106 protein-coding genes, 3 tRNA genes, 1 other RNA gene and 1 pseudogene (1 of these 111 cut by a window edge) are annotated in these 111,190 nt (G+C 72.9%); 56 read left to right on the forward strand and 55 right to left on the reverse strand.

The genetic code is table 11. The annotated features are described in order from the left end of the window. Positions 1-91 precede the first annotated feature (91 nt). Genes ACFY2K_RS20125 through nth form a run of 3 tightly spaced genes read right to left on the reverse strand, consistent with a single transcriptional unit; the run spans position 92 to position 2,998 of the window. Positions 92-1,276 (reverse strand): MarP family serine protease, encoded by a 1,185-nt coding sequence (locus ACFY2K_RS20125; protein WP_375887619.1) that lies wholly within the window; start codon positions 1,274-1,276, stop codon positions 92-94. A 46-nt stretch (positions 1,277-1,322) separates the two neighbouring features. Further along, positions 1,323-2,057 (reverse strand): NUDIX hydrolase, encoded by a 735-nt coding sequence (locus ACFY2K_RS20130; protein ID WP_375887621.1) that lies wholly within the window; start codon positions 2,055-2,057, stop codon positions 1,323-1,325. Further along, on the reverse strand, positions 2,054-2,998 hold the full coding sequence (nth, locus tag ACFY2K_RS20135) for an endonuclease III (RefSeq protein ID WP_387712910.1): 945 nt from the start codon (positions 2,996-2,998) through the stop codon (positions 2,054-2,056). The genes ACFY2K_RS20130 and nth overlap by 4 nt, the downstream gene beginning before the upstream one ends. 210 nt (positions 2,999-3,208) lie before the next feature. On the opposite strand from nth, the gene ACFY2K_RS20140 reads away from it, so the two are divergent. After that, complete coding sequence (locus ACFY2K_RS20140; RefSeq protein ID WP_380527162.1) at positions 3,209-3,835, forward strand: RraA family protein; 627 nt, start codon at positions 3,209-3,211, stop codon at positions 3,833-3,835. Between the two features lie 77 nt (positions 3,836-3,912). Here ACFY2K_RS20140 and ACFY2K_RS20145 read toward each other — a convergent pair whose 3' ends face one another. Beyond that, the gene (locus ACFY2K_RS20145; protein ID WP_380527164.1) at positions 3,913-4,731 is read right to left on the reverse strand and encodes an isocitrate lyase/phosphoenolpyruvate mutase family protein; all 819 of its coding nucleotides are present in this window, start codon (positions 4,729-4,731) and stop codon (positions 3,913-3,915) included. A gap of 112 nt (positions 4,732-4,843) precedes the next feature. Between ACFY2K_RS20145 and ACFY2K_RS20150 the strand changes: the two genes are divergently transcribed. Further along, the gene (locus ACFY2K_RS20150) at positions 4,844-5,881 is read left to right on the forward strand and encodes a DUF5937 family protein (protein WP_380527166.1); all 1,038 of its coding nucleotides are present in this window, start codon (positions 4,844-4,846) and stop codon (positions 5,879-5,881) included. 152 nt (positions 5,882-6,033) lie between these two features. Further along, complete coding sequence (locus tag ACFY2K_RS20155) at positions 6,034-6,708, forward strand: Crp/Fnr family transcriptional regulator (RefSeq protein WP_030288117.1); 675 nt, start codon at positions 6,034-6,036, stop codon at positions 6,706-6,708. Between the two features lie 124 nt (positions 6,709-6,832). Here the strand turns inward: ACFY2K_RS20155 and ACFY2K_RS20160 are convergent, their stop codons facing one another. The 5 genes from ACFY2K_RS20160 to ACFY2K_RS20180 form a co-directional block, all read right to left on the reverse strand. Beyond that, positions 6,833-7,666, reverse strand: a complete 834-nt coding sequence (locus ACFY2K_RS20160; protein ID WP_375887634.1) for an MBL fold metallo-hydrolase — start codon at positions 7,664-7,666, stop codon at positions 6,833-6,835. A gap of 40 nt (positions 7,667-7,706) precedes the next feature. Then, positions 7,707-7,880 (reverse strand): hypothetical protein, encoded by a 174-nt coding sequence (locus ACFY2K_RS20165; protein WP_375887636.1) that lies wholly within the window; start codon positions 7,878-7,880, stop codon positions 7,707-7,709. Positions 7,881-8,024: 144 nt separating this feature from the next. Further along, positions 8,025-8,894, reverse strand: coding sequence for an NUDIX hydrolase (locus tag ACFY2K_RS20170; RefSeq protein ID WP_380527169.1), 870 nt, complete (start codon positions 8,892-8,894; stop codon positions 8,025-8,027). Positions 8,895-8,963: 69 nt separating this feature from the next. After that, positions 8,964-9,431, reverse strand: a complete 468-nt coding sequence (locus tag ACFY2K_RS20175; protein ID WP_360227042.1) for a RidA family protein — start codon at positions 9,429-9,431, stop codon at positions 8,964-8,966. After that, a complete protein-coding gene (locus tag ACFY2K_RS20180) occupies positions 9,428-9,586 on the reverse strand; it encodes a DUF4177 domain-containing protein (protein WP_094743074.1) in 159 nt (52 codons plus the stop codon). The genes ACFY2K_RS20175 and ACFY2K_RS20180 overlap by 4 nt, the downstream gene beginning before the upstream one ends. Before the next feature lie 350 nt (positions 9,587-9,936). Between ACFY2K_RS20180 and ACFY2K_RS20185 the strand changes: the two genes are divergently transcribed. Both ACFY2K_RS20185 and ACFY2K_RS20190 read left to right on the forward strand, forming a co-directional pair. Beyond that, a complete protein-coding gene (locus tag ACFY2K_RS20185) occupies positions 9,937-11,010 on the forward strand; it encodes an ArsA-related P-loop ATPase (RefSeq protein WP_380588266.1) in 1,074 nt (357 codons plus the stop codon). Next, complete coding sequence (locus tag ACFY2K_RS20190; RefSeq protein WP_380588263.1) at positions 11,007-12,248, forward strand: ArsA family ATPase; 1,242 nt, start codon at positions 11,007-11,009, stop codon at positions 12,246-12,248. Before ACFY2K_RS20185 ends, ACFY2K_RS20190 begins: the two co-directional genes overlap by 4 nt. Before the next feature lie 158 nt (positions 12,249-12,406). Here ACFY2K_RS20190 and ACFY2K_RS20195 read toward each other — a convergent pair whose 3' ends face one another. After that, positions 12,407-12,730, reverse strand: coding sequence for a WhiB family transcriptional regulator (locus tag ACFY2K_RS20195; RefSeq protein ID WP_033333275.1), 324 nt, complete (start codon positions 12,728-12,730; stop codon positions 12,407-12,409). Positions 12,731-13,234: 504 nt separating this feature from the next. Here ACFY2K_RS20195 and ACFY2K_RS20200 point away from each other — a divergent pair. Beyond that, the gene (locus ACFY2K_RS20200; RefSeq protein ID WP_380527174.1) at positions 13,235-15,490 is read left to right on the forward strand and encodes a transglycosylase domain-containing protein; all 2,256 of its coding nucleotides are present in this window, start codon (positions 13,235-13,237) and stop codon (positions 15,488-15,490) included. A gap of 156 nt (positions 15,491-15,646) precedes the next feature. Here the strand turns inward: ACFY2K_RS20200 and ACFY2K_RS20205 are convergent, their stop codons facing one another. Beyond that, the gene (locus ACFY2K_RS20205) at positions 15,647-16,099 is read right to left on the reverse strand and encodes a GatB/YqeY domain-containing protein (protein ID WP_375887651.1); all 453 of its coding nucleotides are present in this window, start codon (positions 16,097-16,099) and stop codon (positions 15,647-15,649) included. A 154-nt stretch (positions 16,100-16,253) separates the two neighbouring features. Here ACFY2K_RS20205 and ACFY2K_RS20210 point away from each other — a divergent pair, with 154 nt between their 5' ends. The 4 genes from ACFY2K_RS20210 to ACFY2K_RS20225 all read left to right on the forward strand — a co-directional run bounded on the left by ACFY2K_RS20210 (position 16,254) and on the right by ACFY2K_RS20225 (position 19,776). Continuing rightward, positions 16,254-16,970 carry a CGNR zinc finger domain-containing protein gene (locus ACFY2K_RS20210; protein ID WP_387712918.1) on the forward strand — a complete coding sequence of 239 codons (717 nt, stop codon included), beginning with the start codon at positions 16,254-16,256 and terminating at the stop codon, positions 16,968-16,970. Between the two features lie 24 nt (positions 16,971-16,994). Beyond that, positions 16,995-17,939 (forward strand): metallophosphoesterase, encoded by a 945-nt coding sequence (locus tag ACFY2K_RS20215; RefSeq protein WP_375887655.1) that lies wholly within the window; start codon positions 16,995-16,997, stop codon positions 17,937-17,939. 100 nt (positions 17,940-18,039) lie between these two features. Continuing rightward, a tRNA-Pro gene (locus tag ACFY2K_RS20220) sits at positions 18,040-18,113 on the forward strand. 274 nt (positions 18,114-18,387) lie between these two features. Beyond that, positions 18,388-19,776 carry a YDG/SRA domain-containing protein gene (locus ACFY2K_RS20225; RefSeq protein ID WP_387712921.1) on the forward strand — a complete coding sequence of 463 codons (1,389 nt, stop codon included), beginning with the start codon at positions 18,388-18,390 and terminating at the stop codon, positions 19,774-19,776. Positions 19,777-19,830: 54 nt separating this feature from the next. On the opposite strand, the gene ACFY2K_RS20230 is transcribed toward ACFY2K_RS20225, so the two are convergent. Continuing rightward, a complete protein-coding gene (locus ACFY2K_RS20230; protein WP_387712924.1) occupies positions 19,831-22,644 on the reverse strand; it encodes an AAA family ATPase in 2,814 nt (937 codons plus the stop codon). Between the two features lie 178 nt (positions 22,645-22,822). Between ACFY2K_RS20230 and ACFY2K_RS20235 the strand changes: the two genes are divergently transcribed. From ACFY2K_RS20235 to ACFY2K_RS20250, 4 genes are all read left to right on the forward strand, one after another. Beyond that, positions 22,823-23,200, forward strand: a complete 378-nt coding sequence (locus ACFY2K_RS20235; RefSeq protein WP_380527182.1) for a nuclear transport factor 2 family protein — start codon at positions 22,823-22,825, stop codon at positions 23,198-23,200. 263 nt (positions 23,201-23,463) lie between these two features. Then, positions 23,464-24,909: a DHA2 family efflux MFS transporter permease subunit gene (locus ACFY2K_RS20240; RefSeq protein WP_387712928.1), complete on the forward strand. Its 1,446-nt coding sequence runs from the start codon at positions 23,464-23,466 to the stop codon at positions 24,907-24,909. 185 nt (positions 24,910-25,094) lie between these two features. Further along, entirely contained in the window at positions 25,095-26,945 is a 1,851-nt protein-coding gene (locus ACFY2K_RS20245; RefSeq protein ID WP_380532139.1) for a S9 family peptidase, read from the forward strand. Continuing rightward, entirely contained in the window at positions 26,942-27,628 is a 687-nt protein-coding gene (locus ACFY2K_RS20250) for a hypothetical protein (protein WP_387712930.1), read from the forward strand. Before ACFY2K_RS20245 ends, ACFY2K_RS20250 begins: the two co-directional genes overlap by 4 nt. A 9-nt stretch (positions 27,629-27,637) precedes the next feature. Here ACFY2K_RS20250 and ACFY2K_RS20255 read toward each other — a convergent pair whose 3' ends face one another. From ACFY2K_RS20255 to ffs, 10 genes are all read right to left on the reverse strand, one after another. Next, the gene (locus ACFY2K_RS20255; RefSeq protein WP_380588212.1) at positions 27,638-28,441 is read right to left on the reverse strand and encodes an SURF1 family protein; all 804 of its coding nucleotides are present in this window, start codon (positions 28,439-28,441) and stop codon (positions 27,638-27,640) included. Between the two features lie 174 nt (positions 28,442-28,615). Beyond that, complete coding sequence (locus ACFY2K_RS20260) at positions 28,616-29,782, reverse strand: hypothetical protein (RefSeq protein ID WP_375887680.1); 1,167 nt, start codon at positions 29,780-29,782, stop codon at positions 28,616-28,618. Then, on the reverse strand, positions 29,775-30,320 hold the full coding sequence (locus ACFY2K_RS20265; RefSeq protein ID WP_254802531.1) for a SigE family RNA polymerase sigma factor: 546 nt from the start codon (positions 30,318-30,320) through the stop codon (positions 29,775-29,777). The genes ACFY2K_RS20260 and ACFY2K_RS20265 overlap by 8 nt, the downstream gene beginning before the upstream one ends. Positions 30,321-30,671: 351 nt before the next feature. Next, complete coding sequence (locus ACFY2K_RS20270; RefSeq protein ID WP_380532127.1) at positions 30,672-31,733, reverse strand: aspartate-semialdehyde dehydrogenase; 1,062 nt, start codon at positions 31,731-31,733, stop codon at positions 30,672-30,674. A gap of 28 nt (positions 31,734-31,761) precedes the next feature. Further along, positions 31,762-33,042, reverse strand: a complete 1,281-nt coding sequence (locus ACFY2K_RS20275) for an aspartate kinase (RefSeq protein WP_375887685.1) — start codon at positions 33,040-33,042, stop codon at positions 31,762-31,764. Between the two features lie 409 nt (positions 33,043-33,451). After that, complete coding sequence (locus ACFY2K_RS20280; RefSeq protein WP_375887687.1) at positions 33,452-34,156, reverse strand: DUF5063 domain-containing protein; 705 nt, start codon at positions 34,154-34,156, stop codon at positions 33,452-33,454. Continuing rightward, positions 34,149-34,748: a recombination mediator RecR gene (gene recR / locus ACFY2K_RS20285; protein ID WP_375887690.1), complete on the reverse strand. Its 600-nt coding sequence runs from the start codon at positions 34,746-34,748 to the stop codon at positions 34,149-34,151. The genes ACFY2K_RS20280 and recR overlap by 8 nt, the downstream gene beginning before the upstream one ends. Positions 34,749-34,930: 182 nt before the next feature. Continuing rightward, a complete protein-coding gene (locus ACFY2K_RS20290) occupies positions 34,931-35,272 on the reverse strand; it encodes a YbaB/EbfC family nucleoid-associated protein (RefSeq protein ID WP_360227091.1) in 342 nt (113 codons plus the stop codon). Positions 35,273-35,364: 92 nt separating this feature from the next. Continuing rightward, a complete protein-coding gene (locus ACFY2K_RS20295) occupies positions 35,365-37,566 on the reverse strand; it encodes a DNA polymerase III subunit gamma and tau (protein ID WP_387712938.1) in 2,202 nt (733 codons plus the stop codon). A 90-nt stretch (positions 37,567-37,656) separates the two neighbouring features. After that, an RNA gene (ffs, locus tag ACFY2K_RS20300) (signal recognition particle sRNA small type) lies at positions 37,657-37,747 on the reverse strand. A 111-nt stretch (positions 37,748-37,858) separates the two neighbouring features. On the opposite strand from ffs, the gene ACFY2K_RS20305 reads away from it, so the two are divergent. Then, positions 37,859-37,943, forward strand: a tRNA-Ser gene (locus ACFY2K_RS20305). Between the two features lie 100 nt (positions 37,944-38,043). On the opposite strand, the gene ACFY2K_RS20310 is transcribed toward ACFY2K_RS20305, so the two are convergent. The 3 genes from ACFY2K_RS20310 to ACFY2K_RS20320 form a co-directional block, all read right to left on the reverse strand. Further along, positions 38,044-39,288, reverse strand: coding sequence for a tyrosine-type recombinase/integrase (locus tag ACFY2K_RS20310; protein WP_380390160.1), 1,245 nt, complete (start codon positions 39,286-39,288; stop codon positions 38,044-38,046). Positions 39,289-39,301: 13 nt separating this feature from the next. Further along, entirely contained in the window at positions 39,302-39,607 is a 306-nt protein-coding gene (locus ACFY2K_RS20315) for a helix-turn-helix domain-containing protein (RefSeq protein WP_380390158.1), read from the reverse strand. A 448-nt stretch (positions 39,608-40,055) separates the two neighbouring features. After that, positions 40,056-40,565: a helix-turn-helix domain-containing protein gene (locus ACFY2K_RS20320; RefSeq protein WP_380390156.1), complete on the reverse strand. Its 510-nt coding sequence runs from the start codon at positions 40,563-40,565 to the stop codon at positions 40,056-40,058. A gap of 408 nt (positions 40,566-40,973) precedes the next feature. Here ACFY2K_RS20320 and ACFY2K_RS20325 point away from each other — a divergent pair, with 408 nt between their 5' ends. The 9 genes from ACFY2K_RS20325 to ACFY2K_RS20365 all read left to right on the forward strand — a co-directional run bounded on the left by ACFY2K_RS20325 (position 40,974) and on the right by ACFY2K_RS20365 (position 52,915). Next, positions 40,974-42,296 carry a DUF3631 domain-containing protein gene (locus ACFY2K_RS20325; protein WP_380390154.1) on the forward strand — a complete coding sequence of 441 codons (1,323 nt, stop codon included), beginning with the start codon at positions 40,974-40,976 and terminating at the stop codon, positions 42,294-42,296. 468 nt (positions 42,297-42,764) lie between these two features. Beyond that, positions 42,765-43,553: a DUF2637 domain-containing protein gene (locus ACFY2K_RS20330; protein ID WP_380390152.1), complete on the forward strand. Its 789-nt coding sequence runs from the start codon at positions 42,765-42,767 to the stop codon at positions 43,551-43,553. Between the two features lie 250 nt (positions 43,554-43,803). Further along, positions 43,804-44,694 carry a hypothetical protein gene (locus ACFY2K_RS20335; protein WP_380390150.1) on the forward strand — a complete coding sequence of 297 codons (891 nt, stop codon included), beginning with the start codon at positions 43,804-43,806 and terminating at the stop codon, positions 44,692-44,694. Next, positions 44,684-46,432 (forward strand): relaxase/mobilization nuclease domain-containing protein, encoded by a 1,749-nt coding sequence (locus ACFY2K_RS20340; protein ID WP_380440307.1) that lies wholly within the window; start codon positions 44,684-44,686, stop codon positions 46,430-46,432. The genes ACFY2K_RS20335 and ACFY2K_RS20340 overlap by 11 nt, the downstream gene beginning before the upstream one ends. Before the next feature lie 586 nt (positions 46,433-47,018). Continuing rightward, positions 47,019-48,398, forward strand: a complete 1,380-nt coding sequence (locus ACFY2K_RS20345; RefSeq protein ID WP_380390144.1) for a helix-turn-helix domain-containing protein — start codon at positions 47,019-47,021, stop codon at positions 48,396-48,398. 377 nt (positions 48,399-48,775) lie between these two features. Then, complete coding sequence (locus ACFY2K_RS20350; RefSeq protein ID WP_387712944.1) at positions 48,776-49,516, forward strand: hypothetical protein; 741 nt, start codon at positions 48,776-48,778, stop codon at positions 49,514-49,516. 2 nt (positions 49,517-49,518) lie between these two features. Continuing rightward, on the forward strand, positions 49,519-50,823 hold the full coding sequence (locus ACFY2K_RS20355) for a UDP-N-acetylglucosamine 1-carboxyvinyltransferase (protein WP_387712947.1): 1,305 nt from the start codon (positions 49,519-49,521) through the stop codon (positions 50,821-50,823). Positions 50,824-50,825: 2 nt separating this feature from the next. Beyond that, the gene (locus ACFY2K_RS20360) at positions 50,826-51,869 is read left to right on the forward strand and encodes a serine hydrolase domain-containing protein (RefSeq protein ID WP_380390140.1); all 1,044 of its coding nucleotides are present in this window, start codon (positions 50,826-50,828) and stop codon (positions 51,867-51,869) included. An 11-nt stretch (positions 51,870-51,880) separates the two neighbouring features. Continuing rightward, positions 51,881-52,915 (forward strand): UDP-N-acetylmuramate dehydrogenase, encoded by a 1,035-nt coding sequence (locus tag ACFY2K_RS20365; protein WP_387712950.1) that lies wholly within the window; start codon positions 51,881-51,883, stop codon positions 52,913-52,915. Positions 52,916-53,038: 123 nt separating this feature from the next. Here the strand turns inward: ACFY2K_RS20365 and ACFY2K_RS20370 are convergent, their stop codons facing one another. The 5 genes from ACFY2K_RS20370 to ACFY2K_RS20390 form a co-directional block, all read right to left on the reverse strand. Further along, entirely contained in the window at positions 53,039-53,272 is a 234-nt protein-coding gene (locus ACFY2K_RS20370; RefSeq protein WP_380301035.1) for a DUF6296 family protein, read from the reverse strand. An 86-nt stretch (positions 53,273-53,358) separates the two neighbouring features. Next, positions 53,359-53,757: a DUF2267 domain-containing protein gene (locus ACFY2K_RS20375; protein ID WP_380390135.1), complete on the reverse strand. Its 399-nt coding sequence runs from the start codon at positions 53,755-53,757 to the stop codon at positions 53,359-53,361. 70 nt (positions 53,758-53,827) lie between these two features. Further along, a complete protein-coding gene (locus ACFY2K_RS20380; protein WP_380301031.1) occupies positions 53,828-54,232 on the reverse strand; it encodes a DUF2267 domain-containing protein in 405 nt (134 codons plus the stop codon). 44 nt (positions 54,233-54,276) lie between these two features. Further along, positions 54,277-54,570 (reverse strand): STAS domain-containing protein, encoded by a 294-nt coding sequence (locus ACFY2K_RS20385; protein WP_380301029.1) that lies wholly within the window; start codon positions 54,568-54,570, stop codon positions 54,277-54,279. Positions 54,571-54,698: 128 nt separating this feature from the next. Continuing rightward, positions 54,699-55,133: an Hsp20/alpha crystallin family protein gene (locus tag ACFY2K_RS20390; protein ID WP_049649656.1), complete on the reverse strand. Its 435-nt coding sequence runs from the start codon at positions 55,131-55,133 to the stop codon at positions 54,699-54,701. 113 nt (positions 55,134-55,246) lie between these two features. On the opposite strand from ACFY2K_RS20390, the gene ACFY2K_RS20395 reads away from it, so the two are divergent. Beyond that, complete coding sequence (locus tag ACFY2K_RS20395) at positions 55,247-55,933, forward strand: hypothetical protein (protein ID WP_380301027.1); 687 nt, start codon at positions 55,247-55,249, stop codon at positions 55,931-55,933. Then, positions 55,908-56,132 (forward strand): hypothetical protein, encoded by a 225-nt coding sequence (locus ACFY2K_RS20400; RefSeq protein ID WP_380301025.1) that lies wholly within the window; start codon positions 55,908-55,910, stop codon positions 56,130-56,132. The genes ACFY2K_RS20395 and ACFY2K_RS20400 overlap by 26 nt, the downstream gene beginning before the upstream one ends. A 333-nt stretch (positions 56,133-56,465) precedes the next feature. Here the strand turns inward: ACFY2K_RS20400 and ACFY2K_RS20405 are convergent, their stop codons facing one another. The 3 genes from ACFY2K_RS20405 to ACFY2K_RS20415 all read right to left on the reverse strand — a co-directional run bounded on the left by ACFY2K_RS20405 (position 56,466) and on the right by ACFY2K_RS20415 (position 60,219). Further along, a complete protein-coding gene (locus tag ACFY2K_RS20405; RefSeq protein ID WP_387712954.1) occupies positions 56,466-56,783 on the reverse strand; it encodes a hypothetical protein in 318 nt (105 codons plus the stop codon). Then, complete coding sequence (locus ACFY2K_RS20410) at positions 56,780-57,985, reverse strand: Shedu anti-phage system protein SduA domain-containing protein (RefSeq protein WP_387712957.1); 1,206 nt, start codon at positions 57,983-57,985, stop codon at positions 56,780-56,782. The genes ACFY2K_RS20405 and ACFY2K_RS20410 overlap by 4 nt, the downstream gene beginning before the upstream one ends. A gap of 587 nt (positions 57,986-58,572) precedes the next feature. Next, positions 58,573-60,219 (reverse strand): Eco57I restriction-modification methylase domain-containing protein, encoded by a 1,647-nt coding sequence (locus ACFY2K_RS20415; RefSeq protein WP_387712960.1) that lies wholly within the window; start codon positions 60,217-60,219, stop codon positions 58,573-58,575. An 86-nt stretch (positions 60,220-60,305) separates the two neighbouring features. On the opposite strand from ACFY2K_RS20415, the gene ACFY2K_RS20420 reads away from it, so the two are divergent. From ACFY2K_RS20420 to ACFY2K_RS20430, 3 genes are all read left to right on the forward strand, one after another. Beyond that, positions 60,306-61,586, forward strand: coding sequence for a phospholipase D-like domain-containing protein (locus ACFY2K_RS20420; RefSeq protein ID WP_387712963.1), 1,281 nt, complete (start codon positions 60,306-60,308; stop codon positions 61,584-61,586). Between the two features lie 216 nt (positions 61,587-61,802). Beyond that, a complete protein-coding gene (locus ACFY2K_RS20425; protein WP_380591394.1) occupies positions 61,803-62,939 on the forward strand; it encodes a metallophosphoesterase in 1,137 nt (378 codons plus the stop codon). 181 nt (positions 62,940-63,120) lie between these two features. Next, a complete protein-coding gene (locus ACFY2K_RS20430) occupies positions 63,121-64,026 on the forward strand; it encodes a DUF4236 domain-containing protein (RefSeq protein ID WP_387712966.1) in 906 nt (301 codons plus the stop codon). 97 nt (positions 64,027-64,123) lie between these two features. On the opposite strand, the gene ACFY2K_RS20435 is transcribed toward ACFY2K_RS20430, so the two are convergent. Further along, positions 64,124-64,864, reverse strand: a complete 741-nt coding sequence (locus tag ACFY2K_RS20435) for a TetR/AcrR family transcriptional regulator (protein ID WP_387712968.1) — start codon at positions 64,862-64,864, stop codon at positions 64,124-64,126. A gap of 173 nt (positions 64,865-65,037) precedes the next feature. On the opposite strand from ACFY2K_RS20435, the gene ACFY2K_RS20440 reads away from it, so the two are divergent. Further along, positions 65,038-66,123 (forward strand): alpha/beta fold hydrolase, encoded by a 1,086-nt coding sequence (locus ACFY2K_RS20440; protein WP_387712970.1) that lies wholly within the window; start codon positions 65,038-65,040, stop codon positions 66,121-66,123. Between the two features lie 96 nt (positions 66,124-66,219). Here the strand turns inward: ACFY2K_RS20440 and ACFY2K_RS20445 are convergent, their stop codons facing one another. After that, the gene (locus ACFY2K_RS20445) at positions 66,220-67,161 is read right to left on the reverse strand and encodes a molybdopterin-dependent oxidoreductase (RefSeq protein ID WP_375882531.1); all 942 of its coding nucleotides are present in this window, start codon (positions 67,159-67,161) and stop codon (positions 66,220-66,222) included. Between the two features lie 83 nt (positions 67,162-67,244). Next, entirely contained in the window at positions 67,245-67,793 is a 549-nt protein-coding gene (locus tag ACFY2K_RS20450; protein WP_387712974.1) for a GrpB family protein, read from the reverse strand. A 74-nt stretch (positions 67,794-67,867) separates the two neighbouring features. Between ACFY2K_RS20450 and ACFY2K_RS20455 the strand changes: the two genes are divergently transcribed. Continuing rightward, positions 67,868-68,275, forward strand: a complete 408-nt coding sequence (locus ACFY2K_RS20455; protein ID WP_375882535.1) for a VOC family protein — start codon at positions 67,868-67,870, stop codon at positions 68,273-68,275. A gap of 97 nt (positions 68,276-68,372) precedes the next feature. Here ACFY2K_RS20455 and ACFY2K_RS20460 read toward each other — a convergent pair whose 3' ends face one another. Together ACFY2K_RS20460 and ACFY2K_RS20465 are read right to left on the reverse strand one after the other, a co-directional pair. Then, on the reverse strand, positions 68,373-69,080 hold the full coding sequence (locus tag ACFY2K_RS20460) for a helix-turn-helix domain-containing protein (protein WP_380523432.1): 708 nt from the start codon (positions 69,078-69,080) through the stop codon (positions 68,373-68,375). 119 nt (positions 69,081-69,199) lie between these two features. Further along, positions 69,200-70,726 carry an MFS transporter gene (locus ACFY2K_RS20465; protein WP_380523430.1) on the reverse strand — a complete coding sequence of 509 codons (1,527 nt, stop codon included), beginning with the start codon at positions 70,724-70,726 and terminating at the stop codon, positions 69,200-69,202. 276 nt (positions 70,727-71,002) lie between these two features. On the opposite strand from ACFY2K_RS20465, the gene ACFY2K_RS20470 reads away from it, so the two are divergent. Then, positions 71,003-71,779, forward strand: a complete 777-nt coding sequence (locus ACFY2K_RS20470) for a TetR/AcrR family transcriptional regulator (RefSeq protein ID WP_387712979.1) — start codon at positions 71,003-71,005, stop codon at positions 71,777-71,779. A gap of 31 nt (positions 71,780-71,810) precedes the next feature. On the opposite strand, the gene ACFY2K_RS20475 is transcribed toward ACFY2K_RS20470, so the two are convergent. Further along, positions 71,811-72,638: an isocitrate lyase/phosphoenolpyruvate mutase family protein gene (locus tag ACFY2K_RS20475; protein ID WP_387712982.1), complete on the reverse strand. Its 828-nt coding sequence runs from the start codon at positions 72,636-72,638 to the stop codon at positions 71,811-71,813. Further along, positions 72,635-73,972, reverse strand: a complete 1,338-nt coding sequence (locus ACFY2K_RS20480) for a hypothetical protein (protein WP_387712985.1) — start codon at positions 73,970-73,972, stop codon at positions 72,635-72,637. The genes ACFY2K_RS20475 and ACFY2K_RS20480 overlap by 4 nt, the downstream gene beginning before the upstream one ends. A gap of 64 nt (positions 73,973-74,036) precedes the next feature. Between ACFY2K_RS20480 and ACFY2K_RS20485 the strand changes: the two genes are divergently transcribed. Next, on the forward strand, positions 74,037-74,816 hold the full coding sequence (locus ACFY2K_RS20485) for an ArsR/SmtB family transcription factor (protein WP_380523427.1): 780 nt from the start codon (positions 74,037-74,039) through the stop codon (positions 74,814-74,816). A gap of 59 nt (positions 74,817-74,875) precedes the next feature. Here ACFY2K_RS20485 and ACFY2K_RS20490 read toward each other — a convergent pair whose 3' ends face one another. From ACFY2K_RS20490 to ACFY2K_RS20505, 4 genes are all read right to left on the reverse strand, one after another. Then, complete coding sequence (locus ACFY2K_RS20490) at positions 74,876-75,403, reverse strand: DinB family protein (RefSeq protein ID WP_375882553.1); 528 nt, start codon at positions 75,401-75,403, stop codon at positions 74,876-74,878. Next, positions 75,403-76,200 carry a VOC family protein gene (locus ACFY2K_RS20495; protein WP_375882555.1) on the reverse strand — a complete coding sequence of 266 codons (798 nt, stop codon included), beginning with the start codon at positions 76,198-76,200 and terminating at the stop codon, positions 75,403-75,405. The genes ACFY2K_RS20490 and ACFY2K_RS20495 overlap by 1 nt, the downstream gene beginning before the upstream one ends. Positions 76,201-76,426: 226 nt before the next feature. Then, entirely contained in the window at positions 76,427-78,934 is a 2,508-nt protein-coding gene (locus ACFY2K_RS20500; protein ID WP_387712990.1) for a germacradienol/geosmin synthase, read from the reverse strand. A 164-nt stretch (positions 78,935-79,098) separates the two neighbouring features. Then, positions 79,099-79,446 carry a DoxX family protein gene (locus ACFY2K_RS20505; RefSeq protein ID WP_375882567.1) on the reverse strand — a complete coding sequence of 116 codons (348 nt, stop codon included), beginning with the start codon at positions 79,444-79,446 and terminating at the stop codon, positions 79,099-79,101. Positions 79,447-79,729: 283 nt separating this feature from the next. Here ACFY2K_RS20505 and ACFY2K_RS20510 point away from each other — a divergent pair, with 283 nt between their 5' ends. Beyond that, the gene (locus ACFY2K_RS20510) at positions 79,730-80,371 is read left to right on the forward strand and encodes an HhH-GPD-type base excision DNA repair protein (protein ID WP_380523425.1); all 642 of its coding nucleotides are present in this window, start codon (positions 79,730-79,732) and stop codon (positions 80,369-80,371) included. 2 nt (positions 80,372-80,373) lie between these two features. Here the strand turns inward: ACFY2K_RS20510 and ACFY2K_RS20515 are convergent, their stop codons facing one another. Next, the gene (locus ACFY2K_RS20515) at positions 80,374-80,595 is read right to left on the reverse strand and encodes a KTSC domain-containing protein (protein ID WP_375882570.1); all 222 of its coding nucleotides are present in this window, start codon (positions 80,593-80,595) and stop codon (positions 80,374-80,376) included. Between the two features lie 72 nt (positions 80,596-80,667). Next, entirely contained in the window at positions 80,668-82,224 is a 1,557-nt protein-coding gene (locus ACFY2K_RS20520; protein WP_380523452.1) for an MFS transporter, read from the reverse strand. Positions 82,225-82,318: 94 nt separating this feature from the next. On the opposite strand from ACFY2K_RS20520, the gene ACFY2K_RS20525 reads away from it, so the two are divergent. Continuing rightward, the gene (locus tag ACFY2K_RS20525; protein ID WP_387712993.1) at positions 82,319-83,284 is read left to right on the forward strand and encodes a helix-turn-helix transcriptional regulator; all 966 of its coding nucleotides are present in this window, start codon (positions 82,319-82,321) and stop codon (positions 83,282-83,284) included. A 12-nt stretch (positions 83,285-83,296) separates the two neighbouring features. On the opposite strand, the gene ACFY2K_RS20530 is transcribed toward ACFY2K_RS20525, so the two are convergent. Further along, positions 83,297-84,181: a hypothetical protein gene (locus tag ACFY2K_RS20530; protein ID WP_387712995.1), complete on the reverse strand. Its 885-nt coding sequence runs from the start codon at positions 84,179-84,181 to the stop codon at positions 83,297-83,299. 8 nt (positions 84,182-84,189) lie between these two features. Then, a complete protein-coding gene (locus tag ACFY2K_RS20535; RefSeq protein ID WP_375882577.1) occupies positions 84,190-84,708 on the reverse strand; it encodes a YbhB/YbcL family Raf kinase inhibitor-like protein in 519 nt (172 codons plus the stop codon). A gap of 83 nt (positions 84,709-84,791) precedes the next feature. Between ACFY2K_RS20535 and ACFY2K_RS20540 the strand changes: the two genes are divergently transcribed. Both ACFY2K_RS20540 and ACFY2K_RS20545 read left to right on the forward strand, forming a co-directional pair. Then, positions 84,792-85,478 (forward strand): rhomboid family intramembrane serine protease, encoded by a 687-nt coding sequence (locus ACFY2K_RS20540; protein WP_387712998.1) that lies wholly within the window; start codon positions 84,792-84,794, stop codon positions 85,476-85,478. Positions 85,479-85,606: 128 nt separating this feature from the next. Beyond that, positions 85,607-86,773: a hypothetical protein gene (locus ACFY2K_RS20545; protein ID WP_380640460.1), complete on the forward strand. Its 1,167-nt coding sequence runs from the start codon at positions 85,607-85,609 to the stop codon at positions 86,771-86,773. A 26-nt stretch (positions 86,774-86,799) separates the two neighbouring features. Here ACFY2K_RS20545 and ACFY2K_RS20550 read toward each other — a convergent pair whose 3' ends face one another. Continuing rightward, positions 86,800-88,362 carry a helicase HerA-like domain-containing protein gene (locus tag ACFY2K_RS20550; protein WP_380523420.1) on the reverse strand — a complete coding sequence of 521 codons (1,563 nt, stop codon included), beginning with the start codon at positions 88,360-88,362 and terminating at the stop codon, positions 86,800-86,802. A 181-nt stretch (positions 88,363-88,543) separates the two neighbouring features. Here ACFY2K_RS20550 and ACFY2K_RS20555 point away from each other — a divergent pair, with 181 nt between their 5' ends. Then, a complete protein-coding gene (locus ACFY2K_RS20555; protein ID WP_014136828.1) occupies positions 88,544-88,840 on the forward strand; it encodes a type II toxin-antitoxin system VapB family antitoxin in 297 nt (98 codons plus the stop codon). Positions 88,841-89,093: 253 nt separating this feature from the next. Continuing rightward, positions 89,094-89,765 (forward strand): LytR C-terminal domain-containing protein, encoded by a 672-nt coding sequence (locus tag ACFY2K_RS20560; RefSeq protein WP_375882919.1) that lies wholly within the window; start codon positions 89,094-89,096, stop codon positions 89,763-89,765. A gap of 77 nt (positions 89,766-89,842) precedes the next feature. On the opposite strand, the gene upp is transcribed toward ACFY2K_RS20560, so the two are convergent. Then, positions 89,843-90,478: a uracil phosphoribosyltransferase gene (upp, locus tag ACFY2K_RS20565; RefSeq protein ID WP_049650159.1), complete on the reverse strand. Its 636-nt coding sequence runs from the start codon at positions 90,476-90,478 to the stop codon at positions 89,843-89,845. 162 nt (positions 90,479-90,640) lie between these two features. Between upp and ACFY2K_RS20570 the strand changes: the two genes are divergently transcribed. The 8 genes from ACFY2K_RS20570 (at position 90,641) to ACFY2K_RS20605 (ending at position 95,592) form a co-directional block, all read left to right on the forward strand. Further along, positions 90,641-90,877 carry a hypothetical protein gene (locus tag ACFY2K_RS20570; protein ID WP_375882586.1) on the forward strand — a complete coding sequence of 79 codons (237 nt, stop codon included), beginning with the start codon at positions 90,641-90,643 and terminating at the stop codon, positions 90,875-90,877. 259 nt (positions 90,878-91,136) lie between these two features. After that, on the forward strand, positions 91,137-91,694 hold the full coding sequence (locus tag ACFY2K_RS20575) for a tRNA adenosine deaminase-associated protein (protein ID WP_387713002.1): 558 nt from the start codon (positions 91,137-91,139) through the stop codon (positions 91,692-91,694). 50 nt (positions 91,695-91,744) lie between these two features. Next, the gene (tadA, locus tag ACFY2K_RS20580; RefSeq protein WP_387713005.1) at positions 91,745-92,272 is read left to right on the forward strand and encodes a tRNA adenosine(34) deaminase TadA; all 528 of its coding nucleotides are present in this window, start codon (positions 91,745-91,747) and stop codon (positions 92,270-92,272) included. Between the two features lie 68 nt (positions 92,273-92,340). Further along, positions 92,341-92,427: transfer RNA gene (locus ACFY2K_RS20585), tRNA-Ser, on the forward strand. Between the two features lie 513 nt (positions 92,428-92,940). Further along, a complete protein-coding gene (locus ACFY2K_RS20590) occupies positions 92,941-93,105 on the forward strand; it encodes a hypothetical protein (protein ID WP_188304848.1) in 165 nt (54 codons plus the stop codon). Between the two features lie 12 nt (positions 93,106-93,117). Beyond that, positions 93,118-93,411, forward strand: a complete 294-nt coding sequence (locus tag ACFY2K_RS20595; protein ID WP_375882594.1) for a Dabb family protein — start codon at positions 93,118-93,120, stop codon at positions 93,409-93,411. A 275-nt stretch (positions 93,412-93,686) separates the two neighbouring features. Then, positions 93,687-94,526 carry an RNA polymerase sigma factor SigF gene (locus tag ACFY2K_RS20600; RefSeq protein WP_375882921.1) on the forward strand — a complete coding sequence of 280 codons (840 nt, stop codon included), beginning with the start codon at positions 93,687-93,689 and terminating at the stop codon, positions 94,524-94,526. A 145-nt stretch (positions 94,527-94,671) separates the two neighbouring features. Then, entirely contained in the window at positions 94,672-95,592 is a 921-nt protein-coding gene (locus tag ACFY2K_RS20605) for an RNA polymerase sigma factor SigF (protein WP_380396449.1), read from the forward strand. A 30-nt stretch (positions 95,593-95,622) separates the two neighbouring features. Here ACFY2K_RS20605 and ACFY2K_RS20610 read toward each other — a convergent pair whose 3' ends face one another. Then, positions 95,623-96,510 carry a tyrosine-protein phosphatase gene (locus ACFY2K_RS20610; protein ID WP_380523417.1) on the reverse strand — a complete coding sequence of 296 codons (888 nt, stop codon included), beginning with the start codon at positions 96,508-96,510 and terminating at the stop codon, positions 95,623-95,625. 416 nt (positions 96,511-96,926) lie between these two features. Here ACFY2K_RS20610 and ACFY2K_RS20615 point away from each other — a divergent pair, with 416 nt between their 5' ends. From ACFY2K_RS20615 to ACFY2K_RS20650, 8 genes and pseudogenes are all read left to right on the forward strand, one after another. Then, positions 96,927-99,299, forward strand: coding sequence for a hypothetical protein (locus tag ACFY2K_RS20615; protein ID WP_380523416.1), 2,373 nt, complete (start codon positions 96,927-96,929; stop codon positions 99,297-99,299). A gap of 114 nt (positions 99,300-99,413) precedes the next feature. After that, complete coding sequence (gene pelF, locus ACFY2K_RS20620; protein WP_375882602.1) at positions 99,414-100,928, forward strand: GT4 family glycosyltransferase PelF; 1,515 nt, start codon at positions 99,414-99,416, stop codon at positions 100,926-100,928. A gap of 43 nt (positions 100,929-100,971) precedes the next feature. Next, positions 100,972-102,525, forward strand: a complete 1,554-nt coding sequence (locus ACFY2K_RS20625) for a hypothetical protein (RefSeq protein ID WP_375882604.1) — start codon at positions 100,972-100,974, stop codon at positions 102,523-102,525. A gap of 80 nt (positions 102,526-102,605) precedes the next feature. After that, positions 102,606-103,598, forward strand: a complete 993-nt coding sequence (locus ACFY2K_RS20630; RefSeq protein WP_375882606.1) for an SDR family NAD(P)-dependent oxidoreductase — start codon at positions 102,606-102,608, stop codon at positions 103,596-103,598. A gap of 73 nt (positions 103,599-103,671) precedes the next feature. After that, positions 103,672-104,373: pseudogene (locus ACFY2K_RS20635) on the forward strand (NDP-sugar synthase); the annotation flags it as partial. A 125-nt stretch (positions 104,374-104,498) separates the two neighbouring features. After that, complete coding sequence (locus ACFY2K_RS20640; RefSeq protein ID WP_380523414.1) at positions 104,499-105,416, forward strand: NAD-dependent epimerase/dehydratase family protein; 918 nt, start codon at positions 104,499-104,501, stop codon at positions 105,414-105,416. Continuing rightward, on the forward strand, positions 105,413-106,108 hold the full coding sequence (locus ACFY2K_RS20645) for a spherulation-specific family 4 protein (RefSeq protein ID WP_375882610.1): 696 nt from the start codon (positions 105,413-105,415) through the stop codon (positions 106,106-106,108). The genes ACFY2K_RS20640 and ACFY2K_RS20645 overlap by 4 nt, the downstream gene beginning before the upstream one ends. Before the next feature lie 22 nt (positions 106,109-106,130). After that, a complete protein-coding gene (locus ACFY2K_RS20650) occupies positions 106,131-107,132 on the forward strand; it encodes an endo alpha-1,4 polygalactosaminidase (RefSeq protein ID WP_380523413.1) in 1,002 nt (333 codons plus the stop codon). A gap of 54 nt (positions 107,133-107,186) precedes the next feature. Here ACFY2K_RS20650 and ACFY2K_RS20655 read toward each other — a convergent pair whose 3' ends face one another. Then, positions 107,187-107,390, reverse strand: a complete 204-nt coding sequence (locus ACFY2K_RS20655) for a hypothetical protein (RefSeq protein ID WP_375882615.1) — start codon at positions 107,388-107,390, stop codon at positions 107,187-107,189. A gap of 155 nt (positions 107,391-107,545) precedes the next feature. Here ACFY2K_RS20655 and ACFY2K_RS20660 point away from each other — a divergent pair, with 155 nt between their 5' ends. After that, positions 107,546-108,499: an aldo/keto reductase gene (locus tag ACFY2K_RS20660; protein ID WP_387713013.1), complete on the forward strand. Its 954-nt coding sequence runs from the start codon at positions 107,546-107,548 to the stop codon at positions 108,497-108,499. A gap of 56 nt (positions 108,500-108,555) precedes the next feature. On the opposite strand, the gene ACFY2K_RS20665 is transcribed toward ACFY2K_RS20660, so the two are convergent. The 3 genes from ACFY2K_RS20665 to ACFY2K_RS20675 form a co-directional block, all read right to left on the reverse strand. Continuing rightward, entirely contained in the window at positions 108,556-109,554 is a 999-nt protein-coding gene (locus ACFY2K_RS20665) for a C40 family peptidase (RefSeq protein WP_380523411.1), read from the reverse strand. After that, positions 109,551-110,834: an SPFH domain-containing protein gene (locus ACFY2K_RS20670; protein ID WP_380523410.1), complete on the reverse strand. Its 1,284-nt coding sequence runs from the start codon at positions 110,832-110,834 to the stop codon at positions 109,551-109,553. Before ACFY2K_RS20670 ends, ACFY2K_RS20665 begins: the two co-directional genes overlap by 4 nt. Positions 110,835-111,029: 195 nt before the next feature. Further along, positions 111,030-111,190 carry the 3' end of an Ig-like domain-containing protein gene (locus ACFY2K_RS20675; RefSeq protein WP_380640450.1) on the reverse strand. It continues 2,860 nt past the right edge of the window, so the window shows 161 of its 3,021 coding nt (coding positions 2,861-3,021); the start codon falls outside the window, past its right edge; it ends in the stop codon at positions 111,030-111,032.

Consider the following 111,190-nt stretch of genomic DNA (forward strand, 5'->3'; position numbering starts at 1 on the left):
CGGGCCCGGCCGCTACGGGATCCTGGAACCGAGTCCGTGCCGCGCCAGTGAAAGCCGGACAGTTGGGGGGATTCCCCTACCGAACACCCTCTCAGAGCGCGCAGCCCTGGGTGTCCACCCGGCCGCTCGCGGTGCTGCCCGCCGTCGCGTCCTCGCGCACCTCGGCCGAGGTCAGCACGTACCCGGTGTCGGCGCTGTCCAGGGACTTGGCGAAGACCACGCCGTACACCTGGCCGTCCGGGGTGAGCAGCGGGCCGCCGCTGTTGCCCTGGCGGACCAGCGAGCGCACCGAGTAGACGTCGCGCACCACCTGGCCGCGGTGGTAGATGTCCGGGCCGTTGGCCTGGATCCGGCCGCGGATGCGGGCGGGCTGGACGTTGAAGGCGCCGTTCTCGGGGAAGCCCGCGACGATCGCGCTGTCGTTGGTCCTCGCCTCGCCCGCGAAGGTCAGTGCGGGCGCGTTGAGCTTGGGCACGTCCAGGACGGCGATGTCGCGCTGCCAGTCGTAGCGGACCACCGTGGCGTCGTACAGCTGGCCGACGCCGCCGATCTGCACGGTCGGCTCGTCGACGCCGCCCACCACGTGGGCGTTGGTCATCACCCGGTGCGGGGCGAAGACGAAGCCGCTGCCCTCCAGGGTCTTGCCGCAGGAGGTCGCGGTGCCGACCACCTTGACCAGGCTCTGCCGCGCCCGGGCCACCGCCGGGCTGTTGGCCAGCGCCGGGTCCGGAGTGTCGACCTGGGTGATCGGCTCGTGCTCGAAGGGGTTGAAGACCTGCGGGAAGCCGTTGCGGGCGAGCACCTTGGAGAAGTCGGAGAACCAGTTCGGCGCGTCACCCGGCAGCGCCTCCTGGACGCCGCTGAGGATCGCCGAGGAGCGGACCTGCTTGGAGACCGTCGGCAGGGACGTGCCGGCCAGCGCGGAGCCGATCAGCCAGGCGACCAGCAGCATCGAGATCACGTTGACCACCGCGCCGCCGGACGCGTCCAGCACCCGGGCCGGACGGCGGTCGATGTGGCCGCGCAGCTTCCAGCCGTAGTGCGCGGTGACCGCCTGGCCGATCGCGGCGCAGACGATCACCACCACCACGGCCACCACCGAGGCCGTGGTGCCGGGGCTGAGGTGGTCGAGCAGCAGCGGCAGCAGCTGGACGGCCAGCAGGCCGCCGCCGAGGAAGCCGACCAGCGACAGGACGCCCACCACGAAGCCCTGCCGGTAGCCCGAAATGGCGAATCCGACGGCGGCGAGGACCAGCAGCACATCCAGCACGTTCACTCCGACACCCTCCCACGCTTCGCGACCGTGCCGCGCCGACGGTCCGTCACGAGCCGTCGGCGCCGCCGCCCGGCAGGACCCGGGAGTGCTCGAGGTCGCCCTGGACGAGCGCCAGGGCGTCGTCCGAGAGGTCGACGACCCGGGACGGGTCCCACGGCCGCTCCAGCCCGCTGTGGTGCAGCACCCGGTCGATCACCCCGGCGGTGAACCCCCAGACCAGCCGCCCGGCCACCGCGAAGGCCGGCCCGACGTGCCCGGACGGGTGCCGCAGCCGGACCCGGTTCGCCGGGTCGGCGAGGTCGGCGATCGTCACCCGGAACACCGCGCCGGTCTCGCCCCGGTCCACCGGCCGCACCGGCGACTCCTCACGCCACCAGCCCAGCACCGGCGTGACCACGAAGCGGCTCACCGGGATGTACAGCCGGGGCAGCGCGGCGAAGACCTGCACCCCGGCCGGGTCCAGGCCGGTCTCCTCCCAGGCCTCGCGCAGCGCCGCCGCGATCGGGCCGGAGCCGTCCGGGTCGCCGTCCTCCGGGTCCAGCGCGCCGCCCGGGAAGGACGGCTGGCCGGCGTGCGAGCGCAGCGAGCGGGCCCGCTCGATCAGCAGCAGGTCCGGCCCGTCGGGGCCCTCGCCGAACAGCATCAGCACCGCCGCCGCCCGACCGCCCTCGCTCGGCGGCAGGAAGCGGCTCAGCTGCTCCGGCAGCACCCGCTCGGCCGCGTCCCGGACCGGCTCCAGCCAGCCCGGCAGGTCGTTCCGCTCGACAACACCCTCGGTCACGCTTCCACCCCCTGGTCCGCGACCCGCCCCTGGTGGGCGGTCGCGTCGGCGCGGGCGGCAGCCTCGCCGGGGAAGTCCGACGGCGGCCTGAGCCGCTGGCCGGGCTGGCCGCCCATCTCGTACTTGAGCAGCTTGCGGGCCTTCTCCGGATCCAGCTCGCCCTCCCCGTACGCGGGGCAGAGCGGCGCGATCGGGCAGGCCCCGCAGGCGGGCTTCTGGGAGTGGCAGATCCGCCGGCCGTGGAAGACCACGCGGTGCGACAGCATCGTCCACTCCGACTTCGGGAAGATCTCGGCGACGGCCAGCTCGACCTTCACCGGGTCGTCCTCGGTGGTCCAGCCGAACCGGCGGGCCAGCCGCCCGAAGTGGGTGTCCACAGTGATCCCGGGGACTCCGAAGGCGTTGCCGAGCACCACGTTGGCGGTCTTGCGACCGACCCCGGGCAGGGTCACCAGGTCGGCCAGCCGGCCCGGGACCTCACCGCCGAACTCGTCGCGCAGCGCGGTCGAGAGGCCGATCAGCGACTTCGCCTTGTTCCGGAAGAAACCGGTCGGGCGGATGATCTCCTCCAGCTCCTCCGGGTTCGCCGCCGCCATGTCCTCGGGCGTCGGGTACTTCGCGAACAGCGCCGGGGTGGTCTGGTTCACCCGCAGGTCGGTGGTCTGCGCCGACAGCACGGTGGCCACCAGCAGCTGGAACGGGTTCTCGAAGTCCAGCTCCGGGTGGGCGTACGGGTACAGCTCCGCCAGCTCGCGGTTGATCCGCCGGGCCCGCCGCACCATCGCCAGGTGCGACTCGGGCTTCCTCGGCTTCACCGCCGTCTTCGCGGCCGCCGTCTTCTTCGCGGCCGTCTTCTCGGCCACCGTCTTCTTCGCGGCCGTCTTCGCAGCGGGCTCCGCGGCCGGCTTGGTCGCGGTCTTCCGGGCCTTGCTCTCTGCCATGCACGAAGGCTACGCCGAGCGGCGGACCGCTTGGGGCGGATCAAGGAGGAAGAGCGGACGGCCGTGCTCCGGGTCGGCCGAGGAGGTGGCGGGCGGGTGCCGGCGCGTACGGGCGCGGACGGGCGCCAGGGTTCCGGTGCTCCGTCGACCGGCCCGTTCTAGTCTTCCGATCGTCCGACCACCGAGGGAACGATCGAGGAAAGAGGAAGCATGGACGGGGACTTCAAGGACTTCGCGGACATTCCCACCACCACCCTGGCCGACGTCCTGGGCCGCGCCCGGGTCATGGACATCGGACTGCGTCCGCTGTGGGCGGGCATGCCCCGGGTGGCCGGACCGGCCTTCACCGTGCAGTGCCCGCCCGGCGACAACCTGATGCTGCACGCCGCGATCTACCGGGCCGAGCCCGGCGCGGTGATCGTGGTGGAGTCCGGCGACCTGGACTACGCGCTGGCCGGCGGCAACGTCTGCGCGGTGGCCCAGCGCCGGGGCGTCGCCGCCTTCGTGGCCGACGGCCTGATCCGGGATCTCGCCGAGGTCCGCGACCTGGGCTTCCCGGTGGTCGCCCGGGGCGTCATCCCGATCCCCGGCGCCAAGAAGCAGCTGGGCGCCCACGGCGTCCCGGTGCGCTGCGGCGGCGTGCTGGTGGCTCCCGGCGACATCGTGGTGGCCGACGAGGAGGGCGTCGTGGCGGTGCCCGCCGCCGAGCGGACGGCGGTCCTGGAGGCGGCCCGGGCCAAGCTGGCCAAGGAGGCCGCCGAGACCCTGGACGACTGGGAGGCCGCCCACCGCGCCCGGATCGAGCAGAGCCTGGCCGGGCTGGGCTTCACGGGCTGAGCTCTCACAGAGCCTGTAGGCCGGTACGGGCTGTACGGCCCGTACGGCCCGTACGGCCCGTACCGACCGGTAGCGGGTCAGTAGAGCCCGTTCAGCTCCCCGAAGCCGAGCGCCCCGTCGAGCTCCGCCAGCGTCCCGGCGCCGAGCAGCTCGACGGCGGCCCGGTGGGCCACCGTGTACGCGGCCTGGGCGAGGCCGGTGCCGACGCTGATCCGCCGTACCCCGGTGGCGGCCAGCTCGGCGACGGCCGGCCCGCCCGGCCCGGCCATCGCGTTCACCGGCAGCGGGGAGCGCCGGCACAGCTCGGTGAGGGTGTCGAGGTCCAGCAGCCCGGGGACGAACAGGCCGTCGGCGCCCGCCTGCGCGTAGGCCTCGGCCCGGTCCAGGACGTCGTCGAGCCCGCCCAGTCCGAACAGGAAGACGTCGGTCCGGGCGTTGACCAGCAGCTCGGGCAGTCCGGCCGCCGCGGCCGCCGTCCGGGCCGCGCGCAGCCGCTCGGCCTGCTCGGCCACCGGGAACAGCGGCCCGCCGACGGCCGTCGAGTCCTCCAGGTTGACCCCGGCCGCGCCGGCGCCGACCAGTTCGGTGACGGTCGCGGCCACGTCGGCGGGCAGCGGCCCGTAGCCGCCCTCGGCATCGACGGTGACCGGCAGGTCCACCGCGGCGACGACCCGGCGGGCCGCCGCGACCGCTGCCGCCCGGTCCATCCGCTGGCCGTCGCCGTGTCCGAGCGACCAGGAGACGCCGCCGCTGGTGGTGGCGATGGCCCGGGCGCCGGCCGAGGCGATCACCGCGGCGCTGCCCGCGTCCCAGGCGTTGGGCAGGACGAGCACGCCCTCCGCGAGGAGTTCGCGCAGCCGCAGCGCCCGCTCGCGGGCCTCGGGGATGGTGGACATGGTGGTCACCGGCTTTCGTACGGATCGGTGGGAACACAGGCATCCTGCGCCCCGCTCCGGGCCCGCCACCAGTGATTAAGCTGGGGCCGAATCTTCCGAAGGGAGCCACGGCGTGCGGACGGAACTCCACTTCTCCACCCAGGACTTGGCGCTGACCCGGTTCGCGGTCAGCCCGATGCAGGAGGTGGTGACCAGCCTGCGCGCCCTGGCCCGCTCCCCCGTCCCCGCGCTGCACCGCCGCTGGGCCGGCCAGGTGCGCGGACGGCTGGTCGCCGCCGGACTCGACCGGGGACGACTGGCCGCGATGGTCCCGCCCGAGGGCCACCTGCCCGACTTCCTCAACCCCGCCCCGGCGGGTTGCTCGACCACCCTCGCCGAGGAGCTGGCCGCGATCACCGCGACCGGCGCCGGGCAGGTCCGCGCCGACCTCGACATCCTGGCCGCCGAGGCCGGCGGCAGGCTGCCCGCCGGCCTGGAACCGCTGCACCGCGACCCGGCGGGCCAGCTGCCCCGGCTGGCCGCCGAGATCGAGGCGTACTGGGAGCTGGCGCTCGCCCCGTACTGGGCCCGGATCAGCGCGCTGCTGGCCGCGGACGTCTTCCACCGCTCCCGGCAGGCCGCCGAGCACGGCAGCGCGCGGATGCTGGACGACCTGCACGGGACGGTCCGCTGGGACGGCACCGCACTGCGGCTGGAGGACCGCCACTGCGCGGTGAACCGGCTGAACGCCGCGGCCGGACTGCTGCTGGTCCCCTCGGCCTTCGCCTGGCCGCGGGTGCTCACCCGGGTGCTGCCGCCGGACCCGCCGCAGCTGGTCTACCCGGCGCGCGGCACGGCCGCGCTCTGGGAGGAGCGCCCGGGCTCGGCCGCGCGCACCGACGCGCTGGCCGCCGTCCTCGGCCGCTCCCGGGCCCGGCTGCTGGCCGAACTGGACTCCCCGGCCTCGACCACCGAGCTGGCCCGCCGGACCGGGCTGTCCCCGGCCGCCGTCTCCCAGCACCTCACCGCCCTGCGTACGGCCGGCCTGACCAGCGCCCACCGGGCCGGGCACGCCGTCCTCTCCGCCCGCACCGCCGTGGGCGACTCCCTCTTCGATCAGGACGGTCGGGAAGGCGACCGGACGGCCGCCGCCGGGCGCCCCGCCCCGTGACCCGCCGGTACGAATGGCCCCGCACGGCACACCCGGACACACCCCCTCCTCATATGATCGGAGCGACATGCGCCATGCTTGGTGATGCAGAACACTGAACGGAACTTGCGCCGGACGGCCCACCCGCCGGACGGCCGAGAAGGAGGAAGCACGTGGACGACGTTCTGCGGCGCGCCGCACTCTTCGCGGCACTCGACGACGAACAGGCCGGCGAGCTGCGCGCTTCCATGACCGAGGTCACCCTCGCCCGTGGTGAGTCGCTGTTCCACGAGGGCGACCCGGGCGACCGGCTGTACGTCGTCGCCGAGGGCAAGGTCAAGCTGCACCGTGCCTCGCCGGACGGCCGCGAGAACATGCTGGCCGTGCTCGGCCCCAGCGAGATGATCGGCGAGCTGTCGCTGTTCGACCCGGGCCCGCGCACCGCCACCGCCAGCGCGCTGACCGAGGTCAAGCTGCTCGGCCTCGGCCACGGCGACCTGCAGCCCTGGCTGCACGCCCGCCCCGAGGTCTCCATCGCGCTGCTGCGGGCCATCGCCCGCCGACTGCGCCGCACCAACGACGTGATGTCCGACCTGGTCTTCTCCGACGTGCCCGGGCGTGTCGCCAAGGCCCTGCTGGACCTCTCCCGCCGCTTCGGCGTGCAGTCCGAGGAGGGCATCCACGTCGCCCACGACCTCACCCAGGAGGAGCTGGCCCAGCTGGTCGGCGCCTCCCGCGAGACGGTCAACAAGGCGCTCGCCGACTTCGCCGGCCGCGGCTGGTTGAAGCTGGAGGCACGCGCGGTGGTCCTGCTGGACGTCGAGCGGCTGTCGCGCCGCTCGCGCTGACGCTCCGAGCACCGCGAAGGGCCCGTCCGAGCCGGACGGGCCCTTCGGCGTTCCCCGACCGGTCCGGGACCGGTCCGGGGCCGGTCCGGGGCCGGTCCGGGGCCGGTGAGGTCCCGGACCGGGGTCAGCCCTGGTCCGGGATCAGCCCGTGGTCCTCCAGGTACTCCAGCTGGGCCCGCACCGACAGCTCGGCGGCCGGCCAGAGCGCCCGGTCCACGTCCGCGTAGACCCGGGCGACCACCTCGGCGGCCGTCCGGCAGCCCGCCTCGACCGCGGTCTCCACCTGGGCGAGCCGGGTGGCCCGGTGCGCCAGGTAGTAGTCGACCGCGCCCAGCGCGTCCGCGAGCACCGGACCGTGGCCGGGCAGCACCGTCCGCACGCCGTGCGCGGAGGCCATCGTGTGCAGGTGGCGCAGCGAGTCCAGGTAGTCCCCGAGCCGTCCGTCCGGGTGGGCGACCATCGTGGTGCCGCGGCCGAGCACGGTGTCCCCGGTGAGGACCGCGCCGTCGTCCGGCAGGTGGAAGGTCAGCGAGTCCGAGGTGTGGCCGGGGGTGGCGACCACCCGCAGGTCGAGGCCGCCGACGTCCAGCCGCTGGCCGCCGACCAGGCCCTCGGAGCCCAGCCGGTGCGCCGGGTCCAGGGCCCGCACCTCGGTGCCGGTCAGCTCGGCGAACCGGGCCGCGCCCTCGGAGTGGTCGGCGTGGCCGTGGGTCAGCAGGGTGAGCGCGATCCGCTTGCCGCGCTCCTCGGCGAGGTCGAGCACCCGGCGCAGGTGGCCCTCGTGCAGCGGGCCGGGGTCGATCACCACCGCGAGGTCCGAACCGGGTTCGGAGAGCAGCCAGGTGTTGGTGCCGTCCAGGGTCATCGGCGACGGGTTCGGCGCCAGCACGCACAGCGCCCGGGCGGTGGCCTCCCCGCCCACCACCGCGGCGGGGTCGCCCGGCAGGACTCCGCTCATGCCGCCACGCGCCCCTCGACGATCCGCCCGCTCCGCCCGCTCACCGGTTGCCCTCCAGGCCGCGGTGCAGGGCCCGCAGCGGCAGGGCCCGGACGAGGGCGCGCTGGGCGACCTCGACGAACGGGACCGGACCGTCACAGGCCGCGGAACGGGGGATCACTCGGCGGGCGGGCAGCTCGGGGGCCGTCCGGCGAGCCACATCGTCGTGGTCCATCGGTCGTCGGTCCTTTCCGGTCGGCATCTCTCGAAGTCGTCGTGCAACGGTTCGTACCAGGGGTCGTACGAGGGCCGTACGAGGGGTTCGTACAACGGTTGGTACGAGGGGGTCCGTACGGAGGGGTCCTCGTACGGAGGGGGGTCAGGATTCCTCGGCGGGGAACTCCCCGTCGATGGTCAGTTCGTCGTACCCGGGCCAGCGGACCGTCATCCGGTCGCCGCGGACCTCGGCCCGGCCCAGCACCGGCTCCAGCACCCGGTCGGCGGCCGCGTCCAGTGCCTCGGCGGCGGTCCGCACCGACGACAGCTCCCGCAGCACCGTGACCGTCGGCGGCAGCATGCCGAACCGGCCCTCCCGGTGCCCCCGGACCGCCTCGGCGGGCGTCAGCCAGGCGACCCGGTCGGCCTCGCCGACCTCCAGCGCCGCGCGCTGCCCGGCCGGCAGGGCGGCGACGAAGAACCAGGTGTCGTAGCGCCGCTCCTCGAACTCCGGGGTGATCCAGCGGGCCCAGCCGCCCAGCAGGTCACTGCGCAGCACCAGGCCGTGGTCCCGCAGGAACTCGGCGAAGGACAGCTCGTGCGCCTCCAGCGCGGCCCGCTCCGCGGACCAGTCGCGCGGCGCGGCGACGCTCTCCGGGTCCGGTCCGGCCAACAGCACGCCGGCCTCCTCGAAGGTCTCGCGCACCGCCGCGCAGACCACCGCCCGCGCCGTCCGGGCGTCCACCCCGAGCCGCTGCGCCCACTCCTCGGGCGAGGGCCCGGCCCAGCCGGTCTCGACCTCGGCGTCCCGCGGGTCCACCCCGCCGCCCGGGTAGGCGTACATCCCGGCCGCGAAGGCCATCGAGGTGCGGCGGCGCAGCAGGTAGGCCTCCGGCCCGTCGGCGGCGTCGCGCAGCAGCACGACCGTCGCGGCGGGTCTGGCCACCGCCGGGGTGAGCAGGCCGGAGTCGACCGCCCGGATCCGGGCAGGCCAGCCGGGCGGCATCGGGAGCGTCGTTGCTCGATGGTCCATGCCCGGATGCTAAGCGCACGAAGGCGGGGTTGGACAGGCCCGACCCCGCCTTCGTGATCACGCTCGGGGTCAGGCGCTCTTGACGCGCACCTGGAGCTCGACCTCGACCGGGGCGTCCAGCGGCAGCACCGCGACGCCGACGGCGCTGCGGGCGTGCACACCGGCCTCGCCCAGCACGGTGCCGAGCAGCTCGCTGGCACCGTTGATCACGGCGGGCTGGCCGATGAAGTCGGGGGCGGAGGCGACGAAGCCGACCACCTTCACGACCTGCTCGATCAGGTCCAGGTCGCCGATCACCGACTTCACGGCGGCCAGGGCGTTCAGCGCGCAGGTCTGCGCGAGCTCCTTGGCCTCCTCCGGGGACACCTCGGCACCGACCTTGCCGGTGCTCACCAGCTTGCCGCCGACGACCGGCAGCTGGCCGGAGGTGAACACGAACTCACCGGACCGGACGGCCGGCACGTAGGCGGCGACCGGGGCGGCCACCGGCGGCAGGGTCAGGCCCAGCTCGGCGAGCTTCGACTCGACCTTGCTCATGCGTTCTTCTCCCGCTTGAAGTAGGCCACCAGCTGCTCCGGGTTCGGGCCGGGCACGACCTGGACCAGCTCCCAGCCGTCCTCGCCGAAGTTGTCCAGGATCTGCTTGGTGGCGTGCACCAGCAGGGGCGCCGTCATGTATTCCCACTTGGTCATGGCCAGACTCTAGACGAGGTGTCCCGGCGATCGCCGCCGCCCGGGCCGCCGTACGGGCCGCCGCACAGGCCGCCGCCTGGGCCGCCGTACGGGCCCTCGCCGACCGGCGTGTGAGGTGGAGCACAAAGGGGGCATGATTCAGTCCTGGCACCCCAGGTGCTCCGGGCATCGGGAGCGCTCCCTGGTTACCCTCGCGAGAGGGCGTCCTCGCGAGAGGGCACCCGCAGGGAGGGGCGTCCGTACGGAGCGGCACCCTCGTGGAGGGGCGCCCTCGTCCGCGAGCGGCCCCCTCGGCAGGGGCACCCCGCAGGAGGGGCGCCCGCAGGGACGGAGACGGACGGAGACGCAGCGTGGCACGCACCCCCGGCCAGGCGACCCGGCGCGACCCCGACTGGGAGGGGGTCCGGCTGCACGTGGTCAGCGGCAAGGGCGGCACCGGGAAGACCACGCTGGCCGCCGCGCTGGCGCTGGCCCTGGCCGCCGACGGCGGTCGGGTGCTGCTGATCGAGGTCGAGGGGCGGCAGGGCATCGCCGAGCTGTTCGGGATCGCCGCCCTCCCCTACGAGGAGCGCCGGATCGCCTCGGTCTCCCGCCCCCAACTGGGGCTGCCGGCCGGCGAGGGCGGGCCCGGCGAGGTGCTCGCACTGGCGATCGACACCGAGCTGGCGCTGCTCGAGTACCTGGAGATGTTCTACAAGCTCGGCCGGGCCGGCAAGGCGCTGCAGAAGGTCGGCTTCGTCGACTTCGCCACCACCATCGCCCCCGGCGTACGGGACGTGCTGCTCACCGGCAAGGCCTGCGAGGCGGCCCGCCGCAAGGGCCCGGACGGGCGGCGGCGCTACGACGCGGTGGTGATGGACGCCCCGCCGACCGGGCGGATCACCCGGTTCCTGAACGTCAACTCCGAGGTCGCCGGGCTGGCCCGGATCGGCCCGATACACACCCAGGCGCAGGCCGTGATGCGGGTGCTGCGGTCCCCGGAGACGGCGGTGCACCTGGTCACCCTGCTGGAGGAGATGCCGGTGCAGGAGACGGTCGACGGCTTCGCGGAACTGCGCGAGGCGAAGCTCCCGGTGGGCGGGGTGATGGTCAACATGGTCCGGCCCCCGCTGCTGGACGCGGCCGCGGTGGCCGCAGTGGACGGGGACCACCGCGAGGAGGTCGCGCTGGCGCTCGGCGAGGCCGGGCTGGGCGGGCGCTCGCGCAAGGCGGAGACGGTCCGGGCGGCGGTCGAGCCGCTGATCGACCCGCTGCTGGAGCAGGCCAGGGAGCACGCCGAACGGGTCGAACTGGAGCGGGCGCAACGGGCCGACCTGCAGCAACTGCGGCTCCCGACGTACGAACTCCCCTTGCTGGGCGAGGGCGTGGACCTCGGCGGGCTGTACCGGCTGGCGGGCGAACTCAAGCGGCAGGGGGCGGCGTGACTCCGGCGAACGGCGGCAGCGGTGGCGGCAGCGAGGGCCGGGGTGGTGGTGGCGTCGGCCGGGGTGGTGGTGGCGTCGGCCGGGGTGGCAACGGCGGGAACCGGCTCGCGGTGGACGAGCTGATCGACGACCCGAAGACCCGGATCATCGTCTGCTGCGGCTCCGGCGGCGTCGGCAAGACCACCACCGCCGCGGCGATCGGCCTGCGGGCCGCCGAGCGCGGCCGCAAGGTCGTGGTGCTGACCATCGACCCGGCCCGGCGGCTGGCCCAGTCCATGGGTCTGACCGAGCTGGACAACACCCCCCGGGTGGTCAAGGGGGTGGCCGGGGACGGCCGGCTCCACGCCATGATGCTCGACATGAAGCGGACCTTCGACGAGGTCGTGCTGGCCCACGCCGAGCCCGAACGGGCCAAGGCGATCATGGAGAACCCGTTCTACCAGTCCCTGTCGGCCGGTTTCGCGGGCACGCAGGAGTACATGGCGATGGAGAAACTCGGGCAGCTGCGCGCCGCCGAGGAGTGGGACCTCATCGTCGTGGACACCCCGCCGTCCCGCTCGGCACTGGACTTCCTGGACGCCCCCAACCGGCTCGGGTCCTTCCTGGACGGCCGGGTGATCCGGATCCTGACCGCGCCCGCCAAGGTCGGCGGCCGCAGCGCGATGCGCTTCCTCAACGCCGGGATGGGCCTACTCACCGGCACCCTGGGCAAGATCTTCGGCGCCCAGCTGCTCACCGACGTACAGACCTTCGTCAGCGCGATGGACTCGATGTTCGGCGGCTTCCGCGAGCGCGCCGACCGCACCTACCAGCTGTTGAAGGCGCCGGGCACGGCGTTCCTGGTGGTGGCGGCGCCGGAGCGGGACGCGCTGCGCGAGGCGGCGTACTTCGTGGACCGGCTCGCCGCGGACCGGATGCCGCTGGCCGGACTGGTGCTCAACCGGGTGCACAGCACGGGCGCGCCGCAGCTCACCGCGGAGCGGGCGCTGGCGGCGGCCGAGGCCCTGGAGGAGAACGGCTCGGAGCACTCCTCGCCAGAGGCGGAGCTGCTGGCGGCCGGACTGCTGCGGCTGCACGCCGAGCGGATGCAGATCATGGGGCGCGAGCGGCGGACCCGGGACCGGTTCGTCTCGGTGTACCCGGACGTGCCGATCGTGGAGGTGGCCGCGCTGCCGGGTGACGTCCACGACCTGGACGGGCTGCGGGCCATCGGGGGCCGGCTCAGCGGCGCGGCGTAGTCCGGGCCGGGGCCGGTGGGGGCCGGCTGGTGGCGCGACGCAGTCCGGGCGCGGCGCAGTCCGGGCCGGGTAGGGGTCGGTCCGAGTGGTCCGGGCACTCCGGCCGGGTGGTCCGGGCCGGAACGGGGGGAGCCCCGGACCGCGAGGTGCGGCCCGGGTCAGCCCGCCTGGGCGTAGTCCGTCAGTATCACGCCGGTCGCGAGGGACTCCTCGTACTCGGTGCGGGCGGTCTCCAGCAGCCTCCGCCACGACATGACCGTCGGGCGGCGGCGCAGCAGCGCCCGGCGCTCGCGTTCCGTCATCCCGCCCCACACCCCGAACTCCACCCGGTTGTCCAGCGCGTCCGCGAGGCACTCCGTCCGGACGGGGCACCCACTGCACACCGCCTTCGCCCGGTTCTGTGCCGCCCCCTGGACGAACAGTTCGTCCGGATCACTCGTGCGGCAGGCGGCCTGCGCACTCCAGTCGTCAACCCAGCCCATGCCGGCGCCGTCCTCTCCCGATGATTCGAGGCTCCCCCACGGCGGCAACGGCATATTCACCGTTGCCAGTTGAGGACGTTACGGAAGATGGACTGCTTGCAACAGCCCCTTCGGGCTCAATCTCGAATGACCCGATCGGACTATGGGTATCTGTCATCTCACTCGTTGGAGTGATCGCAGGTCGCGGCACTTGCGAGCCGTGAGGCCCCCACTCTCGCCACAGGCGCCGTCACGCAGCGCAACCGTTCACTCGAACACAACAGGCCACAGCTGCCTCAAAACCCGGACAAGGGTGAGCAATTCGGGCAAGTCTCCGCACTCACAAGAGTGAGCGATGTTGACGCACCGAAGCTGTCGCAAGCTTGTGACAAGCCTAGGCGAACACCTGCCCCGATGTACGGGAATCGGGGACGTAGGGTTCTCCCCATGGCACCGAAGCGCCCATCGGCACCCCAGCCCCCAGGCAATCCCGGAGCTCCGCGACGCAAGAGCGGCGGATCACCGATGGACCACGTCGGCAACGGCGTGAAGTTCCTGGGCGTCAGCGTGCTCTCCGGAGTCCTGCTGGCAGGCCTCGCCCTGCCTGCCGTCGGTGCCATGGGCCTGACCGCCAAGGACACGGCGGAGAGCTTCCAGAACATCCCCGACGACTTCAAGACCCCGCCGCTCACCCAGGCCACCCAGATCTTCGACGCCAAGGGCGGCCTGATCGCCAAGGTCTACGAGCGCGACCGCACCGTCCTCACCGCCGACCAGATGTCGCCCTTCATGCGGCACGCCCAGGTGGACATCGAGGACGCCCGCTTCTACGAGCACGGCGCCGTCGACCTCAAGGGCGTCCTGCGCGCCGTCGGCAAGAACGCGGAGAGCGGCACCGCCTCCCAGGGCGCCTCCACGCTGACCCAGCAGTACGTCAAGAACGTCAACGTGGAGAAGGCCGGCGACGACCAGGCGGCCGTCCTGGAGGCGCAGCGCAAGACCCTGGGCCGCAAGATCCAGGAGCTCAAGGTCGCGATCAAGCTGGAGGAGGACCTGACCAAGGATCAGATCCTCACCAACTACCTCAACATCACCTTCTACGGCCACCAGGCCTACGGGGTCGAGGCCGCGTCCCAGCGCTACTTCAGCAAGAGCAACAAGGACCTGACCGTCGCCGAGGCCGCCACCCTCGCCGGCGTGGTCCAGAACCCGTCGCAGTACGACCCGGTGCGCTACCCCGACAACACGGTGAAGCGCCGCAACGTCGTCATCGACAAGATGCTGGAGAACAAGCACATCACCCCCCAGCAGGCGGCCGAGGCGAAGGCCGCCCCGCTGGGTCTCAAGTACAAGGACCCGCAGAACGGCTGCATCACCGCCCAGGCGGGCATGGGCTTCTTCTGCGACTACGTGCGCCACGTGGTCAAGCAGGACCCGGCCTTCGGCAAGAACGCCGACGACCGCAAGAAGCTGTGGGACACCGGCGGCCTGAACATCTACACCACGCTGGACCCGGACAAGCAGGCCGCCGCCCAGAACGCCGTCACCAAGAAGGTCAACGTGACCGACCAGGTGTCGGCCGCGGCGACCATGATGGAGCCCGGCACCGGCAAGATCCTGGCGATGGCCCAGACCCGCCCGTACGGCCTGGACCCGAACAAGAACCAGACCGTCGTCAACCTCAACGTCGACGCCTCGATGGGCGGCGGCAACGGCTTCCAGACCGGTTCGACCTTCAAGCCGATCCTCGCCGCGGCGGCGCTGGAGGCGGGCATGTCGAACACCCAGTCGTTCCCGTCCGAGAACAAGATCGACTACCCCCAGATGTCGACCTGCAACAGCACCTGGAAGAACACCGACAAGCCCAAGGCCACGGTGAAGAACGAGTCGACCGGCGAGGTCGGCCCGTACGAGCTCAAGCAGGCCATGGCGCTCTCGGTCAACACGTACTTCGTGCAGATGGAGCAGCAGGTCGGCCTCTGCGCGATGAAGCAGATGGCCAACAAGCTGGGCATCACCCAGTCGGCGAAGGGCGACCAGTTCCAGGAGGTGCCCTCGATGGTCCTCGGCACCCTGGAGCTCTCCCCGCTGACCATGGCGAACGTCTACGCGACCTTCGCCGCCCGCGGCAAGTACTGCACCCCGATCGCGATCAACAAGATCACCACGGTGGACGGCAAGGACCTCAAGGTCCCGCAGTCCCAGTGCAGCCAGGCCTTCTCCGAGTCGACCGCGGACTCGCTCAACACCGTCCTGCTCAACGTGACCGAGAAGGGCACCGCGGCCGCCCTCGGCCTCGACGACGGCCGCAAGATCGCCGGCAAGACCGGTACCACCGACGAGAAGAAGGCCGCCTGGTTCGACGGCTACACCCCGTCGCTGGCCACCGCGGTCTGGCTCGGCGGCCCCGCCGGCGGCGTCAAGATGAAGAACATCAACATCGGCGGCAAGCACTTCGACGAGGTGTTCGGCGCCGACGGCCCCGGCCCGATCTGGCAGATGGCCATGAACCAGGCGCTCAAGGGCTCGCCGTTGGAGTCCATCCAGACCACCAACATCCCGGACCCCCAGCCGGCCACCCCGCCGGCGGGCGCCAGCCCGACGACCGACCCGAACGCCCAGCAGCCGGGCGCCCAGAACCCGCCGCCGCCCGCACCGGGCGGCGGGAACCCCGGCAACCCCGGTGGGGTGATAGGGGGAGGGTTCACCCTCCCGCCGGGCATGATCGGCGGGGGCGGTAACGGCAATGGCAACGGGAACGGCAACGGCGGCAGGCACTGACCGACCCGGCACCGCCCGGTACGACGGCGAAGGGGCGCCCTCCGAATCTTCCGGAGGGCGCCCCTTCGCCGTGTCGGTGTCGGCGGTACGGCCGTCACTGCGGCGGCAGCGGCGACGGTGACGGCGGCGGCGGTGACGGCGGCGGTGACGTGCAGCTCAGAGCAGCGCGGCCTTCACCGCGGCCGCCACCCGGCCGCCCTCGGCCAGACCGTCCACCTTCGGCTTCACCAGCTTCATCACGGCGCCCATCGCCTGCGGACCGCTCGCCCCGCTCTCGGCCACGGCGGCGGCCACGATCGCGGCCAGCTCCTCGTCCGAGAGCTGCTTCGGCAGGTAACCCGCCAGCACCTCGCCCTCGGCGCGCTCGCGCGCGGCCTGCTCCACCCGGCCGGCCTGGTCGAAGGCCTCGGCCGCCTCGCGGCGCTTCTTCGCCTCGCGGGTGATCACCTTCAGCACCTCGGCGTCGGACAGCTCGCGCTTCTCCTTGCCCGCCACCTCCTCGCTGGTGACGGCGGAAAGCGTGAGCCGGATGGTGGACGAGTGCAACTCGTCCCGGTCCTTGATGGCAGCCGTGAGGTCCTCCTGCAGCTGCGCCTTGAGCGTCGTCATGGGCCCGAGTCTCCCACCTGGGGCGTTCCGTCGCTTGCCATTAACGACTGCCGTCAACGCTTGCCGTCAACGGCTGCCGTCAATGGCTGCCGTCAAGCACCGCCGTCAACGGTCGGCCGCGACCGCCGGGTCCGTAACCACCTACCCTGGTTACATGACCGACGGAGACCGCGCAGCGGAACACCCGACCGGCCTGGTCCTCACCACAGCCGCCGGCGCCCGCTTCCACTTCGACCCCGGCGCCCTCTGCCTGGAACTGCTCACCACCGGCGGCCCCGGCCCCTACGCCCGGTTCGAAGTGCTGCACCGCCCGTCCGACCTCACCGACTGGCTCACGCGCTCCCGGCTGCGGCTGCCCGCCGGCACCGTACGGATCACCGAAGGCCAGCTCGGCACCGCCCGCACCCTGCGCGACGCCCTCTGGCGCCTGGCCGCCGACCGCGCCCACGGCCGCCCCGGCGACCCCGCGGACCGCGCCGCCCTCAACCGGGCCGCCGCCCACCCCTCGCTCGTCCCCCGGATCGCCCCGGACGGCACCGCGGCCGCCCCGCTGCCCGCCGACGGTGCCCAGCTCGTCTCCACCCTCGCCCGGGACGCCATCGCCCTGCTCACCGGCCCGCACGCCGACCGGATCCGGGAATGCCGGGCGCACGACTGCCGGCTGCTCTTCGTCGACACCTCGCGGCCCGGGCGGCGGCGCTGGTGCTCGATGGAGCGCTGCGGCAACCGCAACAAGGTCCGGGCCCTGCGCGCCCGCCGGGACACCGACCCCGCCGGCCCGGTCGACCCGATTGCCCCGGTTGCCCCGGTCGACCCGGTGCAGGTCACGGTGGCCGTGTCCGCACCGCGCCACCGGACGTTCACCAGCTGATCCACCGTCTGAGAGCATGGGCTGATGCGACCGCTGTACTCCGTCCCCCTCGGTGTCGCCGCTGCCGGCGCCGCCTGCCTCGCCTACTCCGTCGGGTACGAGGTACGTGCCTTCCGGCTCCGCCGCGTCGAGGTCCCCGTCCTGCCCCACGGCGCCAAGCCCCTCCGGGTCCTCCAGGTGTCCGACATCCACATGGTGGCCGGGCAGGGCAAGAAGCAGCGCTGGCTGCAGAGCCTCGCCGGCCTGCGCCCCGACCTCGTGGTCAACACCGGCGACAACCTCTCCGACCCGCTCGGCGTCCCCGCCACCCTCGACGCCCTCGGGCCGCTGATGGACTTCCCCGGCGTCTACGTCTTCGGCTCCAACGACTACTACGGGCCGGCCCGCAAGAACCCCGCCCGCTACCTCCAGGCCATGCGCAGCGGCGTCCACGGCATGAACAACCCCGACGGCACCGGCAACCGCGGCATCAGCGGCGCCGTGCACAACCCCTGGGAGAAGCTCCGCGACGGCTTCGACGCGGCCGGCTGGCTCGACCTGACCAACACCCGCGGCCGCCTCACCGTCAACGGCCTCGACCTCGAGTTCACCGGCCTCGACGACCCGCACATCCGCCGCGACCGCTACGCCGCCGTCGCCGGCGGCCCCTCCGCCGACGCCGACCTCTCCCTCGCCGTCGTGCACGCCCCCTACCTGCGCGTCCTCGACGCCTTCACCGCCGACCGCTACCCGCTGATCCTGGCCGGCCACACCCACGGCGGCCAGCTCTGCATCCCCTTCTACGGCGCCCTGGTCACCAACTGCGACCTCGACACCCGCCGGGTCAAGGGCCTCTCCACCCACAAGGCCGGCGGCCACCGCTCCTACCTCCACGTCTCCGCCGGCTGCGGCACCAACCGCTACACCCCGATCCGCTTCGCCTGCCCCCCGGAAGCCACCCTCCTCACCCTCACCCCGGCCCCCCGCTGACCCCGACCGGACGCCCGCCCGAAACCGGATTTCGTGTCTCGGCGAGCGTCCGGTAGAGTTCTACTCGTCGCGAAGGAGACGGAGCGACAAACAGAATGACCGGGGTGTGGCGCAGCTTGGTAGCGCGCTTCGTTCGGGACGAAGAGGCCGTGGGTTCAAATCCCGCCACCCCGACCCAGTACAGAGGGCCCATCGGAGAAATCCGGTGGGCCCTCTGGCGTTGTGCATGGCCAACTGGGGAGCTGCGAAGGTCCGGTGGACTTGCAGATCCTGGTGTCCGTCGCAGCCGACGCATCGTCGGAGAAGAACAGCACCCCGTTGCATGACAGCTCGGCACATGGGCGTGGGTCGCCGTGGACGTCGTGGCCGGTCCTCAGTGCGTGGAACTGCGGCACGCTCGCCCGCGTTTCGGGCTACAGAGATCACCCAGCGACACTCCGGGGGCCCGATGCAAGAGGCACGTCACGTCAACGATCTTTGCACTGCGATCGCCGCACTGCGCGTTGACCGGTCTTCCGGTCAGCCTGCCAGGCACCAACCGATCACCCTGCTGTGGGCAATCGGGCGGGCGGCAGCGCAGGAGCCGAGGACGGTCCCGTGGTCCGTCGCACAGGGCGAGCTGCGAGCGCTGCTCGAGAAGCACGGACGCCCTGGTTCGGACCCCGCTCCGGAATACCCCTTCGTTGCCCTGAGCCGGTCGGAACTGTGGGAGCTGAACGGCCACGAGGGGCCCGTTCCTCCGGCCAGGGGTTCAGTGGTCCGGCGGTGGCTCGATGATCAGAACCCGACGGGTGGGCTGGGGCGCGGCTTCTACGAGCTCATGGCCAGCTCGCCTACCGCGCGGGACCGGGTGGTCAGCGCGCTGGTGACCCGTTTCTTCGACGCGGAGAGGCCCTCGGACTTGCTGGAGGACACCCGTCTCGATGCCGTTGCCTATTTCGACGGCTTCGGCCACGTGCCGGGAACAACGGTCGGACAGGTCTTCGTCAGTCGGCGGGCTGCATTCGATGCGGGCGTCCACCGGCAGCTCCAGGCCGGGATCAGCGGGACGCAGGAGAAGGGCGCCGAATCCATCGTCGTATCCGGCGGGTACGAGGATGACGAGGACCATGGTGATGTCATCGTCTACACCGGCCAGGGCGGCCGTTTGAAGGACGAACGGATCCAGACCTTCGACCAGCCGCTCACCCTCGGCAACGCCGCTCTGGTCACCAGCAGGACCACGAACGTTCCGGTACGGGTCATCCGGGGAGAGCCGAACGGCTCCGGGCGCTCGGGCAGCATGATCTACCGCTACGACGGGCTGTTCCGGGTCGTGGACTACTGGCACGCCACTGGCAAGTCCGGTTTCTTGGTCTGGCGCTACCGACTGGAGCAGCTCGCGGCCGACGAGTCACCGAGCCGTGAAGCCCGGCTCAAGGAACCTGTCGGGCAGGACGCTCCGACCCGCTTGGAGACCATCGTCCAGCGGATCGTCCGGAGCACCAAGGTCGCGAACCACGTCAAGCGGGCCCACAAGTTCACGTGCCAGGTGTGCGGGATACGGCTGGCCACCCGCACCGGTGCCTACGCAGAAGCCGCCCACGTCCGTGCGCTCGGCCGGCCGCACAACGGCCCGGACGTCGCTGCGAACGTCCTGTGCCTGTGCCCCAACCACCATGCGCTCTTTGACTTCGGCATGCTGACCATCGCGGACGATCTGACGATCACTGACCACGCCACGGGTGCGGAGATCGGGAAGCTGCGCGAGGCTCCGAGCCATCGGATAGACCGAGCTCATCTGGCTTACCACCGGGATCACCACTCGGAGGGCTGGAAGCACGATTCAGCGGACTGAACACCCCGGGGCCCTGCCGACGATCGGCAGGGCCCCGGTCGTGTCCCGGGTGCGTCAGAGCGTGGTGGGGAGGGCGGTGCGGGAGGTGATGCCGAGTTTGGGGTAGGCCTTGTAGAGGTGGTGGGCGACGGTGCGGGGGCTGAGGAAGAGTTGGGCGGCGATGTCGCGGTTGGTGAGGCCCTGGGCGGCCAGGCGGGCGATCTGGAGTTCCTGGGGGGTCAGGGGGTTCGGGAGGGCCTGGGAGGGCTGGGGTGTGGGGGCCGGGGTGCCGGTGGCGGAGAGTTCGGTGCGGGCGCGGGTGGACCAGGGGTGGGCGGCGAGGCGGTCGAAGACTTCGAGGGCGGCCGTGAGGTGGGGGCGGGCGTCGGTGCGGCGGCGGGTGCGGCGGAGCCATTCGCCGTAGAGCAGGGCGGTGCGGGCCTGTTCGAAGGGGCGGTGGGTGGTGGCGTGGAGGTCGAGGGCGGCGCGGTAGGCGGGTTCGGCGAGTTCGTCCGGGCCGAGCAGGGCCTGGCAGCGCAGGCGTAGTGCCTCGGCCCAGGGGCGGTCGGCGGCGGTGGTCCAGCGGGCGAAGCGTTCGTAGGCCTCGGCGGCGCGGTCCGGGGTGCCGAGGCGGACGGCGGCTTCGACCAGGTCAGGGACGGCTCGGGTGGCGCTGACGTGGTGCCGGTGCGGGCCGGTGGTGAGGGCCTGGAGGCGGTCGGCGGCGCCTGCGGCGCGGCCCTGGCCGAGGTCGAGCAGGGCGAGGGCCCAGTGTGCCCAGGGGCGGCCGGCGGCGGGGGCGGCGGTCTGCGGGCCGGTGGTGGCGAGCGCGGTGGTGGCCAGTTCGGTGCAGCGTTCGGTGCGGCCGTCGAGGGCGGCCAGGTAGGCGAGCAGGGCGCTGAGTTGGCTGACCCACTGGTGCTGGCCGGTGTCCCGGGCGAGGTCCAGGGCCTCGGTGGCGGTGAGTTCGGCGTCGGCGTGGCGGCCGTGGAAGAGCTCGGCCTCGGCGAGGAAGAACTGCAGGGTGGGCATCACGCCGAGGGTGCCCTTGGCGCGGGCCTCGGCGACGAGTTCGCCGCCGAGGTCGACGGTCTCCTCGTCGCGGCCCAGGACGAGGGTGGCGCCGCAGAGTTGGACCAGGTCGGCGGGGCTCTCGGCGCCGGCCCGGCGGGCGGCTTCGACGGCCTCCCGGGCCGGGCGCAGGGCGGCGGGTGCCGCTGCGGCGGCGGGTCGGCCGAGGGCCGGGAGGACGGCGGCGGGGAGGTAGCGGGCGAGCGGGGCGACGGGGTCGTCGTCGCCGAGCGGGAGGGCGGCGAGCCGGTCGAGCACCTCGGCCACCGGCTCCTCCCCCGCGTACCAGGCGGCGTGGAAGGCCTGGAACAGCATCCGGGCGGCGTGGGCGGGTTCGACGACGTCGGGGGCGTCGGAAGCGTCGGGGGCGTCGGAGGAGGTGGCGAGCGCGAGGGCGGCGTCCAGCAGCAGCCGGTACGCGGTCGGGTAGGAGCCACGCCAGAAGTGCGCGGTGGCCCGGACGTGGTCCAGCAGGGCGTGCGCGAGGACGCTGTCGGTGCGGGCGGCGGCCTCGTCGGCGAGGGCCTCGGCGCGCTCCAACTCGCCTTCCTCGGTGGCGGCTTCGGCGGCCAGCACGAGTCGGCGGGTGGCCGCGTCGCGGTCGGGGGTGAGCCGGGCGGCGCGTTCGTACGCGGCCGCGCCGCCGTGGCCCCCGCGCCGGCCGGTGCGGACGGCGGTGCGTTCCAGCGCGTCGGCGAGGGCGGCGTCGGGGGCGGTGGCGGCGAGGGCGAGGTGCCAGGTGCGGCGGTCGCCGTCCGGGAGTGCCCCGGCGACGGCGCGGTGGACGGTCAGCCGCTGGTGGTGCGGGGCGCGTTGCAGGATCGCGGAGCGCAGCAGCGGGTGGCGGAAGGCGATCCGCCGGTCGGGGGTGACGGTGACCAGGCCGGATTCCTCGCCGGGGGCGAGGTGTTCGGCGCCGACGCCGAGCGCGGCCGCGGCGGGCAGCAGGACGTCCAGCTCGCCGCTCTCCTCCGCAGCGGCGACCAGCAGCAGGGTCTGGGTGGCCGGGGGCAGGCCGGTGACCTGGCCGTGGAAGGCGATCAGCAGGCGGCTGGTGAGCGGCAGCCCGCCCGCGGTGTGCGCCTGCGGGCCGGTGGCGACGGGGAGTTCGGTGAGGGCGAGCGGGTTCCCGGCGGCTTCGGCGAGCAGGCGGTCGCGGACGGCGGCGGGCAGGTCGGGGCCGGCCCGCTCGGCCAGCAGCCGGGTGGCATCGGCCTCGGCGAGGCCGGTCACCCGCACCTCGGGCAGGCCGAGTTGGCGATCGACGGAGGCGCCGGGCTCGGTGCGGGCGGCCAGTAGCAGGGCCACCCCTTCGGCCTGGAGGCGACGGGCGGCGAGCAGCAGGGCGTCCAGGGAGGCCCGGTCGAGCCACTGGACGTCGTCCAGCACGCACAGCAGCGGCTGGTCGGCGGCGAGTTCGGCGAGCAGTCCGAGGGTGGCGAGGCCGACCAGCAGTCGGTCGGCGGGGGCGGGTGCGGGTGTGGCAGATGGTGCCGCTGCCGGATCCTCGGGCGCCTCGCCGAGCCCGAACGCCGCCTCCAGGGCGCGCCGTTGCGGCCCGGGCAGGACGTCCAGCCGGTCCAGGCCGGGGGCCAGCAGCAGGCTCAGCCCGGCGAAGGGCAGTTCCGCCTCGTACTCGACGCCGGCCGCCCTGATCACCCGGAAGGCCGTCCCGGCCCGGGCCACGGCGTCGTCCAGCAGGGCGGTCTTGCCGATGCCCGCCTCGCCGCGGAGCAGCAGCGCCCCGGCGCCGCCGTCCCGCGCCCGCGCCAACAGGCCGTCCACCGCGACCTGTTCGTGTTCCCTCCCGTACAGCATGCCCCGACCCTACCGAGCCGACCGCCGGCGCTCCGGCGCAACGGCTACACAGGCGGGTGCGAATACCTACGTACCCCCATGCCTATCCGTGACCGATTCGCCCGCGGCGGCCCGTCCCTACCTTTGTGAGCAGCGGGAACGACCCGCCAACGGCCCACCGGCACACGGGAGACGAACCATGACCGAGATCACCACCGCCGCCCTCCAGCAGCTCGCCGAGCGCTACCTGGCGGTCTGGAACGAGACCGACCCGGCTGCCCGCCGCAAGCTGATCGACGAGGTGTGGGCCGAGGACGGCCGCTACACCGACCCGCTGGCCGCCGTGGCCGGCCGGGACGCGATCGACGCGCTGATCGGCGCGGCCCAGGCCCAGTTCCCGGGCCTGGAGTTCACCCTCGGCCCGGTGGACGCCCACCACGACATCGCCCGGTTCACCTGGAACCTCGGCCCGGCCGGCGCCGAGCCGGTGGTGATCGGCTTCGACGTGCTGGCGGCCACGCCGACGGGCCGGATCGGCACCGTGCACGGGTTCCTGGACCGCGTGCCGGGCGCCTGAGTCCGGGACGGACGTCCGAACCGGGCGGACGTAACCGGGAAGACGGACGTACGAGCAAGACGGGCGTACGAGCAAGACGAGCGTCCAAGCCAAGCGGATGTCTCAGCAAGACGGACGTACGAGCAAGACGGACGTCCAATCCATACGTACGTCCGTACCAGACGCCCGTCCGAACACCGGACAGGCCGGTTCCAGGGGCGCCGCACCCCCACGGCGGCGCCCCGCCCCCTGAGGGCGGGGCGCCCGAGAGAGGAGAACCCGAGTTGAGCACCGCACTGAAAGCCCCCGCCAAGGCCCCCGGCCCGGCTACGCCCGTTCCGCCCGCTACCCCCGCCGCCCCGGCGGCACCCGCCCCCCGGGGCCTGCTGCCGGTGATCCTGACCGCCACCTTCATGACCGCCCTCGACACCTTCGTCGTCAACGTCGCCGTCCCCTCCGTCCAGGCCGATCTGGGCGCCGGCCCGGCGGTCGTCCAGTGGGTGATGGCCGGGTTCGGCCTGGCCCTCGCCGTCGGGCTGGTCACCGCCGGCCGGCTCGGCGACCGGTACGGCCGGCGCCGGGTGTTCGCGCTCGGTCTGTCCCTGTTCACCCTCGCCTCGGCGGGCTGCGGCCTGGCCCCGACGGCGTCCGCGCTGGTCGGCGCCCGGGTGGCGCAGGGCCTGGCGGCCGCGCTGATGGGCCCGCAGGTGCTGGCGATCCTGCGGACGGCGTTCAGCGGCGCCGCGCAGGCCCGGGCCTTCGCCCGGTACGGACTGACGATGGGCGTCGGCGCGGTGTTCGGCCAGCTGATCGGCGGGCTGCTGATCCGCGCGGACCTTCTCGGCCTGGGCTGGCGCAGCTGCTTCCTGATCAACCTGCCGATCGGCCTGGCCGCGCTGGCCGCCGTCCGGCGCTGCCTGCCGGAGTCGCGGGCGCCGCAGCGGCCGGGCCTGGACCCGGTCGGGGTGCTGCTGGCGACGGTCGGGCTGACCGCCCTGGTGCTGCCGCTGATCCAGGGACCGGGCCTCGACTGGCCGCTGTGGACGCTGCTCTGCCTCGGCGCGGCGGTCGCCGTGCTGGTGGCGTTCGCCGTCCACCAGCACCGCAGTACGGGCCGGGGCACCCCGCTGGTGGACACCCGGCTGTTCCGCGGCCGTGCCTTCGGCACCGGGCTGCTCGCCCAGCTGGTCTTCTGGCTCGGCCAGGCCTCGTTCTTCCTGGTGCTCGCCCTGCACCTGCAGCTGGGCCGCGGACTGGACGCGCTCGGCGCCGGGCTGGTGTTCACCGCGATCGGCCTCGGCTACCTGCTGACCTCGAACGCCACCCACCGGGTCACCGCGCGCCTCGGCGAGCCGCGCACGATCACCGTCGGCGGGCTGCTGATGGCCGCCGGGCTGGGCCTGCTCGCGTTCGCCGCCGACGCCGGCGCGGACGGCACCGTCTGGTGGCTGGCGCCCGGGCTGTTCGTGGACGGCCTCGGCATGGGCCTGGTGATCGCGCCGGTCACCACCGTCGCCCTGGCGGCCGTGGAGCCGCAGCTGGCCGGGGCGGCGGCCGGGGCGGTGGCCACCGTGCAGCAGGTCGGCGGCGCCGTCGGGGTCGCGCTGATCGGCCTGGTCTACTACGTCGCCGGCGACCCGACGGCGGCCTTCGTCCGCAGCACGGCGGTGCTGGCGGTGCTGGAGCTGGTGCTGGTGGGCCTGGTCCGGCTGGTGCCGCGCCGTTCGTGAATGCCGCAGGAGCACGACCCGGGAGAACGTCGCGGGGGCACGACCCGGGAGAACGCCCTGGGAGCACCACCCGGGCGGGCCGCCGAGGAGCACGACCCGGGCAGGCCGCCGGAGGAAGCCGGGCGGGCGGGGCGATCCCCGCCCGCCCGTTCCGTTCCGTCCCCCCGATCGGGTTGGATGGTCGGATGAGCGAGGAGAAGAGCACCGTACCGGCGTGGGAGCAGCGGTTCAGGGCGGCCCGGGTGTCACTGCCCGACTGGGCCGAGGACGCCCCCGACCGGGCGCTGTACGTGTCCAACGCGACCGGCACCTACGAGGTCTACGCCTGGGACCGTGCCACCGGCTCCCACCGCCAGGTCACCGACCGGCCGAACGGCACCACCGACGCCGAGCTGTCCCCGGACGGCGCCTGGGTCTGGTGGTTCGACGACCACGACGGTGACGAGTTCGGCGTCTGGCGCCGCCAGCCCTTCGCGGGCGGCCCGGACGAGGAGGCCGTGCCCGGCCTCGCCGCCTCCTACTCGGCCGGCCTGGCGCTGGGCCGCGACGGCACGGTGGTCGTCGGCCGTTCCACCGACGAGGACGGCACCACCCTGCACCTGCGCCGACCGGGCGCGGCCGCGCCGGTCGAGATCTACCGGCACGAGGAGTACGGCGGCGTCGGCGACCTCAGCCACGACGCCACCCTGCTGGCCGTCGACCACACCGAGCACGGCGACGCGATGCACTCCGCCATCCGGGTGGTCCGGCTCACCGGGGACGGGATCGAGACCGTCGCCGAACTGGACGAGGTCACCGGCCGGGACGAGCCGCGCGGCGTCGCCTGCCTGGGCTTCGCCCCGGTCGAGGGCGACACCCGGCTGCTGGTCGCCCACCAGCGCACCGGCCGCTGGGAGCCGATGATCTGGGACGTCGCGACCGGCGCCGAGACCGCCCTCCCGCTCCGCGACGAGCAGGGCCGCGAGCTGCCCGGCGACGTCTCCGCGCAGTGGCGCCCCGGCGCCGGGGCGCTGCTGGTCGAGCACGAGTACGAGGCGCGCAGCGAGCTGTTCACGTACGACCTCGCGGACGGCCGGCTGACCCGCCTGGAGACCCCGCGCGGCACGGTCGGCGGCGCCACCGCCCGCCCGGACGGCACCGTCGAGTACCTGTGGTCCTCGGCCGCCGAGCCCTCCGCCGTCCGCTCCACCGCGGGTGCGGTCGTGCTGCGGGCGCCCGGCCCGGTGCCGCCCGGCTCCGTCCCGGTCGAGGACGTCTGGGTGGACGGTCCCGGCGGGCGGGTGCACGCCCTGGTGCAGCGCCCGCGGACCGGGGGCCCGGGGCCGTACCCGACGGTCTTCGAGGTCCACGGCGGCCCGACCCACCACGACAGCGACTCCTTCGCCGCCGGACCGGCCGCCTGGCTGGACCACGGCTTCGCGGTGGTCCGGGTCAACTACCGCGGCTCGACCGGCTACGGCCAGGCCTGGACGGACGCGCTGCACGAGCGGGTCGGCCTGATCGAGCTGGAGGACATCGCGGCGGTCCGGGAGTGGGCCGTCTCCAGCGGCCTCGCCGACCCGCGGCGACTGGTGCTCACCGGCGGCAGCTGGGGCGGCTACCTGACCCTGCTCGGCCTGGGCGTGCAGCCCGACAGCTGGTCGCTGGGCGTCGCCGCGGTACCGGTCGCGGACTACCACACCGCGTACGCCGACGAGATGGAGGCGCTCAAGTCGCTCGACCGCACCCTCTTCGGCGGCACCCCCGAGGAGGTGCCCGAGCGCTTCACCGCCTCCTCGCCGCTGAGCTACGTCGAGCAGGTGCGGGTGCCGGTGTACATCAGCGCCGGGGTCAACGACCCGCGCTGCCCGATCCAGCAGATCGAGAACTACGTCGAGCGGCTGGAGCAGCTCGACAAGCCGCACGAGGTGTACCGGTACGACGCCGGGCACGGCTCGCTGGTGGTGGAGGAGCGGATCCGGCAGCTGCGGCTGGAGATCGACTTCGTCCGGCGGCACCTCGGGGTCCCCGACGGCGGCAGCGGAGCGGCTGGGTGAGACGTCTGTCGGCGGTCGCGGGGGCGGCGGTGGCCGGGGTGCTGGTGCTGGTGCTGAGCGGCTGCTCGGGCTCGCACGGCGACGAGGTCGCCTGCCCGCCCCCGGCCACGGCCCCGGTGCCGGCCACGCCCACGGCGCCGGCCACACCCACGGCTCCCGCCGCGCACCCGGCGCCCGCGCCCAGCGGCTCGGCGACCCGGGCGAGCGCGCCGGTGGCCGGGGCGACGGTCCTCCGGGCGTCCTACCAGCCGGGCGCTGAGGAGGACGCGGCCGAGCGCGGCGGATCGCACGGGTCCGGCGGTTCGCACGGCTCCGGCGGGTCCAGCAGTTCCGGCAGTTCCGGCGGTTCGCACGGCTCCAGCAGCTCCGGCGGTTCGAGCGGCTCCAGCGGTTCGAAGGGCGGCGGTCGCACCACGCACCACCACATCGACCACTACGGCTCGAACAACGGGTCGGCCGGGCGCGGCCACTGCCGCGGCGGGAGCACGCCGGTGGACGAGGACACGGCGACGCCGTTCGGTAGCGGAGGCAGCGGAGGCAGCGGAGGCAGCGGAGGCAGCTCGTCGACCCCGTCGGGGCCCCCGACCGGCCCCGCAGCACCGATCACACCGACCGGCGCACCGACCGCACCACTCAAGCCGACCCCGGTGCCCACCCCGCCCCCCGGCAGGCCGACCCGCTGACCGGGCGGCTCAGTCCAGGACCGGGTCCAGCCCGAGGGCCCGGTCCTGCTCCGCCTCCGCCTCCCGGCGCACCAGGCGGAACCACATGAAGACCACGAACCCGCCGAAGACGAACCACTCCAGCGTGTAGCCCAAGTTCTGGAAGGCCCGCAGGGTGAGCCCGTCCCCGCCCTGCGGCTGGACGGTCGGTACGGCGGTCAGCCCGGCGGGCACCTGGTCGGCGGAGACCCAGCCGTCGTACCAGCCGTCGTACTCCAGCACGTTCAGCAGCGAGGCCCGGTTGATCATGCCGAGCTGCCCGGTGGGCAGGCCGCCCGCGACCGCGCCGTTGCTGCCGACCGACTCGTTGGCCTGGAGCCGCCCGGTCACCGTCACCGGCCCGGTGGGGGCCGGCCCGACCGCGTGGGCGGCGCCGGACGGGTCGGCGGGCGGGTCGCCGGGCGCCCAGCCCCGCACCACGGCGACGGCGTGTCCGTCGGCGGTACGCAGCGGGGTCAGCACGTAGTAGCCCTGCTTGCCGTCCAACACCCGGTTGGGGACGAGGAGTTGGTGCTCGGTGTCGTACTCCCCGGAGGCCGTGACGGACTTGCCGACGGTCTCCGTGGTCACCTGCGGGGTGGCCGGGCCGAGCAGCGCGTCGATCGGACGGGCTTCACCCGAAGCGGCGAGCGACTGCTTGGTCTCCTGGTGAGTGGAGACGCGGTCCTCGAACCGGCCGAGCTGCCAGGAGCCCAGCCAGACGCAGACCGCCACGGCCGCCACGGCCAGGGCGGTGCCGCCCAGCCAGCGCGGAGTCAGGAGGAACCGGTACACACCCCCCACGGTAACCACTCCTCACACCGCGCCGGACCACAGGGTCCGCCTCCGCCCGCCGGATCGGCCGCGGAACGCCGCGCGGCCGACGCCCGCGCCGAGCCCGGGTCCTGCACCGCCGCCGCCCGCGCCGCCCCCGGATCCTCCACCGCCGACGCCCGCGCCGCCCCCGGCTCAGCCCGCCGCGGGCGTCCCCGAGGGCCGGGCCGCCGACCCGCCGGACGGCTGGACCCCGCCCCGGTAGAGCGTCCCCCCGCACCCGACCGGCAGCGAGGCCGTGGCGACCGCCGGGCTGCCGGGGGCCGGGGTGTGGGCGATGGTCGCGGTGGGCGGGGCGCCGGTCGGGTTGCCGCTCGGGGTGGCGGTGGGGCTCGGCGCCGCGGTGGGCCCGGAGGTGGGCGAGGGGCTGGCCTGCGGGTTGGAGCTCGGCGCCGCCGAGGCGCCGGTGCCGGAGTTCGGGGCCGCGCCGGAGGAGCCGGCGGGGCCCTGAGTGGTCAGGGAGGCCTGGTTGGTGCCGGAGGTCGGTGCGGTGGTGGCGCCGCCGGAGGAGCCGCAGCCCTGGTCCGGGATCCAGGCGAACGGCACCTTGTACCCGGCCTGCGGGGCGAGCAGCGGCGGTTCGGCGTCCATCGCGGGCAGGTTGCCGGCCGGGTCGCCGGGGGTGTGGTCGGCGGAGCGGACCCGGTTGCGGTCGGTGCCGCTGACGTCGGTGACGGCCACCGCGCCCGGCCCGCCGAGGCGGCAGCTGCGGCCGGAGACGTTGTACACCGTGAAGGAGCCGTAGATCCGGCCCTGGGTGTCCGCGGGGCCGACCTGGGCGGTGCCCTGGCCGAGGTCGGCCCGGGTGCAGAGCGGGACGATCCCGCCGTCCCCGGTGCCGGGGGCCCCGGTGGGGGTGGCGGGGCCGGTGCGGGTGGCGTCCGCGCCGGGGCTCGGCGAGGCGCTGCCGGTGCCGGTCGGGGAGGTGCTGCCCGCGCCGCCGGGGCCGGGGCGTACGCCCCCGCCGGTGGCGCTGCCGCCGATCGCGCTGCCGGTGGGGGCGGCGAGGGTCGCGCCGCCGGCGTTCGCCGAACCGGGCCCGCCGGACAGTCCGAGGTGGTCGCCCTCGTGCAGGACGGGCAGCGCGATCGCGACCGCCAGGGCCAGTGCCGCCGCGCCCGTCCAGGCCCCGCGCCGGGCGGCCCGCCGCCGGGGTACGGCCTGGCGGATCCGCGGCAGGGCGCCGACTCCGGGCTGGATCCGGTCCACCGCGTGGTGCATGAGCTCGCGCAGCGCCCGTTCCTCGGCGGAGAAGTCCGGGAGGTGGTCGTCCCCTGGCCGCTGGCGGGCGCCGTCAGCCATGTCCGGCCTCCATCTGGGTCCGGAGGGCGGCGAGTCCGCGTGAGCCGTACGCCTTCACCGAACCGAGCGAGATGCCCAGGGTCTCGGCCACCTGCGCCTCCGTCATGTCCACGAAGTAACGCAGCACCAGAACCTCCCGCTGACGGCGTTGCAGACCCTTCAACGCGGCCTTCAGCTGGTCGCGCTCCAAGGCATCGTAGGCACCTTCTTCTGCACTGGCCATGTCAGGCATCGGCTTGGGCAGCAGTCGCAGGCCGAGGATCCGCCGTCGCAGCGTGGAGCGCGACAGGTTGACCACCGTCTGCCGCAGGTAGGCCAGGGTCTTCTCGGGCTCGCGCACCCTGCGCCGGGCGGCGTGCACCCGGATGAAGGCCTCCTGCACGACGTCCTCACAGGTGGAGAGGTCGTCCAGGAGCAGCGCGGCGAGGCGCAGCAGCGAGCGGTAGTGCGCCTGGTAGGTCTCGGTGAGCAGGTCCTCGCTGGTACCCGCGTCGGTACCCGCGCCGGAGTCCGCCGCACCGGGTGCGGCCGCCGTCATCTGGTCGTCTTCCGGCCTACTCGAAGACCACGGGGAACGCGCCGGAAAGGCCACCACGGCTCTCGCCCCGATGCCCGCCCTTGCCCCCACCATCACGTTCGCCACGCCCGTTGGACACTCGATCCCCTGTCATGGTTGCCCAGCCCGGGGGCCATTCTTCCGCATCGGCGGAAGCGGCCTCCAGGGGATTCCCACGGGATTCCGGACAGATTGTGTCGAGGAGCGGACACAGGTCCGGACGTCCTCGGGCACAAGGGGCCCTCAGAACCGGGCCGATGACGGGTCCTGAGCCTCCTCACCGTCAGTTCGGGCCGCCCTCGCCCCGCCTGAAGCGCCGACTGGCGGCCGCCCTCAGTCCGCCCGGAGCGCGAGCTCGGCGGCCACCAGCTCGGCGATCTGCACCAGGTTGAGCGCGGCCCCCTTGCGCAGGTTGTCGCCGCACAGGAAGAGGTCGAGAGCGTCCGGCTCGTCCAGCGCCCGGCGCACCCGCCCGACCCAGACCGGGTCGGTGCCGACCGCGTCGTTCGGGGTCGGGAACTCCCCGGCCGCCGGGTCGTCGTAGAGGACCACGCCGGGCGTCTCGCGCAGGATGTCCTGGGCGTGCTCCTGGCTGACCTCGCGTTCGAAGCGGGCGTGCACGGCCAGCGCGTGGGTGCGCACCACCGGGATCCGCACGCAGGTCGCGGAGACCTTGAGGGCGGGCAGGCCGAGGACCTTGCGGGCCTCGTCGCGCAGGCCCAGCTCCTGGGCGGACCAGCCGCCGTCCTGGAGGCCGCCGGTCCAGGGCACCGCGTTCAGGGCGAGCGGGGCCGCGAACGGCCCCTCGTCGGCGATCACCGCGCGCAGGTCGCCGGTCTGCCGGCCGACCTCGGTGCCGGCCACCAGAGCGGTCTGCTCGCGCAGCGCCGCGGTGCCGGCCCGGCCCTCGCCGCTGGCGGCCTGGTAGGTGGCCACCACCAGCTGCTCCAGCCCGTACTCGGCGTGCAGCGCGCCGACCGCCGTGACCAGCGCCAGCGTGGGGCCGGCCGGACTGGCCACGATCCCGCGCGGACGGATCCGCAGCGCGGCCGCGTTCACCTCGGGGACGACCAGCGGTACGTCCCCGACGGTGCGGAAGGCGGCCGAGTCGTCGACCACCACGACGCCCTTGGCCGCCGCGATCGGCGCCCACTGGGCGGAGACCTCGTCGGGGACGGCGAACACGGCGACGTCGATCCCGGCGAAGGCCTCCTCGGTCAGCGGCACCACCGGGACCGCCTCCCCGCGCACGACCGGCGTACGGCCGGCCGAGCGCGGGGAGGCGACGAGTCGGACCTCGCCCCAGACGTCCTGACGGAGCGAGAGCAGGCCGAGCAGCACCTCGCCGACCGCGCCGGTGGCGCCGACCACGGCGAGGTTGGGACGCCGGGTCACCGCCCGGTGCCCCCGCCCGGCTCCCGGGTCATCGACCGGTGCCGCCGTAGACGACGGCCTCGTCGCTCTCGCTGTCCAGGCCGAAGGCGCTGTGCACGGCGCGGACCGCCTCCGGCACGTCGTCGGCGCGGGTGACCACCGAGATGCGGATCTCCGAGGTGGAGATCAGCTCGATGTTCACGCCCGCGGCCGAGAGCGCCTCGAAGAAGGTCGCGGTGACGCCCGGGTTGGAGCGCATGCCGGCGCCGACCAGCGAGATCTTGCCGATCGCGTCGTCGTAGCGCAGCGACTCGTAGCCGATGCCCTCCTTGACCCGGCCGAGCGCGTCGATGGCCTTCTGGCCCTCGGTCTTCGGCAGGGTGAAGGAGATGTCGGTCAGACCGGTCGACGCGGCGGAGACGTTCTGCACCACCATGTCGATGTTGACCTCGGCGTCGGCGATGGCGCGGAAGATGCGCGCCGCCTCGCCCGGCTTGTCGGGCACGCCGACGACGGTGACCTTGGCTTCGGAGGTGTCGTGGGCGACCCCGGAGATGATGGCCTGCTCCATCTCGCCCCCTTCGGGCTTGTTCGGGTTGTCGTTGCTGACGATCGTCCCGGGAAGACCCGAGAAGGACGAGCGTACGTGAATCGGGATGTTGTAGCGCCGCGCGTACTCGACACAGCGGTCGAGCAGGACCTTGGAGCCGGACGAGGCCAGCTCCAGCATGTCCTCGTACGCGATCCAGTCGATCTTGCGCGCCTTCTTCACCACGCGCGGGTCGGCGGTGAACACGCCGTCCACGTCGGTGTAGATCTCGCAGACCTCGGCCTTGAGCGCGGCGGCCAGCGCGACGGCGGTGGTGTCCGAGCCGCCGCGGCCCAGCGTGGTGATGTCCTTGCTGCTCTGGGACACGCCCTGGAAGCCGGCCACGATCGCGATGTTGCCCTGGTCCAGGGCGGTGCGGATGCGACCCGGCGTCACGTCGATGATGCGTGCCTTGTTGTGGACGGAGTCCGTGATGACACCGGCCTGGCTCCCCGTGAAGGACTGGGCCTCGTGCCCCAGGGATTTGATCGCCATGGCCAGCAGCGCCATGGAGATGCGCTCTCCAGCGGTCAGCAGCATGTCGAACTCACGGCCGGCAGGAAGCGGTGACACCTGCTCCGCGAGTTCGATGAGCTCGTCCGTCGTGTCGCCCATCGCGGACACCACGACGACGACCTCATGGCCGGCCTTCTTGGCGTCAACGATTCGGCGGGCAACGCGCTTGATGCCTTCGGCATCCGCAACGGATGAGCCGCCGTACTTCTGCACGACAAGGCCCACGTGCGCTCCTCGACTAGTGTCGTTTTCCGGGGGCTCCAGGCCCCCGTACCCCCCGGGGGAAAGGGGGGTGCGGTCCGCGCCAGTCTACCGAGCAGGGGTGCCCTGACCGGCGCTTTCCATATGATGAGACGGCCGTTTCAGCACGTGGGCGGCGGTTCGGGCGGTGCCACCGGCAGGTCTGCGGGACACCGGGCGCCGTTCCGAAGAATTCCCGGACGAATACCGGGTACCCCGGCCGGATTTCTTTTCCGGGGGGATTGCTGAGGCATTCGTCACAATCGCCGACGGCCGCCGCGGTCCCCGGCGGCGGCCCTCGGTTGCGGCCTTCGCTTACTGCCCTCGGTGCGGCCCTGGGTTGCGGCCCTCGGTTGCGGCCCTCGGTTGCGGCCGAGGGCCGGCTACCTGCCGCCTACCGGCCGAGGCCGAGCTCGGCCTCCATCAGGTCGCCCGCCTGCTGCTCCAACTGCTCGTCGGTCAGCCCGTCGTCGTCGGTGTCCGCGCCGTCCGGCGCCGCACCGATCGGACTGTCCAGCCGGACGTGGGCGATGAGCGACTGCAGCGCCCGCAGCACCGCCGTGCAGGTCGTGCCCCAGTTGGAGAGGTACGAGAACTGCCACCACCACAGCGCCTCGCTGACCCGGCCCTCGCGGTAGTGGGTCAGGCCGTGCTGGAGCTCGCTGACCACGCCGGCCAGGTCGTCCGAGATCCGGAAGGCGTTCGGCTTCTCCGGCGGACCGTACGGGTCGAAGACCTCGTGGTAGACGTCGATCGGCGCGAGCAGCACGGCGAGGCGCTCGCGTAGCTGCTCGCCGTCCGGCTCCGGCCCGGCGTCGGGCTCGAAGCGGTCCTCGGGGACGACGTCCTCGATCGCGCCCAGCCGGCCGCCGGCCAGCAGCAGCTGCGAGACCTCCAGGAGCAGCAGCGAGACCGCGCTGCCCGGTTCGTCGCCCTTGGCGACCTCGGTGACGGCGAGCACGAAGCTCTCCACCGAGTCGGCGATCTGCACGGCGAAGTCGTCCGGCTCGGAGCCGTGGCCGTGGGTGTGCGGGGCGGTCGCCCCGGCCTCCGGCTGCGGGGAGCCGTGGGGCTGCTGGTTGATCGTCCGGTCAGACATCGAGCAGTCGTCTCCCTTCGAAGGCGCGACCGAGGGTGACCTCGTCCGCGTACTCCAGGTCCCCGCCGACGGGCAGTCCGCTCGCCAGCCGGGTCACCTTCAGGCCCATCGGCTTGCACAGCCGGGCCAGATAGGTGGCGGTCGCCTCCCCCTCCAGGTTGGGGTCGGTGGCCAGGATCAGCTCGGCGACCGTGCCGTCCGCGAGGCGCGCGAGCAGCTCGCGGATGCGCAGGTCGTCCGGGCCGACGCCCTCGATGGGGCTGATCGCGCCGCCCAGCACGTGGTAGCGGCCGCGGAACTCACGGGTGCGCTCGATGGCGACGACGTCCTTGGGCTCCTCGACCACGCAGATGACGCCGAGGTCGCGCCGCGGGTCCAGGCAGACCCGGCACCGCTCGGCCTCCGCGACGTTGCCGCAGACCGCGCAGAACCGGACCTTGTCCTTGACCTCCAGCAGCGCGTGCGCGAGACGGCGCACGTCGACCGGGTCGGACTGCAGCACGTGGAAGGCGATCCGCTGGGCGCTCTTGGGCCCGACGCCGGGCAGCCTGCCCAGTTCGTCGATCAGGTCCTGAACCACGCCCTCGTACAACGTCGCGCCTTCCCTCGGATGGTCCGGTGGTGCTCCTGGTCGGAGGTGCCCCGGTGCCATCATCCAACGAATCGGGCGCCGGACACACCGCCCGACGCCCGACTCCCACAGAAATCACATGGGTCCGCCGTCTGAACTCCAGACCGTCGACCCCCGCGGCGGGGATCACGGCCGGGGTTTCCCTAGAACGGCAGGCCGGGGATGCCGCCGCCGCCCAGGCCCTGGGTCAGCGGGCCCATCCGCTCGGCCTGCATCTTCTGGGCCGCCTGGTTGGCGTCCCGCACGGCCGCCAGGACCAGGTCGGCCAGGGTCTCGGTGTCCTCCGGGTCCACGGCCGCCGGGGCGATGGTCAGCGCCACCAGCTCGCCCGAACCCGTCACCGTGGCCTCGACCAGGCCGCCGCCCGCCGTACCGTTCACCTTCGCCTCGGCCAGCTCCTGCTGGGCCTTCGCGAGCTCCTCCTGCATCTTCTGCGCCTGCTTGAGCAGCTGCTGCATGTTGGGCTGACCACCACCGGGGAACACGGCTCACTCCTTGCTGTCACACGGTTCGTCGTACGTCACGGTCGAGCCTACGGGCCCGGGGCGGATGCCGTGGCCCCGCTCCCGGGGAGCGCTCAGTTGCCGCGGTGGTGGATCTCCTCCAGCACCGTGGCCCCCAGCTCGCGGATGATCAGGTCCTGGCCGGAGAACGTCTCCTCGTTGAGGTCCGGGTCGTCCTCCTCCGGGATGTCGTCCTCCGGCCGCACCGACTGCACCGGGCGGGCCGGGGGCGCCGCCACCGGCGGCGGGGCCTGCACCGGCGCGGGAGCCTGCACCTGCGGCCGGGGCGGCGCCTGGACCGGGGCCTGCGCCTGCGGCGGGGCCTGCACCGCGGCCTGCGCCGGGGCGGGAGCCGCCGCCGGCGGGGCGGCGGCCGCCGGACGGGCCGGGGCCCCCCAGCCGCCGCCGGCCGGGGCCGGGGCCGCCGCCGGCGCACCCACGCCGCCCGACGGGTCGACGATGCACTCGATCCGCCAGTCCACGCCCAGCGCGTCCGACAGCGCCTGGCGCAGCACGTCGTCGCTGTTGCTGCCGACGAAGCTGTCCCGGGCACCGGCGTTGATGAACGAGACCTGGAGCACGCTGCCGTCGAACCCGGCCACCTGGCCGTTCTGGCTGAGCAGGATCCAGGTGAAGCGGCGGCGGTTCTTCACCGCCTCCAGGATCTGCGGCCACAGCTGCCGGACCTGCCCGGCGCCCTGCTGCGCGGCCGCGGACGGCTGACCGCCGGGGGCGCCCGCGGGGGCGGGGGTGGGGGCGGGGACCGGCTGGGCCGGGGTCGGCGCGGGCTGCGGGGCGGCCTGCGGCTGCGGCACGGGGGCGGCAGCAGCAGCGGGGGCGGGTGCGCCGGCGGCGGGCGGGAAGCTGCGCGCGATCGGCCAGGCGCCCGGAGCGGGCCCGGCCGGGGCCGGGGGTGCCGGGGCCTGCGCGGGGGCGGGGGCGGGGGCCGCCACGACCGGCGCGGGCACCGGAGCGGGCACCTCCACCGGCGGGGCAGCCTGGGGGACCGCCGGCGCCGCCGTCGCAACGGCCACGGGGGCCGCCATCGGGGCCACCCCGGCCACCGGTGCCATCGGTGCCATCGGCGCCATCCCGGCCGGTGCGGCGAAGCCTCCCGCCGCGGCCCGGCGCTCCAACTTGTCCAAGCGCGCCTGCAACGACAGCTCGTCGCTGTACGCGCCCGGCAGCATCACCCGGGCGCAGATCAGCTCCAGCTGGAGCCGGGGCGCCGCGTTGCCACGCATCTCGGTCAGCCCGGTGTTGACGATGTCCGCGGCCCGGCTCAGCTCAGCCGCGCCGAAGGCGTCCGCCTGCGCCTGCATCACCGCAACCCGGTCCGCCGGGGCGTCGATCAGCCCCTTCTCCCCGGCCTCCGGCACGGTGGCGAGGATCACCAGGTCGCGCAGCCGCTCCAGCAGGTCCGTGACGAAGCGGCGCGGGTCGTGCCCGCCCTCGACCACCCGGTCGATCACCTGGAACACCGTCGCGCCGTCCTGCGCGGCGAAGGCGTCCACCACCTCGTCCAGCAGCGCCGAGTCGGTGTACCCGAGCAGCGACGTCGCCATCTGGTACGTCACGCCGCCCTCGGCGGCACCGGCCAGCAGCTGGTCCATCACCGACATCGAGTCACGCACCGAGCCCGCGCCGGCCCGTACGACCAGCGGGAACACCGAGTCCTCGACCTGGATGCCCTCGCGGCCGCAGACCTCCGCCAGGTAGTCGCGCAGGGTGCCGGGCGGGACCAGCCGGAACGGGTAGTGGTGGGTGCGGGACCGGATCGTCCCGATCACCTTCTCCGGCTCGGTGGTCGCGAAGATGAACTTGAGGTGCTCCGGCGGCTCCTCGACCACCTTGAGCAGCGCGTTGAACCCGGCCGAGGTCACCATGTGCGCCTCGTCCAGGATGAAGATCTTGTACCGGCTGTGCACCGGCGCGAAGAAGGCCCGCTCACGCAGCTCGCGCGCGTCGTCCACACCACCGTGCGAGGCGGCGTCGATCTCGATCACGTCGATCGAGCCGGGCCCACCGGTCGCGAGGTCCCGACAGGACTGGCACTCCCCGCAGGGCGTCGGCGTCGGCCCCTGTTCGCAGTTCAGGCAACGGGCCAGGATGCGCGCGCTCGTCGTCTTGCCACAGCCGCGCGGCCCGCTGAACAGGTACGCGTGGTTGACCCTGTTGTTGCGCAGGGCCTGCTGGAGCGGAGCGGTCACGTGCTCCTGCCCGATGACCTCCGCGAAGGTCTCGGGGCGGTAGCGGCGGTACAGGGCTAGGGACACACCCCCGACGATATCGGGACGGACGGACAAACGCGTCGCCCCTTCACCCCGGCCCCGCTCTCCCCACGGCCCACACGCCCCCGGGAACGCAAAGACCCCTCGTGCACCCGCCAGAGCCCTCCTACCCTTGCTGCCTTCCGGCCCTGGGGGGGTTCAGAGAGATGACGCCACACGAGGGGCTGACCCCCACAGTACCGGATCCCGGCCCCGACGATCCACAGGCCACCCCCACCCCTCAGCCTGCGGGACAGCTGGTCGCGAGCACCCCGAAACATGTACTAAGCTCTCCCACGGAGGATTCGCCTAGAGGCCTAGGGCGCACGCTTGGAAAGCGTGTTGGGGGCAACCCCTCACGAGTTCGAATCTCGTATCCTCCGCCTTTGCCTAGCAAGGCAGTTGAAGGCCCCGACCGGGTTTCCGGTCGGGGCCTTCTTCGTGTCGTGGTCTCAGTTTTGGTCTCAGTTGGGGTTCTGGGCCTCAGGCGGCGTCTTCGCCGGGGTCCTCTGGGCCAGATCCGACGTCGCCCCACAGAGCCGCGCCGATCTTCCTGCCGACGTCGTTCAGCATCGGCTCGGTGACGTGCTGGTAGCGCTGGGCCATCGAGGTCGAGGACCAGCCCATGATCGCCATTACGATCCGCTCCGGCACGCCGAGCAGGAGCAGGACGGTCGAGGCGGTGTGGCGGGCGTCGTGGAGGCGGCCGTCACGGATGCCGGCCTCGCGCAGGAGACGCTTCCAGTGGTGGTAGTCGGTGCTGGGGTTGAGCGGCTCGCCGGTCTCCGAGGTGAAGACGTAGCCCTTGTCCGTCCAGAGGTCGCGCGCGAGGGCCCGCTCGCGGTCCTGCTCCTCCTTGTGCTGCCGGAGGATCACGACGAGCGGCTCGGGCAGCGGCACCGCGCGTCGCCCGGCTCGGGACTTGGTGTCCTTGGTCTCGCGCCGGATCGGCTCCTTCTTCGGGCAGAAGCCGGGCTTGCGCCCGCAGCGGTCGCCGCAGCCGTGCCGGTACTTGGGCCGCAGTCGGCCGCGCTTGACCCAGGCGACGCCTCGGGTGAAGTCGATGTCCTTCCACTGGAGCCCGAGCACCTCGCCCTGACGCAGGCCGAGGGCGAGCGCGAAGATCCAGCGGGCGGAGTTGCGGCGCTTGCGCGCCGTGTCCATGAGCGCCTGGACCTCCTCGATCTCGAACGGCTCGACCTCCTCCTCTTCGAGCTTCGGGGCCTTGGCGATCGTGGCCACGTTGCGGGTGAGGTGGTCGCGCCGCAGAGCCTCGCCGAGGGCGACACGGATGGTGCGGTGGGCCTGGTGGGCGGTACCGGCGGCGCTGCCGGCGGCCTGCATCTTCTTGTAGAAGCGCTCCAGGTGCTCGGGCTCCAGCTTCTCCAGGCGGTGCGCGCCGAGGCCGGGGACGAGGTGCACGCGGACAGCGACCTCGTATCCGGCGTATGTGTTCTCGCTGACGGTGCCCGGCACGATCTCCTTGATCCAGTGGGTCAGCCACTTGCCGACCGTCCACTTCTGGCCAGCCTTGGGCACGGTGCCGTTGTCGCGCAGCTTCTCCAGCTTGCGGACCTTGGCCGTGACCTCGGGGCGGGTCTTGGCGCTGACGTGGCGGCGGTCGGGGGTGCCGTCGTCCTTGACCCCGACCGTGACGCGGCCGTGCCAGCGGCCATCGCTGCCCTGGTAGATCGAGGAGTCGCCGTTGGGCTTGCGGGTGTTCGCCATTCGGTTCCCCCGCTCAGGCCGCGAGCGCGACGGTCGAAGGGGCAGCCTGCGTACGGGCGGCCACGTACTCCTTGAGCGCCTCGGCGGGCACTCGGCGGAGACGGCCGATCGTCACGGACGGGACTTCGCCGGAGGCGACCAGGGCGTACATGGTCGTCCGGCCGACGCCGAGACGACGGGCGGCTTCCTCCACGGTGAGGGCGACGAGCGTCGGGTCCGGCACCTCCGTGCCGCAGCTGGCGACGAGGGCGAGGAGCTGGTGCTCCGTGAGGCCGATTGCGCCGGCAAGGCGCGCGAGGGACAGGGGCGTTTCAGGCATAGGTGTTCCTCCCAGCGGCGCGGGGCAACGCGCCGCCGTGGCGACTGTTGGGATGGGCGGTGGGTTGATGGGCTGCCGGGCGGCCCTCGACGTTCGTAGCGCCGGGGGACGGGCAGCGGGGTAGGTGGTGGGCGGGGCGGGCACACTACGGCGGTCTCGGCTCGGGGCCTAAAACGATCTTGGACGCATGGGCCGGGTCGAGCGTTTTAGGTTGCGAGCCGGGTCGCGGCGATGATGCTCCGCGAGGCCGTCGATCCCGAGCTGGGGCGGCCCTCAGCGTTCGTAGCGCCGAGGGTCGGGCAGCGGGGTGGTGGGCGGGACGGGCACACTACGGCGGCCCCGGCCGGAAACGAAAAAAGATCTTGGGCGCGTGCGCCGGTCTGGCCTTTTTAGGATTCCGGCCGGGTCGCGGCGAGGATGCCCCAGGCGGCGAGCTGGGCGGGCTCGCTTACCGGTCGGCCGAGGGGTCCTTGCGGAGCGGGTCCCACTGGGAGCTGGGGGCCGGGTACCAGGTGGGCTCGGCGCCGGAGGGGCCGAGGTCGACGCCTTGGGCTTCGAGCCGTTCGGCGATCTCCTCGTAGGTGCGCAGGGCCTCGTCGTACCGGGCCTTGGCGGCCTGTTCGAGGTCGTGGGCGGTTCTCCACTCCTGCTCGGCCTTCTCGACGGCGAAGCCTGCTTCCTGCAGCTCGTAGTCCGGTTCGTCCGGGCCGGCCACGGCTTCGGTCATGAAGTTCGCCGGCGGGACGCTGAGTGCCTTGGCCAGGCCGATCACCTCGTCGAAGCGGACCGGGCGGGTTCCGTTCTCGATCTTGGCGACCTGGGTCTGGTGGAACTTGAAGCCGAGCCGGGTCATGCGTTCGGCCACGTCCTCCTGGGAGAGGCGGGCGGCCTTGCGCAAGACCTTCAGGTTGTGGGCCACGAGGGCCTCGCCCTCCAGGGCCTTGTACCGATGCACCATGGGGTTGACCATATCAACCTCCTTCCGATTGCGAGCAGGCGCGGCGCGACGACAGGAGTGACTGTAGCAGCATGAAAAGCCCAACCGCCAAGCGGTTGACTGGACCTTCACCAAACCTTCACGAATCAGTCCAGCCAGCAGAAATGCCGAGAGAGGTTGAGATTGCCATGCGTGAATCGCTTGACTGGAGGCCGATATCCCGCTACGTTCGACCATGCCAGCATGAAACGACCAACCGAGAAGAGGTTAAGCCGGGTCGGGCGCCAGCCCGAATGCCCCCAGGAAAACGCGAAGCCCCCGGCGCTACGAACACCGGGGGCTGATCGAAAACCTCGCCACCGCCCATCCCAGGACAGTCGACCTACGGCGGACCGGGTTGCCCCCCGGAGCCGCCGAGTGAGGATCTCCATGACCGAGGTTACTGCCTCCCAGCCCCACGCCACACCCCTCCCAGCGGACAAGCCCGCCGTCGCATGGCCGCCCGTGGCCAAGGCCGGCGAGCCCGGCACCTACCTGCCCGCCCAGCAGCCCGTCGTGTCCACAGCCTGTGGACACGACGCCGAGGCGGCGCCTGCCGAGCCCACCGTCCCGGACGGGACCGACCTGATGCCCGACACCGAGGTGACCGAGGGCGCCGACCTGCTCGCGCAGCTGAGGGCCCTGATCGCGAAGTTCGTGATTCTTCCCTCCGAGCAGGCCCTGGACGCCGCCACGCTGTGGGTCGCCGCGACCCACCTGCAGGGCTCGTGGCAGCACGCCCCGCGCCTGGCCGTGGTCGGCCCGGCAAAGCGCTGCGGCAAGTCGCGCCTGCTCGACGTGCTCGCCGAGACGGTCCACCAGGCGATGCTGACGGTGAACTCTTCTCCGGCCGCCATCTTCCGCTCGATCAGCGAGGAGCCGCCCACCCTGCTCGTGGACGAGGCGGACACGATCTTCGGCAGCCCGAAGGCGGCGGAGAAGAACGAGGAGATGCGTGGCCTGCTGAACGCCGGGCACCAGCGCGACCGGTACGTGCTGCGGGTGGTCGGCAACGACCACACCCCTCGCCAGTTCCCCACCTTCGCCATGGCGGCCATCGCCGGCATCGGCGACCTCCCCGACACGATCATGGACCGCTCGATCGTGATCCGCATGCGCCGCCGAGCCGAGGGCGAGCGCGTCGCGCCGTACCGCACCGCGCGAGACCGCCCCGCCCTGCACGCGATCCGCGACAAGATCGCCCGCTGGACCGCACCCCTCGCGGACCAGGCCCTCCACCTGGAGCCGAGCATGCCGGTCGAGGACCGCGCCGCCGACACCTGGGAACCCCTGGTGATCATCGCCGACCTCGCCGGAGGACCATGGCCCCGCCTGGCCCGCCAGGCGTGCAAGCGCATGGTCGACGCCGAGGTCCAGACCGAGGAGGACAACCCCGGCGGCGCGCGGATCCTCGCGGACATCCGGCGGATCTTCCACGCCGCCGGTGAGCCGGACAGCATCGCCACCGACCAACTGCTGTTCAACCTCAACGGCGACCCCGAGGCCCCCTGGGCCGAGACCAGCCGAGGCGGGCTGACCCCGCGCGGCCTCGGCGCGATGCTCCGCGAGTTCGGCATCTCCTCCGGCAACGTCCGCATGCCCGACGGAACCCAGCGCAAGGGCTACCTGCGCAACAAGTTCCTCGACGCCTGGCGGCGCTACTGCCCCGCAGTCCACCCCGTGAACGCCACCGCAGCGGGCAGCAGAGGCTGACCACCCTCCCCGAAATGCCGTCCCTGCCGTCCCTGCCGTAAAACCGCAGGTCACCGCACCTGCCGCCAAGACGGAACGGCACCCCAAGACGGCAACGGCATCCGCACCAAGACGGATCAGGCCCCATGCCAAGACGGCAGCCGTCCACTCCCGCCAGCGCCCGCCGCCGCCCCCGTCCGGGGCGTGAGCGGCGGGCCCGGTGGCGGGACGGGAAACACATCCGTCTTGTGCCGTCCCAGCCGTCCCTGCCGTAAAACCACAGGTCAAAGGCCATGCCTCCGGGACGGATACAAGCCCCAAGACGGATACCGCACCGGCCTGAACCCGAGCTCCGCCGCGTCCAAGGCACCACCCGGGCAGCCGAATCCGCCCCAGCCCACAGACCGTCCCGCAGCACCAAGACGGCAAGACGGCAAAGACGGCAATCCCACAAACCACCACCGCCCGACCCGCGAGGACCACTTCCGCATGACCTCCACCACCCCACCGCGTCTGCCCCGCCCGGACGCCGTCCTCGTACAGGCCGCCATCGCAGGCGCCCTGTCCTTCGCCCACCTCCACGACATCGCCGAAGCCGCCGGACAACACGGCTGGAAAGCCTGGGCCTACCCCGTCTCAGTCGACCTGCTGCTCGTCGCCGCCTGGCACCGCATGCGAACCCTGCGCACCACCGGCCGCCCCGCCGGCACCGCCTGGACCTGGTTCGCCATCGCCCTGACCGCCTCCCTCGGCGCCAACGTCGCCACCGCCGGCCTCCTCGACCTCGCCCACGTCCCCGCCTGGCTACGGATCCTCGTCGCCGGATGGCCCGCCCTCGCCTTCTTCGGCGGCACCCTCCTCGCCCACAACACCACCGCCACCGACCCGAAGCGCGCCGATGGCGAACTCCCGCTCCGCGAAAACCCCGAGCCTGCACCGGCAACCGAGTCCGCACCGGTGACGGACGCGGAGCAGGGCGACCTGCCCGCCGACGAACCGGTGCTTGAGCCCGACGACGACGTCCGGCCCGACAGCCGGGAACCGGTGGTGGGCACCAAGCGCACCGGCCGCAAGCCCGCCGCCTCGATGGACGAGCTGGCCGAGATCGTCCGGCCTGCCGTCCAGGAGCACGGCCCCACCCAGGCCGTGATCAGGACAGTCCTGCGCGAGGCCGGCATACCCATCGCCAGCGACCGCCTCGGCAAGCTGACCCAGCGCTTCAAGGACGAAGAGGCCAGGCAGCAGGCCGCCGCGCAAGCCAGCGCCTCGGCGGCCTGAGGCCCGCGCCGCTCGCCCGAGCACCGGACCGCTTCCGGACCGGGCGAGCGGCCCCTCACCGAAGCTGACCGACGCTCACCGGAACTCCCCCAGCGTCCATCCGGAGACCCCGGAAGTCCTGAACCGGCGACGTCTACACCGGAACTCCGGCACCGCCAAACCCCTCTTCCGCCGGACCATCACCCCGCATCCGGCGAACGCCCCACCAGCCGACAACCACCTGCCCTCACAGAAGAACCGGAAGATCCCCGTGCCCGACCAGCAGCACCACCTCGCCCCTGCTTCCGCCACGCCCGAACAGGAAGCACAGCCCTGCGGAACCGGTAGCGACAAGCCCGGACGTGGTGGCATATTCGCCCGCGTCAAGCAGGCCCTGCCCTGGAGCGGCCACGGTCACGACGACGACGGAGCAAGCTGGGGCAAAGTCCACAACGCCGTTGGCGCCGCGGACTTTGCGCTTGACCCCGCCCCAGGGGTGGCGGGGCAGGACCGGCGCGAGGGCGCGCCGGACCAGGAGGTCATGACCGAGGGCGGCCATGATCAGGACGAACTTCCCCCGTACGACACCGAGCTGCACAACGACATCGACGCCGAGCGTGCCGACGCCGACGACCGCGTCGTGCGTGAAGCGCCGACCGTGACCCCTGCCGAGTTCATCCACGAGCGCGTTCCGGTGCTCGACCGCCCCGCGCTTCCGGTGGACGACAACACCGCTCCGCTTGCTGAACGCATGTACCGGCCGCGTTCCGGAACCAAGCGCGACGACCAGATCACCTGCTCGGTCGAGCCGGCAGAGAAGGAACTGCTCGACTTCGTCGCCACGAAGCTCAAGCGCTCTCGATCCGCGTTCCTCGCGGATTCCGCCATGAGCGTCGCCCAGGCGTACATGCGGACCGGCCGCCTCGATGCGTTCGTCCCCATGCCCGACTACGAGGCCATCGCCCTCCTCACCGAAGCGATCGGCACCCACCAGCGGGCAATCGACCGGGCCGGCAACAACCTCAACCAGCTCATGGTCGAGGTCTACAGCGGCCCGATCCCCGAGCGCGCCATGGAAGTCCTGACCGAGCTGCACGCCTGCGCGACCCAGGCCCGTCACGCTTACCAGCGCGTCCTGCCGGGAGGCCGCCGTGGTGCCTGACGTCTCCACCGGCTCGCGCACCCGCGGTCTGCTCTCCTACCTCTTCGGCCCCGGCCGACGCGACGAGCACACCGACCCGCACATCGTCGCCGCGTTCGCCATGCCCGGCCTGCCCGACCCCGGCCGAGCCCCCCTCGACCAGCACCATCAGCTCCTCGACCAACTGGCTGACTACCTTGACCAGCCCGTCCGCGCCCGCGAGAGGCGCCTGGGCGCGACCGTCCCGCAGCACGTGTGGCACTGCCCTGTGCGCACCGCCCCGGGCGACCGCTACCTCACCGACGCCGAGTGGGCCGAGGTCGCCCGCCGGATCGTCCACGCCACTGGCATCGCGCCCGATGGCGACGACAAGGGCTGCCGGTGGATCGCCGTACGCCACGCCGACGACCACATCCACATCATGGCCACCAGCGTCCGCGAGGACGGCCGCCGCCCCCGCAACAAGCGCGACGGCCAACGCGCCCAGGCCGAGTGTCGCAAGATCGAGAAGGAACTCGGCCTGCGCCAGCTCAACTCCGGCGACCACACCGCCGCCCCGATGCCCACCAGCGCCGAGCAGGCCAAGGCCCAGCGCACCGGCCACCAGCAGACCGCCAAGGAGTGGCTGCAGGAACAGGCCCAAGCCGTCGCCGCCGCCGTCCGCGACGAGCAGGAGTACTTCTCCACCCTCACCGCCCTCGGCATCCAGGTCCGCTACCGCATCGGACCCGAGAGCGGCGACGTCATCGGCTACAGCCTCGCCCGCCCTGGCGACGTCAACGCCCAAGGCGAACCCGTCTACTTCGGCGGCTCCAAGCTCTCCCCCGACCTGTCCATCAACCGCCTGCGCGAACGCCTCACCACCCAGCAGCCCACCACACCCGCACAGGGCACGATCGAACCGGACCGCTGGCGACAGGCCGAGACCACCCTGCGGGAGACCGCCCGCTTCGCCTACCAGGACCAACACCACCCCGACGTGCCCGGCATTGACGCGTTCGACAACGTCGTCCAGGCCCAGGCCGCCGCCTTCGGCGAACTCCTCCACACCGCCGCCCTCACCGCACCCGCCCACACCCGCGCCGAACTACGAGCCGCCGCAACCGCGTTCAACCGCGCCACCCGATCCAAGGTCCGTGCCGAACACCAGCAGGCCGCAGCCCTCCGCACCGCCGCCAAGCAACTCCTGCACACCGCCGGCTCCGGCGAGGACGGCGCCACCGCCGCCGCCCTGCTGTCCACCGCCGTCTTCGTCGTGATCGCCATTGCCCGCTGGCACCAGACCCAAGGCCACCAGCAGCAAGCCCACGCCGCCCAGCAGTCCCTCGTCCACCTGCGAACCGCCTACCGGCAGACGGCCGAGCCGGTCATCGCCGACCTCACCCGCCGCACCCCCACCCCCAAGACCACCGACCGCCTCGCCGCCCAGGTCCAGGCCGCCGTCCCCGACCACGCCCAGCGCATCCTCGCCGACCCTTCCTGGCCCGCCCTCGCCACCGCGCTCGCCCAGGCCGAATCCTCCGGCCAACCACCCCGCCGAGCCCTCGCCGAGGCCGTCCAGCAACGGGAACTCACCACCGCCGACCGACCGGCCGAAGTCCTCCTCTGGCGCCTGCGCAACGCCACCGCCGACCGCATCGACAAGCGCGCCCAGGCCGCCCGAGCCCACACCACCAGCACTACCGCGAAGGCCGCGCCCACCACGCCCGCCGTGCCGACCAGCCCCAAGGCCGCCAGCGATCCCACCCGCCGACGCTGATGCTCACGTGCCTGAACCGCGCCCCCAAGTCACACGAACGCCCGTGCCATAGATGTCGGTTCGATGTCTTCTCCGGTGGCCGGGAACCACCCCGGCCGCCGTGCGTCTTGTGTGCTTGCCAGCCGTCACCCGACACCGAAGGGCCCCACTTGACCAACCCCAGCACCGACCACGACGGCCACCACAGAGCCGTCATCCGCGCCGTCCCCCACCCCGGCGAACTCGACGCCCGCGGCATCCCCATCACCTGCCCCGACTGCCGCGCCCGCCGGGACTGGCTCCTCCTCAACGTCCGCCACCAGGTCTTCGTCCGCTGCCGCTGCGCGACCGAGTGGCACGAGCCCGACCTCACCCGCGCCTACTTCGACCTGCACTTCACCGCCCCGAACACGAGTGGGACGACTACGGAACCGCCATGCGGGCACTTGCCTTCGACGGCCTGCTCGCCGGCACTACCTGGTCGTGACCCGCAGCCTGAGGCTCGCCTACACAGCGGGCCTCAGGCATTCCAGGGCCGGCCCACGAACCAGCAGCACCTTCCCGGACAACGCGGTCACTGCCAGCTCCGGTCCGAAAGCACTACACCGTGGCCCCCAGCATCGGTACGGTAGCGATCCGTAGTGGCTTCAACACGGCACCGGGGGCCAGCGTGGGGGGCAACGGCATCACGTTCGGCAAGTTCATCGCGCTCCGTCGCGCCGAGATGGAGTGGACCCAGCTCCGCCTCGCCACTGAGCTCGACCGCAGCGAGGTCTGGATGTCCCTGGTCGAACGGGACTTGCAGCAGGTGAAAGATCTGACCCTGCTCCGGCGCCTCGCGGAGGTACTGAGCTGCGAGCTCAACGAGCTGATGGCCTTACCGCAACCAGCCGCAGACCGGCCGAGGTCCCGCCCCCGCAAGTCCACCTCGGCTACGCTGACGAGCAGTTCCGCTGCCGAGGAGGACGATGTGCGACGCCGCCCGTTCCTGACCCTGGCGGCTGCCGCCCTGTTCACCCCGGTTGCCGGCCAGCAGGCCGCGCACGCCGAGGCAGCCTCACCGCTGGCCGGCCTGGAGGACCTGCTGCTCTACGGGACAGGGCGGGTTCCGGCGCCCCGCAGCGAGCCCACCCACGAGACAGTCGCCGCCTCCCTCCTGACGTCCCGTCGCGAGTTCAAGGCAGCCAAGTACGACGCGCTCGCTGAGGCTCTGCCGAGCCGGATCGCTACCGCCCAGATGGTCGGCAGCACCGAGGAGCGGGCTCGCAACGTCGCCCGGCTCTACAACATCGCAGTTCGGCTGTGCATCAAGATCGGTGACAACAACCTGGTGGCCATCACCGCCGACCGCGCGCTCACCGCCGCCCGGGACGGCGGCGACCCGCTAGTGGTCGCCGAGGCACAGCGGATGGTCTCCAGCGCCTGGCGCCGCCAGGGCAGCCTGGCCCGAGCAACCGACATCGTGGTGGTCGCCGCCGAAGACCTCCTCGCCGACACCGCGGTCCCCGAGTCTGCCCGCCTGGCCGCCCGCGGCGACCTGTACGCCACTGCGGCCTATACCGCCGCGAAGACCGGCGACCGCACCTACGCGCACTCGCTGATCCGTGAGGCTGCCGACAGCGCCGCAGCTGCCGGCCGGGCTTCCGGCCTGGTCGACGGCATCCAGGGCGTCGCCCTGCACGAGTTGTCGGTGCATTACGAGCTTGGTGACGCCGGCCGAGCAATCGAGCTGGCCTCCACGATCGACCCCACCGCGCTGCCGACCGCCGAGCGGCAAGCCCGGTTCTTCACCGATGTGGCCCGTGCGTTCGACCAGTGGAACAAGCCCGAACAGTGCTACCGGGCTCTGCTGGCCGCCGAGGAGGCGGCCCCGCAGGAAATCCGCCGGGGTGCCGTCCGTGACCTTGTCACCCCCTTGCTTCGGCACGAGCGCAAGCTGCCCGGCGTACGGGACTTCGCCGCCCGAGCGGGCGTTCAGATCGTCTGACCCGTAGCCGGACTACGTGCCGTAGTCCGGCTACGGTTCCAGGCTTCCGCCCGGCAGTTCACTGGGGAACGTCCACTCCTCCCCCTGCTGCCGAAGGCCCTCCCATGCCAACGCCCAGCACCTCCCCGCCGCCCGACAACCGGCGGCACGCCGCCCCAACGGATCGTGACCGGCTCGGCGCCTTCCTCACCGCATCCTGGGCCGCCTTGCACCTGCCCGTGCTCGCCCTACTTGGCCTGGCTGTTCATAATCAGCCGGCTGAGGCCAGCCCCCAGGTTTCGGCGACCGCGCCCGATCTGCCTGCCTTCTGAGGCACCCGGAGGCCGTCGCAACGGCCCCTCCCCTTCTTCCTCGCTCGCCCGAGAGGAGATCCAGCCATGCACCGGCTGACCGACGCGCCTGCGCTGAACACTGAGCTGGAGCGCATCGACTACCGCACCACACCCGCGTACTACTTCGATACCGAGCACGTCACCGACCCGGTCGTGCTGCACCTGCTGAACTGCTGCCCGACCGTGTTCGGCCTCAAGAAGGCCATCACCGGCCTGCTGGCCGGCAACCTGGACGTCTCGCTGCCGGAGGCGACCGGGACCATCGAGCCCGGCGCCACCGTTCGGGGCCACGTGATCGTGGCTCCCGGAGCCGTCATTGCGGAAGGCGCGTTCGTCACCGGCCCGGTGCTTGTCTGCACCGGCGCGGTGATCGAGGCCGGCGCACGGGTGCGCGACAACACCGTCGTCGGTCCCGGTTGCCAGATCGGCTTCGGCGCCGAGGTCACCCGCTCCCTGCTGACCGGCGGGGTCTTCATGAAGCACACCAGCTTTGTCGGGGACTCCGTGCTCGGCCTCGGCGTCAACATCGGCGCGTTCGTGTCCACCACTGGCCTGCGGGTCACCTCCGGGCCGGTCGTTGAACCGGCCACCGAAGAGGTCTGCGCCCACCTCGACGGCCGCCGCATCGCCACCGGCCAGACGAAGTTCGGCGCGGTGATCGGCGACGGCGTGATCGTTCCCGCCGGCACCGTGCTCCAGCCCGCCACCCTGATCGGCGCGCACACCCTGCTCTACCCGAAGACCCAGGTCGGGGGCTTCTTCCCGGCCGGAAGCCAGGGAAGGTGACCATGCCCACCACCGACACCACCACCATGACCGACCAGCGGGCCGTGCGGATCACCGGGGGCCGCCGCCTGGTCGGCACCGCCGCCGTCCAGGGCAGCAAGAACATCGCCCTGCACCTGTACGCCGCCGCGATCCTCGCCGACGACCCGCTCACCCTGGCCGGTGCACCCGAGATCCTGGACACCCTGGTCGTCGCCGACATGCTGCACCGCACCGGCACCCGCGCCACCGTGGCAGGCGACGAGTTCGCCACCCGACCGGCCGACTCCTACTTCCCGGTTATCCCGGACGACCTCGGACGGCGCATCCGCACCACCGCGGTGATGGGCGGCGCCCTACTGGCCCGCGCCGGCAAGGTCACCTTCCCCACCCCCGGCGGGGACGCCTTCTGCGCCCGCTACATCGACCGGCACCTGGCCGCGATGGAAGCCGCCGGGGCCGAGGTCGAGGTGAACCGGGGCCGGGTGCGGGCCCGCTTCACCGGCAAGCGGCTGCCGTTCATCACCGACGCCGAGACCCGCTCGTGGGGGCCGAGCCTGGGTGCGACGGTCACCGCGATGCTGCTGGCCGCCCGGACCCCGGGCACCTCCGCGATCCTCAACCCCAGTGTGGAACCCGAGGTCACCCACACCGCCGCCCTGCTCTCGCAGGCCGGCGTCGGCATCGAGTGGCGGGGCGGGACGGCTCTGAACGTCACCGGCACCGACCGCATCCGGGGCGGGGTGTTCACCGTGCCGCCGGACCGGCTGGAGGCCGCCACTCTCGCGCTGGCCGCCGCCATCACCGGCGGCACCGTCCACCTGGACGGCTTCCCGCCGGCCGCGTTCCCGGACGGGCTGGTGTCGGTGTTCGCCGACGCCGGAATCCAGCTCGACCCGCTGGACGGCGGAACGGCGGTCAGCACCCCGGCCGGGCCGCGGCCGGTACAGATGGCCACCGGCCCGCACCCCGGCTTCCCGACCGACGTGCAGCCACAGCTGACTGCCTTCCTCACCCAGGCCGAGGGCACCTCCCGCATCGACGAGCGGATCTACACCCAGCGCGACACCCACCTGCCCGCCCTGGCCGCGTTCGGCGCTGCCGTCAACGCGACCGGCTCGGCGATCACCGTCCGGGGCCGGTCCGCCCTCAACGGCGCCAGCGTGGCTGGGGAGGACATCCGGGCTGTGACCGCTCTCGTGATCGCCGCCCTGGCTGCCGAGGGCACCTCTACGATCCGAGGGATGTATCACCTGCGGCGCGGATACGGCAGCCTGCTGCCGAAGTTGGCCGCGCTCGGTGCCCACCTGACGATCGACCAGGAGTAGCCGTGACCAACGCCGTGCCGTGGAAGCCGAACGCGCTCGCCGACCTGCGTGATTGCCTGGACTTGATGACCGCAGACGGCACTGTGCCTGGCGGCGTCATCGCCCATGGCACCTTCGACACCGAGCCCGGCTACCTGGCCTCCGGCGTCGTCGCCCCCGAGTGCGGCGACGCCCGGCCGGGGCCGGACACGGTGTACGACGTGGCCTCACTGACCAAGGTCCTGGCCACCTGGCCGCTGGTCGGCACCTCCCTCATGGACGGCTTCACCCTGGACACCCCGATCCGCGACCTGCTGACCGGCATCCCGGCCGAAGCACCCGGCGGCGAGGTGACGGCCCGCCAGATCCTGGCCCACACCTCCGGCCTGCGGGCCGACACTCGCCTCGACCGATACCGGGGCCGCACCGAGCCGCTGGCCGAGCTGATCTGCGGCGAAGACCTGATCGCTGAGCCCGGAGCCGGTCACCGCTACATCAACCGCGGCTTCATCCTCCTCGGCCTGGCTCTGGCCCACTACCGCTGCCAGCGCCTGGACGAGCTGGCAGCAGAGCTCTGGCAGCACCTCGACCTGACCAGCACGACCTACGGACCGGTGCCCCGCTCCGCCCTGGTCGCCCCGACCGAGCAGCGGCTGGCGGGCGGGCCCCGGCTGTGGGGGATGCCGCACGACGACAACGCCGCCCTGCTCGGCGGAGTCGCAGGCCACGCCGGGGTGTTCACCACCCCGGCCGACCTCGCCGCCTTCGCCACCCACCTGCTGTCCTCGCACGCCACCGATGGGCCCCTGGGCCGCTGGCTCGCCCACAGCATGCAGCCACAGGCCGAGATCGAGGCGGGCCTCGACCGTGGCCTGGCCTGGATCCTCGCCGACGAGGGCAGGGTGGCCTACCACCACGGCTTCACCGGGACCAGCCTCTACCTCGCCCCGGCCACCGGCCGCTACCTGGCCATCTGCACCAACGCCGTCTACCACCACCAGGACAACCGCACCCGTCTCGCCCCGCTGCGGACCCTCGCCCTGAAGGCGATCACCGACGAACCCTAGGAGGGCCACCCGTGCCCAGCACCACGCTCGCGTCCCTCACCACCCTGCGGCTCGGCGGCCCGGCCAGCGACGTCCTGCAGGTCGCCGACCCCGACGACTGGTTCGAACTGGTCCGCACGATCGGCGACCGGCAGGAGGACGCGCCCCTCACCCTCGGCCACGGCAGCAATGTCATCGCCTCCGACACCGGCCACGAGGGCACCGTCGCCCTGATGAACACCCGGGGCATCACCGTGAAGCGGGTGGACGACGACACGGTGGCCGCGACCGTCCAGGCCGGCCACCCGCTCGCCGACCTCGTCCAGTGGGCCGCAGCCGAACACCTCGCCGGGATCGAGTGCCTGGCCGGCATACCCGGCACTGTCGGCGCCGCCCCCGTCCAGAACGCCGGAGCCTACGGCCAGCAGGTCTCCGACACCCTCGACCACCTCACCGCCTGGGACTGGGACATGGGCCGCCTGCGGACCCTACCCACCCAGGCATGCCGCCTCCGCCACCGCGACAGCCGCTTCAAGAACGACCCCGGCCGCTGGACCATCCTCACCGCGACGTTCCACCTCACCCGCTCGCCGGCTGCCCCGATCACCTACCAGCCGCTCGCCGACGAACTCGGCGTCCACGTCGGCGCCCGACCGCCCGTGGCCGAGGTGGCCACCGCCGTCCTCGCCAACCGCCACCGCCGCGGACTCCTCCTCGACCCCCACGGACCCGACGCCCGCCAGGCCGGATCGGTCTTCCTCAACCCACCCGTCACCGCCACCCAGGCCGCCCGCTGGTCGGATGCCGGCTGCCCGGTCCACAGCGACAGCGACGGGCAACTGCGGGCCAGCGCCGGCTGGCTGCTGGAGCACACCGGCTACCGCCCCGGCTACAAGATCGCAGACGGCATCCGCTGCTCGGAACACCGCACCCTCACCCTCACCGCCCACGGCGGAGCGACCGCAACTGGCTTCGCCCAGGCCCTCACTGAACTCTCGGCGCAGGTCGAGATCGCAACCGGCATCAAGCTCCGGCCCGAGCCGACGTTGGTCGGCGCCTGGGCATAAGAAGCCTGGTGGGCACCAAGACCTCCATGCGCGGAAACATACCCCTCCGCGCCGCCATCAGCAGCCAAGACGACGGCGAACACTGGCACTTCACTCGGGGCACCGAGAACCGCGAGCATCCGGTCAGGGCAGTGGCACGGCGTGAAGGCAGGCATGGCGGCCGGGCCCCGGCAGCGCGGTGAGCGGCCGGGCCACCTCTCCTTCGATCGCCACCCGGAATGCGCCCGCCTCATCTGTGTACACCGGTTCCCCGGTAGCGGTGTACACGCCGATGAGGTGGACGACGACGACCTCGGGCGGCCCGTGCCGGCCGGGCGGGCCGGGCAGGGTGACCGCGTAGCGCTGGGGTCTGTCCATCGGTCGCGTCGCCTCATTCGGTGTGCGGTTGGGTGCTTGCCAGGGCAGCGCGGAGCGCTCCCGCGAGGTGGGTCGGGCCCGCTGTTTCAGGCGACGGCGGCCAGGTCCGCGCGGCCGAACAGCAGGGCGTAGCCGCGGGGTAGGTGGGCGAGGAGGCAGTCGGTGAGGTTGTCGTCGGTGAGGGTGGTGAGGGCGGCCAGGACGGAGGAGGCGTCCCAGCGGGCGGCGGTGAGGCTGGTGCCCAGGGTGTGGGCGAGGCTTTCGACGAAAGCGGGGGCGGTGACGGGATGGGGCAGGGGGATCTGGGCGGCGAGGACGGCGCGGGCCCGTTCGGGCAGGGCTGCGGCGAGGTCGCAGCGTTCGTCGCCGGTGAGCTGGGAGCCGAGGAGGGCCAGGACGGCATCGAGGGCGCGTTCGGCTTCCTCGTCGGTGGGGTAGCGACCGAGGTTGCGGACCTGCTGGAGGAGGTGGCGGTAGCGGGTCATGACCGTGGAGCCTTCCAGGGGCTGGCCGCTGGGCGGGCCGGCGGCGTGTGAGGGGTGGTCAGGGTCAGGGTCAGGGTCGCGTCCCTGCGGTCGGGCGGCCGAACAGCAGGTCGTAGCCGGGTGGCAACTGGAGCAGGACCTGGTCCATGAGGTAGTCGCCGGCGGCGTCGGCCACTGTGGACAGGACGGCGCCGATGTCCCACAGGGCCGTGGCCTCGGTGGCGCCCTCGATCCAGGCCGCGGTCGCGCGCACGAACCGCTCGGGGTTGAGTGGCTCGGCGGCGTGCAGCGGGTTGAGCAGGATCAGGGCCATGGTCTCGGGCAGTCGGGCGGCCAGTTCGGCGCGCACGTCGCCGACCAGGTGGGCGCCGAGCAGGGCCAGGATTACCCGGGCGGCCCGCTCGGCCTCCTGCGGGCTGTCGTACTCACCGCGCTCCCGGACCTCTTCCAGGAACGTCTCCCATCGAAGCGTCATCGCGGTTCTTCCTCCGTACCGAGGCCCGGCGCGCCCGGGTGGCCTCAAGGCTCGACAGCCAGGCGCCGGTGCAGACCGGTCAGCTTGAGCAGCCGCATCACGCAGCGGCCGGCCCCGCGCAGGACCAGGCGGGCATCGCACCGGTCGGCCTGGCCCTGGGCCCGGACCAAGGCGCCCAGGCCCGCGCAGTCCATGAACGTCACCTCCGACAGATCCAGCACCACCTCCCGGTGCGACTCGAGCGCGGTGGCCAGAGCACGGTGCAGCGAGGGTGCGGCGTCGAGGTCGATCTCGCCGTGGGCTCGCACGATGAAGGGCTGGTTGCTCTGGCCGTTCATGGCGTTTCCGCGTCGCTGCTGGTAGGCCGGTCCAAGTAGGCCGGCCCGGCGGTCGAGGGATGTTCCGGCCGCCCCATTCGATCGAGGGGGAGAGATCAGGGGCGGCCGGAACGGCATCGGGGAACGGATCAGGCCTGGATCTGCTTGCGGCTTCCGCTGTGGCTGATCTCGATCTTGCGGGGCTTGGCCTTCTCGGCGACCGGGATCTTCAGGGTCAGCACGCCGGCGTCGTAGTCGGCGGTGATCCCGGCGGGGTCGAGGGTGTCGGAGAGCATGACCTGGCGGGAGAACACGCCGAGCGGGCGCTCGGACAGCTCCCACTTGATGCCCTCGCCTTCCTGGCGCGGGCGGCGCTCGGCCTTGACGGTCACCATGTTCCGCTCGACGTCGATGTCGATCGCCTCCGGGTCAACCCCCGGCAGGTCGAAGCAGATCACGTACTCGTCGCCGGCCCGGTAGGCGTCCAACGGCATCGGCGTCGGACGCGACCAGGTGCCGGTCGTGTTGAGGAACTGCTGGGTCAGCCGGTCCAGCTCACGGAACGGGTCAGTGCGCAGCAGCATTGCGAAACACCTCCAGGTGGTTGGGCTGTGGGAGCCAGTGCGCTTCACCTGACTCCTTTCTAGCGCGTCATCCATCCGATGACAAGTCGCCGCGTCGCCTATAGAGTGACTGCATGAGCGAGAAGTCCCGCAGAGCCGCCCCCAACGCCTGCCCGCCGGTCGAGCCCGTCTCGTTCCTGGCAGCCGCGGCGGCGCTGGCCGCCATCGACGACGCCGTCCGCACCGCCCAGAACCCCGCGTCCCGGCCCCCGACCGCCCCCGGTGAGCGGGAAGGCCCCGAGCAGGCCCTGGCCGCACTCGTCCTGCTGCGCGAACTACGCGGCCAGCTCGCCGGCTGGGAGGCCGGCCTGGTGGAGAGCGCCCGGGAAGCCGGCGCCACCTGGGCCGACCTCGCCCACCCGATGGGCGTCGCCAGCCGCCAGGCCGCCGAGAACCGCTACCTGCGCCTCAAGCCCGCCGCCGAGGTTTCGCGGTCCGGTACCGGCGCGGAACGGGTCAAGGCTGTCCGTGACCGGCGAGCCGCCGACCGATCGGTCACCGTCTGGGCCCGCGACAACGCCGCCGAGCTGCGGGTCCTCGCCGCCCAGATCACCACGGCCGCACTCGCTCCCGGCGCCCGTCCCGCCCAGGCCGCCCTGACCGCCGCCCTCGGCGCCACCGACCCCGCCGACCTGATAGAGCCCCTCGCCGCCGTCCGCCCCCACCTCGGAACCGGCCAGGGCCACCTCGCCACCCGCCTCGACGCCCTCACCCACCACACCACCCAGCTCCGCGATGACAGCGACCGACGCCGCGCCTGACCCTGCCACCGCCGCCGAAAGGCGCTGGCAGGACCTCCTGGACCGGATCCACGACCTCGAAGCACGAGTGGCCGCCACCACGAGCACCGTCAACGCCGCCCTCGACCACCACCTCGCCCGCCTCGACGCCCTGCGCCGCCACCTCGCCCACCCCAACTGGCCACTGCCCGCCCCCGATCCGGACAGTCCCCGTGCTTAGGAGCGGGCTCGCCTCATGGCGCGTAGAGGCAGGAGCCAGCTGACCAGAGGCGTCGTGAGCAGGGGCTGTCGGGCCTGGTGAGCGGAGCCAGCTGGTCTCAGTTTTGGTCTCATTCACCCCCGTCCAGCCGGGTTCAGCCGCCGCCCAGCGGTTCACTCCGGCGCAGGTCAGGACGGGTGTGAACCCCGGCGGACGGCGTTCGGGAGAATTGGAAAGCGTGTTGGGAGCAATCCCTCACGAGTTCGAATCTCGTATCCTCCGCCTTCACGAAGGCCCGGACCGCTCAGCGGCCCGGGCCTTCGTCGTTTCCGGGCTGCCCCGCTGGCATCATGGCTACCGACGGCGCAGGTGGCGAGATGCCTCCAAGCAGGAGGCCAGCCAGGTTGCCTCTGGTTGGTTAATGACCAGGCCGCTGACAGTGATCATCCCGTCCATGACCTCTCCGACCCGGATCGAGTGGTCGCCGACGCGGAACAGCTGCCAATCCGCATCGCTGTGCCAGAGGCGCGCCGTCTTCTCCCCTCGACGCTGGGCGAAGACGAGTTCCTCGCCGTACTCGTTCAGGAAGTAGCCCACGTAGTCCTTCGCAGTGATCGAGCCACCGCACAGGCGCGCCAGGAGTTGCTCGATCGAGGGATGGGCGTCAGTCATGAGTCCGCCTCCTCAGTCGCTTCCGACTCCTGTTGTTCGGATGACAGTGCAAGCATCCGACTAGCCGAATCGAGCAGGGTCTCGTAGGTGATCACTTCTATCCGGGTGGCGTGCGTGTTGTAGGTGCGCAGGGTCTCCGCGACCTCCATCGGCGTAATACCCCCTCCCACGTAGCGCGAGTGGCCGATCACAATCGTGGCCGAGGCCCTGCGGCTGTCGACGCCGTAGTCGGCCAGAATGGTCCGCCGGTTCTCGTCCAGTGTCCGCAGGTAGTTCTGCGCCTGGGAGACCGCTTGATGGGGTAGCGCGCCCAGCATCAGATGGCCGCTGCGGCGAATGACCAAGCTCTCGATATTGGCCCGCTTGAGCTCGACGACGTGCAGGGAACCATCGGCACGCAGGAGCGGAATGTCCAGGATGGTATCCGGGGTGTACTGACGGCGCGCCAGCTCACCCATATAGGCCCCGCCAAAGATCCACGCCTGATTCTTCAGGCAGGCGTGAAGCGCGCTCTCGGAACTGGCCGGATCGTCCACCGCAGCCCTCAGGGCCGCGAGGCCGACTCGCCTGGCCTTCAGCTCAAGGAACTGGGCCAACAGCCCCGCGTCGGCATCCGCCAGGACATCGCCCAGCAGCCGGGCAGACTCTGCAGAGGCCGGACGCGGCAGACTTCGCAGGACCAGCTCAAAGTGGCCGTACTGCTGGAGTCTCCTCACCTCCCGCGTGGACAGCCGGATCCCACCCTCGCCAGCCTCGACTCCCAGGTGATCGGCGGACTGGGCAATGCCACGGAAGAGGTCACGGGCATCTGCGGCAGTCGCGTCCGGATTGTCACGACAGAGCACGTCAAGCACGGCAACCGCCCGGTCCGCGCCAAGAGCGGCCATCCTCCGATGGAACTCCTCACCACGTTGCTGAGCGTCCTCGTCGTAGTACCCCTCCACAACTTCGAGGAACAGCTCTCCGTCGGCGTAGCCGGCGAACCGTTGGAAGCGCTGAGCAAACGCGAAGTCCCCACAGAGGATGGCCCCCTGGGCCACATCGTTCAGGGCGTCCACCAATGGCCGGCCCTTGCCGTACGTGCGGTCCGTTCCCATGATGCGCAACACTGTGTCGATTCGCTGCTGGACCACCACGTACTCGGTGAGCCCCCTTGCTGCTTTGACCATGCGCTGGAGCGAGAAGCTGGATCTGAATCCCATCGAGCTAGCCTAGGGCCGGGTACTGACAGCAAAGCCTTGTCAGCTGATTGGTCAGGGGTTGCCGACCAGGAGACTGCCAGGCGCCGCTTAACCACGGGCGCCGCGCTGACGGGCGTTATCCGATGGCGGAGGACTAGGTTGCCCTCGTGCTGCTTGCCCGCGCGCGCGACCCAGTCGGCCCATATTCCGGGACCGGCTCATGGTCTCAGTTCCGGTCTCATTCACTGCGGCCCAGCAACGTTCAAAGCCTGGGCCCCACCCACTTCATCCGAGGTCAGAACCGGCACGAACCCCCGGCGGACAGCGCCCCGGAGAATTGGAAGCGTGTTGGGGGCAATCCTCACGAGTTCGAATCTCGTATCCTCCGCCTTCGTCGTCTCCGGGGTGGTGTGGCCGCCGTCGGCCGAGGATGGAAGTCCGGGAGCGCGCGACGTCAGAGGCAGCCCGTGGCTGTGAGGACCGGGCAGTCCGCCACGGAGGCATATGCGCAGGCCAGAGCCCACCCAGGGGCCTCTGGGGCGGATGGACTCTGGGTTTGGCGGCCGAAGTACCCCTCATGGACGAGGGGTACTCGGTTTGCTGGGGGCTCAGCCGTAGAACTTCGATTGGGTGCGCTGCAGTCGGCGATCCATCAACGTGAGGCGTGCGTCGCTCAAGGCGCTCATCGTTTGCGCGTCGAGCGCCGGGATGAGTCGGATGAGGGCCTCGTCGGTGGCTTCGATCAGGGCCTCCGGGTCTTCGGAGGTCCGGGAGATCTCGTCGAGCTTCGCCAGCTCGGAAGCAGCGCCGGGGACGACGGGAACCTGCAACGCGCTGACCTCGCTGGGCACGAGTTCGAGAACGCCGCCGCCGAAACTCCGCCCCTCGACTTCCGCGGAGAGCATCGTGAGCGAGTTGTGGAACGCCGCGGTGAAGTCGTCCGCCGTGATCGGCGCCCCCGCGAGGATCTGCCCCTTGTAGATGGTGTCGGTCGTGACGACCTTCGCGTGGTTGGAGATCACGCGCGGGTAGCGGTTGGACCGCTTGGACAGCAGAAGGTCACCGGCAGGCACGACCGGGACCCGGTACCAGGGCGTGCGCACGCGACACTTGAAGCGTTGGTCGATCTCCTGGCGGACGCCCTCGTCGAGGTACTGCCGCGCCGACTCGTGAGCCTCCGGCGAGGACTTGGTCGCCGCGAAGCTCAGGAGCCAGGCAGGCTGGTCGGCGTCGGCCAGCGCCTGCTGCTCCTCAGTGGTGAAGACCAGCCCCTCGGCGTGACGCGACCGCGGCAGCAGCGGGATCGCCCACTCTTCGAGGGCGTACGCCTTGATCTGCTCGGAATCGACGCAGAAGTAGCCGTTCGCGCCCGTCACGGTCGAGACGCTGAACCGTGCGACGCTGCTGAGCGACCCCACCGTGGAGATCGACCGGACGGCGGCCAGGGCGTCGTTCTGTCCGGGCGACAACAGGTAGTTGGTCCAAGTGCCCGCACCCGGCGCGACCGTGTGCGACCAGGATCGGATACCGCCGTTGTGGTCGTGGAACTGAATGGTCGAAGGAGAGATGGCCCCCTTCGACGTGCGGCCGCTGAGAATCAGGACCTCCTGCAGGACCGAGGGGAACGAGCCCGGCTTGAAGAGGTCGATGGTGAGGTCGGTCGTGTTGGCCAGGAGCCAGTTACGGACAGCGTTCGCCGAGATGCCGGTCAGGAACTCGGTCGGGAGGATGACGGAGAAGACGCCGCCGTCCTGCAGCTTCGAGAGGGACAGGAGGAAGACGGGAATCCAGAGGTTCGACACGGAAGTCCCCGCCGTGCCCAGCCCGGAACTGATCTCCTTGGCGCGCTGCTTGTCCTCGTCCGAGATGAACTGGAACCGCACGTAGGGTGGGTTGGCCAGCACCCAGTCGAAGTCGGAGTCTCGCCCCTGCGACCACTGGAGCACGTTCTGGTTGACCACGCGCCCCTGCACGCCTGTCGCATCCAACGCACCGGCCGCCTTGGCGGCCTCCTCGGCGAAGATCTCGACGGCTTCGACCGTCCGGACGCGACGGGCGATGTCGCTGCGCCCGATCCCCCGGAGAAAAGCGCCGTCCCCAGCGGACGGCTCGAGCACTCGGAGTTCCGAGCGACCGTCAAGCAGTTCGGCGGACCGGCGGATGCAGAGCTCGACGAGGACATCGGGCGAGTAGAACCCCCCACGCAGCTTGTCGGCGCTCACTTCGTCCCGTGTCCGCATCAAATCCACTTCCACTTCAGTTACTGAAGCAGTGACTCTACCCCACGCTTCTACCCCACCGTCTCGGGGCGCGCGATACCCCCTGTGGGAACCTCGGAGGCATGAAATTTCGCTTCGCCGGGCAGCCCTTCGCCGACCAGCCGAACCTGGTCGACTTCATCGAGCACGCGAGGGACGGGGGGTTCGACGAGCTCAAGATCGCAGTGGCCTGGGCCAAGCGGTCCGGCCTCGGGCGGGTCTGGGACGCCCTCCACGAGTTCCGCGACCAGGGCGGCAAGGTGCTGCTGATCCTGGGAGTCAGCGAGGGCGGTGCCACCAGGGAGGGACTGGATCTCGCCCGCCAGGTCGCCGACGAGGGCTACGTCTTCCACGACCCGCGACGCACCTTCCACCCCAAGGTCTACTTCGCCTCCTCGCCCGGCCAACGCTCACTGCTCGTCGGTTCGAGCAACCTCACGGCCGGCGGGCTCGGCTGGAACTACGAGGCCTCGACGTGGACGGACTGGGACGCCGGTGAAGGCAAGGACGTCACGGACCAGGTGTCGGCGTGGTTCGATGGCCTGATCGCCGAGACGAAGTCGTGCAGTCCCCTGACGGCGGATCTCATCACGGCCCTGGAGAACAGCGGGGACATCGTCATCGGTTCCGAGTCCCGGGCACGGCGCGTGCAGAAGAAGAAGTCGGACACGCCGGAGGACAACGACAGCGCGACCGCGGCGACGATCAGCGGCCTGTTCAAGCCGGTGCTGGCCGGCCTGAGGAAGCTGCCGGGCCTGAGCTCCAAGATCGCCTCGCTCGCCACCGCCCCCGCCACCGCCACCGCACCCGCTCCCGGCACGACAGCCGCGAAGAAGCCGGCGCCCAAGGCGACGGGCGCATCCGGGACGTCCACGACGGCGAAGAAGCCGGCGCTTGCGGGACCCGCTCCCTTCCCGACCTCGGACGTTCAGCGCCGTTGGATCAAGCAGCTCGACAACACCGCGGCACAGCAGGTGAAGTCCGCGGCGAGCAATCCGACCGGCAACCTGCGCCTGAGCCAGGAGAACGCCTCCATAGACCACAAGCACTATTTCCGCGACGACTTCTTCGGCGGCCTGCCGTGGACGCCGACCGAGGGCAAGGACACGGAGCAGGAGGTCGTCGTCGGGTTCCACACCTGGATCGACGGCACGGACCACGACATCCAGGAGCTCAGGATCAGCCACGACCCCAAGAGGATCTCCGGGCAGGGAAACGTGCCCACCGTGCTCCACTGGGGCGTCCTGGCACCGCAGATGCGGGAGACCGACTACGTCGGGCTGCACATCAGCCTGGAACGCACGACCGGCGGCAAGTACAACCTGGTGATCTCGCAAGAGCCTCGCGGGAACTACCTGGTCTGATCAACCGCCGGGGCTCGTGGGGTGGCGGGTGGCGGGTGGCGGATGATGGGGAGGGCAGGGGGTCCAGACGTGAGGGGCGACGCAGTGGCTGACAGCGGATCCGGCGGGTCGGGAGCAGGGGTCGGGGCGGAGGGCGGGGCGGTCGCGGCTGCCGCACGGCCTGCGGGTGGGGCGGAGGCGGCGGGGCCGGGGCGGCGGCGGTCGGTGGTTCGGCGGGTGGCCGTTCTGGTGTTCGTCCTGCTGGTGCTGTGCCTGCCGCCCTGGTGGACGCTCCTCGGGTCCGGGGCCGGCTGGCCGCTGCCCGTGGTCGTGGCGGGCACGGCGGTGTTCGCCGTCTGGCTGGTGTCGTTCCCGTTCCTGATGGTCGCGGGCCACGGATCGCGGCGGAACGACCGGGCGGCGCGCCTCGGGGACACCAGCCTCGGGGTGATGTGGGTCCTGTTCACCTGGTCGGTGCTGGGCGGCCTGGTGAACCTCGTGCTGGGCGGGCTCGACGTCGGCGGCGCCGACCGGGCCAGGGCGGTGGCCGTGGCGGTGGCCGCGGTCTCGGCCGGGCTGCTGGCCTGGGGGCACCACGAGGCGATGCGGGTGCCCCGGGTGAAGCGGCTGGACGTCCACCTGCCGCGGCTCGGCGGCGGGCTGGACGGGACCAGGGTCGTGGTGCTGGCCGACACCCACTACGGGCCGATCGACCGGGCGGACTGGTCGGCGCGGGTGACCGAGGCGGTCAACGCGCTCGACCCGGACGTGGTCGTCCACGCCGGGGACATCGCCGACGGCACCCCCGCCCAGCGCCGCGAGCAGTCCGCGCCGCTCGGCACCGTCCGGGCCCGGCTGGCCAAGGTCTACGTCACGGGCAACCACGAGTACGGCGGGGAGGCCCAGGGCTGGCTGGACCGCATGGCGGACCTCGGCTGGGAACCCCTGCACAACCGCCACGTGCTGGTGGAGCGCGGCGGGGACACCCTGGTGCTGGCCGGCGTGGACGACGTCACCGCGGAGTCCTCCGGCCTGGCCGGGCACCGTACCGACCTGGCCGGCGCCCTCGCGGGGGCGGACCCGGACCTGCCCGTCCTGCTCGTCGCCCACCAGCCCAAGTACGTCCCGCAGGCCGCGGCCGCCGGCATCGACCTGCAGGTCTCCGGACACACCCACGGCGGCCAGATCTGGCCGTTCAACTTCCTCGTCCGGATCGACCAGCCCGTGGTGCACGGCCTGAGCCTGCACGGGCAGCGGACCAGGCTCTACACCAGCCGCGGCACCGGTTTCTGGGGCCCGCCCTTCCGGATCTTCGCCCCGAGCGAGATCACCGTCCTCACCCTCCGCACGGGCGACGCCCCCGCCGACCGGTAGCGCGCGTCGGACGACGGTAGACCGGTACGGGATCGCACGTGTGCGCAGGCCCGGAGTCGGTCGTCCCCGCCCGGGCCCGGGGCCGTCACATGACCATCACAAGTCGACAACGGTCCGTCACGACACGGATCCGCTCTGGAAGGCTGGCGCCCTCGACGAACCATCGAAGGGCGCCATCCGCATGGGTTTCTCCTCCCGCAAGAGCTTCAAGGCGGGCCCGTTCCGCGTCACGGCCTCCAAGTCGGGCCTGAGCTACTCCGCCGGGACGAAGGGCGCCCGGGTGACCAGGCGGACCGACGGCCGGGTCCAGACCACGCTCTCCGTCCCCGGGACCGGTTTCCGCCACACCGCCACCAGCAGCAGCACCCCGCAGCCGACCGGGGAGGCGCCCGCCCCGACGGGCCGGCAACGGCGGCCCGGCTTCTGGTACTTCCTCGTCGTCCTGCTGTCGGCCGGGATGTTCAGCGCCGTCCCGTTCGCCCACGCGGCGGCCCGGCTGCAGCGCAAGGACCTGCTGGTCCGCGCCGGGTGCTACGCGGGCGCCGCGGTCGTCTTCGGGGTGCTCTCCTCACTGACGCCGAAGGACCCGAAGGGGAACGCGGTCGGCGCGGTCGGCAACGTGCTGAGCGGCATCACCGTGCTCTTCGCGATCGCCGTGATCGTGACCGCCTGCTACCAGTTGGTCCCGCTCCGCCGGGAGGTCTTCGGCCCGGCCGCCGGAGCGGACCGGCCGCCCCACCCCGCAGCGGCCGATCCCGTGGTCGCCGCCCGGCTCGCCGCCCGCGCCCGCCGCGACGAGGCGCGGGCCCTCGCCCAGAACGACCCGGTGCTGGCCCGCGACCTGCACATCGGACGCCCCGACCTGTCGCGCGAGTACGACGACGGCGGCCTCATCGACCTCAACCACGCACCGGCCGGTGCGATCGCCGCGGCCTGCTCGATCGAACCCGCCCTGGCCGAGAGCATCGTGGCGGCACGCCGGGAGCTCGGGTCGTTCAGCTCGCTCGACGAGGTGTTCGTCTTCGCCCGGATCGAGGACGGCACCGCCGCACTGATCCGCGAGTACGCGATCCTGCTGGCGAAGTAGCGTCCGACCGCGACCGCCCCCGGTCCGGATCGCTGCTGCGGCGGGCCGGGCCGGGGGCGGGGCGGGGTCAGACGGGGGTGGGGCCAGGCGGGCCGGGTCAGGCCGGCAGGGCGGGGGCGGTGGGGCGGTCGAGGAGGAGTTGGACGCCGTCGAGGATGCGGGCGAGGCCGAACTCCAGGGGGTCGACGGGGTCGGGGGCGAAGGCGCCGGCGGCGATGGCCCGGGTGAGGGTGGGGAAGCGGTCGGCGTGGCGCGCCAGGAGTTCGTTGGTGAGGCGGCTCCACTCCCGGCTGTGCTGCTCGTCGAAGTCGAGGTCCTGCTGGACGAGGGTGCGGACCAGGCCGGCGACCAGGACGAAGACCCGGTGCTGCTCGGCGGCGCTCAGGCCGGAGGGCTCCAGGGCGGCGAGGGCCGCGTCGAGCCAGCCGAGCTGGTGGGGGCCCATCAGCTGGCGGCGCATGGCGGTGGCGGCCAGCAGCCACGGGTGGGCGCGGTGGATCGCGGCGGAGCGGCGGGCCCACTCGGTGATGCGCTCCCGCCAGCCGTCGCCGGCGGCTGACAGGTCGGGGGCCCCGGCGAGCACGGACTCGACCATCAGCTCGACCAGTTCGGCCTTGCCGGGCACGTAGCGGTAGAGCGCCATGGCCGAGACGCCGAACTCGGCACCGACCTTGCTCATCGAGACCGCGTCCAGCCCCTCGGCGTCGGCGATCACCACGGCGGCGGCGGCGATGCGCTGGGGGGTCAGGCTGGGCTTGGGCCCGCGGGTGGGCTGCTCCTGCTCGCCCCACAGCAGTGCGACGCCCGCACGCAGATCGCGTGCCTTCTCCTTGGCCATCCCGGTCTCCTCCTCGAATCCAGTGCGATGTCCGTGCCATGTCGGTGCGGCGCCCGTGCGACGTCCGTGCCATGTCCGTGCGCGGCGCCCGTGCGGCGCCCGTTGACAGCACCCAGAACTGTATATACCTTAAACACATCTGCTGACGCGGTAAACAGTTTGGGGGATACACCATGCTTGCCACCATCGCCACCGTCACCACCGCCGCCCTCGCCACTCCCGTCGCCGGACTGCTGGGCTACCGGCAGCTCAAGCGCGCGGCGTTCGCGAAGGAGCTGCGGATCACCGCGCCGAACGGCATCGAGGAGTCCGGCTTCGTCCGGATCGGCGGCATCGACCAGTGGGTCTCCGTCCGCGGCGAGGACCGCCGCAACCCGGTGATCCTGGAGATCCTCGGCGGCCCCGGCGCCTCCAACCTGGTCTTCCTCCCCCGCACCCACAGCTGGGAGAAGCACTTCACGATCGTCCGCTGGGACATGCGCGGCGCCGGCTTCACCTTCGCCGCCGGCGGCCCGGAGGGGCAGGGCGAGCTCAGCTACCCGCAGCTGTACCGCGACGCCCTGGAGGTCACCGAGCACCTGCGCACCCGGCTCGGGGTCGACCGGCTGCTGCTGGTCGCCAACTCCTTCGGCACCGTCCTCGGCCTGCGGCTGGCCCGCAACCACCCGGAGCTGTACTCCGGTTACGTCGGCACCGACCAGAACATCATCGACGGCGGCCGGGAGCGCACCGCCTACGACGCCCTCGTCGCCCGGCTGCGCGCGGCGGGCCGGAAGAAGGAGAAGGAGCTGGCCACCGCCCTGGCCATGGGCGCCGACCGCACCCGGTGGACCACCAAGGACGTCGCCGAGTACAACAAGCTGGTCCTCACCAGCGACCCGCTCTCCTACGACACCATGAAGACCGTGGTGATGCGCTCGCTCTGGTTCTCACCGCTGCACACCCTGCGCGGGCTGCGGTCCTACCTGAAGGCCATGGAGTTCTCCGAGCAGCTCCAGCTGGAGGCCGCGACCTTCGACGAGCGGGCCGAGGGCACCGACTTCCGCATCCCGTTCTTCGTCTTCCAGGGCGCCGACGACGTCCTCACCCCGCCTGCGCCGGCCCGCCGCTTCTTCGACGACGTGACCGCGCCGGTCAAGGACTTCGCGCTGATCGACGACGCCAGCCACTTCGCGAGCTTCCGCCACCCCGACCGGTTCCTCCAGCTGATGCTGACCAAGGTCCGCCCGGCGATCACCGCCGGCCCCGTCAGCCGCTGAATCCGGCCGACGGGTGTCACAGCGGAGCGACCGACGGGTGTCACGGCAGAGCCGCGGACGGGTGTCACAGCGGAGCCGCGGAGAGGCGGGCAGGCGTCACACCGCCACGACGGCTATCTCGTGGACGGCGTTCCGGTCACCGGTGAGCGGCTGCACCCGCCCCGCGGAGTCGGTGGCCCGGCAGCGGATCCGGTGCGCCCCCGGGGCGAGGTCGTGCCGGAGCCGGAACCGCTGCCAACTCGGGTCCGGGCCGCGCCCGTCCAGCTCGGCGGGCTGCCAGTCGGCGTCGTCCACCGCGACCTCGACGGCCGTCACCTCGGTGGAACTCCAGGCGTAGCCCGCCAGTTCACGGACCCCGGCGGGGACGGTGGAGCCGTCCTTGAGGCTGAGCAGCTTGCTGCAGACGTCCTTCTCGCGGACCGGCCGGACCTCGCTCTCCCCCGGCAGGACCCGGGTGTACAGGCGGGTGGTGAAGAGGTGCTCGGCACGTTCGGCGGCCAGCACGATCCTGGTCAGCCACTTGACCGAGTTGGTGCCGAACATCCGCGGCGCCACCGCACGCACCGGGTGCCCGTGGTCGGGGGCCAGCGGTTCGCCGTTCATCCGGTGCGCGAGGACCACCTCGGTGCGGGCCTGCTCCAGCGGGAGGTCCTTGAGGAAGCTCACGTCGCTCTCCCCCGCGAAGTCGCCCCGGTCGGCGCCCTCCAGCCAGACGTGCCGGGCCTGCGGGAGCGGGCCGGCCAGCGCCAGCACCTCGGCGAGCGGGACGCCCTCCCAGTCCAGGTTGGTCACGGCCCTGGTCGGCACGGTCGGGTGCAGCGGATTGCCGAAGCACTCGTGGACGGCGGTGAACCTGGTCTGCGGCAGCCCCCGGAGGGCCCGGAAGTCCAGCCGCAGGGGCCGTTCCACCAGGCCTTCGACGGTGAGCGACCAGCTGTCGGCGTCGAGCTCCGGTCGCCGGCCGAGGTGGTTGCGGATGAAGACCTCCTCGACCGGGGTGCGGTAGGCGTCGGGCGTCTCCGGATCGGTCCTGAACATGCGTCATTCCCCCGTACTGGTGTCACTGTTCCCAAGATCGACAGTGTGATCGACAGTACAAGGAGCGGCCGACGGCGGGCTGATCAGGCCCCCGTCTCCCGTGCCTCGGCCAGGAGTTCCGCCACCGTCGCCGCCTTGTGCGCCGAGTACGCGAGCAGCCGCCCGGTGGCCGCGGCCGCCTCCCGCTTGGCCCGGGCGTAGCAGGCGGCCGCCTCCGGGTGGGCCCGCAGGTGGTCGCGGAGCAGCAGGTTGTCGGTCCACAGCCCGCCGCCCAGCGCCACCACGTGGACGTTGGCCGGCTGCTCCGCCCGCCGCCGCAGGTAGCGCCGACCGGGTACGCCGGACTCGCCGAGGTCCTCGAAGCCGAGGGCGCGGACGTGCGCGACCACCATGTCGACGTCCCCGGGCGCGCAGCCGACCTGTACGTCGAGCACCGGCTTGGCGGCCAGGCCGGGCACCGAGGTCGAGCCGATGTGCTCGACCCCGACCGCCCCCGGAAGCCCGACCGCCCCCGGAAGCCCGCGCAGCCCGGCCGCGAGCCGCTCAGCCAGGGCCCGGCCGAGACCGGCCCAGGCCGGGTCGTACGGGACGACGTGGATCGGTTCGTCCAGGTCGGATGTGCTGTTCGACATGACCGGAGGGTAGCGGGCGGGGACGTCCGATTCCTTCAAGACCCCGCTCCCGTGGGCCGCCTACCGTCGGAGCCATGGACAGCACATCCGCACCACGGTTCGCCTTCATCGGCCTGGCCGTCTCCGACATGGCCGCCTCCGTCGCCTTCTACCGGCGGCTGGGACTGGTCTTCCCCGAGGGCTCCGAGCAGGAGCCGCACGTCGAGGCCGAGCTGCCCGGTGGGCTGCTCCTGGTCCTGGACGCCGAATCGACCATCCGCTCCTTCCACCCGGACTGGCAGCCGCCGACCGGCGGCGCCCGGGCCGCCCTGGCCTTCCGCTGCCAGAGCCCGGCGCACGTGGACGCGGTGTACCAGGAGCTGACCGAGGCCGGGTACCAGGGCGAACTCAAGCCCTGGGACGCCTTCTGGGGCCAGCGCTACGCCTCGCTGCGCGACCCGGACGGCAACGGGGTCGACCTGCTCGCGCCGCTCCAGGGCTGACGGCAGGGCCCGCTCCGAGGCCCGTCCGGGGTCCGTCCGAGGTCCGTCCCAGGCCCGCTCCGACGCCCGCTCCGACGCGCCCGTCCGGGGATCCGGGCTACGGCCCGCCCGGCAGCAGGTCCGTCACCCGGACGCCCGCCAACTCCCGTACGTCGCGCGACAGGTGAGCCTGGTCGGCGTAGCCCGTCCGGGCCGCCGTGTCGGCGAGCGGGACGCCGGCGCGGGCCAACCGCAGGGCGCGCTGCAGCCGCAGGATCCGGGCCAGTGTCTTGGGACCGTAGCCGAAAGCGGCCAGTGAGCGGCGGTGCAGTTGCCGGGCGCCGAGCCCGACCGCCTCGGCGGTCGCCGCGACGCTGCGCCCGGCCGCGAGCGCGCCGGCCACCGCCCGTACCAGCGGGTCCTCGGGCCGGGCCGCGGCGGCCAGGTGCAGCGCCAGCTCCTCCAGGGCGGCGGCCGGGTCGGGGGCGGCGGCGATCCGCCCGGTCAGTCGGCGCACCTCGGCGCCGGGCAGCAGGTCCGCCAACCCGACGCGGCGGTCGCGTAGTTCGGAGGCCGGTACGCCGAGCAGCAGGGGCCCGGTGCCGGGCCGGAAGCGGACGCCGGCCCACGGGCCGGGCAGCTCGGGGCCGGGCCGGAACGCCCGGGTGTCCGGTCCGGCGGCCAGCAGCCGGCCCTCGGTCCAGAGCAGGTCCATGCAGCCGTCCGGCAGCACCAGGCCACCGCCGTCGGCGCCCACGCTCGGGCCCTTCGTCCACAGCACCGCCCCGGGCAGCCTGGACGCGCGTTCCGCGTAGTCGGTGGGCATGTTCGAAGGCTACGCGCGCCGCACGGGCACCGCGTTCCGGAGCGCCCGAAGGCCCCGACCGGCGAACCGGTCGAGGCCTTCGGGCTGCCTTCGGGGCACCTGAGCCCAAGGGCGTACGGTCAGGCCGCCACCTCGGCGACCGCCACCTCGGCCTCGGTGCCCTCCCCGGCCGCCGGCCCCGCCCCGCCCGCCGGCCCGCCCCGCATCAGCACCAGGGTGAGCGCCGCCGCGACCAGGGCCGCGATCCCGCCGACCGTGAAGGTGGTGGAGGTGGCGGTGTTGAAGGCCTCCCGGGCGACCCGGGCCAGGGCGCCGTCGCCGCTGCCGGCGGAGAGGGCGAGGGCGTCGGTGATGCCGTGCCGGGCCGCGGCGGGGGCGTCGGCGGGCATGGCGCCGGTGTAGGTGCTGGAGAGCACGGTGCCGAGGACGGCCACGCCCAGGGCGGCTCCGGACTGCTGGATGGTGTCGTTGAGCGCGGAGCCGACGCCGGCGTGCTCACCGGGGATGGCCCCCATCAGCGCGTTGGCGGCGGCCGGCATGCCGAGGCCGGAGCCGACGCCGAGGACCAGCATGGCGAGGGCGACCTTGGGGAAGCCGTCGCCGACCGAGAGGGTGGCCAGCAGGCCGAAGCCGCCCGCGATGACCACCATGCCGATCGAGGTCACCACCCGCGCGGGGACCTTCTTGCCGATCGCGGCGCCGATCACGTTGAAGGCGAGCGAGGCGACGGCCAGCGGGATGAAGGCCAGGCCGGTGTCGGTGGGCGAGAACTCCAGCACGAACTGCAGGTACTGGGTGAGCACCAGCATCAGGCCGCCGGTGGCGAAGGTGAGCAGGACGAGGGAGAAGCTGGCGCCGGTGAAGACCCGGTTGCGGAACAGCTTGAGCGGGACCATCGGCGAATCGGTGCGGACCTGGCGGATGCCGAAGCCGACCAGTGCGGCGATCGCGACGGCCAGCGGGCCGAGGGTGTTGACGTGGGCGAAGCCGTCCTTCGGGAGGACGATGATCGACCAGACCAGCGCGGTCATGCCGACCATCGAGAGCACCATGCCGGGCAGGTCGGTCCTGCGCCAGGGGCCCTTGGACTCGGGCATCAGGACGATCGCCGCGACGACGGCCACCGCCGCCACCGGCACGTTGAGCAGGAACACCGCGCCCCACCAGAAGTGGGCGATCAGCACGCCGCCCAGCACCGGGCCGCCGACCAGGCCGACCATGGCCACCGCGGTCCAGGCGGCGATCGCCTTGGGCCGCTCCGCGTCGTCGAAGACGGTGATCAGGATGGAGAGCGTGCTCGGCATCACGAGGGCCCCGCCGACGCCCATCAGCACCCGGCCGGCGATCAGTTCACCGGGGCTGGAGGCGACGGAGGCGACCAGGGAGGCGGCGCCGAACAGCACCAGTCCGATGATCATCACTTTTCGTCGCCCGAACCGGTCGGACAGGCTGCCCGAGGTCAGCAGCAGGCCGGCGAAGACCAGGATGTACGAATCGATGATCCACTGGATGTCCTGCGCCCCGGCCCCGAGGTCCTCCGCGATCGGCGGGATGGACACCGTGAGCACCATGTTGTCGATCACCAGCACCAGGCTGCTGAGGCAGAGCACGACCAGGATGAGCCAGCGACGCGGGTGACGATCCACCGCGTTCCCCCTTCGGTTCGGCGCGTCGGCCGCAGCCCTGCGCACGTCCTCGCGTCGGCGGCAGCCGCGCGGAAGTCCCCGTGGCGCACACCGTCCGCCGTCCCCGACCGAACGGTGTGCGCTACGCCGAACACTGTACGGAGGCCGAACACTGTGCGCAAGGCCGTACGGTGTGCGCCCGCCGCACAGTGTTCGCAGGACCGTACGGTGTTCGGCGCCGGGGCCTATGCTGGACGGACCGCACCCGACCAGGGGGCACGTGGAATGGAGGGCCTGATGACGGCCAAGTCGGAGGACACCGCGCCGGAGCACCGGACCGAAGCGCAGCCCGGCCTCGCCTCGCCGTGGAACCGCCCGCAGAAGCGGCGCACCCAGCCGGCCCTCAGCCGCGAGCAGATCGTCGCCGAGGCCTTCGCCCTGCTGGACTCCGACGGCATCGAGGCGCTGAGCATGCGCAAGCTCGGCGCCCGGCTCAACGCCGGCGCGACCTCCCTCTACACCCACGTCGCCAACAAGGAGGAACTGCTCGCCCTGGTCGTCGACCAGGTCTTCGGCGAACTCCCGCTGCCCCGGGCCACCGGCACCGAGGACCCGGCGGTCTGGCGCGCCGCCATCGTCGAGTGCACCGAGGGCCTGCGCGCGGCCGTGGTCCGCCACCCGTGGATGGTCTCGATGATCGGCGACGTCGGGATGGTCTACCTCGGCCCCAACTGGATGCGGCTCTCCGAGGCGCTGCTGGGCCTGATGGAGACGGCCGGCTTCGAACTCGGCGAGGCCAACGACGTGATGGGCGTCGTCATGGGCTACACCATCGGCACCGCCACCGTGGAGGCCGCCTGGCTGAGCGCGCTGACCAGGAGCGGACAGGGCGAGCAGGAGTTCATGGACCGGCTGCTGCCCGCCGTCGTCGAGGCCACCCGCTCGCACCCGCGACTGCACCGGCTGTACACCACCCAGGTACCGGACGAGATCGACGCGGGCCGGGACAGCAGCTTCCTGCGCGGCCTCAACATTCTCCTGGACGGCGTCGAGGCGCGGCGGTCCAGGGCCTGATCCCGGACCGCCGCACCCCGTCGGCAGGTCGTCAACTCCCGCTCAGCGCCTGGACCTCGGCGTAGCCGGGCAGCGGACCGACCGGCCCGCCCGAGGCCACCGCGGCGGCCGTCGCCACCGCCGCCGCCAGCGCCGCGCGGTACAGCAGCCCGCCCGTGCTGACCCGGGCCACCCCGAGCCCGGCCAGCTCGGCGAGGCTCGGACCGGTCGGCGTCCAGAGGACGTTGAGCGGGACGGACAGCCCTCCGACCAGCTCGGCGATCGCCACCGGCTCGCTCAGCCCGGGCACGAACACGCCGTCCGCGCCCGCCCGTCGGTACGCGTCCAACCGTCGTACGGTCTCCGGCTCCGGCTCGTCGTGCCCGCACCAGTAGGTGTCGGTGCGGGCGTTCACGAACAGCTCCGGCACGGCGGCCTTCACCGCGGCGACCTTGGCCGCGTGGAGCTCGACCGCCGCCAGGGTGCCGTCCGGCCGGCCGTCCTCCAGGTTGATGCCGACCACCCCGAAGCCAGCCAACTCCACGGCCAGCGCGGCCACTTCGACCGGGTCGTCACTGAATCCGGATTCCACGTCGACACTCAGCAGGTAGTCGTCGCGGCCCAGCCGGCGGGCCAGCCGGACGGTCTCCGCGCGGGTGGCGGCCGCGCCGTCGGGCAGTCCGGCGGCGGCCGCCACTCCCAGGCTGGTGGTGCCGATCGCGGGGTGGCCGGCGGCGGCCAGGGCGGCGGCGGAGGCGTGGTCCCAGGCGTTCGGGAGCAGCAGCGGGCGGCCGGGGCGGTGGTGCAGGGCCGCGAAGGCGGTCGGCGGGGCGGGGGTGGTCATCGGGGCAGGGGTGGTCATCGGGTCGGGGGTGGTCATCGGGTCTGCTCCTCGGTCGTGGTGGCGGGTGCGGCCGGAGCGGCTCCGACCGGGACGACGGGGCCGACGGGGCCGACCGGGCCGACGGGGCCCAGCGAGTCCGCGTAGTAGGCGGCGGCCTCGGCGAGGTGACGGACGATCTGCCGGATGCTCCAGCCCGTCCCCGGCGAGTCGTCGAGCTGCCGATCCGGCAGCGCGGCGACCCGGTGGGCCCAGATCGCGCCGAGCCGGGTGAGCCGGCTGCGGGCCTCGTCCAGGTCGGCGGCGGTGAACGGCGCCAGGTCGGCCGGGGTGGTGACCAGGGAGGCGTGCCAGTGGTCGGGCGCGGTCGGTTCGCCGACCAGCCGGGCCTCCACCTCGGCCAGGTGGTCGAGCAGGTGGTCGGCGACCCGGCGCACCACCTTGTGCGGGATGTACGTCCGGCCGTCGGCGTTGACCACCGGTCGGCCGTCCCAGGCCGTCCAGGTGTCCGCCAGGGCGAGCACGTGCCGGACCGCCGCCGGGATCAGCTCGGCCGGTTCGGCCGGGCCGGGCTGCTCCCCGGCCGGCGGGCCCGAGCCGTCCGCCGGGTCGGAGGCGCCGAACAGGATGCCCTCGGCGATCACCAGGGCGTGCGCGCGGCCCGGGCAGAGCCGGGGCTCGGCGCCGAAGGCCAGCGGTTCCCGCCCGGGCTCCCGGGCGGCGTCCAGGTCGAGCAGCACCCGCGCGCCGGCCGGCACGGCGACCCCGCCGACCACGGTCGCCCGGGCGGCGAACCGGCGCATCGCCCGGACCGGCGGGTCCTCCCGCAGCACCGCCGCCAGGTCCGGTACCCCGCCGCCGCGCCGGGCGTGCTCGACCAGGGCCGCGGTGGCCTCGCAGGCCTGCACCAGCAGGCCGATCCGGTTCGCCGCCGTCTCCGCGTCGGCGTCGCCCATCGCGGGCAGCAGCCGGGCCACCGCCGCGTCCGCCTCCGCCACCGAGCCGGATGGCGCCGAACCGTCCGGCGCCGGGTCGAAGTACGCCCGGGCGACCGCCTTCACGTCCCGCGCGACGGCCTCCGGCCCGGCCAGCCCCAGCGCCGTCGCCAGCACCCGCACCACCCGCAGCCGTACGTCCGGTTCGTAGCCGCCCGCGGCCAGGATCCGCAGCCGGCCCGGGTCCAGCCGGGCCAGGTCGGCGAGGACGAGCGCCCGGCGGCGGGCGTGCGGCTCGCCCGCGCTGAACCGGGCGACGGTGGACCGCAGCCAGGCCACCGTGCCGTACCGGCCGGGCGTCGCGGGCGGCGGGACCAGCGCCGGGTCGGCCAGGGCCGCGGTCACGTCCTCGTAGCGGGCGAAGATCACTTCGTTCATGCCGTCATCGTGGCCCCGAGTCGTTTCGGCCCCGGCCGAACCGTGCCGGGACGACCATGGAGGCATGCCCGACCACGAACGCACGCCGGTGGACCACCGCGGCTCCCCGCTCGCCGCCCTCGCCGCGCTGCTCGCCGACCCCACCCGCGCCGCCTTCTGCTCCACCCTGCTGGACGGCCGCGCCTGGACGGCGGGCGAGCTGGCCCGGGCGGCCGGGGTCGCGCCGTCCACGGCCAGCGAGCACCTGTCCCGGCTGATCGCGGGCGGCCTGCTGAGCGAGGAACGCCAGGGGCGGCACCGGTACGTCCGGTTGGCCTCGCCCGCCGTCGCGACCCTGATCGAGGACCTCACCGTCTTCGCCGAGACCGGCCCGGAGCCCGCCGGGGGTACGGCCGACGGGAGTCCCGGCGAGCCCGCCCGCCGGGCCGGACCGGCGCCCAGGACCCTGCGCGAGGCCACCCGGCAGAGCGCCGAGGCCCGCGCCCGCACCTGCTACGACCACCTGGCCGGGCGCCTCGGCGTGGCCGTCGCCGAGGCCCTGATCGACCGCGGCCTGGTCAGCGACCGCGCCGGGCTCGCCGTCACCGAGCGCGGCCACGCCTGGCTGGCCGCCCAGCGGATCGACCTGCCGGCCCGGGCCGGCCGCCCGGGCGGGCGCCCGGTGGTGCGCAGCTGCCTGGACTGGACGGAGCGCCGCAGCCACCTGGGCGGCGCGCTCGGCGCGGCGCTCTGCCGCACCGCGCTGGACCGCGCCTGGGTCGAGCGGATCGGCTCCGGCCGGGCCCTGCGGGTCACCCCGGACGGCGGCCGGGCGCTGCGCGAGCTGCTCGGCGTCGAGGTGTGAGCCGAGGTGTGAGCCGAGGTGTGAGCCGAGGTGTGAGCCGAGGTGTGGGGGTCACCCGCTCAGCCCATCGACTTCGCCCCGTCCAGCGCCTCCCGGATGATGTCCGCGTGCCCGGCGTGCTGCGCGGTCTCCGCGATCAGGTGCAGCAGCACCCGTCGGGCCGACCAGCTCGCCCCCGGCTCGAACCAGGGCGCCGACGGCAGCGGGTGGCCGTGGTCGAGGTCGGGCAGGCTCCGGACCAGCTCGTCCGTGCCGCGCGCCACCGCCTCGTACCCGGCGAGCAGCCCGGCCAGGGTCTCGCCCTCGGCCATCCGGAACTGCGCCGCCCACTCGTCGACGCCGCCGGCACCGGAGCCGCCGTGCCCACCGGAGCCGCCGTCCCCGCCGCGCATCGCCTCCGCTCCCCCGGTGATGAACCGCGCCCAGCGCGCCTCCACCGCCGCCACGTGCTTGATCAGGCCGCCCAGGCACAGCTCACTGGCGGTGGTGCGCCGCGCCGCCTCCTCGTCGGTGAGGTCCCGGACGGTGCGTCGCAGCAGGCCGCGGTGCTTGTCCAGGGTCTCGACGAGGTCCTCGCGCTCGCCCATCAGACGTCCACCGTCGGCGGTTGGTCCCCCACCGTGCGGCCCAGGTCGATCAGCCCGAAGGCCGCACCCTGCTGGTCGCCGACCGCCGCGAACCGCCCGAACGGGCTGTCCATCGGGCCGAAGTACACCTTGCCGCCGCGCGCCGTCAGCCGTCCGATCGCGGCGTCGGTGTCGTCCACGGCGAAGTAGACGCTCACGTACGAGGGCGCCTCGGGCGGCAGGAAGTCGCCCTCCGCGCCCATCCGGCCCAGCACCGGCCGGCCGCCGACCAGGAACATCCGGTAGTCGAACTGCTCGGAGTCCATCTTCCGCACGCCGTACGGGAAGACGGCCGGGAAGAAGGCGTCGGCCTTCCCGGGCTCGCGGGTGACGAGCTCGGCCCAGGCGTACGCGCCGGGCGCGTCCTGCTTCTCGAAGCCCTCGTGGGTGCCGCCCTGCCAGACCCCGAACACGACCCCGCCCGGGTCCTTGGCGATCACCATGGTGCCGAAGTCGCCGACCTGCATCGGCCCCATCACCACCTCGCCGCCGTTGGTGCGGATCCGCTCGGCGGTGGCGGCGGCGTCCGGCGAGGCGAGGTACAGGCACCAGGCGGACTGCGCCTGCTGGCCGGGCATCGGCGGCACGATCGCGGCCACCGCCTTGCCGTCCGAATAGGCCTGGGTGTAGTTGCCGTACTCCGACGAGCTCTCGCCGAAGGTCCAGCCGAGGACGTCCCCGTAGAAGGCCTTGGCGCCCTCCAGGTCGGTGAACATCGCGTCGGCCCAGCAGGGTGTGCCCTCAGGTAGCACTGCCATCTCTCAGCCCTCGTGTACGACGGTGCGGGCGCGCGCCGGAAGGCGCGCACGGCCCCCGACTCGCCAGCCTAGCCACGACGCGGCGCACCCGCGCGGGCTGGCCGCGCGGGTGCGCCTCCGTCCAGGTGCGCCTCCGTCCAGGAGGGCTCCGTCCGGGAGGGCTCCGTCCAGGAGGGCTCCGTCCGGGAGGGCTCCGTCCAGGAGGGCTCCGTCCGGGAGGGTCAGGTCAGTTCGCCGGGGCCGCCGCGCCGAACGGGGGGCGCAGCGAGGCAGTGCCCAGACCGGTCGGGCCGAGCGGCCCCGCGGCCGCACCCACGCCGGGCCGAGGCGCCGGCGCGGCTGCCGGGGTCGAGGCCGCCGGAGCGCCCGCCGGGTTCGCGCCCGCCGGGGCAGTCCCCGCCCGGTCCCGGACCGCGCCCGCGAGGTCCCGCTCCGCGCCGAAGTGCCGCTCCAGGTCCTCGGTCCGGTACCGGCGGCACTCCCGGTGCCAGTTCAGCACGCCGGCCAGCCAGTTCTCCAGCTCCCGCACGTACCCGTCGAGCAGCCCCCGGGCCTTCGCCGACAGCCCGAAGTCCTCGTACATCACCGGGAGTTCCTTCTGCGCGACGTGCTGGAACTGCTCCAGCCGCGAGTGCATCAGGTCGTCGACGATCCGGACCGCCGAGGGGTAGTCGCAGTCGAAGAAGTTCTGCACCACCAGCACGATGTTGTGCAGCTCGCCCTCGTACTCGATCTCCTTCTGGTACGAGAACAGGTCGTTGACCATGGCGCCGTAGTCCATCGCGGAGTTCTCCAGCGCCCGCATCGAGCCGTGCCGGTAGACCTCCTCCGGCACGGTCCGGCCGTGGCCGAGCCGGGCGAGCAGGGTGGTGAGCTCGGAGCCGAAGGTGGTGCGGCGCATCTCCAGGTAGTCCACCGGGTCCGGGATCCGGTTCTGGATCTGGTTGGCGAGCTCCCAGATCCAGCTCGCCGTCATCACCTCGACGGAATCCCGCAGCCGGCCCCGGGCCTCGACGGTCATCGGGGCGGCGGTGCGCTCCCAGATGTCGGCGAGGGAGCGCTCCAGCACGTTGGCGGGCTCGGGCGCGGGGGTGCCGTCCACCGGCATGAACAGCGGCAGCCGGGCGGTGGCGGCCTTCGCCCCGGCCAGGTCGCGGGTGCGGCCGTAGACCACCGGGTAGTAGTCGTCGGCCCAGGTGCCCCAGGCCAACCAGGCCGAGGCGACGTCGAGTTCGTCGACGGTGGCGTCCGGCTGGAGGCCGGCCGCGCACAGCGCGAGGTCGTAGTCGCGCATCGACGCGGCGTCCCAGATGCCCGAGCCGGGGACGCCGGGGACGGCCGCGTCCAGCAGCCCGACCCGCTCGGCCCACTCGATCACCCGCTCCCGCGCACCGTCCAGGTGCGGGCTCAGGGTGAGACCGAACGGCAGCTCGAACTCCGGAAGTCGGGACGGCCCGACGGCCCGGTACGGCCGGTGCGCGTGCGACCGCGCCCGCCGCACGGCCGGTGCCGCCGTCGGCCCGGTGCCGGACGGCAACCCACCGCCCGCCGGTGCGCCGCCGACCGCCCCCTTCCGCAGGATGTCCAGGGCCGAGGTCCCGATCCCGCCGATCGCGTACTGGTCCCACCAGTTGCCGGCCCCGGGAAGCCCCGGCAACCCCGGCAGCCCCGGCAGCCCGCCCCCGCTGCCCGGCGGCACCCCGCCGGCCGAACCCGCCCCACCGGCCGAAGTCGCCGCGGCACCACCGCCGTTCATGTACCGGCTCGACCGCATGTGCCACTCGTGCCCGCCGGACTGCCAGTCCTGCAGCCCCTTGACGTACGCCAGCACCCGGGCCCGGCCCGCCGGGTCCAGCCCGGCCTCCTCGAACAGCACCGGCAGTTCGGTGAACACGGTGTTCTCGAACTGCTGCAGCCGTGAGGTGAGCAGGTCGTTCACCGCCTCGGCGGCGTCCTGGGTCGAGCACTCCAGGAAGCGCTCCAACACCAGGATCCCGTTGCTCAGTTCACCCTCGTCCTCGACCTCGCGCTGGTAGGAGAAGATGTCGTTGCGCAGGTGCACGGCGTCGGAGAAGGCGTCCATCAGCACCCGCAGCGCCCGCGAGCCCGACACCTCCGCGGGCACCTCGGCCCCGGCGGCGTACTCCACCAGCTGCGCGGACCACGGCGCGCCGCCGACCTTGCGGCGCATCTCGATGTACTCGACGGGATTGGCGATCCGGCCCGCGTCGATGTTGGCGAGCTCCCACAGCGACTCGTTCAGCAGGTTGCGGGTGCTCTCCGCGAACCGGACCCGCCAGTCCTCGCCCATCACCGGCACGGTGCGCCGCCACAGGTCGGCCAGCCCGGCCTCGACCGGGTTCTCCGGCGCGGGCACCGGCGCGGCCGGATCGGCGGGCATGAACAGCGGCAGCCGGTCGAGGTGCGCCTTGCCGGCCCGGCGGTCGTTGGTGCGCTTGTACATGTCGAGGAAGTGGTCGTCGAAGAAGAACACCCACACGTACCAGTCGGTCACCAGCGACAGCGCCTCGGCGGAGGCGTCGGGGTGGGTGTACGCGCAGAGCAACCCGTAGTCGTGGGCGTCCAGGTCGGCCTGGTCCCAGATCCCCGACCCCTCCAGCATCCCCATCTCCCGGGCCCAGACCGAGGAATGGGCCCGTGCCTCCTCCAGATGGGGATTGAGGCGCGCCGGGTGCGGCACGTAGAAGGACGGCAGTTCGAACGGCTGGCTCACGGCGGCGGGCCTTTCTCGACACGTCGTTGGGGATCAAGAATGACCCCCCGTCACCTCCCGGCACCGCCACAACCGAAACAGTCATACGAGATGCCCCGCCCCTGGAACAATGCCCCCGCCCCCGGGACCGGGCGGTGGGCCGGCCCAGGGGGCGGGGGGGTGGGTCAGGCGGCGAGGCCGAGGGCGAGGGAGGCGGCGGCCGGGGCCAGGTAGATCAGCGGGAAGGGGATGTGGGCGTAGGCGCGGGCGCGGGCGACGGTGACCACGGCGCCGAGGAAGTAGAGGACGATGCCGACGGCGGCCGCGTAGCCGACGGCCGGGACGGCGAGGCCGGCCAGCAGGCCGAGGGCGCCGGCGGCCTTGGCCACGCCGAGCCAGGTCCACCAGGCGCGCGGGACGCCGTACTCGGCGAGCGGTCCCACGACGTACTCGGCCCCGGCGAAGACGGAGTACGCCGAGAAGCCGACCATGAGGGCGCCGAGGACGGTGACGACGGTGTGGGCGACGGACATTGGAGTGCTCCCCGTTCGGTGGGTGGTCGATCCGATGTGCTCGGATCCGGTCGGACACAGCACTGACCCGGCCCGCGCGACCGATGTGACAGCCACGGACAAATATTTTCCCGTCGCACCCGCGAGCAGCCCCCGACAACCGCTCCGCCAACGAACAAAGCAGGCCTGACAAGGGTTTGAACACCAAGACTTCCCCAGCTACGGGCGTGTTGACGGTGTCCGCCCACGCCGCGTCATCCAGACTGGGCGCCGACCGACGTCAACTCCGAGGAGGCCCCACCTCATGAACGTCACCGTCCGGCTCGCCCAGCAGCCCGAGGCCGACGAACTGCTCGGACGGAGCGCGCTCGCCGCGCTCGTCGGCATGCTGCTGGACCAACAGGTCCCGATGGAATGGGCGTTCACCGGCCCGCTGACCATCGCCCGACGACTCGGCGGGGACGATCTCGACGCCCACGAGATCGCCACCTACGGCCCCGAGGAGTTCGTCGCCCTGCTGTCGGCCAAACCGGCCGTCCACCGCTACCCGGCCGCGATGGCCAAACGGGTCCAGCAGTTGTGCCAGTTCCTGGTCGCGCAGTACGACGGCGACGCCGCCGCGCTGTGGAAGGACGCCCGCACCGGAAAGGAGCTGCTCAGCCGGCTCAACGCGCTGCCCGGCTTCGGCAAGCAGAAGTCGCAGATCTTCCTGGCCCTGCTCGGCAAGCAGTACGGGGTACGGCCGGAGGGCTGGCGCGAGGCGGCCGGCGCGTACGGCGAGGAGGGCGCGCACCGCTCGGTCGCCGACATCACCGGGCCCGAATCCCTCATCCTGGTGCGGGAGTTCAAGCAGGAGACGAAGCGCGCCGCGAAGGAGGCCAAGGCCGCCGCGAAGCCCCGCACCACCACCCGGTCCGTCACCGCGGCCGTCACCGGGGCCCGTTGAAGCTACCGGCCGGCCGGCACCGCCGCGTAGGCGTAGCGCCCGCGCACCGACCGTACGAAGTACCGCCCGTGGCTCTCCGCCGCGAGCAGCTCCCGGTGCACCCGGGGCGGCACGCCCGCGTACCGGTAGACCCGCCCGCCGGTGAACTCCAGCTCCAGCACCCGCGCCCGGGGGTCGTACCCGACCGAGCGCAGCACCGAGGAGTCCACCGCCGTACGGTCCATGACCCTCCCAGTGTGCGGTGAGGGCCCCGGTCGCGCAGTGCGACCGGGGCCCTGGGCCGGGAGGAGCGGGGCTCAGACCAGGACCGGCCGCTCCACCACGGTCTCCTCCGAACCGCCGGCCTCATCCGAGCCGCCGGTCTCCGCCGGGCCGCCGGGACGCTCCGAGCCGTCGGTCCCCTCCGACCCGCCGGCCTCGACCGGCGCCACCGCCCGCTTGCGCGGCAGCGCGAACATCAGCAGGAACACCGCCACCAGCACCCCCGTGACCCACCACATCGCGTGCACGAACGCCCCGCCGAAGGCCGTCCCCAGCGCGTCGGGCGCGACCACGTCGTCCATCGCGCCGAAGAAGGCGACCGACACCAGGCCGAGCCCGAGCGCGTTGCCGACCTGCTGCACGGTGTTGATCAGGCCGGAGGCCGAGCCGGCGTGCCGGCGCGGCACCTCGGACAGCACCGCGTCGGTGATCGGCGCGACGATCAGCCCCATCCCGAGGCCCATCACGACCAGCGGCAGCGCCATCTGCCAGGCCGAGATGGCCGTCCCGTACCGGTCGGCCTCCCAGATGTAGGTGAGCACGCCCGCCGCCATCACCAGCGCGCCCGCCTGGAGCACCTTGCGCCCGAAGCGCGGCACCAGCTTCTGCACCGACAGCCCGGCCGCCGTGGAGACGGCGATCGAGAAGGGGATGCCGGTGGCACCGGCCTTGAGCGGGCTCCAGCCGAGGCCGACCTGCATGTAGAGGGTCCAGACCAGGAAGAAGATGCCCAGCGCGACGCCGAAGGCCAGCTGCACGCAGATCCCGGCCGCGAAGCTCTTCACCCGGAACAGCGACAGCTCGACCAGCGGCGAGCCGTCCCGCCGGGTCTTGACCTTCTCGTACGCCACGAACAGCAGGAACACCGGCAGGCTGCCGGCCATCGACAGGTAGCCCCAGAGCGGCCAGCCGGCCTCCCGGCCGTGGGTCAGCGGGTAGATCAGCATCAGCAGGCCGAGGCTGGCCAGCGCGACGCCGACCAGGTCGAGCTTGAGCGCGTGCTCGGCCTTGGACTCGTCGATGAAGCGGCGGCCGAGGAGCAGCCCGGCGATGCCGACCGGCAGGTTGATCAGGAAGATCGGCCGCCATTCGAGGCCGAGCAGGTTCCACTCGGTGAGCAGCGCACCGATCATGGGACCGGACACCGCGCCCAGGCCGACCACCGCGCCGAACATCCCGAAGACCTTGCCGCGCTCCTCCGCCGGGAAGGTGGCGTGGATGATCGACAGCACCTGCGGCACCATGAGGGCGGCCGTCCCGCCCTGGAGGATCCGCATCGCGACCAGCATCTCCGGGCCGCCGGCCAGACCGCACAGCGCGGAGGCCAGCGTGAAGCCGGTGATCCCGATCAGGAACAGCCGCTTGCGGCCGTGGATGTCGCCGAGCCGTCCGCCGGTGATCAGCCCGATGGCGAAGGCCAGCGCGTAGCCGCCGGTGACCCACTGGATGGCGCTGAACGAGGCGCCGGTGTCCTGCTGGATGCTGGGGATGGCGATGTTGACGATGGTCACGTCCACCAGGTCCATGAAGGAGGCGACCATCACGATCGCCAGCGCGATCCACCTCCGCCGGTCGGCTCCCGCCGTACTCATGCCGTTCTCCTCGCTCGTCCGCTTCTCCACATCGAGGACGGTAACGGCCATGTAGGTCAGGAGCTGTCCCACTTGCTCCGGCATGCTGGACGGCATGACCGACACCCCGGCCCGACTGCTCAACCTGCTCTCCCTGCTGCAGACCCCGCGCGAATGGCCCGGCAGCGAACTCGCCGAGCGGCTCGGCGTCAGCCCCCGCACGATCCGCCGCGACATCGACCGGCTGCGCGAGCTCGGCTACCCGGTGCAGGCCAGCATGGGCGCGGTCGGCGGCTACCGGCTGGTCGCGGGCACCGCGATGCCGCCGCTGCTGCTGGACGACGAGGAGGCGGTGGCCATCGCGGTGGGCCTGCGGGCGGCCGCCGGGCACGCCGTGGTCGGCATCGAGGAGGCCTCGGTACGGGCCCTCGGCAAGCTGCTCCAGGTGCTGCCGGCCCGGCTGCGGCACCGGGTGGGCACCCTCAACTCCGCCACCGTGCCGCTGCTCACCGGGGACGGCCCGACCGTCGACCCGGAGGCGCTGACCCTGCTGGCCGGCGCCGTCACCAACCACGAGCGGCTGCGCTTCGGCTACCGGGCCCGCGACGGCGCCGAGACCCGGCGCAACGTCGAACCCGAACGCCTGGTCTCCACCGGCCGCCGCTGGTACCTGATCGGCTACGACCTGGACCGGGACGACTGGCGGCTCTTCCGGGTCGACCGGATCGCCGACCCCTTCGCCACCGGCGCCCGCTTCACCCCGCGCCCGCTCCCCGCCGAGGACGCCGCCGTGTTCGTGGCCAACCGGCTGCGCCGCTCGCCGACCCGCTCCATGGTGGCCACCGTGCACCGCCCCGCCGCCGAGGTCGACGGCTGGATGCCCTGGACGGGCGACTACGAGATCGAGCCGATCGACGACCACAGCTGCCGGCTGCGCGCCCGCGCGGACTCGCTGAAGTGGATGGCGGCCGGACTGCTCATGCTGGACTGCGACTTCGAGGTGCACGAACCCCCGGAGCTGCGCGAGCACCTGCGCACGGTCGCGGCGCGGGCCGCGCACGCCGCCGACGACGGCTCCTAGGTTCCCGGATTCCTAGGCCGACACCCGGTACCAGCCGTCACCGCGGCGGAACCACAGCACGCCGTCCCGCCCGTACGCCCGCTGCCGGTCGAGTTCGCCGGGCAGGTCCGGCTTGCGCCGCGCGGTCTGCTTCCAGGCCTTCCCGACCAGCAGCTGCCAGGTCAACTCGCCGCCCCCGGTGAGGAAGACGCCCTCGCGCCCCCGGACCGCGAAGCCGACCGGCTGCCGGGCGGGGCAGGGCACCGTGCCCGACGTCCCGTGGGCCGGGTCGACCCGGGTGAGGTGGCTGCCCGAGGAGCTCGGGTACCAGGCCAGCCAGGCGCACCGGCCCTCGGTCGCACCGGCCAGGCCCTCCAGCGGGTCGGCCGGCAGGCCGGTCGGACTCCACACCACCCGCCCCCGGGCGTCGGCGGCCAGCAGTCCCGCGGTGGCCGTCGGGTGGTCGCCGTAGATGCCCTCGTCGCCGTAGGCCATCCAGATCCGGCCGTCCCGGTCGGTCACCAGCACACCCGTGTCGTCACCGAGGACGAGTTCCGCCCCCGGCGTCCCGTCGGGGCCGTACACGGAGCCGTTCGGCAGCCACTCCTCGCCGTCCCGGTCCGCCCGGACGGCCGCCAGCAGCACCCGCCCGCCCGGCAGCAGCGCCAGGTGGTCCGGCGGCACCGCGACGCCGGTGAGCGGCACCCGCCGCTCACCGGCCGTCCCGGGTGCCACCAGCACCTCGCCGTCGTAGGGCAGCCGGACGGCCGGCCACGACCCGGCCGGCGCCGCGTACTCCTCCGGCACCAGCAGGACGGCCAGGTCCCCGTCCGGCCCGACCGTCCAGGTCACGGCCCGGCGGCCGGCCCGCCGCTCCTCCTCGGGCAGCCGCCAGACCTCGACCGGACGTCCGGGCACCACGCCGCTCAGACCCCGTACTCGCCGGTCAGCAGCGCCCGGCCCAGGGTGTGGAAGGTGAGGTGGAAGCCCACCTGGGCCGGCGGGGTGTCGGCGCCGACGTCGAGCTTCTCGACGTCCAGCGCGTGCACCGCGAACACGTACCGGTGCGGGGCTCCGGGCGGCGGGGCGGCGCCGTCGTACTGGTGGGAGGGGAAGTCGTTGCGGCCGTGGAAGGAGTCCGCGCCGGGCAGGGCGTCGTCCGAGGAACCGGCGCCGCGCGGCAGTTCGACGGTGTCGGCGGGCAGGTTCAGGGCGAGCCAGTGCCACCAGCCGGAGCCGGTCGGGGCGTCCGGGTCGTAGCAGGTGACGGCGATGCTCCGGGTGCCCTCCGGCAGGTCCGACCAGGCCAGCTGCGGCGAGAGGTTGCCGCCCGCGTGGATGAACTCCCGGTCCAGCGTGGCGCCTTCGGTGAAGTCCTCGCTGCTCAGCGGGAAGGACGGCACCTGCGGCAGGAACTCGTACGGCAGCGGCGGGCGAACACTCATTGGGTGCACCTCTCACGGTCGGGATGACATCGGTCACTGTAATGGGGTGCACGACCGATCCGGCGGCCCCTACAGTCGACCTCATGGCCTCGAAACTCGCCCAGTTGCTCTCGGATTCCCGCCGCGCGCTGTTGACCATGCTCGGGATCCAGGCCGTCATCTGGGCGGTCCAGGTGGTGAACTGGCTGGACGACTACGACCTGTCCAGGGAGTACGGGCTGCGCTCGGAGCGGGTGGACGACCTGCCCGAGATGTTCACCATGCCCTTCCTGCACTTCAGCTGGGACCACATCGTCTCCAACTCCTGGCCGCTGTTCGTGCTCGGCTTCCTGGCGGCCTACCGGGGCATGCGGAAGTTCCTGCTGGCGAGCCTGGTGATCACGGTCTCCGGCGGGCTGCTGGTCTGGCTGCTGGAGAGCCCGAACCACGTGACGGCCGGGGCGAGCGGCATGGTCTACGGCTACCTCGGCTACGTGGTGCTGCGCGGCGTCCTGGACCGCAACGTGCTGGACGCGGTCGTCGGCCTCGGCGTCGCCGCGGTCTACTGGACGATCCTGATCGGCGTGCTGCCGGTCTTCCCCGGCGTCAGCTGGCTGGGCCACCTCGGCGGGCTGATCGGCGGACTGGCCGCCGCCGTCCTGCTCCGCGACCGGGCCCGGTCGAAGCCGGTGCCCGCGGCCCCCGCCCCGGCCGCCATCCCCGCCTCCACCCCCGCCCCGGACAGCCCCAACGCCGCCCTGCTCAAGGAGCTCGACGACCTGGGCCTCTAGGGTCCGGCCCGTCCGGCCCGTCCGGCCGAGCGGGCGCCCTCGGCCGATCGGCCCCGCCAGGTATAGACCATTGCCACCCCTGCGGCTAGCGTGAACGGCGCACCTGCCCCCAGCTCCGGAGCCGCACCGTGGAGTCGTCCGTCCTCGCCTTCGCCACCGACCTGCTCGACGAGGGCGCCGACACCTTCTTCGGCAACCTCACCGACCGGGCCGGCGTCGGCGGCGTCACCCTGGCCTCCGTCTACCACGAGGCCCGTGACGTCTTCCCGCACAACCCCCGCCGGGTGATCCGCTACCTGGAGCCGGGCGCCGCCTACTTCCGCCCCGACCCGGCCCGCTGGCAGGGCCGCCGGCTGGCGCCCGTGCCGTCCACCGCGATCGGCGACCGCGACCCCTTCGCCGAGGCCGCCGCCGAGGCGGGCCGCCGCGGCCTGAAACTGCACGCCTGGACGGTCTTCTGCCACAACGACCGGCTCGGCTTCGCCCACCCCGACTGCGCCCCGGCCAACGCCTTCGGCGACCGCCACCTCACCGAGCTCTGCCCGGCCCACCCCGAGGTCCGCGAGTACGCGCTGACCCTGGTGGCGGAGCTCGCCCGCTACGGCGTGGACGCGATCCGCGCCGAGTCCCTGCACTTCCACGGCCTGCGCCACGGCTACCACCACGAGCGCTACTTCGAGGAGCTGGGCCCGACCGCCGAGGCCCTGCTCGGCGTCTGCTTCTGCCCGCACTGCCGCGCCGCCGCCACCCGCACGGGCGTCCCGGCCGACCGGGTCGCCGAGGCCGTCCGGGCCGAACTGCGGCGCCGGCTGGCCGACCGGCACGCCGCCGCCGCGCCCGCCGACCTCAGCACCCTCGCCGACGGCGCCTTCGCCGCGTACGTGGACGCCTCCGCCGCCACCGTCACCGCGCTCGCCGCCGACCTCACCGAGCAGGCCCGCCGCCACGGCATGCGGCTGAGCTTCATGGACGGCGGCGGCCCCGGCAAGGGCTGGCTGTCCGGCATCGACCTGCCCGCCCTCGCCCGGGCCACCGACCAGATCGAGACCCTCGGCTACGCCGCGACCGCGCGCGAAGTCCGGGAGAAGGTCGCCGCGTTCGCCCTGCACGGCGTCCGCCCGGAGCGGATGGCGGTGATCCTGCGCCCGATGGCCTCGGACTGCGACGGCCCGGAGAACCTCGCCGCCAAGCTCGCCGAACTGCGCCGACTCGGCGTCCCCGAGGTCGAGTTCTACCACTACGGCCTGATGCGGCTGTCCTCACTGGACCGGATCGGCGCGGCCCTCGCCGGGTAGCGGCGCCCGGCGCCCGGCGCCCGAACTCAGCGCCGCCGCTTGGACGTCCCGAACAGGCTGCGCGAGATCTCCTGCCCGAGCTGCTTCCCGGCCGAGCGGGCGAAGGACTTCACCGTCGGGTTGTTGAGCAGCGAGCCCAGCAGCCCGCCCGCCCCCTGGGGTTCCTCCCGCCGCGGAGCGGGCGCGGGCGCGGGTTCGGGCTCCGCCGGCCCGACCGGTGCCGCGTCCGGCCGGGGCGCCCGGGCCGCCAGCTTCTCGTACGCGGACTCCCGGTCGATCGCGTCCCGGTAGCGCGCCGTCAACGGCGAGGCGTCCACGGCCGCCTGGAGCGCCCCCGGCTCGATCGGCCCCATCAGCGAGCGGGGCGCCCGCAGCCTGGTCGCCGCGACCGGCGTCGGCGCGCCCTTCTCGGAGAGCACGGTCACCACGGCCTCGCCGGTGCCCAGCGAGGTGAGCACCGTCGCGAGGTCGTAGGTGGACCGGGGGAAGGTGGAGACGGTGGCCTTGAGCGCCTTGGCGTCGTCCGGGGTGAAGGCGCGCAGCGCGTGCTGCACCCGGTTGCCCAGCTGGGCGAGCACCTCGGCGGGGACGTCCCGCGGCGTCTGGGTCACGAAGAAGATGCCCACGCCCTTGGAGCGGATCAGCCGCACGGTCTGGGTGATCGCCTCCAGGAAGGCCTTGGAGGCGCCCTTGAACAGCAGGTGCGCCTCGTCGAAGAAGAACACCAGCTTGGGCCGGTCGAGGTCGCCGACCTCGGGCAGCTCCTGGTAGAGGTCGGCGAGCAGCCACATCAGGAAGGTGGAGAACAGCCGCGGCCGGTCCTGCACGGCGGGCAGTTCCAGCACCGAGACGACGCCCCTGCCGTCCGCGGTGGTGCGCAGCAGCTCGGCGGTGTCGAACTCGGGCTCGCCGAAGAACGCCCCGGCGCCCTCGTTCTCCAGCACGGTCAGCGCCCGCAGGATCACCCCGGCGGTGGCGGCGGAGAGGCCGCCGATGGTGCGCAGCTCCTCCTTGCCCTCGGGCGAGGTGAGGTGGCCGATGACGGCGGTGAGGTCCTTGAGGTCGTAGAGCTCCAGGCCGTTGCGGTCGGCGTAGTGGAACACCAGGCTGAGCGAGGACTCCTGGGTCTCGTTCAGGTCCAGCACCTTGGACAGCAGCAGCGGGCCGAAGCTGGTGACGGTGGCCCGGATCGGGATGCCGGCGCCCTGCCCGCCGAGCGAGTGGAAGTCGACCGGGCAGCCCAGCGGCGTCCAGTCCTGTCCGACCTCGGCGGCGCGGGCGGCGGTGCGCTCGCCGGGCGTGCCGGGTGCGGCGATGCCGGAGACGTCCCCCTTGATGTCGGCGAGGAACACCGGCACGCCCTGGGCGGAGAGCTGTTCGGCGATCAGCTGGAGGGTCTTGGTCTTCCCGGTGCCGGTGGCCCCGGCGACCAGTCCGTGCCGGTTGAGGACCGCGAGCGGGACGCGCACCTGCGCGTCGGGGTAGGCGGTGCCGTCCAGCAGCACCGCGCCGAGGTCGAGGGCGGGCCCGGTGAAGGCGTACCCGTCGGCGATCTCCCGGACGGTCGTCGGGGTGGGGGCGGAGTCCATCGGTGCACGCTCCTGGACGGGATCGGCGGTCGGAAGCCGGGCCTGAACCCGGCCGGGACCGGGCGATGTTCGCGACATTTCCCATCAAACAGCCGCAATCGCCCCCGCGCAGCTCGCACCGGTGCGCGTGGCGGAGGCACGGCTGCTGCGCCGTGCGCCGTCCGAACGGTAGGCTTTCCGTGTGATCTTCAAGCGCATCGGCAATGGGCGGCCGTACCCGGATCACGGCCGGACGAGCACCCGACAGTGGGCTGACGTCGCCCCACGCCCGGTGCGGCTCGACCAGCTGGTGACCACCAAGGGCCAGCTCGACCTGGAAACCCTGCTGGCCGAGGACTCGACCTTCTACGGCGACCTCTTCGCCCACGTGGTCAAGTGGCGCGGCGACCTCTACCTGGAGGACGGGCTGCACCGGGCCGTACGGGCCGCGCTGCAGCAGCGCCAGGTGCTGCACGCCCGTGTCCTGGAAATGGACTGACGGCCGCACTCCGCCGACTCCGGACCGCCCCCTCGCCACCCGGCGGAGGGCGGTCCGCGCGTACCCGGGTACCCCCTTTCGGGTACCGGGGTACTCCAGATGATGATCGTTTAGTACCTTCACAGCTGTCCGGCACTACGCTGCTGACTACGGCCGCGACCAGGGGATCCGCCCGCTCCCGGAGGACCCCCCGCCCTGGCCCACCCGTCATCCCGACCCCGCCCCGGCACGAGGGGGAGACAGACCCGTGAGCATGTTGACTCCCCAAGGCCTCAAGGGGAAGCAGTACCGCGTCACCGGCAACGCCTACCCGCGGCTGGGCCGGCCCCCGAAGAAGAGTCGCAAGGTGATCGCCGCACTCGCGGCCCTGCTCGCCCTGGCCCTGATCGGCCTCGGCGGCGTCCAGCTGTACGACATCTTCCGCGGCAAGGACAGGAACGCCTCCGCCCAGGCCTGCGCCACCCCGTCCGGGAAGCCGCTGGCCGCCCCGACGGCGGGCGCCACCCCGGGCGCCCCCGCGGCCTCCGGCGCGCCGGTCGACCCGCACGCCGTCCCGCAGCCCTCGGCCGTCACGGTGAACGTCTACAACGCCACCACCAAGGCCGGCCTGGCCGGACGGACCGCCGACGAGCTCAAGAAGCGCGGCTTCACCATCGGCAAGGTCGGCAACGCCCCCGCCGAGCTGGACAAGAAGGTGCCCGGCACCGCCCAGGTGATCGCCGGCCCGACCGGCGTCGCGGCCGGCACCCTGGTGGGCTCCCAGATCGCCGGGGCCAGCGTGACCGCCGACGCCCGTACCGACACCAGCGTGGACTTCGTGATCGGCGACAGCTACAACGCCCTGCTGGACGAGACCCAGGCGGCCGCGGCCCTCGCCCTGGCCGTCAAGCCCTCCCCCACCCCGAGCGCCACCGGCAGCTGCTGAGGCGCGGCACAGGAACCAGGAGAGCCCCCCGGCAGACGCAGTGCCGGGGGGCTCTCGGACGTTCGGAGGGGGGTCGCTCAGCCGGCCGTGCCGTACAGCCGGTCGCCCGCGTCGCCCAGGCCGGGGACGATGTAGCCGTTCTCGTTCAGCCGCTCGTCCACGGCGGCGGTGACCACGGTGACCGGCAGGCCGGCCAGCTCGCGCTCCATCACCTCGACGCCCTCCGGCGCGGCCAGCAGCACCACGGCGGTGACGTCGGTGGCACCGCGCTCGATCAGCATCCTGATCGCGGCGACCAGGGTGCCGCCGGTGGCCAGCATCGGGTCGAGCACGTAGACCTGGCGGCCGGAGAGGTCGTCGGGCATCCGGGTGGCGTACGTGGAGGCCTCCAGGGTCTCCTCGTTGCGCACCATGCCGAGGAAGCCGACCTCGGCGGTCGGCAGCAGGCGGGTCATCCCGTCCAGCATGCCGAGGCCGGCCCGCAGGATCGGGACGACCAGCGGGCGCGGGTAGCTGAGCCGGGTGCCGAGGGTGACCGCCACGGGCGTGGTGATCTCCACCTCGTCGGTGCGGACGTCCCGGGTGGCCTCGTAGGCGAGGAGGGTCACCAGCTCGTCGGTCAGGCGACGGAAGGTCGGCGAGTCGGTGCGCTCGTCGCGCAGGGTGGAGAGCTTGTGGGCGACCAGGGGGTGGTCGACGACGTGGAGACGCATGTACCGAGGTTAGCCCGGTCCTGGACGCCTGTACGACACGCCGTGCCAGGCCGTCGACCGGCGGCGGTCACCTTCCGGTGACACGCCGTGACGTGCCAGGAATGTCCGGACGGAACCGGCTCCTGTGGTATCAACCCGGCCGTTCTGGGAATGTCACGTCTTATGACGAGCAACCCGAGGGCCGGGGACGGCTCGGCCGACGAGCCCGTCGACGGGCCGGCCCTTCGCGCCGGCCCGCCGCAGGAGCCCCCGGAGACCGAGACGGAGCGCCGCAAGCGGCGGGCCGTCTTCCTGCGCGAACTCGCCGAGGCCCGCGAGTTGAGGGAGCGCGTCCAGCCCCGGCGGACCAAGGAACGGCGGATGCGCGAAGCGATGCGGATGCGCACCTTCCGGATCTGACCACCCCCACCGCCGCCCCACCGCGGCCCCACCGGGCGGTCCGGCCGAAATTCGACCGGCTTCGGACGGCCCCGGCCCGGCTCCTCCCCGCACCGCCCGGCCCTTCCGACACGACCTGCAAAGACGCGCTGCCGAACACCCCCCGCGAGGGCGGGCTTTCTGTCACGATTCCGATGGGACGGTCCGAACAAGCGGACCGCCTCTGGCGCGGGGGCGGCCAGAATTCCGCGCCGCCCGAGCGCGCCGACAGCCGAGACCGATGATCTTGGGAGTGTCCCTGGTGGCGTACTTCGCTGCAGTGCTTGCTCGCTCCGAGGACGGGTGGGACGTGAGCGAGACGGAGCTCGACGACGTCGAAACCCTGGCCGATCTGGCCGATCTGGCCCGCGCCTGCGCGCAGGACGACGACAGCGTCCTGATCTTCATCGAACAGGAGGACTCGTGGTTCGCCATCGTCCGGGTGGACGGTGAGGACGACCCGCGGATCTTCGTGTCGGACGGCGCCGCCGCCGCCCGCAGCTCCTACGGCTCCGTCCTCACCGACGAACTGGTCGACCAGGCCGGCGAGAGCGAGTTCGGCGACCTGGACCACCTGCTGGACGAGGACGCGGAGACCGAGGAGCAGGACGACGAGGACGCGGACGCCCACGGCGGCGTCCCGGTCGGCCCGCTCGGCGACGCCCACCTGCTGACCGAGTTCGGCCTGGCCGCCGACGCCCTGCTCTCCCTCAGCGGCGAGGGCGCGGTGCCGGGCGACGCCCTGGAGGAGATCGCCGAGGCCCTGGGCTGCGGCGAGATCCTGGAAGCGGTCCGGTAGCGGCACCGGTCGCACCGGTGTCCGCCACCGGATGCCCGACACTGGATGCCATGCAGCCCGCATCCACCCCGCTGACCGTCCCGTACGTCCCCCCGCTGCCCGCCCCCGTCCGCCCCGACCCGGTCCGCGACCGCTGGGCGGCGCCGATGCGCCTCGCCATCGTCGAGGCCGCCCTGGCGCCGGCCACCGGGGACGTCCCGGTCGGGGCGCTCGTCCTGGGCCCGGACGGCGAGGTGATCGGGCGCGGCCACAACGAGCGCGAGGCGGTCGGCGACCCGACCGCGCACGCCGAGGTGGTCGCGATCCGGCAGGCCGCCGAACGGGTCGGGGAGTGGCGGCTCAGCGGCTGCACCCTGGTGGTCACCCTGGAGCCCTGCACGATGTGCGCCGGCGCCATCGTGCTGTCCCGGATCGACCGGGTGGTCTACGGCGCCCTCGACGAGAAGGCCGGCGCGGCCGGCTCGCTCTTCGACGTGATGCGCGACCGCCGGCTCAACCACCGGCCCGAGGTGATCTGGGGCGTGCTCGCCGAGGAGTGCGGCGAGCAGCTGCGCGCCTTCTTCGACACCCACCGCTGAGCCGCCCGGCGACGGCCCGCCCGGTAAGGATTTCGTGACCCCGCCACCCGTCCGGTAGAGTTCCCCTCGGTAGCGTGTCCGAGCGGCCAAAGGAGCACGCCTCGAAAGCGTGTGTGGGGGCAACTCCACCGTGGGTTCGAATCCCACCGCTACCGCTCGAAAGCCCGAGGGCCCGTCCGATCACGGACGGGCCCTCGGCGTTTGCGCGCCCCGGCCCGTTCGCGGCCCGCTCGCGCGCTCCGGACGGCGGCGGGGCGCCACCTGACGCGGGAAAGGCTCCCGGACGCGGAGAAGGCTCCGCACTCCGGGCCGATGACCACCATTGCCCGGCTCGTACGGAGCCTTGGAGGGGGAGCGGCTCGGGGGGACTGACCGCTCCCCCGGCGGAGTCCCACAACCGGGGCCGCGAGGGGGGAAGCCGCGACCACCGGTCCCACAGCGGGGGCTCCGGATCCACGTGCCGGGGATTCCTGCCAGATCCTCGGCACGTCATCTATCCTGCCGCCCGGCCCCGGCCCGGGCATCCGGAGAAAGGCCCCACTCGCGGGGACCTTCGTCCCGCCGGGCGAACGCGTCGCACACTTGATAGCCCGTCCGGTGGATAAGCTGCCGTGCAGGGCTGCTCGGGGACCGGATGACGGCGGCCCACCGCAGGGAGGAAGGTCACGATGGCGCAGGCGAAGAAGATCGGCATGGCCCTCCTGCTCATCTTCGTGCTCTACTCGATCATCACCTCACCGGCCCGGTCAGCCGAACTCGTCCAGCTGGGCTTCGAGGGCATCTCGAACGCGGCCAAGGCGGTCGGCACCTTCATGACCGGTCTGATCAAGTAAGGAGCGGCAATCGTGATCCGCCACCTGGTCCTGTTCAAGCTCGACGAAGGCGTCGCCAAGGACGAGCAGCGCGTGCTCGCCGCCGCCAAGGCGTTCGAGGAGCTCGGCGCACTGGTCCCCGAGCTGCGCGAGTGGGAGTGCGGCTGGAACACCACCGAGCGCGACATCGCGTACGACTACGCGATCAACAGCCTGGTCGAGGACCGCACGGCCCTCCAGGCCTACCTGACCCACCCCGCGCACCAGGCCGCGGCCGGCCTGTGGCGCGAGTTCGCGACCTGGGTGATCGCCGACATCGAGGTCTGACCCCCGCCGCCGTCCCCCGGACGGCCCGCGCCCGCCCCGCCCGGCTCCCGGGCGGGGCGTCTCCGTCTGCCCCGGAACAACCCTTGCGGCGCCTCGCCGACCGGGTGGCCACCGGCCGCGCAGCCCACCAACACACCTCCACCGGGTGCTTGCCCGACCTGCGCCCACCTTGTGATGCTATGACCGGTTTTGCCGGACATGGCGAGGTACCGAACCAGCCGCGACACACGATCCGCAGGGCCCACCGTTGTCGATTTGGGAGGGGGGACGTGTCCGTGGACGAGGTGTTGGCCGCGATCATCAGTCCGGCCGGCGAGCTCCGCCCGGACGGGCTCCGCGGCCCCGGCGGTCGCCCCGCCGTGGACGTCCGGACGCTCACCCGGGTGCTGTTCGAGCGGCTCACCGAGCTGCCCCCCGACGCCCCCGAACGGGAACGGGTCCGGGCCGCCCTGATCGAGGTGAACATCCCCCTGGTCCGCTACGCCGCCACCCGCTTCCGCAGCCGCAGCGAGCCGATGGAGGACGTCGTCCAGGTCGGCACCATCGGCCTGATCAACGCGATCGACCGCTTCGACCCGACCCGGGGCGTCCAGTTCCCCACCTACGCGCTGCCGACCATCCTGGGCGAGATCAAGCGCTACTTCCGGGACAACGTCCGCACCATGCACGTCCCACGCCGGCTCCAGGAGCTCTGGGTCCAGGTCAGCGGCGCCATGGAGGAGCTGACGGTGCTGCACGGGCGGGCCCCCAAGGTGCCGGAGATCGCCGCCAGCCTCCGGATCCCCGAGGAGGACGTCCGGGCCTGCCTGGACGCCGGGCGCGCCTACAACGCCGCCTCGCTGGAGGCCGCCCAGGAGCACGAGGGCGGACTCGCCCTGCTGGACCGGCTCGGCTACGAGGACGCCGCGCTGGCCGAGGTCGAGCACCGCGACATGGTGCGCCACCTGCTGGTCCAACTCCCCGAGCGGGAGCGGCGGATCGTGATGCTGCGGTTCTTCGCCAACCTCACCCAGTCGCAGATCAGCACCGAACTGGGGATGTCCCAGATGCACGTCTCCCGGCTGCTCTCACGGATCCTGACCAGGCTTCGGACCGGCAACTCCTGGGAAGAGTGAGATTGCAGCGCGTTACCCCGGCGTGACATCTTGCGACGTTCGGGTTTGCCGTGCACCGTGTTCCGGTATGCAGGGGGTTGGGCCCCCGCCGGGAACCTCCGTGCGACGGCCCCCGTTCAACTGTCAGTCACGAGGGGGTGGGTGCATGTCCGGAGAGCTGGGCACTGCGGAGATCCACGCTGGTCAGGCCGAGGGTACGGCGGTCGCCGGGGACCGGATCCCGCTCCAACGGGCCACGTCCCCCGCGAGGCCCGGCCCGGGAGCGCCCGGCGCCGGGGCCGCCGGCGCGGCACCGCCCGGCTCCGGGCTGGACACCCGGACGCTCTCCCGTTCGCTCTTCCTGCGGCTGGCCGCACTGGAGCCCGGCAGCGCGGAGCACACCTACGTCCGCGACACCCTGATCGAGCTCAACCTGCCGCTGGTCCGGTACGCCTCGGCGCGCTTCCGCAGCCGCAACGAGCCGATGGAGGACATCGTCCAGGTCGGCACCATCGGCCTGATCAAGGCGATCGACCGCTTCGACCCGGAACGCGGGGTGGAGTTCCCCACCTTCGCGATGCCCACCGTGGTCGGCGAGATCAAGCGCTTCTTCCGGGACACCAGCTGGTCGGTCCGGGTGCCGCGACGGCTCCAGGAGCTGCGGCTGGCGCTCACCAAGGCCGGCGACGAACTGTCCCAGCGGCTGGACCGCTCCCCCACCGTCGCCGAACTGGCCGCCTGCCTCGGGGTCAGCGAGGAGGACGTGGTCGAGGGCCTCGCGGTGGGCAACGCCTACACCGCCTCCTCCTTGGACTCCAGCCCCGGCGAGGAGGACAGCGAGGGGCCGCTGGCCGAGCGGCTCGGCTACGAGGACCTCGCGCTGGAGGGCGTGGAGTACCGGGAGTCGCTCAAGCCGCTGCTGGCCAAGCTGCCGCCGCGCGAGCGCCGGATCATCATGCTGCGGTTCTTCGGCAACCTCACCCAGTCGCAGATCGGCGAGGAGATCGGGATCTCCCAGATGCACGTCTCCCGCCTGCTCACCCGGACGCTGACCCAGCTCCGCGCGGGGCTCATCAACGAAGGCTGAAACGAGGGCTGACCGCCGACGGCGGCGGGTTCAACTTCCGTCGCCGTCCAGCAGGTTGGCGCGCAGCCCGGCCAGCACCCGGTCGTCCAGCCCGAGCCCCTCGCGCCAGAACGCGGCGAAGTCGCCCCAGCCGGACGCGACCTCCGCGAAGGCCGCGTCCAGGTAGTCGCGCTCGGCCCGGAAGACCGGCAGCAGGAGCTCGGGCTCGCGCATCAGGCCGCGGCCGGCGAAGTCCGCCAGCACCAGCTCGACCACGGCCGCGACCCGCTCGTTGGTGAGCAGGTAGTCGGCGAGCACGGTCTCGCGGTCCACACCCAGCGCGGTCAGCAGCAGCGCCGCGGCCCAGCCGGTGCGGTCCTTGCCCGCCGAGCAGTGGAACAGCAGCGGCACGCCGTCCGGGGCGGCCAGCAGCCGCAGCAGGGCGGCGAAGGTCTCGCGGGCCTCCCGGTCGGTGACGAACCAGCGGTAGAGGCCGGTCATCATGGCGGCCGCCCGACCGTCGCCGAGCAGGGCGCGCTGCTTGTCCGGGCTGCGCTCCGCCAGGGCGCCGCGCAGCGTCGCGTGGATGTCGAAGTCTGTTGCCAGCAGCGGGAGATGGTGCGCCGTCACACCGCCCGGCAGGATGTCCGGACCGGCCTCGCGGACCTCGTCGGCGCTGCGCAGGTCGACCACCGCGCGCAGGCCGAGCGCGCCCAGCGGGTCGAGGTCCTCGGCGGTGACACGGTTCAGACCATCGCTGCGCAGGACCATGCCGGCCCGCAGCACCCCTCCGCCGGCCGTCCGGTACCCGCCCAGATCGCGGGCGTTGACCGCACCGCGCAGCCCGAGACTGCGGCCGACCAGGATGGTTCCGGCGGGCTCCGGGCGCGCATTCCGTGCGTCCCCGATTCGCTCGGACGCGATCTGACGATCGACCACCCGCGACCTCCATTGCATATTCGGACTGTCACATGGCACAGCGGCGCCCGATATTGCATGAACCTGCCCATTGGAGCGGCAGGATGTGCAAGAGTGTCATGCGCAACGACGACAGTGTAGGTGCCGCACGGGGCCGTGCGAGGCGCACAGTCGGTAACCAGCTGTAGCAGTCGGCTTCCGGTTTTTCATTTTCAATTCATTATTTGCGCGAGCGGTCCGGTTACGGTCACAATCAGCGCCTCCATGGCTTCACCATGAACGTTGGTAACAGGTTCGCTGCACTATCGCCCAATTGGTCCCCCGGACTGCCGACCCTCGACCAGGATGGGCGCCGGGCAGCCTGCTGCCCGCGAACAGCTACACGGGCAGGCGAGCGCCGAAGCAGCGCGGCGCCTGACCCAAGGGGAGGATCAGACATGGGTCGAGCGACCCGAAGAGTCGCCGCTTGCGCAGCGGCAGTTCTGCTGGCCAGCGGCCTGCAGACCACCCTGGCCCACGGCGACACCACGCCGCCCAGGATCGACCTCACGATCCTGGTCATCGACGACGGAGGCCCGTCGGTCGCCGCGATCACCGCCGAGCTCAAGAGCCAGGGCACGCCCTACAAGGTCGTCAGCCTCAATGACACCAACCGCCCCGTCATCAACGCCGCTTTCCTGAGCGACACGGTGAACGGGCTCCCCCGGGGCAAGTACCAGGGCATCGTGCTGCCCAACGAAAACCCCTTCCCGAACAGCGCCGCCGAGATGACCGCGATCGCCACCTACGAAGCGGCTTTCAACGTCCGGCAGATCGACGCCTACACCTGGGCCAGCCCGGCCGTCGGCCTGAACTACGCCCAGAATCCGGGATTCGTCGGGACCCTCGACGGATTCCAGGCCGCCACCACCACGGCCGGAACTTCGGGCCCGTTCGGGTACCTCAAGGGCAGCGTCCCGTTCGAGGACAACGACCCGAAGGTCAGCGAGAGCTACGGCTACCTGGCGACCCCACTCGCCAACCTGCCGTCCGGCGCCTCCTTCGTCCCGCTGGTCGACGCGGCGATACCCGACTCGACCAGCCGCGGTTCGCTGGTCGGTGAGTACACCCACGACGGCCGCAAGGAACTGGTCGTCACCTTCGTCTACAACCAGTACCAGCAGCAGTACCGGCTGCTGGCCCGAGGCATGGTCGACTGGATCACCCAGGGCGTCCACCTCGGTTACGACCGCAACTACTTCGCCACCCACGTCGACGACGTGTTCCTGGCCGACGACCGCTGGGACACCGCGCTCAAGTGCACCCCCGGCGACGTCACCTGCCCGCCCGGCACCCCGGACACCGCCAACCCGATCCGGATGACCCCCGCCGACGCGCAGTACCTCAAGCAGTGGCAGACCGCCAACAACTTCACCCTGGACATGGTGTTCAACGGTGGCGGCAGCGAGGACTGGAAGTCCGACCACCAGACCACGGTGGACCCGACCGCCACCCAGATGATCACCGACCAGACCAGCTACCGCTGGGTCAACCACACCTACACCCACCCCTACCTGGGCTGCGTGCAGGACGTCTCGGTGGTCCCGTGGAAGTGCACCAAGGACGCGTCCGGCAACACCGTCTGGACCGACCAGAACACCATCTCCACCCAGATCAAGCAGAACTTCGACTGGGCCGCCACCAACGGCCTCAAGGTCGACCCGCAGGTGCTCGTCACCGGTGAGCACTCCGGTCTGCTCACCGCCCCGCAGGAGACCAGCGACAACCCGAACCTGGCGCCGGCGCTGGTCGCCAACGGCATCAAGTTCACCGGCAGCGACGCCTCCCGCGAGCCCGCCCAGCGGGCCGTCGGCTCGTCCACGCTGACCGTGCCGCGGTACCCGATGAACGTCTTCTACAACGCCGGTTCGGCGAAGGAGGAGGCCGACGAGTACAACTGGATCTACACCAGCAAGGCCAACGGCGGCAGCGGCGTCTGCGAGAACAACGCCAACTCCACCTGCCTGCCCGCGCCGCTGGACACCACCACCGGCTACCAGTCGTACATCGTGCCGCTGGAGGCCCGGATCGACCTCGGCCACGTGCTGAGCAACGACCCGCGCCCGCACTTCGTGCACCAGTCGAACCTCTCCGAGGACCGCATCCTGTACCCGGTGCTGGAGAAGATCCTCGGCACCTACCGCTCGCTGTACGCCGACAACGCCCCGATCGTGAACCTCGGCGAGCGCGAGATCGGCCAGGAGTTCCAGAAGCGCGCGGCCTGGGACAAGGCGGTCGCCGCCGGCCAGGTCACCGCCTACAAGATCGGCAACACCGTCACGGTCAACGCGCCCGCCGGTGTTCAGGTCCAGGCCACCATGCCGACCGGAACTGCTCAGAAGATGGCCATCGGAACGGCCGCCTTCGGTTCGTCCTACGCCGGTACGCTCTCCGGTTGGGCGTCCCCGGGCGCCCTGCAGAGCGGCATCACCCTGCAGCTCCCGTCCGGCAGTGCGCCGGCCGCCCCGGCCGCCGTCGCCCCGAACGTGGCCGCCAAGTCCGTCCCGGCACCGGCGCCGACGGACAAGAAGGTCGTGCCGCAGGGCGTCGCCACCCCGGTCCCGGCCGGCCCGGGCGACGTCACCCGCAAGCCCGCCCAGTCCCTCGTCCCCGGCAGCGGCACCCCGGTGCCCGGCAAGGACGTCGTCCAGGGCGCGAAGACCCAGGGCAACGGTGCCCCGGCCGGTAACGGCCAGAACGGCTCCGGCAAGGCCTCTGGGGGGACGGCCTCGCACGGCACCACCACCACCGGACGCCCCGGCAACCGGTAATCCGTAGCACCCCGTGGCGGGGTCGGGCCGGTCGCCTGGCCCGGCCCCGCCACGGCTCCCGCTCCGGCCACCCAGGCCGGACAACCGACGCAAGAACAGGAGGGGGGACAGGAGATGCGCGTCACCCTGCTCACCGAGGGGACGTACCCGCACCAGCACGGCGGCGTGAGCGTCTGGTGCGACCAGCTCGTCCAGGGCATGCCGGACGTCGACTTCGACGTCATCGCCGTCACCGGAACCGGCCAGGAACCGCTGGCCTGGGAGCTGCCCGCCAACGTACGGTCGGTCACCACCGCACCGCTGTGGGGCCCGGCCTCCGAGGCCCGGGCGCCGCGCGGCAAGGAGATGCGCCGCTTCCTCAACGCGTACGAGCGCTTCCTGCACTCCATCCTCGACCCGGTCTACACCACCCACTTCGGCACCGAGCTGTACGGCTTCGCCGACCTCGCCCGGCGCGGGCTGCTCAGCCCGGCGCTGCGCAGCGAGCGCGCCCTGCGCACCCTCCAGCACGTGTGGACCCGCGACTACCTGCCCACCGCGGTCTCCCGGCCCACCCTGCACGACGCGTTGAACGCCACCGACCTCCTGGAGCACGCGCTGCGGCCGCTCTCGGTCGACCCGCCCACCGACGGCGTCGCCCACGCGGCCAGCGGCGGACTCGCCACCCTGCCCGGGCTGATCGCCGCCCAGCAGTACGGCGTACCGTTCCTGCTCACCGAGCACGGCATCTACCTGCGCGAGCGCTACCTCGGCTACCGCACCGGCCCGTACCGCTGGCCGGTCAAGGCCCTGCTGCTCGGCTTCTACCGGATGCTCGCCGAGGAGAGCTACCGGCAGGCCGCGCTGGTCACCCCCGGCAACCGGTACAACCGGCGCTGGGAGGAGCGCGGCGGCACCCCGTCCCACCACATCCGCACCGTCTACAACGGCGTGGACCCGGCCGCCTTCCCGCCCGCCGGGCCGGAACCCGAGACGCCGACCCTCAGCTGGGCCGGCCGGGTCGACCCGATCAAGGACCTGGAGACGCTGATCCGGGCCTTCGCCATCGTCCACCAGGAGATCCCCGAGGCGCGGCTGCGGCTCTTCGGGGGCACCCCCAAGGGCGGCGAGGCGTACCGGGACGGCTGCATAGCCCTGGCCGCCGAGCTCGGCATCGCCGACTCGGTGGCCTTCGAGGGCCGCGTCGCCGACATCACCGACGCGTACGCGGCGGGCAACGTGGTGATGCTCTCCAGCATCAGCGAGGGCTTCCCGTTCACCCTGATCGAGGCCATGTCCTGCGGCCGCGCCACCGTCTCCACCGACGTCGGCGGCGTGCGCGAGGCGGTCGGCGACACCGGACTGGTCGTCCCGCCGCGCGAGCCCGAGCCGATGGCGGCCGCCGCGATCGAGCTGCTGCGCGACCCCGCGCGGCGCGCCCGGCTCGGCGAGGGCGCCCGACTGCGGGTCATCGAGCAGTTCACGCTCCGCCAGAACATCGACGGCTTCCGGGGCATCTACACCGAACTCCTGGGCACCGCCCGCTGGATGCCCGGCGGCATGGTCGCCGTCACCGACGCCGTCCCCAGCCCGGACTGGGACCAGCAGCTGGCCGCCGCCCGCCCCGAGCCCAGCGAGGTGGGCGCGTGAACGAGCGAACCGTCAGCAGGTGCGCGTTCCGCGAGGTGGGCGCATGAGCGGTCCCATCCGCCTGGTTCCCGACGAGGGCGGCGCGGAGCGGACGATGCAGCTGCGCACCCTGCCGTTGAAGCTCCGCCGCCCCGCACCGTCGGCCGAGCCCGACCCCGCCGAACAGCTCGGCCTCTCCGACGACCCGCTGGACGAACTGGCCGAGCGCCTGCGCGACGTCTGCGCCGACGCCGTCCACCCGTACGAGATCGCGGCCTTCCTGGAGTCCGACGGCCTCTCCGACGAGCAGGCCGCGCTGCTGTACGGCCGCCCCGACGCGTTCACCGTCGCCGAGGAGCTGTTCGAGAAGGTCGAGCGCCGCTACCCCGGCCCGAGCTCCGAGTTCGCCAACCCCTGGCGGGCCGATCCCTGGCGCTGCGTGGTGCGCGGCCTGGTGTTCGCCCTGCCCGGGCTCGGCTACCTGCTCGGTGCCAACCTGTTCGCCACCACCCGGATGCGCTTCGGCCTGCCCTCGGGCATGCTCGCGCTGTCCATCGCCACGCTGGTCAGCTGGGGCTTCAACCAGGCCCTGGCGCACCGCGCGTACCGCTGGCTGAGCCGGCTGCGCCGCCGGGACGCCGCGGTCTGCCTGGCCGTCGGCGCGCCGGTCGGCGCGCTGCTGGCCGCCGCGTCCGCGTACGTGGTCGGCGGTCCGCTCGGCGCCCTGTGGTTCGCCGCGGGCCAGTCCTGCTACCTGGCGGCCGCCACCGCGCTGCTGGTGCTCGGGCGGGAGAAGTTCCTGCTGCTCGCGCTCGCCCCGGCCTCGGTCGGCGCGGGCGTGGTGCTGGCGGTCGACGTCCCGGAGCTGGTCCGGACGGTCGTGCTGCTCGCCTCGGTGGTGCTCGCGGTCGGCCTGGCCGTCCGGGAGCTGCTGGTCGCGGCCCGCGGCGGCGAACGGGACGGCGTGGAGCTGAGGCTGCCGATCCGCCAGGAGGTCCCGCACCTGCTGTTCGGCCTGGCCTGCGGTGCGCTGACGCTGATCGCCGGGCTCGGCGAGACCATCCACCAGGCCGTCCGGACCGCCGGCCCCGCGGTGCACGCCGCGGCCCAGGGCGCGCACGCCGTGCACGAGGTGCGGACCACCCCGACCGGCCCGGCCATGATCGCCCTGACGCTCAGCCTGGGCCTCGCCGAGTGGCTGCTGTTCCGCTACCGGGCGATGGCCGTGGCCGCGCTGCGCACCAGCCACACCACCGGGCAGTTCACCCGCCGCACCGGCGGGATCCTGCTCGGCTGCCTGTTCATCTACCTCACCACCGTGGCCGCGCTGGACGCCGCCGCGACCGTGCTGTGGCCGGGCGCCCCGTCGCTCGGCGTGCCGCAGCTCGGCGCGATGCTGCTCCTGGGCGGCTCGCTCTGGCTGGCGCTGCTGCTGAACGCCTTCGGGTTCAGCTGGAGCACCGCCCTCATCTGTCTGGCCGCCGCGATCGCCGAGAGCGTCGGGCTGCTGACCGGTGCGGACCCGATCGTCCTGCAGCTGATCGGCTGCGGGGCGGCCGCCCTCGTCCTCACCGCAACCGCCGGGCCCGCGCTCGGCCGCACCACCCAACACCGCTGATAATCCGCCTCTTCCGAGGCACCACCGGCCGGTCGTGCTCAGACGTCCGGCCGCTCCCGAAAACGAGAAAGCGAAAACGCATGAGCAGCGTCGCGGTTACCGGAGCCGAGGGCTTCATCGGCTCCCACCTCGTCGAGACCCTGGTCGCCGACGGGCACCACGTCCGCGCGATGGTCCAGTACAACTCCTTCTCCTCCTTCGGCTGGCTGGAGACCCTGGCGCCGGAGGTGCTGGACTCGGTCGAGATCGTCCTCGGCGACGTCCGGGACCCGGGCTCGGTCAACGGCCTGGTCAAGGGCACCGAGGCGGTCTACCACCTGGCCGCCCTGATCGCGATCCCGTACTCCTACAGCGCCCCCCACTCGTACGTGGACACCAACGTCACCGGCACCCTGAACGTCCTGGAGGCCGTGCGCCACCTGGAGATCCCGCGCCTGGTGCACACCTCCACCAGCGAGACCTACGGCACCGCGCAGACCGTGCCGATCACCGAGGACCACCCGATCAACACCCAGTCCCCGTACGCCGCCTCCAAGGCCGGCGGGGACCGGCTGGCCGACAGCTACCACGCCAGCTTCGAGACCCCGGTCGTCACCCTGCGCCCGTTCAACACCTTCGGCCCGCGGCAGTCGATGCGCGCCGTCATCCCGACCGTGATCGCCCAGGTCGCGGCCGGCCAGACCGAGATCACCCTCGGCGACCTGCGCCCGACCCGCGACTTCATGTTCGTCAAGGACACCGCCAACGCCTTCCGCACGGTGGGCACCGCGGCCGCCGAGACCGTGGTCGGCCGGACCTTCAACGCCGGTACCGGCGGCGAGATCTCGGTCGGCGACCTGGTCACCCTGGTCGGCAAGCTGATGGGCGTGGACCTGGTGGTGAAGGAGGACGAGCAGCGCATCCGTCCGACCAACTCCGAGGTCATGCGCCTGGTCGCGGACGCCACCCGGCTGCGCACGGCCACCGGCTGGGCGCCGCAGTTCACGCTGGAGCAGGGCCTGGAGCAGACCATCGAGTTCTTCCGCGACCCGGCCAACCTGGCCCGCTACAAGACCGACATCTACAACGTCTGACCGCCGTAACGATCATGCTCGTCCTGGTTACCAAGGTTCGTGGCCTGCACATCCTTTCCGTGGGGGAAACACCATGCACGCAGTGATCCTGGCCGGCGGTAAGGGCGTTCGACTCCGCCCCTACACCACCGCGCTTCCCAAGCCGCTCGTCCCGATCGGCGACCAGCACGCGATCCTGGAGATCGTGATGCGCCAGCTCGCCGCCTCGGGCTTCAAGACCGTCACCCTGGCCATCGGCCACCTCGGCCACATCATCCGCGCCTACGTCGGCAACGGGTCCCAGTGGGGCCTGCGGGTCGGCTACGCCGTCGAGGACAGCCCGCTCGGCACCATGGGCCCGCTGCTCACCATGCAGGACCGCCTGCCCGAGCACTTCCTGGTGATGAACGGCGACATCCTCACCGACCTGGACTTCGCCGGGGTGCTCAAGCACCACGAGACGTCCGGCGCCCCGCTGACCATCGCCACCTACGCCCGTCAGGTGAAGATCGACTTCGGTGTGCTGACCGCCGAGTCCGGCACCATCACCGGCTTCCAGGAGAAGCCCAGCATCGACTACCGGGTCTCGATGGGCGTGTACGGCGTCTCCCGCTCCGCGCTCGCCAAGTACACCCCGGGCCTGCCGCTGGGCTTCGACGAGCTGGTGCTCGACCTGCTGGCCGCCGACACCCCGCCGGCCGCGTACGACTTCGGCGGCTACTGGCTCGACATCGGCCGCCCGGACGACTACGACCGGGCGAACGCCGAGTTCTCCTCGATCCGCCCGGTCCTGATGCCCTTCGAGTCGGCCGGCACCGTGCCGGGCGTCGCGGAACTGCCGGTCCCGGCCGCCCGCACCGCCCCGGACGACACGGCCGAGCAGCCCGCCGCCGCGGGCGCCGAGAGCGACGGACGGGCCGCGTGAGAATCCTGCTGCTCGGCGGCGACGGCTTCCTGGGCCGTCACGCCACCGACGTCCTGCGGTCACTGCCCGGGGCCACCGTGCTGACCGCGGGCCGGCGGCCCGCCCACGACCTCCGGCTGGACCTGGGCAGCGCCCAGGCCGGCCCGCTCGGCGAGGAACTGGCCGCGCTGGCCCCCGACGTGGTGGTCAACTTCGCCGGCGCGGTGGCCGGCAGCGCGGTCAAGCTCGCCGAGGTGAACGCCCGCGGACCGGCGGTGCTCTGCGAGGCGCTCGCCCTGGGCGCCCCGAAGGCCCGCCTGGTGCACGTCGGTTCGGCCGGCGAGTACGGCGTCTGCGCGGAGGGCGAGTCGCTCTCCGAGCAGGCCGACGCCCGTCCGGTGGGCGTGTACGGCGCGACCAAGCTGGCCGGCTCCCTCGCGGTGGCCGGCTCGCCGCTGGACGCGGTGGTGCTGCGGGTGTTCAACCCGGTCGGCCCGGGCGCCCCGGCGGGCTCGCTGCCCGGCCGGCTGGCGGCCGAACTGCGCCGGGCGGCGCCCGAGGGCGCCGACGCCGTGGTCACGGTCGGGGACCTCTCCGCCTACCGGGACTTCGTGGACGCCCGGGACATCGCCCGGGCGGTCGGCCTCGCCGTCACCGCCGAGGGCCCGCTGCCCCGGGTGCTCAACCTCGCCTCCGGCCGGGCCCAACGGGTCCGGGCGATCGCCGAGGGCCTGGTCGCGGCGTCCGGCTTCACCGGCCGGATCGACGAGAGCGGGGCGGGTTCCGAGCGCTCGGCCGCGGTCTCCTGGCAGCAGGCCGACGTGTCGGCCGCCGCCCGGGAACTCGGCTGGCACCCGGAGACCGGGCTCGCCGACACCCTGCGCGACCTCTGGCTCAGCACCGCCGAGCCGACGCCGACCCCGGTGGTCGCATGACCTCCGGGACCACCCCCGACGGCCGCCTGCTGGTGCCGCTGTACGTCCACCCCGCGGTGGACCCGGCGGCCTGGCGGGCGGTCGCCGCCGCCGACCCCGCCCGGATCGCCGCCGTGGTGCTCAACCTCGCGGACGGTCCGGGCGAGGTTCCGGACCACGTCTTCGCCGATGCCGCCGAGGAACTCCGCGCCGCCGGGCTGCCGTTGGTCGGCTACGCCGACACCGACTACGGCCGCCGGCCGCACGCCGCCGTGGTCGCCGACATCCTGACGTACCGTCAGCGCCACGGCATCACCGGCGTGTACCTCGACCAGGTCGCCACCCACCCGGGCGCGCTGGCGCACTACCGCCGCCTCGCCACGGCGGCCCGGGCGGCCGGCTGCGGCACCGTGGTGTTCGGCCACGGCGAGCACCCGGACCCGGCGTACGCCGAGGTCGGCCTGGCCGACCTGCTGGTCACCTTCGAGGGCGACTGGGACGCGTACCGCGCCATGACCCTGCCGCTGTGGACCGGCCGCCACGCGGCCTCCCGCTTCTGCCACCTGGTCTACGACGTCCCCGCCGAGTCCGCCCGCGACGCCTCCGCACTGATCACCGCCCGGCGAGCCGGCGTCGGCTGCGCCGTACCGGGCGCCGGGGACAACCCCTGGCGTACCCTGCCGCACGGCCTGACCGCCGCTGAACTGACCTGACCCGATCCGGAGTTCGACTACCGTGAACCGCCGTACCCGGCTGCTGCCCGCCGCCATAGCCTTCGCCACCGTCACCGCGCTGCTGGTCAGTTCGTGCAGCAGCTCGGGCTCGGAGGACGACAACGACTCGGCCGACGGCACCCAGAGCGCCTCGCCCACGGCCACCGCGCCGAGCACCCCCGGCACCGCCGCACCCAGCACCCCCGGCACGCCCGGTGACCCCGGCACCACCTCGGCCCCGGGCACCCCGGGCGGCACCACCGCCCCGGGCACCCCGCCGGGCACCACCCCGCCCGGCACCACCACCCCGCCGGCGGCCGGCGCCCGCTGGCAGCCCACCCCGGGCCTGACCTGGCAGTGGCAGCTCGGCGGCGGCCCCGTGGACCAGTCGGTGGACGTGCCGGTCTACGACATCGACGGCTTCGAGAACGACGCCTCGGTGGTCGCCGCGCTGCACGCCAAGGGCCGCAAGGTGATCTGCTACATCAACGCCGGCTCCTGGGAGGACTTCCGCCCCGACTCCGCGGCCTTCGCCAAGGCCCTGCAGGGCTCGGACACCGGCTGGAAGGGCGAGAAGTGGTTCGACATCCGCAAGCTCGACCAGCTCCGGCCGCTGATGGCGGCCCGCTTCGACATGTGCAAGAGCAAGGGCTTCGACGCCATCGAGCCGGACACCATCGAGGCCTACAACCAGAACAGCGGCTTCCCGCTGACCCCGGACGACCAGATCAAGTACAACCGGATGCTGGCCCAGCTCGCCCACGAACGCGGCCTCGCCATCGGCCTCAAGAACGACCTGGACCAGATCTCCGCGCTGCTGCCGGACTTCGACTTCGCGGTCAACGAGGAGTGCTCGCAGTTCGACGAGTGCGACCGGGTCGCGCCCTTCGTCAAGGCGGGCAAGGCGGTCTTCCACGTCGAGTACAAGCTCGACACGGACCAGTTCTGCGCCAAGACCAAGGCCCTGGGGTTCAGTTCGATGCAGAAGAAGCTCGACCTCAACGCCTGGCGCAAGCCCTGCTGAGGCCGTCACTTCCCGTCGCGCGGGTGACCCTCACCGGGGCCACCCGCGCGAGGGTCACTTGACCGCCAGCCAGACGACGGCGCCCAGGACGACCAGGGCGACGACGGCGATCAGTGCGATCACGCCGGTGCGACTGCCGCCGGTCTTGCTGCTGCCGTAGGTGGAGACGGAGCCCGGTGCCGGACGCGCCGGGCTCTCGTCGACGAACGCCCGGAACATCTGGGTGTTACCGGCGGGGTCGTAGTCGTTGTCAGCCATGGCAGGGACTCTAACGAATCCGCCCACCTCAGGCACACCCCGGACCCCTCTCCAGGCGAACCCGCCACCCGCGCGTGCGACGGCGGTACGACCGGATCGTGAAATCCGTGTGACCGACGGAATGGCCCGCCGCACAGGCCTGGTTGACTGCGGGCATGACCGGAAACCAGAGCCGGGTCCGCCTCGGCACCTCCGACCTGTCCGTCCACCCGCTCTCCCTCGGCGGCAACGTCTTCGGCTGGACCGCCGACCAGCAGCAGTCCTTCGCCGTGCTCGACGCCTACGCCGCCGCGGGCGGCAACTTCGTCGACACCGCCGACGCCTACTCCGCCTGGGCACCCGGCAACACCGGCGGCGAGTCCGAGACGGTGATCGGCAACTGGCTGCGCAGCCGGGGCAACCGCGACGACATCGTGATCGCCACCAAGGTCGGCAGCCACCCCGAGGCGACCGGCCTGGCCGCGGCCACCATCAAGTCCTCCGTCGAGGGCTCGCTGCGCCGCCTGGGCGTCGACCACATCGACCTCTACTACACCCACCGGGACGACGACACCCCGGTCGAGGAGTTCGTGACGGCGCTGGACGAGCTGGTCCGCGCGGGCAAGGTCCGGGCGGTCGCCGCCTCCAACATCTCCGCCGAGCGGCTCGCCGAGGCGCTGTCCTTCGCCGAGCGCGAGGGCCTGGCCGGGTACGTCGCGGTCCAGCCCCACTACAACCTGGTGTCCCGGGGCACCTTCGAGGGCCCGCTGGCCGAGGTGGTCGCCGAGCACGGCCTCGCCACCGTGCCCTACTACGCGCTCGCCTCCGGCTTCCTCACCGGCAAGTACCGCCCGGGCGGCCCGGGCGTCGACAGCGCCCGCGCCGAGGGCGCCACCCGCTACCTCGCCGAGCCGCGCGGCCCCAAGGTCCTGGCGGCCCTCGACGAGGTCGCCGCCGACCACGGCGTCGAGCCCGCCACCGTCGCCCTCGCCTGGCTCGCCGCCCGCCCCACGGTCGCCGCCCCCATCGCCAGCGCCCGCACCGTCGACCAGCTCCCCCCGCTGCTCGCCGCCGCCGCCCTCACCCTCACCCCCGCCCAGACCGCCCTGCTCACCTACGCCTCCGCCTGAGCACGCGCCGGGCCCCCGACAGCGGCGTGCTGTCGGGGGCCCGGTGTGCTCCCCGGCTACGGCCGCCCGAAGTGGGTCGGGTAGTAGCCCGAGTTGAGCGTCGATATCCGAACGGTCTTGCCCGGCCGGGGTGCCTCGACGAACTTTCCGCCGCCCAGGTAGATCCCCACGTGGTGGATCCCCGAGGCCCGGCCGCTGTCCGACCAGAACACCAGGTCACCGCGGCGCAGTTGGCCCGCGCTGATCGGCGTGGTCGCCGCGTACTGGTCGTCGGCCACCCGGGGCAGGCCTATCCCGCTGCGCCGGAAGGCCTGCTGGACCAGCCCGGAGCAGTCGTAGCCGGACGGGCCGTCACCGCCCCAGACGTACGGCTTGCCCAGCTGGGCGAGCGCGTAGTCGACGGCCGCCTCGGTGGTCCCGGCGGTCGGGGTGGTGTCCGGGGACGGGCGGCTGCCCGACCCGCCGGAGCCCTGGTCCGATCCGCCGCCGGACTGGCCGGTGCGACTGGCGTAGACGTCGTAGTGGCTGGTCCAACGCCACTCGCCGCTACCGTTCTTGAACCAGTACTTCGACCCGTCCCAGCCCTGGCGCGGGCCCCAGGAGGAGGCCGAGCCGTTCGAGACGGTCTTCGAGCCGGACGAACCGGAAGAGCCGGATGAACCGGATGAACCGGACTGGCCGGTGCGACTGGCGTAGACGTCGTAGTGGCTGGTCCAACGCCACTGACCGCTGCCGTTCTTGAACCAGTACTTCGACCCGTCCCAGCCCTGCTTGCCGGCCGCCGCCTGCGCGGAGCCCGCACCGGCCGTCAGGCCGACCACGCCGGCGCCCGCCAGCACGGTGGTGGCCAGGCAGGTACTTCGCACGGCCCGGTGTATTCGGCTGCCACCGCCGACCGCGGCGTCCCGGGCGGTGCGCGGCCGGGCCGCGCAGTTCGGGCAGCCGCAGCCCGTGATCGCGGGGATGCTGCCCAGGCGCTCCTCGAAGCCGATCAGACCGGGATCGGCGTCGGAGCCGGTGCCGGGTTCGGCGTACGCGCCGGTGGCTATCCTCATGCGGGTCGTCCTTCCTTCCGCCCGGCCCGGGCGGCCGGGGGCGGTACCGAGGCGGCCACTCCGGCCGGGGCGACGAAGGCGACCAGCAGCTGTTCCATCAGCGCGCTGCGGGCGGCCTCGTCCAGTTCGTGCGCGGTCGCGCGCTCCAGGCGCCGGACGGCCAGCGCCGCCGCCTCCACCGCGTCGTCGACCAGGACGGTCCGCAGGCCCGCGTCCAGGTCCGCCAGCCGGCGGCGGCGCATCGACTCGGCCACCTCGGGCGCGTAGTCCAGCGCCAGCGGCTGCACCGAGTAGACCTCCAGGCCCGCCGGGGCCGCCTCGGCGGCCAGCGCCCGGGTCAGCTCGTCGGCGAACCACTGCCCGTCGCGCAGCGCCGGGCCGGGCGCCGCGTTGCTGTCGCACGGCAGGGTGGAGGCGGTGCGGGTGAGCACCGCCTGGACCTGCTCGCGCAGGTAGCCCTCGTGGTCCTCGATCGCCAGCAGCGCCCGCGCGGTGTCCTTGACCCGCCAGACGATCAGCAGCCGGACCACGATCGGGGTGCCGGTGCGGTCGACGACCTTGACCGGCTCGCTGCGCCAGTGCCGCAGCCGCACGTCGACCCGGCGGCGGCGCAGCAGCGGGTTGACCCAGACCAGGCCGGTTCTGCGCACCGTGCCCCGGTAGCGGCCCCAGCGGCTCAGCACCCGGGTCTCGCCGCCCGCGTTGGCCAGCAGGCCGGCCAGGGCGAGCACCACCAGCAGCCCGGCGGCGCTGACCGCGGCGATGGCCGGGGCGTCGATCCCGGCCCGGCCGCTCGCCAGCGCGGCGGGGCTGCGCAGTTCGGGCAGCCCGTCCCAGTGCGGGAGGACGCCGGTGCGCAGCAGCACGTAGCCCACCGCGGCCAGGCCGAGCAGCACCACCAGCAGCGCGACCCAGCCGGGCAGGACGGCGGCGGTGTGCTCCCGCAGCGCCCGGTCCGCCCGCGGGGGGCGGCGCGAGGTGGTGACGGCGGAGGCATCGGCCGGGCCGAGCTCGGGGAGCTCGACGGTCTCCGGGGCGACGGCCTCCAGCGGGTCCCGCCGGTCGACGGGACCGGCCGGGGACGGCGCGGGGACGACCGCCAGCGGGGCCGTGGCCGGACCGCCGTCGACCGGGCCGGCCGGGCCGACCGGCTTGGATGCCTTGACGGTCGAGACCTTGGGCAGCGGGCTGGCGCCGGAGGCGGAACGTTCCGGCAGGGCCGGGGGGAACGCCTTGGGCAGGTGGTCGGGTCGCTGCGAAGAATCGCGGGTGACGTCCATGCACGGATCCTCTGGGTCTGGTGTGTCGCGCAACGGGCGGCCCGGATCTGACGGGCAGTGCCAGAGTCAGGCTAAGTTCATACGTCATCAAATGCGACATTTGAGCCGAGGTGTGTCGACAATTGCTGACGAATCGTCCAAAGCTGACCTGACGCGCAGGCACATGGTCGGGTGGTCGGGACGGTTCGGCGCAGGTCAGCGCCGTCGGGCACCGGATCCACGGGCGAACACCCGACGGGTGATCAGCCCGATTCCGGCGAGCACCAGCAGCACCCCGGCGAGCAGGCCGTGCCGGCCGGCCTCCCGGGGCCGGGCGGCCGCCGCCCCTTCGGCCGGGGGCGCCGGCAACGGCCGGG

This window comes from Kitasatospora sp. NPDC001309, assembly GCF_042896295.1.
Lineage (GTDB): Bacteria > Actinomycetota > Actinomycetes > Streptomycetales > Streptomycetaceae > Kitasatospora.

Excerpts from the sequence above, each read along its gene's own strand:
- ACFY2K_RS20535 (WP_375882577.1), bottom strand. The coding sequence starts at position 84,708 with ATGAGTGTTCGCCCGCCGCTGCCGTACGAGTTCCTGCCGCAGGTGCCG.
- ACFY2K_RS20230 (WP_387712924.1), bottom strand. The coding sequence starts at position 22,644 with ATGCTGTACGGGAGGGAACACGAACAGGTCGCGGTGGACGGCCTGTTG.
- ACFY2K_RS20550 (WP_380523420.1), bottom strand. The coding sequence starts at position 88,362 with ATGGACTCCGCCCCCACCCCGACGACCGTCCGGGAGATCGCCGACGGG.
- ACFY2K_RS20575 (WP_387713002.1), top strand. The coding sequence starts at position 91,137 with ATGATCTTGGGAGTGTCCCTGGTGGCGTACTTCGCTGCAGTGCTTGCT.
- nth (WP_387712910.1), bottom strand. The coding sequence starts at position 2,998 with ATGGCAGAGAGCAAGGCCCGGAAGACCGCGACCAAGCCGGCCGCGGAG.
- upp (WP_049650159.1), bottom strand. The coding sequence starts at position 90,478 with ATGCGTCTCCACGTCGTCGACCACCCCCTGGTCGCCCACAAGCTCTCC.
- ACFY2K_RS20195 (WP_033333275.1), bottom strand. The coding sequence starts at position 12,730 with ATGGGCTGGGTTGACGACTGGAGTGCGCAGGCCGCCTGCCGCACGAGT.
- ACFY2K_RS20460 (WP_380523432.1), bottom strand. The coding sequence starts at position 69,080 with ATGCCCACCGACTACGCGGAACGCGCGTCCAGGCTGCCCGGGGCGGTG.
- ACFY2K_RS20350 (WP_387712944.1), top strand. The coding sequence starts at position 48,776 with ATGCACCGGCTGACCGACGCGCCTGCGCTGAACACTGAGCTGGAGCGC.
- ACFY2K_RS20400 (WP_380301025.1), top strand. The coding sequence starts at position 55,908 with ATGACAGCGACCGACGCCGCGCCTGACCCTGCCACCGCCGCCGAAAGG.
- ACFY2K_RS20435 (WP_387712968.1), bottom strand. The coding sequence starts at position 64,864 with ATGGCCAAGGAGAAGGCACGCGATCTGCGTGCGGGCGTCGCACTGCTG.
- ACFY2K_RS20665 (WP_380523411.1), bottom strand. The coding sequence starts at position 109,554 with ATGAGGATAGCCACCGGCGCGTACGCCGAACCCGGCACCGGCTCCGAC.
- ACFY2K_RS20330 (WP_380390152.1), top strand. The coding sequence starts at position 42,765 with ATGACCTCCACCACCCCACCGCGTCTGCCCCGCCCGGACGCCGTCCTC.
- ACFY2K_RS20235 (WP_380527182.1), top strand. The coding sequence starts at position 22,823 with ATGACCGAGATCACCACCGCCGCCCTCCAGCAGCTCGCCGAGCGCTAC.
- ACFY2K_RS20410 (WP_387712957.1), bottom strand. The coding sequence starts at position 57,985 with ATGGGATTCAGATCCAGCTTCTCGCTCCAGCGCATGGTCAAAGCAGCA.
- ACFY2K_RS20430 (WP_387712966.1), top strand. The coding sequence starts at position 63,121 with ATGGGTTTCTCCTCCCGCAAGAGCTTCAAGGCGGGCCCGTTCCGCGTC.
- ACFY2K_RS20225 (WP_387712921.1), top strand. The coding sequence starts at position 18,388 with ATGCAAGAGGCACGTCACGTCAACGATCTTTGCACTGCGATCGCCGCA.
- ACFY2K_RS20280 (WP_375887687.1), bottom strand. The coding sequence starts at position 34,156 with ATGTCTGACCGGACGATCAACCAGCAGCCCCACGGCTCCCCGCAGCCG.
- ACFY2K_RS20480 (WP_387712985.1), bottom strand. The coding sequence starts at position 73,972 with ATGAACGAAGTGATCTTCGCCCGCTACGAGGACGTGACCGCGGCCCTG.
- ACFY2K_RS20175 (WP_360227042.1), bottom strand. The coding sequence starts at position 9,431 with ATGAGCAAGGTCGAGTCGAAGCTCGCCGAGCTGGGCCTGACCCTGCCG.
- ACFY2K_RS20145 (WP_380527164.1), bottom strand. The coding sequence starts at position 4,731 with ATGTCCACCATCCCCGAGGCCCGCGAGCGGGCGCTGCGGCTGCGCGAA.
- ACFY2K_RS20355 (WP_387712947.1), top strand. The coding sequence starts at position 49,519 with ATGCCCACCACCGACACCACCACCATGACCGACCAGCGGGCCGTGCGG.
- ACFY2K_RS20505 (WP_375882567.1), bottom strand. The coding sequence starts at position 79,446 with ATGTCCGTCGCCCACACCGTCGTCACCGTCCTCGGCGCCCTCATGGTC.
- ACFY2K_RS20370 (WP_380301035.1), bottom strand. The coding sequence starts at position 53,272 with ATGGACAGACCCCAGCGCTACGCGGTCACCCTGCCCGGCCCGCCCGGC.
- ACFY2K_RS20165 (WP_375887636.1), bottom strand. The coding sequence starts at position 7,880 with ATGGACCACGACGATGTGGCTCGCCGGACGGCCCCCGAGCTGCCCGCC.
- ACFY2K_RS20405 (WP_387712954.1), bottom strand. The coding sequence starts at position 56,783 with ATGACTGACGCCCATCCCTCGATCGAGCAACTCCTGGCGCGCCTGTGC.
- ACFY2K_RS20490 (WP_375882553.1), bottom strand. The coding sequence starts at position 75,403 with ATGGGCGAGCGCGAGGACCTCGTCGAGACCCTGGACAAGCACCGCGGC.
- ACFY2K_RS20515 (WP_375882570.1), bottom strand. The coding sequence starts at position 80,595 with ATGGACCGTACGGCGGTGGACTCCTCGGTGCTGCGCTCGGTCGGGTAC.
- ACFY2K_RS20570 (WP_375882586.1), top strand. The coding sequence starts at position 90,641 with ATGACGAGCAACCCGAGGGCCGGGGACGGCTCGGCCGACGAGCCCGTC.
- ACFY2K_RS20605 (WP_380396449.1), top strand. The coding sequence starts at position 94,672 with ATGTCCGGAGAGCTGGGCACTGCGGAGATCCACGCTGGTCAGGCCGAG.
- ACFY2K_RS20590 (WP_188304848.1), top strand. The coding sequence starts at position 92,941 with ATGGCGCAGGCGAAGAAGATCGGCATGGCCCTCCTGCTCATCTTCGTG.
- ACFY2K_RS20625 (WP_375882604.1), top strand. The coding sequence starts at position 100,972 with ATGAGCGGTCCCATCCGCCTGGTTCCCGACGAGGGCGGCGCGGAGCGG.
- pelF (WP_375882602.1), top strand. The coding sequence starts at position 99,414 with ATGCGCGTCACCCTGCTCACCGAGGGGACGTACCCGCACCAGCACGGC.
- ACFY2K_RS20380 (WP_380301031.1), bottom strand. The coding sequence starts at position 54,232 with ATGACGCTTCGATGGGAGACGTTCCTGGAAGAGGTCCGGGAGCGCGGT.
- ACFY2K_RS20630 (WP_375882606.1), top strand. The coding sequence starts at position 102,606 with ATGAGCAGCGTCGCGGTTACCGGAGCCGAGGGCTTCATCGGCTCCCAC.
- ACFY2K_RS20645 (WP_375882610.1), top strand. The coding sequence starts at position 105,413 with ATGACCTCCGGGACCACCCCCGACGGCCGCCTGCTGGTGCCGCTGTAC.
- ACFY2K_RS20670 (WP_380523410.1), bottom strand. The coding sequence starts at position 110,834 with ATGGACGTCACCCGCGATTCTTCGCAGCGACCCGACCACCTGCCCAAG.
- ACFY2K_RS20180 (WP_094743074.1), bottom strand. The coding sequence starts at position 9,586 with ATGACCAAGTGGGAATACATGACGGCGCCCCTGCTGGTGCACGCCACC.
- ACFY2K_RS20450 (WP_387712974.1), bottom strand. The coding sequence starts at position 67,793 with ATGTCGAACAGCACATCCGACCTGGACGAACCGATCCACGTCGTCCCG.
- ACFY2K_RS20440 (WP_387712970.1), top strand. The coding sequence starts at position 65,038 with ATGCTTGCCACCATCGCCACCGTCACCACCGCCGCCCTCGCCACTCCC.
- ACFY2K_RS20510 (WP_380523425.1), top strand. The coding sequence starts at position 79,730 with ATGAACGTCACCGTCCGGCTCGCCCAGCAGCCCGAGGCCGACGAACTG.
- ACFY2K_RS20200 (WP_380527174.1), top strand. The coding sequence starts at position 13,235 with ATGGACCACGTCGGCAACGGCGTGAAGTTCCTGGGCGTCAGCGTGCTC.
- ACFY2K_RS20615 (WP_380523416.1), top strand. The coding sequence starts at position 96,927 with ATGGGTCGAGCGACCCGAAGAGTCGCCGCTTGCGCAGCGGCAGTTCTG.
- ACFY2K_RS20215 (WP_375887655.1), top strand. The coding sequence starts at position 16,995 with ATGCGACCGCTGTACTCCGTCCCCCTCGGTGTCGCCGCTGCCGGCGCC.
- ACFY2K_RS20445 (WP_375882531.1), bottom strand. The coding sequence starts at position 67,161 with ATGTTCAGGACCGATCCGGAGACGCCCGACGCCTACCGCACCCCGGTC.
- tadA (WP_387713005.1), top strand. The coding sequence starts at position 91,745 with ATGCAGCCCGCATCCACCCCGCTGACCGTCCCGTACGTCCCCCCGCTG.
- ACFY2K_RS20540 (WP_387712998.1), top strand. The coding sequence starts at position 84,792 with ATGGCCTCGAAACTCGCCCAGTTGCTCTCGGATTCCCGCCGCGCGCTG.
- ACFY2K_RS20390 (WP_049649656.1), bottom strand. The coding sequence starts at position 55,133 with ATGCTGCTGCGCACTGACCCGTTCCGTGAGCTGGACCGGCTGACCCAG.
- ACFY2K_RS20315 (WP_380390158.1), bottom strand. The coding sequence starts at position 39,607 with ATGCCTGAAACGCCCCTGTCCCTCGCGCGCCTTGCCGGCGCAATCGGC.
- ACFY2K_RS20520 (WP_380523452.1), bottom strand. The coding sequence starts at position 82,224 with ATGAGTACGGCGGGAGCCGACCGGCGGAGGTGGATCGCGCTGGCGATC.
- ACFY2K_RS20475 (WP_387712982.1), bottom strand. The coding sequence starts at position 72,638 with ATGACCACCCCCGACCCGATGACCACCCCTGCCCCGATGACCACCCCC.
- ACFY2K_RS20140 (WP_380527162.1), top strand. The coding sequence starts at position 3,209 with ATGGACGGGGACTTCAAGGACTTCGCGGACATTCCCACCACCACCCTG.
- ACFY2K_RS20310 (WP_380390160.1), bottom strand. The coding sequence starts at position 39,288 with ATGGCGAACACCCGCAAGCCCAACGGCGACTCCTCGATCTACCAGGGC.
- ACFY2K_RS20325 (WP_380390154.1), top strand. The coding sequence starts at position 40,974 with ATGACCGAGGTTACTGCCTCCCAGCCCCACGCCACACCCCTCCCAGCG.
- ACFY2K_RS20385 (WP_380301029.1), bottom strand. The coding sequence starts at position 54,570 with ATGAACGGCCAGAGCAACCAGCCCTTCATCGTGCGAGCCCACGGCGAG.
- ACFY2K_RS20655 (WP_375882615.1), bottom strand. The coding sequence starts at position 107,390 with ATGGCTGACAACGACTACGACCCCGCCGGTAACACCCAGATGTTCCGG.
- ACFY2K_RS20245 (WP_380532139.1), top strand. The coding sequence starts at position 25,095 with ATGAGCGAGGAGAAGAGCACCGTACCGGCGTGGGAGCAGCGGTTCAGG.
- ACFY2K_RS20560 (WP_375882919.1), top strand. The coding sequence starts at position 89,094 with ATGTTGACTCCCCAAGGCCTCAAGGGGAAGCAGTACCGCGTCACCGGC.
- ACFY2K_RS20455 (WP_375882535.1), top strand. The coding sequence starts at position 67,868 with ATGGACAGCACATCCGCACCACGGTTCGCCTTCATCGGCCTGGCCGTC.
- ACFY2K_RS20205 (WP_375887651.1), bottom strand. The coding sequence starts at position 16,099 with ATGACGACGCTCAAGGCGCAGCTGCAGGAGGACCTCACGGCTGCCATC.
- ACFY2K_RS20375 (WP_380390135.1), bottom strand. The coding sequence starts at position 53,757 with ATGACCCGCTACCGCCACCTCCTCCAGCAGGTCCGCAACCTCGGTCGC.
- ACFY2K_RS20470 (WP_387712979.1), top strand. The coding sequence starts at position 71,003 with ATGACGGCCAAGTCGGAGGACACCGCGCCGGAGCACCGGACCGAAGCG.
- ACFY2K_RS20525 (WP_387712993.1), top strand. The coding sequence starts at position 82,319 with ATGACCGACACCCCGGCCCGACTGCTCAACCTGCTCTCCCTGCTGCAG.
- ACFY2K_RS20660 (WP_387713013.1), top strand. The coding sequence starts at position 107,546 with ATGACCGGAAACCAGAGCCGGGTCCGCCTCGGCACCTCCGACCTGTCC.
- ACFY2K_RS20320 (WP_380390156.1), bottom strand. The coding sequence starts at position 40,565 with ATGGTGCATCGGTACAAGGCCCTGGAGGGCGAGGCCCTCGTGGCCCAC.
- ACFY2K_RS20485 (WP_380523427.1), top strand. The coding sequence starts at position 74,037 with ATGCCCGACCACGAACGCACGCCGGTGGACCACCGCGGCTCCCCGCTC.
- ACFY2K_RS20395 (WP_380301027.1), top strand. The coding sequence starts at position 55,247 with ATGAGCGAGAAGTCCCGCAGAGCCGCCCCCAACGCCTGCCCGCCGGTC.
- ACFY2K_RS20170 (WP_380527169.1), bottom strand. The coding sequence starts at position 8,894 with ATGGACCATCGAGCAACGACGCTCCCGATGCCGCCCGGCTGGCCTGCC.
- ACFY2K_RS20260 (WP_375887680.1), bottom strand. The coding sequence starts at position 29,782 with ATGGCTGACGGCGCCCGCCAGCGGCCAGGGGACGACCACCTCCCGGAC.
- ACFY2K_RS20160 (WP_375887634.1), bottom strand. The coding sequence starts at position 7,666 with ATGAGCGGAGTCCTGCCGGGCGACCCCGCCGCGGTGGTGGGCGGGGAG.
- ACFY2K_RS20495 (WP_375882555.1), bottom strand. The coding sequence starts at position 76,200 with ATGGCAGTGCTACCTGAGGGCACACCCTGCTGGGCCGACGCGATGTTC.
- ACFY2K_RS20420 (WP_387712963.1), top strand. The coding sequence starts at position 60,306 with ATGAAATTTCGCTTCGCCGGGCAGCCCTTCGCCGACCAGCCGAACCTG.
- ACFY2K_RS20210 (WP_387712918.1), top strand. The coding sequence starts at position 16,254 with ATGACCGACGGAGACCGCGCAGCGGAACACCCGACCGGCCTGGTCCTC.
- ACFY2K_RS20265 (WP_254802531.1), bottom strand. The coding sequence starts at position 30,320 with ATGACGGCGGCCGCACCCGGTGCGGCGGACTCCGGCGCGGGTACCGAC.